This window comes from Streptomyces sp. FXJ1.172 (genome assembly GCF_001636945.3).
Lineage (GTDB): Bacteria > Actinomycetota > Actinomycetes > Streptomycetales > Streptomycetaceae > Streptomyces.
Genome location: NZ_CP119134.1, coordinates 172,318 through 287,660, shown reverse-complemented (window position 1 = coordinate 287,660; position 115,343 = coordinate 172,318). Strand labels below are relative to the sequence as shown.

69 protein-coding genes and 4 pseudogenes (2 of these 73 only partly in view) are annotated in these 115,343 nt (G+C 69.0%); 33 read left to right on the top strand and 40 right to left on the bottom strand.

Annotated elements, in window-relative coordinates; translation table 11 throughout:
• A protein-coding gene (locus A6P39_RS43090) for an isochorismatase family cysteine hydrolase (RefSeq protein WP_275884002.1) crosses the window boundary here: on the top strand, window positions 1-258 show its final stretch. It extends 303 nt beyond the left edge of the window; only the last 258 of its 561 coding nucleotides appear in the window; the start codon falls outside the window, past its left edge; its stop codon occupies window positions 256-258.
• 166 nt (window positions 259-424) lie between these two features.
• Here A6P39_RS43090 and A6P39_RS43085 read toward each other — a convergent pair whose 3' ends face one another.
• A complete protein-coding gene (locus A6P39_RS43085; protein ID WP_331454215.1) occupies window positions 425-979 on the bottom strand; it encodes an Lrp/AsnC family transcriptional regulator in 555 nt (184 codons plus the stop codon).
• 100 nt (window positions 980-1,079) lie between these two features.
• Here A6P39_RS43085 and A6P39_RS43080 point away from each other — a divergent pair, with 100 nt between their 5' ends.
• Window positions 1,080-2,525: a pyridoxal phosphate-dependent decarboxylase family protein gene (locus A6P39_RS43080; RefSeq protein ID WP_275884001.1), complete on the top strand. Its 1,446-nt coding sequence runs from the start codon at window positions 1,080-1,082 to the stop codon at window positions 2,523-2,525.
• Window positions 2,526-2,636: 111 nt separating this feature from the next.
• Complete coding sequence (locus A6P39_RS43075; protein ID WP_375991225.1) at window positions 2,637-4,361, top strand: dolichyl-phosphate-mannose--protein mannosyltransferase; 1,725 nt, start codon at window positions 2,637-2,639, stop codon at window positions 4,359-4,361.
• 74 nt (window positions 4,362-4,435) lie between these two features.
• Here A6P39_RS43075 and A6P39_RS43070 read toward each other — a convergent pair whose 3' ends face one another.
• The 3 genes from A6P39_RS43070 to A6P39_RS43060 form a co-directional block, all read right to left on the bottom strand.
• Window positions 4,436-7,510 carry a hypothetical protein gene (locus tag A6P39_RS43070; protein WP_275884394.1) on the bottom strand — a complete coding sequence of 1,025 codons (3,075 nt, stop codon included), beginning with the start codon at window positions 7,508-7,510 and terminating at the stop codon, window positions 4,436-4,438.
• Window positions 7,511-7,517: 7 nt separating this feature from the next.
• Entirely contained in the window at window positions 7,518-7,832 is a 315-nt protein-coding gene (locus A6P39_RS43065; protein WP_275884393.1) for a hypothetical protein, read from the bottom strand.
• Between the two features lie 282 nt (window positions 7,833-8,114).
• Window positions 8,115-9,536, bottom strand: coding sequence for an amino acid permease (locus A6P39_RS43060; RefSeq protein WP_275884392.1), 1,422 nt, complete (start codon window positions 9,534-9,536; stop codon window positions 8,115-8,117).
• Window positions 9,537-10,179: 643 nt separating this feature from the next.
• On the opposite strand from A6P39_RS43060, the gene A6P39_RS43055 reads away from it, so the two are divergent.
• From A6P39_RS43055 to A6P39_RS43045, 3 genes are all read left to right on the top strand, one after another.
• Entirely contained in the window at window positions 10,180-11,712 is a 1,533-nt protein-coding gene (locus A6P39_RS43055; protein ID WP_331454233.1) for a cytochrome P450, read from the top strand.
• Window positions 11,713-11,820: 108 nt separating this feature from the next.
• Entirely contained in the window at window positions 11,821-12,795 is a 975-nt protein-coding gene (locus tag A6P39_RS43050; RefSeq protein WP_275884390.1) for a terpene synthase family protein, read from the top strand.
• A 169-nt stretch (window positions 12,796-12,964) separates the two neighbouring features.
• On the top strand, window positions 12,965-14,080 hold the full coding sequence (locus tag A6P39_RS43045; protein ID WP_275884389.1) for a cytochrome P450: 1,116 nt from the start codon (window positions 12,965-12,967) through the stop codon (window positions 14,078-14,080).
• A 94-nt stretch (window positions 14,081-14,174) separates the two neighbouring features.
• On the opposite strand, the gene A6P39_RS43040 is transcribed toward A6P39_RS43045, so the two are convergent.
• The 3 genes and pseudogenes from A6P39_RS43040 to A6P39_RS43030 form a co-directional block, all read right to left on the bottom strand.
• Window positions 14,175-16,166 (bottom strand): FHA domain-containing protein, encoded by a 1,992-nt coding sequence (locus tag A6P39_RS43040; protein WP_275884388.1) that lies wholly within the window; start codon window positions 16,164-16,166, stop codon window positions 14,175-14,177.
• A 139-nt stretch (window positions 16,167-16,305) separates the two neighbouring features.
• Entirely contained in the window at window positions 16,306-17,937 is a 1,632-nt protein-coding gene (locus A6P39_RS43035) for a serine/threonine-protein kinase (protein ID WP_275884387.1), read from the bottom strand.
• A 174-nt stretch (window positions 17,938-18,111) separates the two neighbouring features.
• A pseudogene (locus A6P39_RS43030) lies at window positions 18,112-18,623 on the bottom strand (dienelactone hydrolase family protein); the annotation flags it as partial.
• Between the two features lie 2 nt (window positions 18,624-18,625).
• On the opposite strand from A6P39_RS43030, the pseudogene A6P39_RS43025 reads away from it, so the two are divergent.
• A pseudogene (locus tag A6P39_RS43025) lies at window positions 18,626-18,724 on the top strand (IS5/IS1182 family transposase); the annotation flags it as partial.
• Between the two features lie 59 nt (window positions 18,725-18,783).
• On the opposite strand, the gene A6P39_RS43020 reads toward A6P39_RS43025, so the two are convergent.
• From A6P39_RS43020 to A6P39_RS43010, 3 genes are all read right to left on the bottom strand, one after another.
• A complete protein-coding gene (locus A6P39_RS43020) occupies window positions 18,784-19,206 on the bottom strand; it encodes a peptidase inhibitor family I36 protein (RefSeq protein WP_275884386.1) in 423 nt (140 codons plus the stop codon).
• 146 nt (window positions 19,207-19,352) lie between these two features.
• The gene (locus A6P39_RS43015) at window positions 19,353-20,081 is read right to left on the bottom strand and encodes a response regulator (RefSeq protein WP_275884385.1); all 729 of its coding nucleotides are present in this window, start codon (window positions 20,079-20,081) and stop codon (window positions 19,353-19,355) included.
• Entirely contained in the window at window positions 20,078-21,352 is a 1,275-nt protein-coding gene (locus A6P39_RS43010) for a sensor histidine kinase (protein WP_275884384.1), read from the bottom strand. The genes A6P39_RS43015 and A6P39_RS43010 overlap by 4 nt, the downstream gene beginning before the upstream one ends.
• A 185-nt stretch (window positions 21,353-21,537) precedes the next feature.
• Between A6P39_RS43010 and A6P39_RS43005 the strand changes: the two genes are divergently transcribed.
• The 5 genes from A6P39_RS43005 to A6P39_RS42985 all read left to right on the top strand — a co-directional run bounded on the left by A6P39_RS43005 (window position 21,538) and on the right by A6P39_RS42985 (window position 27,911).
• Window positions 21,538-24,066: an FtsX-like permease family protein gene (locus A6P39_RS43005; RefSeq protein WP_275884383.1), complete on the top strand. Its 2,529-nt coding sequence runs from the start codon at window positions 21,538-21,540 to the stop codon at window positions 24,064-24,066.
• Window positions 24,067-24,807: 741 nt separating this feature from the next.
• Window positions 24,808-25,053, top strand: a complete 246-nt coding sequence (locus tag A6P39_RS43000; RefSeq protein WP_275884382.1) for a hypothetical protein — start codon at window positions 24,808-24,810, stop codon at window positions 25,051-25,053.
• Window positions 25,054-25,263: 210 nt separating this feature from the next.
• Window positions 25,264-26,169 (top strand): LysR family transcriptional regulator, encoded by a 906-nt coding sequence (locus tag A6P39_RS42995; RefSeq protein WP_275884381.1) that lies wholly within the window; start codon window positions 25,264-25,266, stop codon window positions 26,167-26,169.
• Between the two features lie 106 nt (window positions 26,170-26,275).
• Window positions 26,276-26,848 (top strand): cysteine dioxygenase family protein, encoded by a 573-nt coding sequence (locus A6P39_RS42990; protein ID WP_275884380.1) that lies wholly within the window; start codon window positions 26,276-26,278, stop codon window positions 26,846-26,848.
• A 49-nt stretch (window positions 26,849-26,897) separates the two neighbouring features.
• The gene (locus tag A6P39_RS42985; protein ID WP_275884403.1) at window positions 26,898-27,911 is read left to right on the top strand and encodes a YeiH family protein; all 1,014 of its coding nucleotides are present in this window, start codon (window positions 26,898-26,900) and stop codon (window positions 27,909-27,911) included.
• A gap of 45 nt (window positions 27,912-27,956) precedes the next feature.
• Here the strand turns inward: A6P39_RS42985 and A6P39_RS42980 are convergent, their stop codons facing one another.
• The 3 genes from A6P39_RS42980 to A6P39_RS42970 are packed head-to-tail and all read right to left on the bottom strand — an operon-like array spanning window position 27,957 to window position 30,587.
• Window positions 27,957-29,384 carry a TfuA-like protein gene (locus A6P39_RS42980; protein ID WP_275884379.1) on the bottom strand — a complete coding sequence of 476 codons (1,428 nt, stop codon included), beginning with the start codon at window positions 29,382-29,384 and terminating at the stop codon, window positions 27,957-27,959.
• Window positions 29,385-29,407: 23 nt separating this feature from the next.
• Window positions 29,408-29,746: a YcaO-like family protein gene (locus A6P39_RS42975; RefSeq protein ID WP_275884378.1), complete on the bottom strand. Its 339-nt coding sequence runs from the start codon at window positions 29,744-29,746 to the stop codon at window positions 29,408-29,410.
• Window positions 29,679-30,587 carry a YcaO-like family protein gene (locus A6P39_RS42970; protein WP_275884377.1) on the bottom strand — a complete coding sequence of 303 codons (909 nt, stop codon included), beginning with the start codon at window positions 30,585-30,587 and terminating at the stop codon, window positions 29,679-29,681. Before A6P39_RS42970 ends, A6P39_RS42975 begins: the two co-directional genes overlap by 68 nt.
• 154 nt (window positions 30,588-30,741) lie before the next feature.
• Here A6P39_RS42970 and A6P39_RS42965 point away from each other — a divergent pair, with 154 nt between their 5' ends.
• Both A6P39_RS42965 and A6P39_RS42960 read left to right on the top strand, forming a co-directional pair.
• Window positions 30,742-31,191, top strand: a complete 450-nt coding sequence (locus A6P39_RS42965) for a class I SAM-dependent methyltransferase (RefSeq protein ID WP_275884376.1) — start codon at window positions 30,742-30,744, stop codon at window positions 31,189-31,191.
• Window positions 31,192-31,427: 236 nt separating this feature from the next.
• A complete protein-coding gene (locus tag A6P39_RS42960; RefSeq protein WP_275884375.1) occupies window positions 31,428-31,862 on the top strand; it encodes a hypothetical protein in 435 nt (144 codons plus the stop codon).
• Between the two features lie 35 nt (window positions 31,863-31,897).
• Here A6P39_RS42960 and A6P39_RS42955 read toward each other — a convergent pair whose 3' ends face one another.
• From A6P39_RS42955 to A6P39_RS42930, 6 genes are all read right to left on the bottom strand, one after another.
• Window positions 31,898-33,088, bottom strand: coding sequence for a ThuA domain-containing protein (locus tag A6P39_RS42955; RefSeq protein ID WP_375991266.1), 1,191 nt, complete (start codon window positions 33,086-33,088; stop codon window positions 31,898-31,900).
• Between the two features lie 342 nt (window positions 33,089-33,430).
• Window positions 33,431-33,625, bottom strand: a complete 195-nt coding sequence (locus A6P39_RS42950) for a hypothetical protein (protein ID WP_275884373.1) — start codon at window positions 33,623-33,625, stop codon at window positions 33,431-33,433.
• Window positions 33,626-33,799: 174 nt separating this feature from the next.
• Window positions 33,800-35,521 (bottom strand): MDR family MFS transporter, encoded by a 1,722-nt coding sequence (locus tag A6P39_RS42945; protein ID WP_331454232.1) that lies wholly within the window; start codon window positions 35,519-35,521, stop codon window positions 33,800-33,802.
• A 13-nt stretch (window positions 35,522-35,534) separates the two neighbouring features.
• Window positions 35,535-36,065 carry a MarR family winged helix-turn-helix transcriptional regulator gene (locus tag A6P39_RS42940; RefSeq protein WP_275884402.1) on the bottom strand — a complete coding sequence of 177 codons (531 nt, stop codon included), beginning with the start codon at window positions 36,063-36,065 and terminating at the stop codon, window positions 35,535-35,537.
• Window positions 36,066-36,182: 117 nt separating this feature from the next.
• On the bottom strand, window positions 36,183-37,916 hold the full coding sequence (gene poxB, locus A6P39_RS42935) for a ubiquinone-dependent pyruvate dehydrogenase (RefSeq protein ID WP_275884372.1): 1,734 nt from the start codon (window positions 37,914-37,916) through the stop codon (window positions 36,183-36,185).
• Window positions 37,917-38,213: 297 nt separating this feature from the next.
• Window positions 38,214-38,639: a peptidase inhibitor family I36 protein gene (locus tag A6P39_RS42930; RefSeq protein WP_275884371.1), complete on the bottom strand. Its 426-nt coding sequence runs from the start codon at window positions 38,637-38,639 to the stop codon at window positions 38,214-38,216.
• Window positions 38,640-38,908: 269 nt separating this feature from the next.
• Here A6P39_RS42930 and A6P39_RS42925 point away from each other — a divergent pair, with 269 nt between their 5' ends.
• Entirely contained in the window at window positions 38,909-39,334 is a 426-nt protein-coding gene (locus A6P39_RS42925) for a DUF6924 domain-containing protein (protein WP_275884370.1), read from the top strand.
• A 35-nt stretch (window positions 39,335-39,369) separates the two neighbouring features.
• Here the strand turns inward: A6P39_RS42925 and A6P39_RS42920 are convergent, their stop codons facing one another.
• The 3 genes from A6P39_RS42920 to A6P39_RS42910 all read right to left on the bottom strand — a co-directional run bounded on the left by A6P39_RS42920 (window position 39,370) and on the right by A6P39_RS42910 (window position 41,535).
• Complete coding sequence (locus tag A6P39_RS42920) at window positions 39,370-39,882, bottom strand: hypothetical protein (RefSeq protein WP_275884369.1); 513 nt, start codon at window positions 39,880-39,882, stop codon at window positions 39,370-39,372.
• 212 nt (window positions 39,883-40,094) lie between these two features.
• Window positions 40,095-41,135 (bottom strand): type VII secretion system-associated protein, encoded by a 1,041-nt coding sequence (locus tag A6P39_RS42915; protein ID WP_275884368.1) that lies wholly within the window; start codon window positions 41,133-41,135, stop codon window positions 40,095-40,097.
• A 7-nt stretch (window positions 41,136-41,142) separates the two neighbouring features.
• Complete coding sequence (locus A6P39_RS42910) at window positions 41,143-41,535, bottom strand: hypothetical protein (RefSeq protein ID WP_275884367.1); 393 nt, start codon at window positions 41,533-41,535, stop codon at window positions 41,143-41,145.
• Window positions 41,536-41,716: 181 nt separating this feature from the next.
• Here A6P39_RS42910 and A6P39_RS42905 point away from each other — a divergent pair, with 181 nt between their 5' ends.
• The 3 genes and pseudogenes from A6P39_RS42905 to A6P39_RS42895 form a co-directional block, all read left to right on the top strand.
• The gene (locus A6P39_RS42905) at window positions 41,717-42,037 is read left to right on the top strand and encodes a hypothetical protein (protein ID WP_275884366.1); all 321 of its coding nucleotides are present in this window, start codon (window positions 41,717-41,719) and stop codon (window positions 42,035-42,037) included.
• A gap of 467 nt (window positions 42,038-42,504) precedes the next feature.
• On the top strand, window positions 42,505-44,106 hold the full coding sequence (locus A6P39_RS42900) for an ISL3 family transposase (RefSeq protein ID WP_331454231.1): 1,602 nt from the start codon (window positions 42,505-42,507) through the stop codon (window positions 44,104-44,106).
• A gap of 147 nt (window positions 44,107-44,253) precedes the next feature.
• Window positions 44,254-44,574 (top strand): annotated as a pseudogene (locus A6P39_RS42895) (helix-turn-helix domain-containing protein); the annotation flags it as partial.
• A 34-nt stretch (window positions 44,575-44,608) separates the two neighbouring features.
• Here the strand turns inward: A6P39_RS42895 and A6P39_RS42890 are convergent.
• From A6P39_RS42890 to eccD, 9 genes are all read right to left on the bottom strand, one after another.
• Window positions 44,609-71,008: a toxin glutamine deamidase domain-containing protein gene (locus A6P39_RS42890; protein ID WP_275884364.1), complete on the bottom strand. Its 26,400-nt coding sequence runs from the start codon at window positions 71,006-71,008 to the stop codon at window positions 44,609-44,611.
• Between the two features lie 3 nt (window positions 71,009-71,011).
• Entirely contained in the window at window positions 71,012-71,356 is a 345-nt protein-coding gene (locus tag A6P39_RS42885; RefSeq protein WP_275884363.1) for a hypothetical protein, read from the bottom strand.
• On the bottom strand, window positions 71,349-71,786 hold the full coding sequence (locus A6P39_RS42880; RefSeq protein ID WP_275884362.1) for a YbaB/EbfC family nucleoid-associated protein: 438 nt from the start codon (window positions 71,784-71,786) through the stop codon (window positions 71,349-71,351). The genes A6P39_RS42885 and A6P39_RS42880 overlap by 8 nt, the downstream gene beginning before the upstream one ends.
• 18 nt (window positions 71,787-71,804) lie before the next feature.
• Window positions 71,805-74,732 carry an AAWKG family protein gene (locus A6P39_RS42875; protein WP_275884361.1) on the bottom strand — a complete coding sequence of 976 codons (2,928 nt, stop codon included), beginning with the start codon at window positions 74,730-74,732 and terminating at the stop codon, window positions 71,805-71,807.
• A 71-nt stretch (window positions 74,733-74,803) separates the two neighbouring features.
• Entirely contained in the window at window positions 74,804-75,256 is a 453-nt protein-coding gene (locus tag A6P39_RS42870) for a type VII secretion system-associated protein (protein WP_275884360.1), read from the bottom strand.
• A 38-nt stretch (window positions 75,257-75,294) separates the two neighbouring features.
• Window positions 75,295-75,600, bottom strand: a complete 306-nt coding sequence (locus tag A6P39_RS42865; protein WP_275884359.1) for a WXG100 family type VII secretion target — start codon at window positions 75,598-75,600, stop codon at window positions 75,295-75,297.
• A gap of 67 nt (window positions 75,601-75,667) precedes the next feature.
• Window positions 75,668-76,018, bottom strand: a complete 351-nt coding sequence (locus A6P39_RS42860) for a hypothetical protein (RefSeq protein ID WP_275884358.1) — start codon at window positions 76,016-76,018, stop codon at window positions 75,668-75,670.
• 186 nt (window positions 76,019-76,204) lie between these two features.
• The gene (gene eccB / locus A6P39_RS42855) at window positions 76,205-77,704 is read right to left on the bottom strand and encodes a type VII secretion protein EccB (protein ID WP_275884357.1); all 1,500 of its coding nucleotides are present in this window, start codon (window positions 77,702-77,704) and stop codon (window positions 76,205-76,207) included.
• A gap of 19 nt (window positions 77,705-77,723) precedes the next feature.
• Window positions 77,724-79,112, bottom strand: coding sequence for a type VII secretion integral membrane protein EccD (gene eccD, locus A6P39_RS42850; protein ID WP_275884356.1), 1,389 nt, complete (start codon window positions 79,110-79,112; stop codon window positions 77,724-77,726).
• Between the two features lie 397 nt (window positions 79,113-79,509).
• Here eccD and eccCa point away from each other — a divergent pair, with 397 nt between their 5' ends.
• Entirely contained in the window at window positions 79,510-83,556 is a 4,047-nt protein-coding gene (gene eccCa, locus A6P39_RS42845; protein WP_275884401.1) for a type VII secretion protein EccCa, read from the top strand.
• 58 nt (window positions 83,557-83,614) lie between these two features.
• Here the strand turns inward: eccCa and A6P39_RS42840 are convergent, their stop codons facing one another.
• The gene (locus tag A6P39_RS42840) at window positions 83,615-84,913 is read right to left on the bottom strand and encodes a S8 family serine peptidase (RefSeq protein WP_275884355.1); all 1,299 of its coding nucleotides are present in this window, start codon (window positions 84,911-84,913) and stop codon (window positions 83,615-83,617) included.
• Window positions 84,914-85,384: 471 nt separating this feature from the next.
• On the opposite strand from A6P39_RS42840, the gene A6P39_RS42835 reads away from it, so the two are divergent.
• The 4 genes from A6P39_RS42835 to A6P39_RS42820 all read left to right on the top strand — a co-directional run bounded on the left by A6P39_RS42835 (window position 85,385) and on the right by A6P39_RS42820 (window position 94,831).
• Entirely contained in the window at window positions 85,385-88,204 is a 2,820-nt protein-coding gene (locus tag A6P39_RS42835) for a hypothetical protein (RefSeq protein WP_275884354.1), read from the top strand.
• Between the two features lie 198 nt (window positions 88,205-88,402).
• Window positions 88,403-89,929 carry a hypothetical protein gene (locus tag A6P39_RS42830; protein WP_275884353.1) on the top strand — a complete coding sequence of 509 codons (1,527 nt, stop codon included), beginning with the start codon at window positions 88,403-88,405 and terminating at the stop codon, window positions 89,927-89,929.
• A gap of 109 nt (window positions 89,930-90,038) precedes the next feature.
• Window positions 90,039-93,374 carry a right-handed parallel beta-helix repeat-containing protein gene (locus tag A6P39_RS42825; protein WP_275884352.1) on the top strand — a complete coding sequence of 1,112 codons (3,336 nt, stop codon included), beginning with the start codon at window positions 90,039-90,041 and terminating at the stop codon, window positions 93,372-93,374.
• Window positions 93,375-93,862: 488 nt separating this feature from the next.
• On the top strand, window positions 93,863-94,831 hold the full coding sequence (locus tag A6P39_RS42820) for a ricin-type beta-trefoil lectin domain protein (RefSeq protein ID WP_275884351.1): 969 nt from the start codon (window positions 93,863-93,865) through the stop codon (window positions 94,829-94,831).
• A gap of 77 nt (window positions 94,832-94,908) precedes the next feature.
• Here the strand turns inward: A6P39_RS42820 and A6P39_RS42815 are convergent, their stop codons facing one another.
• Entirely contained in the window at window positions 94,909-96,150 is a 1,242-nt protein-coding gene (locus tag A6P39_RS42815) for a cytochrome P450 family protein (protein WP_275884350.1), read from the bottom strand.
• Window positions 96,151-96,336: 186 nt separating this feature from the next.
• On the bottom strand, window positions 96,337-96,900 hold the full coding sequence (locus tag A6P39_RS42810) for a hypothetical protein (protein ID WP_275884349.1): 564 nt from the start codon (window positions 96,898-96,900) through the stop codon (window positions 96,337-96,339).
• A 185-nt stretch (window positions 96,901-97,085) separates the two neighbouring features.
• On the opposite strand from A6P39_RS42810, the gene dacB reads away from it, so the two are divergent.
• A complete protein-coding gene (gene dacB / locus A6P39_RS42805; protein ID WP_443053117.1) occupies window positions 97,086-98,465 on the top strand; it encodes a D-alanyl-D-alanine carboxypeptidase/D-alanyl-D-alanine endopeptidase in 1,380 nt (459 codons plus the stop codon).
• A gap of 283 nt (window positions 98,466-98,748) precedes the next feature.
• A complete protein-coding gene (locus A6P39_RS42800) occupies window positions 98,749-99,894 on the top strand; it encodes a ricin-type beta-trefoil lectin domain protein (RefSeq protein WP_275884347.1) in 1,146 nt (381 codons plus the stop codon).
• 278 nt (window positions 99,895-100,172) lie between these two features.
• On the opposite strand, the gene A6P39_RS42795 is transcribed toward A6P39_RS42800, so the two are convergent.
• Entirely contained in the window at window positions 100,173-100,919 is a 747-nt protein-coding gene (locus A6P39_RS42795) for a TetR/AcrR family transcriptional regulator (RefSeq protein WP_275884346.1), read from the bottom strand.
• A 269-nt stretch (window positions 100,920-101,188) separates the two neighbouring features.
• Here A6P39_RS42795 and A6P39_RS42790 point away from each other — a divergent pair.
• The 3 genes and pseudogenes from A6P39_RS42790 to A6P39_RS42780 all read left to right on the top strand — a co-directional run.
• Window positions 101,189-102,073, top strand: a pseudogene (locus A6P39_RS42790) (class I SAM-dependent methyltransferase); the annotation flags it as partial.
• A 751-nt stretch (window positions 102,074-102,824) separates the two neighbouring features.
• Window positions 102,825-105,113: an ATP-binding protein gene (locus A6P39_RS42785; protein WP_275884345.1), complete on the top strand. Its 2,289-nt coding sequence runs from the start codon at window positions 102,825-102,827 to the stop codon at window positions 105,111-105,113.
• A 141-nt stretch (window positions 105,114-105,254) separates the two neighbouring features.
• Window positions 105,255-105,509 carry a helix-turn-helix domain-containing protein gene (locus tag A6P39_RS42780; protein WP_331454230.1) on the top strand — a complete coding sequence of 85 codons (255 nt, stop codon included), beginning with the start codon at window positions 105,255-105,257 and terminating at the stop codon, window positions 105,507-105,509.
• 85 nt (window positions 105,510-105,594) lie between these two features.
• Here A6P39_RS42780 and A6P39_RS42775 read toward each other — a convergent pair whose 3' ends face one another.
• Window positions 105,595-106,026 carry a hypothetical protein gene (locus A6P39_RS42775; RefSeq protein WP_275884344.1) on the bottom strand — a complete coding sequence of 144 codons (432 nt, stop codon included), beginning with the start codon at window positions 106,024-106,026 and terminating at the stop codon, window positions 105,595-105,597.
• 216 nt (window positions 106,027-106,242) lie between these two features.
• Between A6P39_RS42775 and A6P39_RS42770 the strand changes: the two genes are divergently transcribed.
• The 3 genes from A6P39_RS42770 to A6P39_RS42760 all read left to right on the top strand — a co-directional run bounded on the left by A6P39_RS42770 (window position 106,243) and on the right by A6P39_RS42760 (window position 107,854).
• Window positions 106,243-106,791 carry a TetR/AcrR family transcriptional regulator gene (locus tag A6P39_RS42770; RefSeq protein WP_331454229.1) on the top strand — a complete coding sequence of 183 codons (549 nt, stop codon included), beginning with the start codon at window positions 106,243-106,245 and terminating at the stop codon, window positions 106,789-106,791.
• 67 nt (window positions 106,792-106,858) lie between these two features.
• Window positions 106,859-107,332 (top strand): Dps family protein, encoded by a 474-nt coding sequence (locus A6P39_RS42765; RefSeq protein WP_275884342.1) that lies wholly within the window; start codon window positions 106,859-106,861, stop codon window positions 107,330-107,332.
• A 93-nt stretch (window positions 107,333-107,425) separates the two neighbouring features.
• Window positions 107,426-107,854 carry a hypothetical protein gene (locus A6P39_RS42760; protein ID WP_275884341.1) on the top strand — a complete coding sequence of 143 codons (429 nt, stop codon included), beginning with the start codon at window positions 107,426-107,428 and terminating at the stop codon, window positions 107,852-107,854.
• Window positions 107,855-108,018: 164 nt separating this feature from the next.
• Here A6P39_RS42760 and A6P39_RS42755 read toward each other — a convergent pair whose 3' ends face one another.
• The 3 genes from A6P39_RS42755 to A6P39_RS42745 all read right to left on the bottom strand — a co-directional run bounded on the left by A6P39_RS42755 (window position 108,019) and on the right by A6P39_RS42745 (window position 111,363).
• Window positions 108,019-109,023, bottom strand: coding sequence for an NADP-dependent oxidoreductase (locus A6P39_RS42755; protein ID WP_275884340.1), 1,005 nt, complete (start codon window positions 109,021-109,023; stop codon window positions 108,019-108,021).
• Between the two features lie 49 nt (window positions 109,024-109,072).
• A complete protein-coding gene (locus A6P39_RS42750; protein ID WP_275884339.1) occupies window positions 109,073-110,257 on the bottom strand; it encodes an acyl-CoA dehydrogenase family protein in 1,185 nt (394 codons plus the stop codon).
• 146 nt (window positions 110,258-110,403) lie between these two features.
• Window positions 110,404-111,363, bottom strand: coding sequence for a zinc-binding dehydrogenase (locus A6P39_RS42745; RefSeq protein WP_275884338.1), 960 nt, complete (start codon window positions 111,361-111,363; stop codon window positions 110,404-110,406).
• A gap of 335 nt (window positions 111,364-111,698) precedes the next feature.
• Between A6P39_RS42745 and A6P39_RS42740 the strand changes: the two genes are divergently transcribed.
• Both A6P39_RS42740 and A6P39_RS42735 read left to right on the top strand, forming a co-directional pair.
• On the top strand, window positions 111,699-113,396 hold the full coding sequence (locus A6P39_RS42740) for an amidohydrolase (RefSeq protein WP_275884337.1): 1,698 nt from the start codon (window positions 111,699-111,701) through the stop codon (window positions 113,394-113,396).
• Between the two features lie 738 nt (window positions 113,397-114,134).
• The gene (locus A6P39_RS42735; protein ID WP_275884335.1) at window positions 114,135-114,602 is read left to right on the top strand and encodes an SsgA family sporulation/cell division regulator; all 468 of its coding nucleotides are present in this window, start codon (window positions 114,135-114,137) and stop codon (window positions 114,600-114,602) included.
• 486 nt (window positions 114,603-115,088) lie between these two features.
• Here the strand turns inward: A6P39_RS42735 and A6P39_RS42730 are convergent, their stop codons facing one another.
• Window positions 115,089-115,343: the 3' end of a DUF308 domain-containing protein gene (locus A6P39_RS42730; protein WP_275884334.1), read on the bottom strand. It continues 330 nt past the right edge of the window; only the last 255 of its 585 coding nucleotides appear in the window; the start codon falls outside the window, past its right edge; it ends in the stop codon at window positions 115,089-115,091.

Below are 115,343 nucleotides of genomic sequence, written 5' to 3'. Positions count from 1 at the left end.
ACCCGGACCGGCCTGGACGAGTGGCTGCGCGAGCGGGGCGTGACCCAGGTCGTCGTCACTGGCATTGCCACCAGCAGCGGCGTGGAGTCCACCGCCCGTGACGCGCACGAGCAGGGCTACCACGTCACGGTCGCGGTCGACGCCGTGACCGACACCGACGGCGCCGCCCACGACCACACCATCGCCAGGATCTATCCGCGCATCGCCGAGACGGGCACCACCAGGGAGGTCCTGTCCGCTCTCGCCGTCGCGAGCTGAGGCCCGCGACCGCTTGCGGACGTATCAGGAGTGAGGGGCACGCCGGCACACGTATGGAGACGTGGTATGCCCGCACATTGTCGACAACGCGGTCGGGGACGATCCGGGCGGGGTGGGCCACCTGTCGAAGGACCACAACGATGTGTCGGTGGAGTTCGTGTACCACTCACGCAGGGGTTTCCGCGCACACGGCCGCAGGCGACCCCGTCGAGCGTGCGGCCCCAGAACCGTTCCGCCTCGGCCGAACGGTCTGCGGGGGCCGCTGCGCGGCGGCTTGCTCGAGCAGCGCGCGGGTGCGCGGCGGCAGTTCCTCGCGCAGTGAGATCACCGTACTGGTGCGTACGACACCGGGTACGGCGATGAACTCTCCGGAGATGCGGTGCAGGTCCGCGCTGTCCTTGGCGACGACCTTCAGCAGCAGGTCGGCCTCACCCGTCGTGGAGTGCATCTCGACGACCTCGGGGCACTGCGCGAGCGCGGCGGTGGTCAGGCGTCCGGAGGTCTGGCTCAGGGTGACGGAGACGAAGGCGACGAGGCCGTGCCCGAGAGCGGCGGGGTCCACGCGGCGCGAGAACTCGCGCACGACGCCGTCCGCCCGCAGCCGCTGGAGCCGCGCGTGGAGTGTGTTGCGGGCGATCCCCAGACGCTTGGCCAGGGCGAGGCTGGTGGCCTCGGGATCGTCGTCGATCGCGAGCAGGATCCGGGCGTCGAGAACATCCATACTTACCATTCTGCTCCTCCGTGCCACGTACACATATCATTCTGCTCTGCGGTCAGGTGTTCTGTTGCTTTGACACACGTGTGCTTCGCAGGCTGTCGACATGGCTGACGCACCAGAACTCCTGCTTTCCACGCCGCTCGGCGGCTCGCCGTCGGCGCTGGCCGAACGGGTGGACGTCCTCGATGACCTCCGCCGCTACCTGGCGGCGGCGTGGGAGTCGTTCGACCGGCCCCGGCCGAGTGAGCCGAGGGCCGACGCTGACCTGGTGGCCAGGCTCCGCGGCGCGCTGCCGGAGTCGCCGGGCGCCACCCGCGCCGCGCTCGACGACGCGGTGAACATCCTGGAGGCCAGCGTGTCGCCGTCGCGACCGCTGTTCCTCGCCTACGTCGGTTCCACCGGTCTGGAAACGGGCGTGCTGGCCTCGGCACTGTCCGCCGCCTACGACGCGAACCTGGCGACCGCCGCCGGGGCCGCCGATCTGCTCGACGAGCAGGCCGTGCGCTGGGTGGCCGAGTTCGTCGGCTATCCGGTGGCGGAGGGACACTTCACCAGCGGCGGCCAGACCTCCAACTTCACCGCCCTGCTCGCGGCGCGGGAGCAGGCGCTGCCGGGCGCCCGGGAGGAGGGGATGGCCGGTCGGCGGGGCACCGTCTACTGCTCGGACGAGGCGCACCACTCCGTCGTACGGGCCGTGGAGGCGGCGGGGCTGGGGCGTCGGTCGCTGCGCCGGATCCCGACCGACGCGCGGCGCCGGATGCGGGCGGACGCGCTGCGGGAGGCCCTGGTGCGCGACCGGGCGCAGGGCTTCACGCCGGTGGCCGTCGTCGCCACCGCCGGTACCACGCTGACCGGTGCGGTCGACCCGATCGCCGCGATCGCCGACGTGTGCGAGCGCGAGGGGGTGTGGCTGCACGTCGACGGCGCGTACGGAGTGCCCGCCGCCGCCACCCGGACGGCCGCGCACCTGTTCACCGGGCTCGAGCGGGCCGACTCCGTCACCGTCGACGCGCACAAGTGGCTCGGCGTGCAGAAGAGCTGCAGCGTGGTCCTGTTGCGGCGGCGCGGTCCGCTGCGGGCGGCGTTCGGCCACGAGGAGCACTACATGCTCCACGAGGAGGACACCGGCAACCCGGTGGACCACACCTTCGAGTACTCGCGGCCGTTCCGGTCCCTGCGTCTGTGGCTGCCCCTGCGGGTGCACGGCGCCGGCCAGTTCCGCTCCTGGATCGAGTCGACGCTCGCCAACGCGGCGCTGCTCGCCGACGAGGTCCGCGCCCACGCCTCCTTCGAGCTGCTGCACGAGCCGATGCTCTCGACCGTCTGCTTCCGGCACGTCGTGCCCTCGATGACCGACGCCGAACTCGACTCCCACAACGAACGCCTGGCCCGCGCCATGCAGGCCGACGGCCGTGTCTTCCTCGCGCCGGCCGTCGTCGACGGCCGCACCTGCCTGCGCACGTGCTTCGTGAATTTCCGCACCACCCCGGACGTCGTGAAGACGGTCCTGGAGGTCGCCGACGAGCTGGGCCTGGCCCTGGCACGCTGACGCGGGGAGGATCACGTCCATGTCCTGGCATCTCACGGCCTGGCCGTCTCGCTGTGCTGCCACAAATGACGCGTCCGCCTGACCCTTTGGGATCCGGTCTAAGGTTGTCCGGTGGCGAGTAGCAACGTGTTTCGTTCCCCCGTCCTCGACGGCACCCGTGTGGCAACCGCACCCGACGCATGGCAGGAACGACTTCGCCGGTTCGGATACGTGGCACGCCCGGGAACCGATGTCCGTGAGCGTCTTGTTCTGCCCTTTCCGAAGCCGTCGGCCCGTCTGCGGGAACTCACACGTGTCGATCCGGCACGGGCGTACCGCGTCGCGGGGGCGGTGGCCTGGCTGGGGCCGATGCTCGTAGCCGTCCTGGCCGGAACGATCCGCTTCCGGCACCTCGGCCGGCCACGGGACGTCGTCTTCGACGAGACCTACTACGCCAAGGACGCCTGGTCGATGCTGCACCTCGGCTACGAGGGCACCTGGCCGGACCGCAAGATCTCCGACCCGCGGATCCTCGCCCACCCCCAGGTGATCCCGCTGTCCGACACCGGGGCCTTCGTCGCGCATCCGCCGACCGGCAAGTGGGTGATCGCCCTCGGCGAGCAGGTGTTCGGCCTCACCCCGTTCGGCTGGCGCTTCATGACGGCGCTCCTGGGCACCCTGTCGGTGCTCATGCTGTGCCGAATAGGACGCCGCCTGTTCCGTTCGACACTGCTGGGCTGCCTGGCCGGCGCGCTGCTGGCGGTGGACGGTCTGCACGTGGTGATGAGCCGTACCGCGCTGCTGGACCTCGTCGTGATGTTCTTGGTCCTGGCCGCGTTCGGATGTCTGCTGCTCGACCGGGACCACGCACGAGCCCGGCTCGCTTCGGCCCTGCCGGTCGCGCCGGACGGCCGTGTGCGCCCGGATGCCGGCACCGGCGACCATGCAGGGACCGGGTTGCGTCCCTGGCGGCTCGCGGCCGGCCTTTTCCTGGGACTGGCGGCCTCCACCAAGTGGAGCGGCCTGTACGTCCTTGCCTTCTTCGTGATGATGACCCTGCTGTGGGACGTCGGTGCCCGCCGCGTCACCGGGGCTCGCCGCCCGTACCGGGCGGTGCTGCGCAAGGACCTGGGCTGGTCGGTCCTCTCCCTGGTTCCGGTCGCCGCGGTGACCTATCTGACGACATGGACCGGCTGGTTCCTGTCCGAGAACGGCTACGGGCGCCACTGGGCCGACGGCCGCGGCGGCACCTGGTCCTGGGTTCCCGCTCCGCTGCGCAGCCTGTGGCACTACGAGTACGGGGTCTACCAGTTCAACGTCGGCCTGCACACTCCCCACCCGTACGAGTCCAACCCCTGGAGCTGGCTCGTCCTGGGTCGCCCCGTGCTGTTCCAGTACCAGTCGCCGAAGCCGGGAGAGGACGGCTGCCACACCGCGGCCGGCTGCTCGCAGACGGTTCTCGCCCTCGGTACACCGCTTCTGTGGTGGTCGGCGTGCTGCGCCCTCGTGTACCTGCTCTACCGATGGGCGCTGCGCCGCGACTGGCGCGCCGGCGCCATCCTGTGTGCGGTGGGTGCCGGTTATCTGCCCTGGTTCCTGTACCAGGACCGCACGATCTTCTCCTTCTACGCGGTCGTCTTCGTACCGTACCTGTGCCTGGCAGTGACGATGCTGCTGGGCGCCCTGGTGGGTCGGCCGGGCGCGGCCCGCACACGCCGCACGGTGGGTGCGGTGGCCGCGGGCCTGCTCGTTGTGCTCATCACCTGGAACTTCATCTACTTCTTCCCGCTCTACACCGCACAGACGATCCCGTACGCCGACTGGCACGCCAGAATGTGGCTCGACACCTGGATCTGAGCCCAACGACTTGGATTCCCCTCCTGGTTCACCACTCGCCGGACCTGGAAGGGCTTGGTGACGCACGCAATGGCCTACGGGGTGTCAGGGGCGGGATACAGCTCCGTGTAGGCAGAGTTGTCGAATATCCCGTTCTTCACTGCGTCCTTCGCCGTCAGGTACATGGCGTAGTAGGACCACGAAATCGGTATCTCGGCCAGCCACCGGTTGATGACCAGACCGCCTTCCGGCTGGTTGCGGTAGGCCCATTTCTCCCCCACCGAACTCCATTTGTAGATGCCGTGTCGCGTGATGGCGAGTGCCCCTCCGAGGAGTTCGAAGGCCCACTCTCCTGCGGTGAGGCGTACCCCAGTGACTTTTTGGACCACGCCGTTGGTCATGAAGTTGCCAAAGGTGGTCTTGAGTCCTTCATCGAATCCGGAAACCATGGCCTCACCGAACTTCTGGCCTTTGTAAGTGCTCCAGGTGACCGTGGATCCCGACCCGGTGGAAGCCGGAGTCGAGGGCCGCGTTTCCGGCCCGCCCTCAGGCCCCAGGGGCTCTGTCTGTCCGGGCAGGGCATCGTTCGGCTTCGGTGATGTCGCAGCGAGGCTCTCCGTGTCGACAGGGTCGACTGGCCGCGGGGTGCTGGGCCGTGGGGCAGCTGCGCCGCCCTGGGGTTCAACGGGCGGGTGTGGCGCGGCGGACGGCAGGGGAGGCTCGTAAGGACTGCCCGTCCTCGGAATGCCGGCTGCCTGCCCCGGATTGAGAATCGCCTCGACCTCCTGCGCCGTGCTGGTCACGCGGCCACCCGTACTGTCCGCCGGAGTTTCAGTTTCAACAGGGCGGGGCTCGGTCTCGGGCCGGGAGCTGGTCTCCGTGGGGTGTTCGACGGCCGACCGGCCACCCGGAGGCACCGGCTCGCTTTCCGGGGTTACCGGGGCATCACCGGCGGACGCCCGCGACTCCTCAGGAGCAGCACTCTCCGCAACGGGCCGACCCTCAAACCGACCGTCATCGCCACGCTCAAGTCTCGCCTCGTTCACGGCCCTGACCGCACCGCCACCCTCCGCCGACGTGCCTGCCGCACCACGTTCAACGCCCACCGAAGACGGAACCTCCCTCTCGGGCCGGGGGCCGGTCTCCGTGGGACGTTCAACGGCTGACCGGCCCCCCGGAGGCACCGACTTGCCTTCCGGGGATACCGGGGCATCACCGGCAGACGCCCGCGACTCCTCGGGAGCAGCACTCTCCGCAACGGGCCGACCCTCAAACCGACCGTCATCGCCACGCTCAAGTCTCGCCTCGTTCACGGCCCTGACCGCACCGCCACCCTCCGCCGACGTGCCTGCCGCACCACGTTCCACGCCCACGGTGGACGGAGCCTCCAGGTCCCGCCCAGTGCCTGCACCGGTTTCGGCCGTTCTTCCGGACGGAGGCCTCATTGCTGCAGAGGTGTCGGAGACAGTCGATATGTTCATCCGGCCGGGCCTGATGTCGGCTGTGTCCGCGTCGCCGCCGTGCGAAACCCCGTGCTGTTCAGTGGGACGTGGTGCCGACTCGGCCCGGACGGCCTCCGGTTGAGCGCGAGAAGCACCTGGCGGCTCGGTCCGGGACTCGGTCGTGAGACGGGCGCCATTCTGTGTCCCCGGCCCGCTCTCCGAAATCCGCGACCGTGACATGCCCTCGGGAGGGGGCGAGTCTGCCCTGGTCGCGCCGGTTGGGGACCTGACGTCGGTGGTGCCGCGTTCCGCGGCGGACGGAGACGTCGTACTCGTTGCGGAGCCCTCACTCTCAGAGGGCATCCGCCCCTCGGTCCCGCGGGGTGCGACGGAATCCTGCACACGGGCAGGCATCACGGCTCCGGCGTCCTGCGCATCGGGCACGGTTGGCGTCCTGGTCTCGCGAGCTGACCCGGCCGGCGGCGGCGCCACGTCCACTGCCGTCTGTTCCTGCTCGGGTCGCGGCGTCGTGCTCCGGCTCCCGGGCGGCGTGCCGGACGGGGCTTCGAGCCGCTGTACGTTCTCCTTCGGCGCACTGGCGTCGACGGACCGAGTGATCGACGGCGCGGGAGAGCTGACGGCCGTCACTTCGGGCGCAGGCGTCGGCATGACGGTTTCGGGCGTCTGCGCCGGCGAAGTCGGCACATGGACCGCGTCGATGACCTGTGATGTCGACGGCTGCGGCTCGGGCAAGTCGTACAGGTGCGGTTGTGCGTCGACGGCGCTCTCTTCATGGAGAGCGGTCCCGGTCACTGGACTGCCGCCGCCGTCCGAAGCCGCCGCTGGAGTCTCGGCAAGCCCCGACGACTGTGCCGGACCGGCGGTCGGGATGGGTTCCTCCAGCGCATCCTTCGCTGCGCTCACGGTCTCCCGCTCGGCCACCGCGGCGTCGTCGAGGGGCCTACTCCCTTTGATGAGGTGTTTCATGCCGGCGCCGAGTGCCGAATCTTTCAGTGCGCCTTCGGCCAGCCCGAGGGCCGTGTCAAAGCCGAAGAACAGGCCGAGCTGCCAGGCGTTTCCCTTCCAGTCCACCGGCCTGCCGCTCAAGAGTTTGGGCACGGCCACCGCCACGTAGAAGCCCGGGTAGGCGCGTGCCTGGCCCGGCAGGGTGTCGATGACGAGACTTTCGGTGAGTTTGCCCAAGCCTTCGCCGATGCGTGCGCCCGTCGGGCCGAAAGAACTTCCCACAGAACGCAGGAACTTAGTGAAATCGGCGAGATACGTACGGAACTTTGCCAGGGCTTCCAGTATGCGCTCCATGAGGGGCAGGACCCGTGCCAGCACCCAGTCCAGCGCCAGGCCTCCCAGCCAGCTCAGCAGCATGCCGACAGCCAGTATCTCCAGGATCTCGAGGATGACCCCCATAACCTCTTTGACAATGATCCAGGCCTTCTGCGAATGTTCCTGAGCCTGCTGTCCTGTCGCCTCCAGCGCATTGGCGGTATGTGTCAGGAGATGCAATTGGTCGTTGAGTGCCTGTCGGTACGCGTCTGCGTCGGGACCCTGCCAGACCACGTTCCCGGCCGTCTCCTCCACCGTCGACCGAAGAGCACGCAACTGGCCCGCGTGGGCGGAAAGCTCGCGTCCGTGATCGTGCAGCGACGAAGGGTCACCCATCTCCTGCATGACTCTGACCAGCCAGTCCACGATGGCCCCGTTGATGTCCACGGACGCCTCAGCTCAGCTGACGGTAGGATTTCAACGCGCTTGCCTGCGCCGCGTCGAAGAACTCCGCAGCATGCCGCACCGCCGTACCGATGAATTGCAGGCGATCGCTGATGTCGGACGCCTGAGCGATCAGATTCTGGTGGATTTTCTGGTAGTCGTTGTGCGCATCCTGGCCGGCTGAGCTGTTGCCGAAGGCATGACTGTCCGGAGCCGGGAGATTCCTCAACGCCTCCGCCACCTGGAAGGCGGAACCGGCGCCGATGGTGATGTCGTGCGCTACACCCCGGAGAGTCTCAGTCGCAACTTCGGTGTGATCCGACATGCTCTACAACCTACCGTTTCAGCCGCTACCGCTATCGGGCCCGCGGCAAAGGAACTCCGCGTCCGGAGGAGAAATAGTGCGTCGCCCGCCAAGGAGCTATCAAATCCTGGAAAGGATAACGTCCTTGTATAGCATTCATGTTTCTTTGGCATGTCGCCAGAGGTCTCATAGGCGACTCTGACCAGAAGCGCGACATGCGTGGACCGAAAGGTGAGCCGGACGGCTATGAGCACACGGGCTGTTCCATGACGAAGGTGCGGAACAGCCCGCTGCTCCCGCCTGTCACGGCTCGCTGCGCTCGGCGATCTCCGGGTTGCCGGATTTCAGAGCCGCCCAGCCGATGCCGAGCACGACGGCCCAGCCGGCCATCACGTACAGGCAGATCCGGGAGTCGGCGTCGTAGGCGATCAGGCACGTGACGAAGAGCAGGAACACGATGGCGATCCAGCTGCACACCGCGCCGCCCGGCGCCGGGAAGGAGGAGGCGGGCAGGCGGCCCGAGTCGACCGCGCGGCGGTAGAGGACGTGGCTGATCAGGATCATCAGCCACGTCCAGATGCCGGCCGCGGTGGCGACGGAGGTGACGTAGCCGAAGGCCTTCTCCGGAACGATGTAGTTGAGCACCACGCCGATACCCATGAAGAGGACCGAGACGGTGATGCCAAGTGCCGGGGTCTTCGACGCGGACAGCTTCTGGAAGGCGGCCGGCGCCTCACCGCTGTCAGCGAGGGTGCGCAGCATGCGGCCCGTGGAGTACATGCCGGAGTTGCACGAGGACAGGGCGGCGGTGAGGACGACGAAGTTGACGATCCCGGCGGCCGCCGGGATGCCGATCTTCGCGAAGGCGGCGACGAACGGCGAGACGCCCGGCGCGAACTCGGTCCACTTCACCACACACAGGATCACCGTGAGCGCACCGACGTAGAACAGCGCGATGCGCCACGGGAGCGTGTTGATCGCCTTGGGGAGGGTCTTCTCCGGGTTCTCCGACTCGCCGGCCGTGACGCCGACCAACTCGACCGCGAGGTAGGCGAACATGACACCCTGCAAGGTCATCAGGGAGGAGCCGATACCCTTGGGGAAGAAGCCGTCGAACTGGTAGAGGTTCGCGACCGACGCCGTGTCACCGGCGCTGCTGAACCCGAAGGTGAGGACGCCGAGACCGATCAGGATCATGCCGATCAGGGCGGTGACCTTGACCATCGAGAACCAGAACTCCAGCTCTCCGAAGACCTTCACGGAGATCAGGTTGACGCCGAAGAGGACCACCAGGAAGACCAGGGCTGTCACCCATCGCGGGATCGACGGGAACCAGTAGTCGACATAGATCGCGGCGGCTGTCAGCTCGGCCATACCCGTGACGACCCACATCAGCCAGTACGTCCAGGCGGTGAAGTAGCCGAAGAAGGGGCCGAGAAACTCCCGGGCGTACTCCGCGAAGGAGCCCGAGACAGGGCGGTACAGGAGCAGCTCGCCGAGCGCCCGCATGATGAAGAAGATGATGACGCCGGCGATGGCATACATGAGGATCAGGCTGGGCCCGGCCTTGGCAATGTTCGCCCCGGCCCCCAGGAAGAGGCCGACGCCGATGGCGCCGCCGACCGCGATCATCTGAACCTGACGGCTGCCGAGCCCGCGCTCGTACCCCTCCCCTGGGGCGTCAGTGCCCCGCGAAGCAGCTTCGGTGACCTTTGAAGAGGCCATGCCATGCGCCTTCCGCTATGCCGATCCGAGCTGTCATTCGGCCTCGAATCGGGTATCGACCTGCTGGAACTGCAGTGGAGCTGTGGCCGGCCCGAAGTGGCCGACCCGGCGGCACGCTTCGACACGAAGTACGTGGGATGTATTCCAGGTGTCGTGAACATGTATCACGCGCACCTCCCTGGCGGGCAATGGTGCGTGTGACGAGTGTCCTGAAGTCGATCACGCCAAAGCACAAAAAGGTAGCGAAACACCCGAAACACATCAGCCCAGCGGCCTGATTGTTGTGCCCTCTGACACTTCGACAGCTAAGAAAGCTTGCAGATTTGACTAATGAGCCTGACTTTCCAAGATTTTCAGGTCTCGGTACCTTGACATGGGTCAGATGCTCACACCCGGCACACTTGCGAAGAGAAGACGACACCGCCGCACGTCCGCCGCACGATGCACCTCCCTGGCGAACCGGGACGTTTCGGTTCGCCAGGGAGGTGGGCTTTGGTACGGCGCCGTGCCGTGACGTCCAGCGGCAGCCAGCACGCGGCGAGCGGCTCTGATCAACCATCGCAACGAGTGCGGCCGCGGCGGACGGGGCCGGTGGATGTGTGTGACCTAACTGTACAAATGTGTCTGACAGGCGTACACATGTGTGCCGCAACACACCAGCAAGGCGTTTCGTCGATACCGCTCGGTGCAAAGCTTCCGGGCAGCAGGCACGCGTGCGATCAGGAGCGGCACTTCGCTCACACCCAGGGGCACTGCCCGTTCCCCCGTTCCCCTGGCAAGCGAATATTTCAGCACTTGGCACAGGAGGTGCAGAGCTGTGTGTTTGATCACCACTCCAGTGGCGGCGCCTGTCGCGCCGGGCCGCCTTCCCTTACTCGGGCACCTACCTCAGCTCGCCATCAAACGAGTGAGCTTCCTGCAGTCCATCAGGGATCGAGGCGAGATCGTCAAGATATTTCTCGGAACTCGTCCGGTGTTGGTCCTGAACTCGCCGGAAGCAGTCCATGACGTTCTCGTGACGCAGAGCAGAAAATTTAGCAAAGGATTGTTGTTCGACGTCGCGAGGCCTTTTATTGGAAATGGCATAATCACGTCCGAGCGAGAGGTCCACAGGCGCCAGCGGCGTGCACTCCAGCCCGCTTTCCATCGTGACAGCATTACCACATATGTCGGCACGATGACTGATATCGCTGAGCAGCAGGTGTCTGCGTGGCGCCCGGGCGAAGTGATCGCGATGGATCGGGCGATGCGTAAGACGATGACCGTCATGCTCGTCGCGGCCTTGTTCAGCACCGAACGCCCGGATGGCGCCGAGGCCATGGCACAGCTGGGTGAACGGGTCGCCGAGCACCTGACCACGCTGATGCGCGGGGTTTTCATGGGTACCGTGCTGCCCGCGCCGATCGCCTCCTCGTCCGTGCTGGGTCACCGCCGGTATCTGTCAGCGGCCGCGGCTCTGCGCGAACTCGCGGACACGGCTGTCCGACAGGCTCGGCAAGATCCCACCGACCGTGGCGATCTGCTGTCGATCATGTTCGCCGGCACACCCGCGAACCCCCAGGGAATGAGCGACGTGGAGGCCCGCGATGAGCTGTTGTCCTTGCTCATGGCCGGTGCTGAAACCACGTCGACGACCTTGTCCTGGGCTCTTCATGAACTCGGTCGGCGCCCGGAGATCGCCGAGCGCATCAGGGACGAGTGCCATGCGCGGCCTGCCGACGTCCTTCCTGACGCATCGTCGCTTCCCTTCACCGACCGGTTCCTGCGGGAGGTGCTTCGGTTGCATCAGCCCAACTGGCTTCTCATGCGACGGGCCCTGGAGCCTGTGCGTGTCCGCGGTATCGAGATCCCGTCGGAGGCCGAGATGATCTACAGTGCCGCGACGATGCATCGGGACCCGGCGTACTTCCCGGATCCCCTGCGATTCGACCCGGACCGATGGCTCGAACGTTCCCAACAGGAGCTTCCGCAGGGCGCCTACATACCGTTCGCCATGGGCAACAGGAAGTGTATCGGGGACTTCTTCGCCATGACCGAGATGCTGGTCGTCATCACCTCGATCGTCTCCCGGTGGCAGCTGCGTCCGATCGAGGGTCATCGGGTCCGGCCACTGGTCCAGGCGCAGATCCGGCCCAGTTCGCTGCCCATGCTCGTCTCACGCCGGCAATCCCGGTGATCCAGCCTCCCGTCCCGCGCCGAGCGTAGATACTCACCGTCACCATCGCTACCGATCACGACGAACCGATCAATTCCGATCAACGTCTTTGGAGGTGACCCTCCTATCATGACCCAAACGGTAGATGCCCTGCCTGACGACCGTCGCGAGGGCCCGGTCTCCATCCCGTTTCCCAGCCGCATCAGTTCAGATTTCCAGGCCGCTCAAGACCGTCACCTCGCCTGGCCGAAATCTTTCGGCTTCCTGTCCTCGGAAGCTGAGGAATCCCATCATCTCAAGGGCCAGTTCCCGTTGATAGCGGCCATGTTCTATCCGAACGCGACGGGAAGCGAACTGGACATCGGAATCGACCAGCAAAGCTGGTACTTCCTGTTCGACGACGCACTTGACGATCAGTGGGGCCAGTCACCTGAACGCGTCCGCCACCTGGTCGAACTCGTCAAGGAGGGCACCACCGGCGCCGGATGCCCGCTGCCACTGGCCAGTTCCTTCGCCGACATGCGGCGGCGCAGCAGCCAGGACATGCCTCAGCACTGGATAGAGCGATCCAGCGCTCACTGGTCCTCCTACCTGGACCACCATGTCCACGAGGCACGCAGCCGGCAGACCGGCAGCCCCATGTCCTTGAGTGCGTACCTACGCGTGAGGCGCCACACCATTGGCGTGGCACCGGTCATGGATCTCGCCGAGCGCCTGTCCTCATGTGTTCTCCCGGATCACCTGTACGAACTCCCGCACCTGTCGACCATGCGCGAGATGACGAAAATGTTCATCATCTGTGACAACGATGTCATCTCCCTGGACAAAGACGCCGCGCTGGGTGAGAACAACAATCTCGTGCTGTCCTTGGAACGTGAACACGGGCTCTCCCGTCCGGAAGCGATCGAAAAGGTCCTTCGCCGCCAGGAAGAAGTCCTGCAGATATTCACCGCCACCCACCACGCCCTCCTCCGAGCGACAGAGGAAAGTCAGCTCGATCCGACCGCCCGTGATCTGTTGAAGCGTTACTGCACAGAGGCACTACAGACGACCATTCGCGGTGCCTACGACTGGCATCACACCTCCACCCGATACCGGATGTGAACCGGCACCAATCGATCCGCCGGCCGTGACCCGTGACTGTCCCAGCCGGAGAAACCCACCTCGGCGACAAGAGGATAACTGCGTAATGCCTCATCACCGCTCGGCATCCTTCGTAGCCTCCGAACGGGATCAGAACTGCCCGTTCGACCCATCGCGCGCTCTTGTTCGCATGCGTGAGAAGGATGGCCTGATCCGTCTGCGCGTATTTCACCCGGTGCGTGGCGAAATAGAGGCCGCCGTCATCACCAGATACGGTGATGTTCGGGCTGCTTTCGCGGAGGAGCGCCTGGTGACAGGAAACGGCATCGACCCCATGCTGCCGCGCACCCTGTTCAACCACCCGGGTTTCTTGCCCGCCTACAGTGGTCCAGAACATGCACGCCTGCGCCGCATGCTCACCGGAAGCTTCACCGTTCGTCAGGTCGAGCAGCTGCGGCCCGCGATCGAGAGAATGGTCTCCGAGCACCTCGACGTCATGGCGGAGCATGGGCCCGTGGTCGACCTGATCGAGGCGTTCGCCCTGCCCATCCCCTCGCTGGCGATCTGCGAACTGCTCCAAGTACCGTATGAGACACGGTCCATGTTCCAGGTCTGCTCTCAGGTGATCATGGACGGGACGGCCGACGCCGGGCAGTTGGTGGCCGCATCGGCTGAGTTGAACGCGGCCATGGCGGACATCGTCACCCAAAATCGAGCCTCCCCGGGTGACGGAGTCTTGGGAGAACTGGTACGGCGTCACGGTGCGGACCTCACCGATGACGAACTCATCGGACTCGGAACCACCCTCCTCGTCGGAGGACACGAGACCACAGCGGCCATGCTCGCCCTGAGCGTCTTGACGCTGCTGTGCAATCCGGACCAACTGGCGGCTCTCCGGGACGACACGTCGATCACCAAAAAAGCGGTTGAGGAACTTCTGCGGTATCTCGCCATCCCCGCACCGCTCCTGAGGACGGCCGTGGAAGATGTCGAGATCTGCGGCAGCAAGATCGCCGCAGGTGAGTACGTCCTGCTCTCGCCGCTGACAGCGAATCGTGATCCCGACCTCGTGCCCGAGCGGCCTGACGCACTGGACGTCCATCGCCGTCCGGTCGCTCAGTTGTCGTTCGGCTTCGGCGTCCACCAGTGCCTCGGACAGCAGTTGGCACGGCTGGAGTTGAGGGTCGCTCTGCCCGAACTGCTCCGGCGTTTTCCCACACTGGAACTCGCCGTCCCGGAAGCGGACATCCGGTTCAGGCGGGGCTCGACGGTATACGGTGCCGAGGCGCTTCCGGTGACCTGGTGACCTGACAGGAAACCACTTGCGCCGAGGTGCTCGGGAGCATGCCCTTGGGCCGTCCCGGCGTCAGGAACGGACTGACCCGGTTGCGGGCAGGCGGTCACCCGAGGGGCACGGCCTCCTGGGCGCCGGGCTCGTGACCGGCGACGCGCGGGTCCCTCGGAGAGCCGCCCCGGCGTTCCTCGGCGGCGGCCTTTGGCTCCTGCGGACGAGCGACGTAGACGGGCGCGTCCGACTGGTAGAAGAGGTCGATGTCCGCCTCCTCGCCACCGACGATCAGCGTGTCCCAGGCGCCGCTGTCACACAGAGTGCGCAGGGTCGTCGGCCGGAGCGTGCCGAGGTGGCCGCGGAGTTCCTCGTCGGTGGGCATGCCGGGAAGGCGGGGCGCGAGGCGTTCACGGATCTCGCGCATCCGCTCCAGCAGCGTCTCCAGGTCGGACTGCCCGTCCCCGGGGCCGGCCGGACCCGAGGACGGGGGCTGTTCCGTGCTGCGGGCTATGACGTCCTTGACGGCTCGGGTGACACCATGCTCGTCGGTGGTGACCATGGCGTTCCACGCGCGGCTCTTGTGCCGGTACTGAAGCATGGACATCGCGGCCTCGTGCCGGATGAAGTCGGCGTCGCGCAGCGGTCTGCCCCGCCACGCCCGGCTGAGTGAGCGGGCGAGGGACACGGCCGAGGCGAGGCCGCTGTTGAGACCGCGTCCGGGCCAGAAGTGGATGGCGTTGGCCGCGTCGCCGAGCAGGAACCCGTAGGTTCCCGGAGTCGTCGGGGTGGCGCGGCTGAGCTGGGCCGTGAAGCGGGGGCGCTGGACCATGTCCAGGCGGAAGGACGTCACGGCGCTCAGGTCGTCCTCCGCCACCCCGAACAGGCGCAGCCCTTCCTGGATCCGCTTCCACAGCGGCGAGCCGCGCAGCAGGGCGGGCAGGAAGAGCGTGCCGTGGGTGGGGCAGACGAACTCGTTGTCCTCGTGCCGGCTCATCACGCAGGGGCGTGCGGCGATGCACTCCTCGAAGACCTGGCGCACGGGGTCGATGCCGACGACGTTTCTGGCCTCCTCGCGGGTGAGCCTCATGTTCAGGAAGCCCTCGCCGCGCAGCGAGTTGAGCAGGAACCGGTTCTGCGCCACGGTGAGCAGCACGCTCATCGGGTCCCTGAGCGAGGATTTGACGCGCAGTCCGAGCACCACGTCCTGGAGGTGTTCACCGTCGAGGGAGTAGACGGTGGCGTCGGCCGCGCCGAAGCGGTCGCCGAAGTGCTCGCGGGTACGGGAGCGCCCGCCCTCGCAGATCGCCAGGACGTGCTCGCCGGTCAGGCGTTCCTCCTGCTCCACCGGGTCGAACCGGCTGGGGACCAGACGGATCGCCGGCTTGCTGCGGGCCAGTTCCAGCAATCGGTCCTCGACATAGGCGATGCGGATGTTGCGGGGCGGTCTGCCGTCGACGGAGTCCGGTCCGACGGGCCACATCTCGGAGAAGCGGTCCTCGTCCCGGAACAGCGCGTGGCGCATCTCCTCGGTGAGGGCGAGGTACTGCCTGCTCTGGATGGTCACGACCTGCTGGCGGCGGACGTTGCCCTGGGTCTCGTCCTTCCAGACCACCGAGGGACCTGCCGCGATCCACCGCCCGTCGTACACGGTGATGGCCACCCGTCCCGCCAGCGCCTCCTCGAGCAGCAGGGCGAAGGCGAGACCGACGGGGCCGCCGCCGGCGACCGTGACGCGCAGCAGCCCGGGGTCGGCCACCGGAGAGGCGGCGGAGAGCGGATCGAGCCGGGAGAGGTCCATGACCGTCTCCAGCGCTTCCTGCGTCTCGAACAGGAAGGTTTCGTCACCGATCCGGACGACGTCCCCGGCACTCAGCACATACCGGCTGACGGGGCGGTCGTTGACGTAGGTCCCGTTTCTGCTGCCCCGGTCGTGCAGGACGTACGCGCCGTTCTCCGCGACGATCTCGGCGTGTAGACGGGACGCGCTCGCGCTGACGATGACCACGTCGTTGTCGTTCTTGCGCCCGAACCTCAGCGGCGCGGTGCCCAGCACCACGGTCTGCCCCATGAAGGGACCCGTGCGTCCCACGATCACCGATGACACTCGTACTCCTCGCAGACATGTCCCGTCGCCGGAGTGGAACCGCCACCGCGCGGTCCGGTCCGGCAGGGGGACGAACCCGCCCTTCTCCTACACGGAGCACCGGGTTCACGCGGTTCACGACTCCCTGAACGCCATACGGCTACGGCGTGCACGTCAACGAGAAGGGCACGGCCGTCGACACCTGCTGGAAGGGCGACCGGATCTCCACGGCCATCGCGCTCGTCAGCGTGCCGGTCTGGGCGTACGTCGTCAGTCGCACCGACTCCCGGTCCGTACGGGGCCCGCCCTTCGGGAACGACAGCGTCCGCCAGGCGGGGTCGACCACCGCACCGTGCGCCGACACCCAACGGTAGGAGAACTGCACAGGCAGCCCTGTCACCTGGAAGGTGGCTGTGAAAGCGGGCGCCCGAACCTGCGGCGGCGGACAGGCTCCCGCGTACGCCGTTCCCGCGCCGGTGACCGACACCGTCACGGACGGTCCGGCGGAGGCCGCGGTGTTCTCGCGCGTCAGGGCGTACCCCAGCCCGCCCAGCAGCAGGACGAACACGACTCCCATCGCCGTCAGCACGTATGCCGTACGGCGACTGCGCCGGGGCGAGGGGACCGGTACGGGGGCGGGTTGCGGCGCCGGGGGTTCCGCGGGCTCAACGAGGCCGGTGGTCAGGGCGTCCGCAAACGTGATCACGTCATCGGGTGACGGCCGCGACGGGACGGCGGGTGCCCCGACGGTCCTGCCGGTCTCTGCGGTGACGGCCGCGGGGCTGTCGCCCGGCGCCGTCCGTGAGGCGGCGGCGGTGGCCGGCGGCGCCGGTACCGGGGCCACCGTCCCGGCCGTGGCCGTCACCTCCCCGTCCGGCGAAGCCCCGGCGCGCACGACCGCTGTTCCGGACGTTGCCGTCGCTTCGGTGTCCGCCCCCGGATCCCCGTCGTGCGCGGCTACGCGCCGCAGTGCCTCCTCGGTCCGCTCCGCGGAGATCCGTTCGGCGGGGTCCTTGCGCAGCAGCCCCGCGATCAGCGGGGTGAGCGGGCCGGCCCGGTGCGGGTGGGGCGGGTCGGTGTCGACGACGGCACGCAGGGTGTTCAGTGCGGTGTCCTGCCGGAAGGGCGAACGCCCCTGGACGACGGTGTAGAGCAGCACACCGAGGGACCAGAGGTCCGCCGCGCTGTCCGGCGTACGGCCCAACGCCTGTTCCGGCGCGATGTATTCGGGCGAGCCGACCACCTCGCCGGTCAGCGTGAGCGCGGTGTCGCCCTGGACGAGGGCGATGCCGAAGTCGCTGAGCACCACTCTGCCGTCGTCGGCGAGCAGGACGTTGGCCGGTTTCACGTCCCGGTGCAGCACCCCGGCGTCGTGCGCGGCCCGCAGCGCGGCCAGGACCTCGGCGCCGATCCGCGCGGCCTCCCGCGGCGGCAGCGCTCCCCCGGCCGCCAGGAGGTCGGACAGTGATCTGCCGCGGACCAGTTCCATCACGATCCAGGGGCGGCCCTCGTCGGTGACCACGTCGTGGACGGTGATCACACCGCGGGCCGTGATCCGCGCCGCGGCCCACGCCTCCCGCTCCAGCCGGGCGTACATCCGCTCGGCCTTCGCGGCGGGCAGCCCGGCCGGCGCGCGCACCTCCTTGACAGCGACCTCACGGCGCAGCGCTTCGTCGCGGGCGCGCCAGACGGTTCCCATGCCGCCCTCGCCGAGCGGGGACAGCAGACGGTAGCGACCGGCCACCAGCCGTCCGGGGTTCGCGTCCGGGGAGTGTGCGTCGGGTGGCTGCATAGGGGTGGATCTCCCTCGTTTCCTGTACCTGGGCGTCGCGGCCCGCTGAGCCGGAACCGGCCGACGCGACGAAGCGCTGCCGGGCCGGTGCCCGGCCCGGCGTTCGCGCGGGGTCCGAAGGGGCCGCGACCCGGCGTCCCGCGTTCACAGAGCGCGGGCGAGGAGGGCGAGGAGTTACGTCCAGTGCCGCTCGGCCGCGTCGGGGTTGTCTACGGCGGTGTCGCTCTGGGGGTAACCGTGGGGTGCGCCCTCGTACACCTCGCACCGGTGCGTGACGCCCGCCTCGGTGAGCGCCTGTTCCAGGCGGCGGATCTGTTCCTCGGGCGTCGAAGGGTCCTCGTCGGCATGCGCGAAGTACTACTCGGCGGTGACCCGGTCGGCGATCAGGTGCGGGCTGTCGGGCGCCTCGCTCGCCGGCCCGGCCGCCGTGGAAACCGGCCGCCGCGGCCACCCGGTCGGGGTGGGTGCCGGCCGTGTACGGCGCGAGCCGGGCGCCCATGCGGTAACCGGTGGTGCCTACCGGCCCGTCCACCACCACGGGAGAGGCACGATGTCCGGGCTGGCGGCCAGGACGATGAACTCGGGCACATCCACGACCGGAGTGGGCCCGTGCCGGTGGAGGACGTCGGGAACGAGCACCGCGTACCGGACGCCGCCGGCCGGTCGGCCATCGCCTTCAGACGCGGGGAACTACAAGATCCTCCGTGTCTGCCGGCAGCGCGGCGACGGCCTCCCTCACGCGGTCCGGGCCGTCGCCCACATGCATGACCCCGCCCCGGCGTCATGAGCGGACGACCTTGCTCACGGGCTCCGGCCTGCTCAGCTCACGGCATTTCGCGACACGTTTCAGCAGCCACCGTTGTTGGTGGCCGCTCTGATGAACGAGGACACCTTGTTGTCCGCACCGTAGTCCGAGAGCCTCGACAGCTGATGGAAGGGTGACACTGTGAGCACCAGGTCCTGGTAGTTCTCGTACCGGTACAGACACAGGGGATAGCCCATGTTGTTCTTCACGGAAGAGATCTTGTCGTCGAGGTAGGGCCACGCGTGGAAGTTGGGGGATCCGTCTATGTCGTTCCAGGGCACTCCTATCGCGGCGCCCGAGTAGTCCGGGTTCTCGTAGAAGCAGAACTTGTAGACGGCTGCGTCACAATTCGCCCCGGGGTTCCACTGCACGGCGGCGGCAGGACCTGCCGTACCGAGTCCGATCGCCACGGCCGATGCCCCGGCCGCTGCCAGTGCCGCCAGACGCTTCCAACTGATGCCCACTTACATTCCTTCCGTCGTGCACGGGTGCGGACTGCCCCTGAGGAACACGGTGTGGAGGCGTCTGAAGGTTCACTCGGCCTGTGCGGCCGCACCGTTCCTCAGCCGCACCGAGGGTGCCGGGCGGGTTCCCCGGCGGCCGCGCCGCGTCAGTCCGCGGGCCCCCGCGGCTCCTGCCGGGCTGCGCACACGCCGTTCTCCCAGGCCCAGGCGGCGATCTCCACCCGGTTACGGGCGGCGAGCTTGCGCTGGACGCTGCCGAGGTGTGTCTTGACGGTGGAGAGGGAGATGTGGAGTTCGGCCGCCAGTTCCTCGTTGGTGCGGCCGCGCGCGAGGAGTCGTACGACGTCCATCTCACGGGAGGTGAGCGGGAGTTCGAGTCCCGTCGCGCGGGTGCCGGGCGCGCCGTGCCGCCGGTCCGGTGTCTTCCCGGAGGCGGCCTCGGACGCGGCGATGGTCATGTGTCTGAGCAGGCGGACCGTGACCGCCGGGGAGATCAGGGCGTTGTCGGCGGCCACCGCCCGCACGGCCTCGACCAGCAGTGCGGGAGAGCCGTCCTTGAGGAGGAAGCCGCAGGCGCCGTTGCGCAGGGCCTGGTAGACGTACTCGTCCAGGTCGAAGGTGGTGGCGATGAGCACTCTCAGCGGGTCGGCCGCCTCCGGGCCCGCGAGCAGCCGCGTCGCCTCCAGGCCGTCGAGGCCCGGCATCCTGATGTCGAGCAGGCACACGTCGGGGCGCAGCCGCCGGGCCTCCCGTACGGCGGTGGTGCCGTCGGCCACCTGGGCGACGATCTCCATGTCGGGCTGCGAGCCGAGGATCATGCCGTAGGCCGAGCGGATCATCGGCTGGTCGTCGGCGATGAGGATGCTGATCGTCATGCGTCCAGGGTGGCAGTCCTCCGGTCGTCCCCGGGCAGCGGGAGCGGCCCGGGAAGCGGGACACGTGCCTCGACGACCCAGCCCACATCCGCGCGCGCCCCGGCGGTGACGGTGCCGCCGACCATCGCGGCGCGTTCCGACAGCCCGGCCAGGCCGTAGCCGCTGCGCGGTTCGCGCGGGGCCGCGGCCGGGCCGTCGGTCGGGTGCGGAGGAGCGTCGCCGTGCGCGGCGGCGTCCGGGCCGTCGTCGGTCACCGCCACGAGGACGGCCGGGCGGGCGGTGTCGCCGTCCAGCCGTACGTCGACCGTGACCGTCCTGGCCCGGCGGGCGTGCTTGCGCACGTTGGTCAGGGCCTCGCGGACGACATGGTGCACGGTGGTGGCGATGCCGGGCGGCAGACCGCCGGCGGCGAGGCGGGGGTCGAGGGTGAGGGTGGTGGCCGGACCGGTCGCCGAGATCCGTTCCGTCAGGGTGCGCAGGTCGGCGAGTTGGCCGCCCGGCCCCGCGGGGGCCGCCGGGCCGCCGGGGCTGCGCAGGACCGCCACCATGCCGTGCATCGACCGCATGGCCTGCGATCCGGCCTCCTCGACGGCCGCCAGCATGCCGTCCAGTTCCTGCGGCGACGGGGGACGCCCGGCCGCCGTCACGTACCGCACGGCCTTGATCTGGGCGACGATCGCGGTCACGTGGTGGCCGACGAAGTCGTGCAGTTCCCGCGCGTAGTCGAGGCGTTGCGCCTGGAGCCCGGCCTCGTGGTCCTGCGCGCGGTAGCGGTCGAGCAGCCGGAGGTACAGGCCCAGCACCGTCGCCAGGGCGGCGGCGAACCAGAAGGCGGGTGCCACGAACGGCACCAGTCGCTTGTACTCGGCGGGCGGGAGCCGCAGGACGATCACGGTGAGCGCGACCAGCGCTCCCCCGGCCAGGGCGGTGGCTCGCAGCGGCGGACGCAGGCGCGTCGATCGGACGACGACCAGCAGCAGGGCACAGGTCTCGACGAGCCCGAACGTCGCCTCCGGCCGGGCGGCCAGCTGGGTGTTCACCAGGGTCACCAGGCAGGACGCGACAACGCCCGCGGCGGCCACCGCGTCGAAGCGGCCACGGCGCACGGCGACGGCGGCCGACAGCAGAGCGCCGGACACCGTCCAGGCCGCGGCCATGGGCACGGAGCCGGTGTCCGCGCCCTCGGTCGCCACCGCGGCGAGGAGCAGCGCCGCCGCGCAGAGCGCCGCGACGCGCCTGCCTCCGGCCGGGACGTCGAAGAACTGGTTCATGACCGCCGAGGTTACGGCGCTGCCGGGCGCCTCCGCCTCGACCGTTCGGCCGAGGCACGCACGGCCCGCGGGCCGGACATTCGGTCCTCCGGTCGATCCGCGCGTTCCCGGCCCCGGCGAGGATCGGACCGTCCGCCGGCTCCCACGGCGTCGTACTCCCTTCGCCCGCACCACCGGAAGGCCCCATGCTCCGTACCGTCGTGCGCTCCGTGCTCCGCGACCGGCACCGCTTCGTACTGCCCGCCCTGGCGGTGCTGATCGGGGTCGCCTGTGTCAGCGGCTCCCTGCTCTACACCCAGTCCCTGGCGCGGGGTGCCGAGCGGCTCCAGCGGGCCTCGCGCCCCGACGTGTCCGTGGAGGTGCGTCCCACCGGTGACGGCGTGACGCCCGGCGAGGGCCTGCGGCGGCGGCTCACCGCGCTGCCCGGGGTCGCGGCGGCCCGGGGCACCCTGCGCGGCCCGGCCTTCCTCGTGGCGCGCGGCGGCAGCCTGGTGGGGCCGCCCTCCGACGACGTGGGCGTGGACTTCGTACCGGACGCGCGCGGTGCCGATCCCCGCTGTGCGATGGCCGAGGGGCGCGGCCCGCGGCGCCCCGGCGAGATTGCCGTGGACCGGTGGTCGGCCGGGCGCGCCGGATACCGGGTCGGTGACCGGGTGCGGGTCGTCGTCGCGGGCGAGGTCCGCTCCGCCCGGCTCACGGGTGTCTTCACCGTGGACGACCCCGCCACCGCCGCCGGCGGCACGGTCACCGCGTTCGACGGCGCCACCGCACGCGCGCTGCTCGCCCCGGCGCCCGGCCGGTACGAGTCGGTGACCCTGACGGCCGCGCCCGGCACCTCCCCCGCTGCCCTCGCTCGGCAGGTGTCGCGGCTCCTGCCGCCGGGCCTGTCGGCGGTGACCCGCGCGCGGCTGGACGCGGAGGCCGCCGCGGCGCCCGACCGCGAGAAGCTCGGCACGCTGCTGCTGCTCTTCGCCGGCATCGCCCTGTTCGTCTCCGCCTTCCTGGTCAGCAACACTTTCACCATGCTCAGCGCCGTGCGGGCCCGTGAGCACGCCCTGCTGCGCGCCGTGGGCGCGAGCCGCCGCCGGGTGCTGGGCATGGTGCTCGCCGAGGCGGCCGTCGTCGGCGGCGCGGCGGCCGTGGCCGGATACGCGCTCGGCGTCGGCGTGGCCGCTTCGCTCGCCACGCTGTTCGGACCGGCCGCCGGCCCGGCGAGCTCGGCTCCACTCGACGTTGTTTCCCCTCTGGCACTGCTGACGGCCCTCGGCGTCGGCGTGGGATGCACGGCGGCCGCCGCGTACGTCCCGGCGTTGCGGGCCGCAGCCGTCGCCCCGGTGGCGGCGCTGCGCACCGACCTGCCGGCTCCGGCGGTCGCGCTGCGGCGCCGGAACCGGATCGGGCTGGTCGTCACGGCGGCCGGCGCGCTGCTGATGGCGGCGGGCACGGGGGACCTCGGGGTCCTGTGCCTCGCTACCGCGGTGCTGCTGGCCGGGCTGATCCTGCTCACCCCGCAGCTCGCACGGGCCGTCACCCACGTGCTGCGGGCGCCGCTGCGGGGGCTGACGGGAGTGCGCGGCACCCTGGCGCTGGGCAACGCGCGCCGCAATCCCCGGCGTACGGCCGCGACCGCCGGGGCGCTGACCGTGTGCGTGGCGCTCGTCAGCGCGGTCACCGTGGCGCTGTCCTCGCTGAGCGCCACGGCGGGGCGGGAGGCGGAGGCCACCATGCCGACGGACCTCAGGATCACCGCGGTCGACTTCGCCGAGATCGGCGCGCACACGGCCGCTCAGGTCGCGCGGCTGCCCCGGGTGGCGGCGGTCAGCTCGGTGCGCGCGGCCGACTTCCGCCTGCGCGACGGGTCCGATCTGCAGACGGTGGTCGTGGATCCGCACGCCGTGGTCGAGGGCCGCCTCGGCGATCTCAGGGTGCGCTCCGGCGACCTCGCCGGGCTGGCCGGCGGCATCGCGGTCACGCGGGACCTCGCCCAGGAGCACGGGTGGCGGGTGGGCGACCGCGTCACCGGCACGGAGCTGTCGGACGAGAACGCGCCGGCCGAGGGCGCGTCGGACGGCGCGGCGCTGGACCGCAGGATCGTCGCGGTCTACGACGGTCCTGACGCCCTCGGCCCCGCCCTGCTGCCCGAGAGCGCGGTGGCCCAGGGCGGTGTGCCCGCCGGTGAGGTGACCTCGGTGCTGGTGCGTGCCGAGCCGGGCCGGACGGCTGCCGTGAAGGAGGAGATCCGCCGGGCTCTGCACAATCCGGTGCTGCTCGTCGAGGACCGGGCGGACGCGGGACGGGACGCCGAGCGAGGGTTCGGGCCGCTGTTGTCGGTCCTGTACGCGATGCTCAGCGTCACGCTCGCCGTCGCGGCCCTGGGTGTGGCCAACACGATGGGCATGGCGGTCTTCGAGCGGGCGCGGGAGATCGGGCTGCTGCGCGCGGTGGGCCTGGACCGGGCCGGGGTGCGGTCGATGCTGCGGGTGGAGTCGGTGGTGGTGTCGGCGCTGGGCGCCGGGCTGGGCATCCTTGCGGGCGGTGCGGCGGGGGTGGCGGCGGTGGCCGGGCAGCACGGGGCGGTGATCTCGGTGCCCTGGGCCGCCCTGTCGGCGCTGCTCTTCGGCGCGGGCCTCGTCGGTGTGCTCGCTTCGCTCGGGCCCGGGGTGCGGGCGGCGAGGGTGCCCGTGACGCGGGCGGTGGGCGGCGAGGTGGGGTGAGAGGGGGGCCTGGACAGCCGGGTGAAACCGGAGGAAAGGCACATAGACGAGACACACGCATACGTGTGCCGGAGACCGGTTATGACGGGCACGGCCGTAATTTCCCGTGAATTGCGTGAACCCCGGCCCCGTCCACCGTCGTTGAACCCATGGAAAGGCTCTCCACGACCAGGGTGACGATCAGGGCGCCGTGGGTCGTGGAGAAAGGGACGGTTGCCCTCGGCCCAATCCCCCGTAAGGCCGGGGGCGGCCGTCCCACAGGACTCTGCCCCGCATCGCGACGCTACGTGTGCCGCGAAGCGGGGCAGGCAAGGCTCGGCTCGTCCGCCGGAGCCAGCCGGACGACGCATCTGAGGAAGAGCCATGCAGCCGGATCACCGCCCGCTCGAGCAAGCACATGTCTCGTACCAGGAGCACGTACGCACCTGCCGGCAGTGCGGGCATGCAGGCGGCCTGTGCCAGGCGGCGAAACTCCTGAGGCGGACGTACAACAACTTGCTGAGAGCGGCCGGCACCCGCACCGACGGCTCAGGTGACGCTGCGGACTCCCGCGCCTGAGCGACCGCGGGGGTCGCGCGCGTCAAGAGTGAGTCGGCGGTCGTATCAGCCGGCGCAGACCGTCGCATCATGGTGCGGCGTTCGTCGGCGCGGCCCTGCTCGCGGTCCTCGGTCCCGCCCCGGTCCCGCCCCTCTGGCGGCCGGGGCCCCCGTCGTCACAAACAGGGCCGCTTCGCGCACCCGGTGGCCACCGCGCGGCAGTTGCCGGGCTGGGACCAGACGGAGGGCGATGCGGCCTGGCTGTCGGAGCGCCCCGGCCGGCTGGTCCTGCGGCCGGGCGCGAGCGCGTCGTTCACCATACGCCTCGACGCGCGGGCCGTCACCCGGCCGGGACTGTTCACGGGGTCGGTGCTCCCGCGCACGGACACAGCCTACTGGACGGCGCCGGTCGCGGTCTCGTTCCGTGTGGCGGGCCGCGTGGGCGGTTGACGGACGGGGCGGGGCTTCGGGCCCGTTACAGCGACAGATCCGTGACGGGCCCGCAGGAGCCCCGTCACGGACCCGGGACAAGGCACATGCGCTGTGACACATCAGCTCCTGGAGACGGTGAACGCGTCACCGGGACGAACGGAGGGTGTGAGGACTCCGCCGGAACACACCTTCGGCCACCGCCGCATAACCTGCGCTTATGATCGGCACATGTTGGACTCCCGACGCCTTCGTACCTTCCACGAGGTGGTCACCACCGGTTCGTTCACCGCCGCCGCACGTTCCCTGGGCTACACCCAGCCCGCTGTCACGCAGCAGATCCGGGCGCTGGAGCGGGAGGCGGGCATGCCCCTGTTCACCCGCAAGGGCCGGCGGATGTGCGTCACCCAGGCCGGGCAGGCGCTGGCCCGGCACGCGGAGGACATCCTGGGCAGACTGCGTGACGCCCAGCAGCAGCTCCAGGCGCTGGCGCGGCTGCGCGCGGGCCGGGTCCGTGTCTGCGCCTTCCCCAGCGCCAACGCCACGCTGATCCCGGACGCGGTGGCCACACTGCTGGCGGACCACCCCGCCGTACGGGTGGAACTGCAGGAGGCGGAGCCACCCGAGTCCCTGCACAGGGTGCTGACCGGCGCATGCGACCTCGCGCTGTCCTTCGGCTATCCGGGTCTGCGCGCCGAAGTCCCGCCCCAGCTGGCGGAGATCGACCTCCTGGAGGACCGGCTGGTGGTCCTGCTGCCGGCCGGCCATCCGCTGGTCCGCCGTCGTGCCGTGCGCCTCGCCGAGCTGGCCCGGGAACGCTGGGTCGCGGGCTGCTCGCGGTGCCGGGTGAACCTGCTGCGGATCTGCGCCGAGGAAGGATTCGAACCGGACGTCGTCTTCTCCACCGACGACAATCTCGCACTGCAGAGCCTGGTGGCGGCCGGTGTGGGCGTAGCGGTGGCCCCCTCACTGGTGCTCTCCCACCTCAACCAGCGTCAGGTGACCGGCCGGCTGATCGAGCCGAACGTCGTCCGCCGGGTCGGTGCGTACGCGTTGCGCGACCATGTGCACCTGCCGGCCACCCAGTTGGTGCTGGAGCACATACGTTCGGCGGCCGCCGCCCGGAACGGCTGCTGACCCGCCGCGACACCCGCCCCCATTCCGGCTCGCATAAGCGGCGGTAGGGACGAGCGAAGAAACGCTGCTTGGACGCCGGCGTACGGCGGCCCGGAAGCTGCTGCGCATGAGAACAACCACCGCGACCGCGCCCGACCGTGCGCGCGTCACCGAGACGGCGGCAGCCCTGACAGCGGACGTCCGGGCCGTGGTGGCGCGTGGGCTGAGCCCCGCGCGCTCCGCCGGCCTGGCCGCGACGGCGCTGCGCGGCTACCTCGCGGATCCCGGGCTGCTCACCGCCGAACAGCGCGTCGGCTCACCCGAGCGCTACACGCAGCATGTGCTGCACGCCGAACCGGACGGCAGCTTCTCAGTGGTGGCGCTCGTCTGGCTGCCCGGTCAGCGCACCCCGGTCCACGACCACGTCTCCTGGTGCGTGACGGGTGTCCACCAGGGGACGGAGAGCGAGCACCGCTACCGCCTCGTGCCCGAGGGGGCCGCCGCCCGTCTGGTCGCCACGGAGGTGGTGACCAACCCGGTGGGCTCCGTCTGCGGCTTCGCCCCGCCCGGTGACATTCACGAGGTGCGCAACTCCGGGGCCGGCACGGCGATCTCGATCCATGTCTACGGCGCCGACGTGGTCCGTCTGGGAACCAGTGTGCGACGCGTGTACGAGCGCCCTGACGGCGAGCGCGACTGACGCCGTGAACGAAGTCCACGACGTCCACGACAGATCGCTCCCTCCCCTCCTGCTCAGGGCGTGGTCCCGGCATCGCGCCGTACCCGGTCTGGCACTGGCGGCGGCCGGTGTGCTGATGGCGACGGCGCTGCACGAGGCGCTGCCCGCCGTGCCGACGCTCACCCTCGCGGTCGTACTCGGGGTCGCGGCCGCCCATCTGCCCAAAGTCCGGGTGTTCGTGCGTACGTCGGCCAGGGCCGGGCTGGCCGTGGCGGCGAAGCGGCTGATGCGGGCCGGCGTGGTCCTGCTCGGACTCCAGCTCAGTGTGACCGACGTGGCGGGGCTCGGCCTGCCCACGGCCGGGATGGTGGTGTGCGTCGTCCTCGCCACCCTCGTCGGCACCTATTGGCTGGGCCGGCGGTTGGGTCTGCCCGGCGACGTCCCGGTGCTGGTGGCCGCCGGCTATGCGATCTGCGGCGCCTCGGCCATCGGCGCGGTGGGCCAGGTGACCAGGAGCGAGGAGGACGACGTGGCGGGCGCGGTCGCGCTGGTCACGTTGTGCGGGACGCTCGCGATCGCGGTACTGCCCGTGCTGCACACCGCCCTGGGCATGACCGCCACGCAGTTCGGCCGGTGGGCGGGGGCCAGCGTCCACGACGTCGGCCAGGTGGTCGCCACCGCACAGACCGCCGGTCCGCTCGCCCTGCGCGAGGCCGTGCTGGTCAAGCTGATGAGGGTGGTCCTGCTCGCCCCGCTGACCGCGGGGACAGCCCTCGCCCTGCGCCGGTCCGGGCGAGCGTGGGCGATCGCGGGCGAGAAACGGCCTCCGGCACTCCCCCTCTTCGTAGCCGGATTCCTGGCGATGATGGTGCTGCGCAGTACCCAACTGCTCGGCACCGAGGTGCTCGACTGCGCCGCCGCGGTGCAGCACTTCGTGTTGGCGTCGGCTCTCTTCGGCCTCGGTGCGGCGGTGAACCTGAGCACACTGGGGGGCGCGTCCGGCCGGCGCATGCTGCTGCTCGGGGCGGCGTCCTGGGTGGTGGTGGCCGGGCTGTCGTACGCCGGCGTCCTGCTGACCACATGAGTCCGGTGGTCCGGCTCGCTGTGGCCGCGCGGTCGCCGGGGTCCTTCAGCCGGCGTCCTCCGGGTGGCGGCGGAACTGGCGTGCTGTCAGGGACGTTGCCAGCGATCGGGCGGCTGCCTCGTTGTACCGGGCGGAGAGGTAGAAGGGCCGCGCGGCGGCGACCGCGTTGTCCGTCGAGGCGAAACCGCGGTCCAGGGCCGCCAGTTCGAGCTCGCCCATCGGTGCGCCCCAGTAGGAGGCGAGAAGCTCCGTCACCTTGGTGCGGGGAACCGCGTCGAGGCGAAGGCCGGGACGATTCTCCCGGACCCGGTCGTTGACCTCCCAGGCGTGCTGGACGAACTGCAGGGCTACGTCTCCGACGGGCTCGTTCTCCATGAGCGACATGGCGATTTCGTCCCAGGGAAGTCTCAGGATCGTGCGGCAGGACCTGACGAGAGCGATGGTCAGCTGTTCGGCCGGCGGCAGACCAGTCTCGGCGGGAGTCAGCCACGGGTTCAGGAATCCCAGTCGCTCGCGGTCCGCGGGCAGGCGGTAGAGACCGCCGTGCTCCCCGTGCCGCAGGGCCCGTTCCGCCTCCGTGTCGCCGCCCGCCCGTTCCCCACACTCCTCGGCGCACCGGGACGCCAGGGTGCGCAGTGTCATGTTCCGATGATGGAGCGGGTAGTCGTACGCGAACAGTTGGCGGGCGCGCAGCAGGCTGAGGGCGCTGGTCCGGGGCGAGTTTCGCGCCCCGCAGGCGGCGCGGGCGGCGAGTTGCCAGGCGTAGAGAAAGACCGTCCGGTGCACCCGCAAAGGCGGCGGCTGTACGTCCGGCTCACCGGGGTCGTCGGCTCGCAGGTGGTCCAGCAGGGCCAGCGCGTCCTCGCGTTTGGGGTCCTGGCGGTAGGTGACGCAGTACCGCTGGAGTGCCCGGACCGTCGTCGCCTCGAGTCCGGCTTCCGCGCCGGCCTCCTCGAGCGCGCTGTAGGAGCGCCATCCGAAAGGACGCTGGGAGAACACGCTGATCAGTCGGTCGGCGGTCAGGGCATCGCACACGCCGGACCGGACGGCTGCCGCGAAGGTGGCCCTCATGCACACGAGCGGCTCCGAGTGCGGCCGGTAGCCCTCGTCCTCGGGGCTGTGCAGGAGCGTCACCTCGTCATCGGCTTCCAGGCGGCCGTCGCGGAAGTCGGCGTAGATCCGGCCGATGCCCTGCATGCCGAAACGGTCCAGCTCGCCGGCTCTGAGTGCCCCCATGCCCGACGCGCCCAGAACGCGCACCTCGCGGCCGAGGAGATCAAGGATCTCCTTGTGCCGCACGGATCTCCGCTGGTGGGAATAGCCGTCGATGATGGCGACCACGTCCCCTGCTCCCACCTCGAGACGCCCCAAATCGCCCGCGGCAACCGGTGGCAGCAGCTCGACGCGGGTGCCGGCGGTCAGCTCCGCGGCATCCGGCAGACTCGGGCCCACGAAGCAGTACTTCTTCGTCATGTACGACTACCCCTTTCCTCGGCTCAGTGGGCGGTGTCGCTGAGCGCTCCCGGACAGACCACGTGAACGACCGGGATGCAAATGTCCGGTCGCGTGAGATCGACATAGAGCGGCGGACTCCCTGTCACCGACTCGATCCGGCGCGCCAGGTGCACCGTCTCATCGCGCAGGTCGCGCAGCGGGGTCGAAATGATGGGGGTGAAGTCCATCGCGTCGCGGGCCTCGAGTGGTGCGGCCGGGGAGCGGTTCACCGAGAAGAAGTGGGCTTCTCGGTACGGGGCCTGCCCGATGTCGTCACGTGCTCCCGCGATCGCCGTCGCGCGTGACTGTGCCGCCTCGGTGAGCGCCCGGCTCAGGGTCACGCCCGCGTCCAGATGGGTTCCGGTGCCTCCGAAAAGTACCGGGAAGAGGGGGGCTCGTGATCGTGGCGTCGAAGGAGGGGACACCGATGGGACTGGCCAGAGCACGCACGGTGACCTGCACCCCTGCTGACTCGAAACGTTCCAGGAGACGGAGGCACGAGGCGTCGTCCACGGAGGAGAGGTCGACCGGCCGTGCCGTACCGTTCCGTCTGGCACGCGCGGACGCATCACGTTCCATCACCTCGTACATGCCGTGGAGCAAGGCTTCGTCCGGTACGTTTCCGCTGGCCAAGCCATTGCTGGTGGCCCGGAAGGCGGCCGGCGTCCACCCACCCGTGACGCAGGAGTCCAGACGCAGCAAAGAGGCGGGTACGTACGACTCGCCCTGCCCATCGATCCGGGTGGCCGGATACCAGTCGAGCCGGCAGTCCGGGCCGATGAAGTGGCGGGGAGCGAGGGGCAGTGTGTCGAGACGGTATCCCAGCGCCTGTTCCATGTGCTCGACGGTGGCGGTCGTCACCGGCACTCGGGGATGCTCCGCATGCCATACCTCAATGGCTTCCATGGCAGCGGAAACCCGGGCCAATGTGGCGGTGATGCCCTTGCCCTGGGAGACCGACAGGGTGTGGGCGTTGGGACGTATCGCCTGGAAGACCGGAATGCCGATCTCGTCGAGCCAGGTGACGTCCGCGACCCGGGTGATGCCGCATTCCGGCAGGACCGGCTGGATCCACTCCCAGGTGTCTTCCGCGGGACGCACCCGGTGGGTACCGGAGAAAATGATCTTTTCGCAGGCAGGCGGAGCAGGAGAGCCCGCCTGGGGCAGGGGTTGTCCCCGCATCTCAGCACCTCCTCTTCTCACGGAGCCGGACGAGCCGCAGAGGCAGGAGCCGTCCCTGCCCGGGCGGGCGCACAGGCCCGGACAGGGACGGGGGAGGAAGCGTCAGAACCCGCCGACGGCCTCTACGACCGGTTCGCGGTCATCGTCGGTCACGGTGGTAGCGAGGCTGTGGCTGGCCCGCGCCCTCGCCGCGGACCTGGTCGGCGTCGACCTCTCCAGCACCGCCGTCGAACTCGCCGAAGCCCGGCGATCTCGATTCGTACCGCCCCGTCGGGCCCGATTCCAGGTGGGCACGATACAGGCGACCGGTCTGCCCGACCGGTGCGCGCACGGCCTCGTCTGCGTGGACGTGGTGACCGGCACGGCCGACTGGACGTCCGTGCTGGCGGAGATGCGCCGGGTTCTCGCGCCCGGTGCCCGCGCGGTCCTCACCCGCACCGTACGCCGGGACTCGGGGGAGGCGTGGAGAGCGCAGGTCGAACGCGCCGGTCTCGAGATCGAACACGTGGACGAGCGGCCAGAGGAACCCCAGGTGTGGCGCAATCTGTACCGGCTGTGGATCACTCACGAAGCAGACCTGCGCCGTGAACTCGGAGGCGCTTAGGCGGACAACATGCTGCGCGCGGCGGAGCAGGTGCTGCCCCGCCTCGACGGACACCGCGCCTTCCTGGCGACCCTGCGCCACGCCTCCCGAGGATCTGTCTGACAGTCGGAAGGGCTGGATCCAGCCGCCTGCCCGCCTCGGCACGCGGTAAGCCAGGTGAACCTTCCTCGTCCTCAACGCCGTTTGTACTGTGCGACGTTGATCCGCCGCAGAAACCGGGAAGGAAGTCGGAGAAAATGGGAAACCTCAAGAGGCGCCTTGTAACCTTGGCACTGGCCGGGGCGTCGGCCGCCACCATCACCCTCAGCGCCTCGGGCTCGGCGTCCGCGGACAACTGGTTCCCGGCGAACTCCGGATCGGGTGCATGCACCAGTCAGTACGCTCTGTGCATCTGGGACCAGGGAAACTTCCAGGGCAGCGGAATCGGTGTCACCTGGAATGACATAAACAACGGAAAGCTCAACAACATCAGCCAAAGCTACGGTTTCCTCGGCACCAATATCTCCTCCATCATCAACAAGACCGGTACCACGTTCTGCGGGGCCGAGTACGCCTGGGGCGCTGGGAATACCTTCAAGATCCAGGCCTACGGCTGGTACTACGGCCTCGGCTCGTCGTGGGACAACCGGATCGCATCCATCCAGAAATGGCCGTGCGACTCCGGCGTCTAGGAACTGGGCCGTGGCCCCTCCCGGGGCCACGGGCTTCAGGAAGGCAGTGTCCAGCTCTGGTTGGCGGCTCCGGTGCACGACCAGATCTGCAGGCGCGTGCCGTTGGCCGAACTGGGTCCGGTCGCATCGAGGCACTTGCCCGACTGCGGGTTGAGCAGGGAGCCGTTCGCGCCGGGCTGCCACACCTGTGATTCGGTGCCGTTGCAGTCGTAGAGCTGCACCTTCGTGCCGTCGGCGGTGCCGGCCGACGTCACGTCCATGCACTTCCCCAGCGCGCTGAGCGTACCGGTGCCGCCCACCGACCAGTTCTGTGCATCGGTGCCGTTGCAGTCGTAGAGCTGTACGGCGGTGCCGTTGGCGGTGCTGGCGCCCGCCACGTCCGCGCACTTGCCCCCGTACCCGTGGATGGGTCCGGTGGCACGTGCGGGCGGAGGGGTGACCGGGCCGGAATGCCCTGCCGCCCACTTGATCTCCTGGAGGAGCAGCTGGTTCTGCTGGGCGCTCGCGAAGGTGGAGGACAGCGTGGTGTTGGTCGAGTAGTCCATCGCGTTGTGGCCGAAGTTGTTGTAGACCATCTTGTAGTGGCGGTTGGACCACACGATCGGGTAGTAGCCGCTGTACCAGGTCTGGTTGGGATCGGTGCCCACCGGGAAGGTGGACGGTGCCAGCGAGGCCAGGATGTCGATGTCCGGGTTCTGCCGCAGGTCGTTCTGCCAGCTGTACCACTCGCTGACCGAGGACGTGATGGTGGCGGGCAGGCCGGCAGTCGCCGCGTGGGTGGGATCGTCGATGCCCAGCGTCTCCGAGGTGGGTCCCCAGGAGTTGCTCCGGAACGTGCCGGTACCGAGAAATGTGTTGTGGTACCAGGGCCAGTCGCTGGTGTCGTCGTTGTACGCCGAGACGTGGAAGCCGATGAAGCCGCCCCCGTTGGTGACATACGTCTGGAAGGCGGACTGCTGCGCGGCTGTGTGGGGGTAGTCGTCGAGGAACATGACGACCTGGTAGTCGGCCAGGTTCGCGGTGTTGAGCCGGCTCCAGTCCGTGGTCGCCGTGTAGGTGAACCCGTTCTGTGCGCCTGCTTGCGGGAACCAGGCGTTGGCTTCGTGGTCGAAGCTGATGTGCGCCGCGTCGTAGGTGCCGTCGTAGAAGGCGATCATCCTGAAAGGGGTGGCGGCATGGGCCGGGGACGCGGGTCCCGCCTGGACAGCGAACAGCACGGCGAACATGGCGAACACGGCGAGCAGTCTTGGCAGTGGGCGGCCAAGGGGTAGTCGTGCGCGGGAGGTGATCATGGGGGAACCTTCCTCGTGCGCTTCTGCGGGCACCACGGGTGGGTGCCTCGCATTGAACTCCCAGCGCATGAGCATGTCAATTGGTTCAGACCATCGCATCACTCTCGGTTCCTTGAAGAACGCGAAGCGGGGCAGTGTGTGACACATGCGCCGAGAAGCCGACAGGGAGGTTTCCCACACGTGTCCGCTGTCCGCGCCGGCGATGAGCCGGCGCGGACAGCGGACACGCCGACGCGGGCAGCGTGCGCCGCGACCCGCGGCCGGTATTCCGCGTGGCTACAGTCCGAGGTCGAGCGCCAGGCACGAGTAGTACTTCCACGAGCCCTCAGGGTCGTACGCGGCCTTCCCTCCGCCACCCGGGGCGGCCTCCACCTCTTCAGTCATGTCCTCGAAGCGGATGCGCTCGGGAAGCCGGCCGAAGCGGGCGTGCCGTGCTGCCGCGTCGGAGTCCGTCGTGACGTCCTTGTTCATGTCGCTTCTCCACCTCGTCGCCGTGGACGGCGTCCTGCCTCAACGGCCGGACCGGATACCATCGTGCGCCTCCATTCGTCACCTGTCAAGATGGTGACGAAGTCGGATGGTGGTGCACGGGTGGGGCACATGTGCACGGCCGGGAAAGCGGCGGTCGCCTCAGGGCGGAGGGGATCAGGACGTCGTCCCGTCCGGTGCCGGGGGCGTCACCCGTGCGGGAGTCTGCGAGTCCGGGGCGACGGCCTCCGCCGGCGCAGGCGTCCCGGCGACGGCCTCGGCGCTCCGTGCCGCCCGCGCCGCCTGAGCCAGGCCGCTGGAGGCGCGCAGCGGGACCTCCTTGATGAACAGGGTCACCAGGAAGGCGATCAGGGCGATGGGTGCGACATACATGAAGATGTCGCCGATGGCGTGGCCGTAGGCTCCCTCCAGCCAGGTGCGGACCGGGGCGGGCAGCAGGGCGAGGTCCGGCAGTTCGCCGCTGCCGGAGACCTTGGCCGCCGTCGCCCGGTCCTGCGGGCCGAGCTGGGTGATGGTCTCGCTCGCGTAGTGGCCGATCCGGGTGGTGAGGATCGAGCCGAGTACCGAGACGCCCACCGCGCCGCCGAGGGAGCGGAAGAAGGTCACCGTGGAGGAGGCGGCGCCCAGGTCGGCCGGGTCCACCTGGTTCTGGGTGCACAGCACGAGGTTCTGCAGCGTCATGCCGACGCCGAGGCCGATCAGCACCATGCACAGCGCGATGAACACGTACGCGGTGTCGTAGCGGAGCATGCCGAGTAGGGCCAGGCCCGCCGTCAGCAGGACGCCGCCGGACAGCAGCCAGCCCTTCCACCTGCCGGTGCGGGTGATGATCCGGCCGGAGACCATGGAGGCGAGGAACAGGCCGGCGATGAACGGGATCGTCATGACGCCGGACCTGGTCGGGGAGTCACCGCGCGCCAGCTGGAAGTACTGGCTGAAGAACACGGTGCCCGCGAACAGCGCGATGCCGACGAACAGCGAGGCGATGCAGGCGAGGGTGATGGTGGGGTTGCGGAACAGCCGCAGCGGGATGATCGGCTCGCCGGCCTTCGTCTCGACGAACAGAAAGACGGCCGTGAGCACGATCGACGTGCCGACCAGCGTGTACGTCTGCCAGGACAGCCATTCGTACTTGTCGTCGGCGAAGGTGACCCAGATCAGCAGGACGCAGACTGCCGCGGTGACGAAGAAGGCGCCGGCCCAGTCGACCTTGACCTTGCGTCTGGCCACCGGCAGGTTCAGCGTCTTCTGGAGGACGACCAGCGCGATCAGCGCGAACGGGATGCCGACGAAGAGGCAGTAGCGCCAGCCGAGCCAGCTGGTGTCGGTGATGACACCGCCGAGCAGCGGGCCGCCCACGGTGGCGACGGCGAAGGTGGCGCCCAGGTAGCCCGAGTAACGCCCGCGCTCGCGCGGGGAGATCATCGCGGCCAGCACGACCTGTGCCAGCGCGGACAGACCGCCACCGCCCAGGCCTTGGATCACACGGGCGCTGATCAGCGTGGCAGGGTTCTGCGCGAAACCGGCCACCAGGGAGCCGATGACGTAGATCACCAGTGCCGACTGGACCAGAATCTTCTTGCTGAACTGGTCCGCGAGTTTGCCCCACAGGGGGGTCGACGCGGTCACGGCGAGCAGAGAGGCGGTGACGACCCAGGTGTAGGCGCTCTGGCCGCCGCCGAGGTCGTTGATGATCCTCGGCAGGGCGTTGGTGACGACGGTCGAGGACAGGATCGCGGCGAACAGGCCCAGCAGGAGTCCCGACAGCGCGCGCATGATCTGCGGGTGTGTCATCGGCGCGTCCGTCGTCGGCGCGGGTGCGGAACCTCCTTCGCGACGGGTGTGAGCCCGCACACCGGCGCCTGGTGTGGTTGTCATGGGTTTCGTTTCCTTATCTGGTGACAGCGGGTGTACGGGGGGACGGGATGTCCTCGGGCGGCTGGGCGGCCGGAGTCCGTCGGGCCAGCGGGTCGTCGCCCGGGGCCCGTCCGGCCCCCGGGTCGTCGAAGCTCGCCCGGAGCCTGGCCATGAGCCACGTCAGCCGGCGGACGTCCTCGTCGCTCCAGTCGTTCAGCCTCTCGGCTAGCAACCGGGCGCCGCAGTCCGACAGTTCGGCGAGCCGGGCCCGGCCCGCGGGGGTCAGGCGCAGGATGCGCGAGCGCCGGTCGGCGGGGTCGGGGCTGCGGTCGATCCAGCCTCGTGCGGCCAGGTGCGTGACGTGGCGGCTGGCGACCGACATGTCGACGGCGAGCAGCTCCGTGAGCCTGCCGATGCGTATGTCGCCGTGGCGGCGAAGCAGCGTCAGCACCATGACGACCCCGCTGGAGCAGCCGTCCGGGAGGATCCGGTCCAGCTCCCGCCGCACGGACCCGACGGCGCCCAGCTGACGCACCAGCTCCTCATACTGGGTCTTCTCGGCCACATGCGCCTCCAATGTCATTGCTTTAAGGCAACCATGGAGTTGCCCGATCACGGCGGGCGAGCAATCCAGGTGTGCCGTAAAGCACCCGCAAGAGATACGTATTCGGGACGCCCCGGGTCAGTGCAGGATCCGACGGGCGACATTGGTGTTGACCAGGTCGAGCAGTTCCTCCCCCCGGCCGGACAGGACGGTCCGGATGGCGTAGAGGGTGAAGCCCTTGGCCTGCTCCAGCGAGACCGCGGGCGGCACCGACAGCTCCTGGCGGGCCGTCATGACCTCGACCAGCGCCGGTCCCTCGTGGGCGAAGGCGCCCTTGAGGGCGTCCTCCAGGTCGCCGGGCCGCTCCACCCTGCGGGCCCACAGCCCGATCGCGGCGGCGACCTCGGCGAGCTGCGGGTTGTCCAGCTCGGTCGCGTAGTTGACGATGCCGGCCGCCTTCATCTCCAGCTCGACGAAGTTCAGGGAGCCGTTGTTGAAGACCACGATCTTGGCGGGCAGCCGGTTCTGCCGCAGCGTGAACAGCTCGCCGAGCAGCATGGTGAGCCCGCCGTCGCCCGACAGCGAGACCACCTGCCTGCCCGGATACGCCGCCTGCGCCCCCACGGCGTGCGGCAGTGCGTTGGCCATCGTGCCGTGGTTGAACGACCCGATGAGCCGCCGCCGCCCGTTGAACGTCAGATAGCGGGCCGCCCACACCACCGGGGAACCGACGTCCACGGTGAAGACCGCGTCCTCGTCCGCGAGCCGATCTAGGGTGCTCGCCACGAACTGCGGGTGGATCGGGGTGCGTTCACGGTCGTTGACGGCGAGCGCGTCCAGCGACCTGCGGGTACGGGCATAGTGGGCGAGGGCGCCGTCGAGGTGCCCCCGCCCGCTCTTGACGGTCAGCAGCGGCAGCAGCGCGGGCAGGGTGTCGCGGACGCTGCCGACCAGCGGCAGGTCGACACGGGTGCGGCGGCCTATCTGCTCGCCGCGGATGTCGAGCTGGATGACCTTCGCGGCCTGCGGATAGAACTGCCGGTAGGGGAAGTCGGTGCCCAGCATCAGCAGGGTGTCGGCCTCCTCGATCGCCTTGTAGCCGGAGGCGAAGCCGAGCAGCCCGGTCATCCCGACGTCGTACGGGTTGTCGTACTCGACGTACTCCTTGCCGCGCAGGGCGTGCACGACGGGCGCCTTGAGGGTCTCGGCGAGCCGGACCAGGTCGTCGTGGGCACCGGCCGCGCCGGCACCCGCCAGGATCGTCACCCGCTTCCCGTCGTTCAGCAGCGCGGCGGCCTCGCGCAGGGCCTCGTCGTCCGGGCGGACGACGCTACGGGCCGGGCGCACCACCGTGGGGGCCAGGTCGCGGGGGGTCTTGCCGAGGAAGATCTCGCCGGGTACGACGACGACCGCCACTCCCCTGCGCTCGACAGCCGCCCGCATCGCCATCTCCAGGATGCGGGGCCCGTGCTCGGGGCTGGTGACGACCTCCGCGTAGACGCTGCAGTCGGCGAACAGCTCCTGCGGGCGGGTCTCCTGGAAGTAGCCGGACCCGATCTCGCCGCCCGGGATCTGGGCGGCGATGGCGAGGACCGGCACGCGGCTGCGCTGGGCGTCGAAGAGCCCGTTGATCAGGTGCAGGTTGCCCGGACCACAGCTGCCGACGCAGACGTTCAGCTCCCCCGTCAGCCCGGCCTCGGCCGCCGCCGCGAGGGCAGCGCTCTCCTCGTGCCGCACATGGACCCAGTCGACGTCGTCCTCCCGGCGTATGGCGTCCGTCAGACCGTTGAGCGAATCACCGGGCAGGCCGTACAGACGGCGCACCCCGGAGGCCTTGAGCGAGGCGATGACGTGGTCGGCGAAGGTACGCATATGGTTGCCTTTCGACGGTCGTGAGCGCGACCGGTGCGGAAGGACAACCGCACGGGCGCAGGCCGCCCGCACCGGGGCTCGCCACGGGCGACGAGCACCTGATCAGTCTGGTCGGGCGACTTTAGGCAAACATCCGTCGAATGACTGCCTCGCCGGTGCCGGGATGCCTTCAGCTACTCGGTCGGACGACTGTCGGCTGCGCACCGGAGTGCGGACCCAACACATCCCGCCTGGACCGGCCACTCCGCCGCCACAGGCCGCATGCGAGGCGTGGCGCGCCCAACAGTGCGACACGTATCAGCAGGACTGGCCGGCGGGGACCGTCCGGGCGGATGACATGACGTCATTGGTGATCTGGGGCGCGGAGAAGTGCTTGGTGACGACCCAGGTGTACTGACCCTGGAAGTTCCTGTTGGACCACATGCACAGGGTCCGGTCGCTGTTGTTGATGACGGAGGACACCTGGTTCTCTATCGTCGACCCGTCCTGGAAGTGACTGTTGACGAAGTTCGCGATCTGGTAAGGCGACTCGACGAGAATTCTCTGGATGGAGACGCTGCCCTGGTAGGTCGCGTCCTTGTAGAGGCAGACGCTGCCCGCCGGGCAGGCCGTCGCCGCCGACGCACTGCCCGCCGTCACACCGATACCTGCTCCCGCGAGAGCCAGCGCGATCAAGGGGGTGCCGAGGCCTCGCCACCTGCCGGTCCTGCTGCCGTGCTTCATGAAGACATCCCCTGTGTGTGAGATCCAGGCGGGATTCACCCGCGCTAGCTGTTCATACATATTAAACGTGACATAGCCACCTACCCCATGGGTGACATACCCGCCCACCCCAAGACCAGTGCCCGGCCTCCACCCGTGCGCGGCTCCTCATCACTTGCCAAGACGGTGACGCTTTGATACGTATGAAGGTTCAAATTCACTAACATGTTCGTCACGTGTGCCGGTCGTCAATGGTCCGGCCCTGTCCACCCCTTCCAGGAGACCTGACCGTGAAGAGCCTGCCGCAGACCGAAGAGACCCTTCTGATCCGTACGGACTTCTCCGACGAGGCGGCCTGGCAGGCCGTCCGCACGGTGGTCACTACCCCGGACGAGGACGACTTCGTCGCCGAACTGCATATCGTGGACGACCTTGCTTACCGCGACCTGACCACCCAGCAGGTCGTCGCGCTCGTCCCCGACGAGGACGGCCTGCTGATCGTGGCGGACAAGAAGGCACTGACGGAGGCGGAGATGCCACTGCTGGCCGTCCTGAAAACGGATGAGGACGAGGACGGTTCGGAGCAGGGCTTCGACGAACTTCGGGTCTTCGCAGCTAAGTTGTGGGAGATCGAGAACAACATCGCCACGGCCAACATGGACTGGGAGGAGTTCGTGGACGCGGCCGAGGAGGACGGCGTCTTCCGCGGATTCTGACCCGCCCGGGCAACCCACCGGCCCCGCCGCCCGGTTCACTGTCGAGACGCACCGTCCCTTGACGGCGACTCCGAGCCGACCACGCCGGGGATCGCCCCCGCGAGACCGCCCAGGACGGTGCCCGGGGAGGCGCCCGCCTTCACGGACGACCGCCCGTTGTCGCCGTTGCCACCACTGATCAGGAACGGCACGGAGACCAGGAGCGCGCCGACGATGGCGGCCCCGGCCAGCAGACTCTTGTGCGGCCTGCCCGGGGCGGCCTTGGTTGCCGTCTTGGCCGAGTTGTTCGTGGAATCGTCGGATGCGCCGGCCGCGTCCGCGGTCGCGGCGGACGTGTCCGACGACTCGGCCGTCTTGGTGGCCGCCGCGGCCTGTGCGGCCGGCTCAGCGGCGTTGGCCGACTGCCCGGAAGTACCGCTGGTGGTCGCGGACCCGGTCACGCCCGGAACGGCGGGACTCGCTTCCGCCTCCTCGGATTCCTCGCTCTCCTCCCATCGTTGTTCGGGCTTCTCCGGCTCGGCTTCCGGCTCGGCTTCCGGCTCGGACATGGCCGGAAGGGGACGGCTGATCCCCCGCGGGACACCAGCGAGGTCAGGACGACACGCAGGTGTGAACCTGTGAACCGACGAGCAGGCCGACCCAGTGTGCCGATCGCCTTGGCACGCCGACCGCCTTGACACAGGACGACGTGACGCTCAGGACCGGTTCAAGACCGGGTGACTCGACCGGTGTTCAGTCGCCGATTGTGTGTCCGGGGAGGTCAATGTGTTCGCTTGTCGACGCCACCGCTCAGGATGCTGACGAGATAGTCCTCGGTGGTGAGCACGGGCGTGGGCCTGGCCTCGCTCTCCTCGGGTCCGGCATCGGAGTCGAACTCGTCGTCGGCCTCGGTCTCCTCCGAGGCAGGAGGTTCCGGCTCCCACTCGGAGTCCGCTTCAGGCTCCGCAGGGGCCACGGGCTCAGGCACCGGCACGTACTCGGACACGGTGACGGGCTTCCGCGCGGAGTCGACGACAGGCGAGGATTCGTGCTCAGGCCTCGGACCGGGTGTGGAATCACTCTCGGATTCCGGCTCGGGCAACTCAAGGGTCTCCACCTGCCGCACACGGTCACGGCCATCACTCAATAGCGGCACCGCCGGCACACTCAGGCGAAGAGCGTCCTCGTCCGCTTGCATGTCCTCCTCGGCTCGGGGAGCGGCCGCAGGTTGCTCCCCAGCTTCCTCCGTCGCCGAGGCCAACCGCTCGGGAGCGACGATCATGCTTACAGCGCCAGTGGGGTTCACATAGAGCTGTGTCTCTTCGGCAAGGTCTCGGATGAGGTCTCGAACCAGAACATTGCGCGAGGCGTAACGCCCGCCCGACCGAAGCTGCGGGATGGAGGTGAAGACCGGAACTACTGGGGCACCGTCCGGACTGCACGCCTCGACGGGGCGCCCGTCGGGCGCGAGCAGCACGCTGACCTCGGCATCGACGATCAGGAGGAAGACATCTTCCTCCGGGCCGTATCCGGTGGCCGCGAGCTGTATCGCCTCATCGATCGAATCGGTGGGGGCCGACCAGCCATTCGCGCTGGGGGAAGGGCGGTAGTCGTCGTTGTACTGCCATTCCACCACCTCGCCGTCGGCGTCTGACCGGTACTGCCCGACCACCGCCCAGGTCGGCGGATTGTCCTCCCCATGCCAAGCCGGATCAACGATGCCGAACCAGTGGTCGGGGGCCACCCGAGCGGCCTCCCGGATCGAGTCCGGCACATCGGCCAACGGTTCGTCGTGCTGTGGTGTCCGGGCTACGTCGGTCATCCGGTCATCAGTCCTTCGGGAAGAAATGGTTCGCGCCTGCCTGATCGTCCGCAGTCGCGAGGTGCATGCACATGTGTCGGCCATGTTCACACATCGATTCGTCCTCACGATGCGGTGCCGGCACGACTTGGATCGCTGAAGTCAGCCCTTCGGTCACACGCGCAGCGAACCATCGTTTCTGAAGGAACGGGGATCCGTTCGGCCCGGTGTCACATCCAGTGACGGCGCTCAGCGACGTTTCGGAAGCGGGATGCCCGGTCCGGTCGACGATCAGGTGGTGCTCGCTGCCCGACCGTGCGCGGGCGACCGGGCTTGGCCTGCTTTCGGGTCGGCCTGGTTCCAGGTGGTCGATCGTCGTGAACTCGGCTGCAAGCTGGCTGCGTTCCTCAGGTGAGAGCACTCCGTACCGTCTACGAACACGGCGGCATGGGCACTACGACATTCACAGCGAGGTCACTCGGTCTGATCCGCCGGTTCCTTGCTTTCCGGAAGAGGGAAAGATGATGCGTACCAGACAGAGACCGTTCCGGCGATCCGTGGTTTCGGTAGGCGCCATCGCACTGGCTGCGGCTGGAGCTGTCGTGGTTGCTGGGACGCCCGCATCCGCGGCCATCAGCAATCACCGTGTCCAGCTGTGCGCCCAGGGCAATTACGACGCCCGTATCCACTGGTCCACGGGCTACTACAGCACGCTGGTGCACCCCGGCGAGTGCCAGACGTTCGACATCGACGGTACTGGTGGGTTTGTCATCGGAGGCGTGTACAACGTCAGCCGTCAGAACTTCGACATCCAGGGCGTGGCCTCTCCTCGCGGTGGCTGGACTGCCGACTCGCCTGGCATGAAGTTCGGCGCCGAAGGCACAAGCACGGCCCCCTATGTCGTCCAGTGGGCCAACAACTGATCGTGGCATCCGTCAGGTGACGAGGGGACGCAGCTCCCTCTGTGCCGGAGGGGCCGTCTGCATCGCAGGCGGCCCCTCCGGCACCTGCGCTTCCGTTTTGTGCAACTCGAACGGCACAAGGCGCCGGATCCTTTCCCAGCGCGCCAGGTTTCAGTCCGGTAGTGCAGCGAGTCGTCCGCCTCCTCCGACCCCAGCTGTGTATACGTGTGAGCTTGCACCGCTTTGACGGGCACCCTCGGTGTGTTGCTCAGGCAGCAAGGACAGTCTCGTAGTCGGCGGAACTGCGGTAGCCGGAGCGGCCTTGCTCGCCCTCTGGCCGTAGACGGCGCCAGGACGACTGTATTCGAGTAGGTGCCTGACCGAACCGCCTCTCGACGACGCCGAAATCTGGTTCTGGATCACTTTCCGGGCTCTGTCGCTGATTTGGGGGTGGGTGACGATCAGGAGCAGGCGGGCATCAGCTGTGCGTGGGGGATGTGGTTCGCCTCGCTGACCTCCTTCTTCAGGGGGCCGGAGTCGAGGTAGAAGAGGTTGTTCTTGGGGACGCTGAGGTCCGTCTTGCCGTGCGGTCCACGGTGGGGTCGGCCGCCTGTCCGGGATGTGGATGGAGATCCTCGCGAGTGCACTGCTACTACCAGCGGTGTCTGGCGGACCGTCCCGTTGCTGGTCGGCAGGTGCGACTGGACCTGCGAGCACGTCGTCTCGTGTGCGGCAACAACAGTTGCGGACGTCGAACCTTCGCCGAGCAGATCCCGGACCTGACGCGTCGACACGCACGCCGCACGAATGCCCTCACCGCCCAGCTCACCGACATCGCCCTGTTCCTGGGCGGACGTGCTGGCGCCAGTCTGTGCGGACGCCTGGCCATCACCACCGGCAAGGACACCCTGCTCCGCCTCCTTCGCGCACTGCCCCTCCCGCAGCCGGAGTCTGTCCCATGCCTGGGTGTCGACGAGTTCGCCGTGCGCCGCGGCCGTACTTACGCAACGCTCCTCGTCGACATGGACACCCACCGCCCCGTCGACGTCCTAACGGACCGAACCGCGCACACCTTCGCCGCCTGGCTGCGCGAACACCCCGAGGTGAGGGTCGTCTGCCGCGACCGCGCCGGCTCCTTCCGCGACGGCGCCCACGCCGGTGCACCGCAGGCCCGGCAAGTTGCTGATGCTTGGCACCTGCTGCACAACCTCGCCGAGGCCGTCGAGCGCATAGTCGGACGACACCGCGCCGACCTGCGAGAACCCCTCACCGTCCAGGCCGGCCGGGACGACGTCCGTCCCACCACCCTGGGCGAACTCGACGTGCACGGACGGCAGCGGCCGCTGGCCGCCGGCACTCGCGAACGCCACCAGCAGATCCACGAACGCATCGAACGCGGCGACAGCCTGCGCGCCATCGCCCGTGAACTACGCCTCAGCCGCGGCACCGTCCTGCGCTTCGCACGGGCCGCCGATGTCGAGCAGCTCCTCGTCGCGGCAACCCACCGGCCAAGCATGATCGACGACTACCGGCTCTATCTGCATCACCGCTGGATGGAGGGCTGCACCAACGCCGCGGCACTCACCCGGGAGATCCAGCAGCTGGGTTACCGCGGAGACATCAACACCGTCCGCCGCCACCTGCGGCCCTACCGCACCGGGGCCATCCCGCCGGATGCTCCGCTGCCCCATCTGACCGTCCGCCGGGTCACCAACTGGATCATGCGCCGGCCCGAACACCTCACCGACACCGAGCGCAAGTGCCTCGGCGAACTGTGCGAACGCAGCCTCGCACTGGCCACAACCACCGAATACGCCCGGCGACTGGCCTCGATGGTGCGCGAACGCCGCAGCGAGCACCTGGCCCTCGACGTCTGGCTCGCCGACGTCCGCCTCGACGGACAACGAGAACTCCGCACTCTGGCCGCCGGCATACGCCGCGACCGCGCAGCAGTACTCGCTGCCCTGACCACCACCTTCACCTCAGGAGCAGTCGAGGGCAACGTCACCAGAATCAAGCTCCTGAAGAGACAGATGTACGGCCGGGCCAACTTCGACCTCCTGCGACGCCACATCCTCCTGTCACCTTGATCAACCGACTGACACCCCCAAATCAGCGACAGAGCCCAGAAGTGATCCAGAACCCGAACCCTGACTCTCTGACGGCGTATCAAATCTGACCCACTTGGCGATCTTCATCTGGCCCTGGCCTTGGTGATCAAGGTCAGGAGGGAAGAGATGATCCACGTGGAGGACTGGGCAGAGATCCGCCGGCTGCACCGGGCCGAGCAGACGCCGATCCGGGCGATCGCCCGGCACCTGGGCATCTCGAAGAACACGGTGAAACGCGCGCTGGCGCATGACCGGCCCCCGAAGTACGAGCGTCCGGCGACGGGCTCGGCCGTGGACACGGTCGAGGTGCAGATCCGCGAGCTGCTGCGGGAGACGCCGACGATGCCGGCGACGGTGATCGCGGAGCGGATCGGCTGGCAGCGCGGGATGACCATCCTCAAGGAACGGGTGCGCGAGCTGCGGCCGGCGTACTTGCCGAGGACACCTCACCGAGAGAAGCCGCCAGCAGCACAACGCGACCCTACTCGGCGAGCCCCGGTGTCGCCTGTGGATCCTCGCTGCTGTGGGGCTGCGGAGTGAAAGTCAGCCATTCAGCCTCCTTGCCATCCGCTCTCGGGGCGAGACCCAACTGCACGTTGACACTCGAATTGGCTGCGAACACCTTATTTCCGATGGTGTTTGCGACGACTTGAGCCGGTGCTGGTCCGCTGCCGCTTTTGGAACCGGCATCGCAGGCCACCAGCATAATCCGCAACGAACCCAGACTACGCCGACGACGGAGATACCCCCCAAACTCATCGGGACTGATACCTGTCTCCTCATTGCCCGGTGTCCGGACATCGAAACCGACTGAGTCTTCGTGGTGGGCATCCACGGGATAAAGTTGACGGTTCACCGGCGTAGGCGCCGGCGATTCCTTGCCGGTGGTATTGCCGGACGACACCACGACGTGTTCGGCGAGCCTCGGGATATCTTGCTGTAGCTGCTCATACCTGTGATGGAACTCTCGTGTATGCGCCGATCGGCCGATCGGCCGATACGTATTGGCGTCCGGGATCGTAGTAGTCAGAATGAAGGAATCAGGAAGGATCTGCCCATCACCCGTGAAGACAGCATCCGCTACGGGTTCCTGGAGTGCGGCACTGCGGAGGTCGCCCGGGTGGCTGAGAGTCCACAAGCCGTCCTGTCGCCCCGTGTGGCCCGTGAAGACCGTCACCCTCGCCTGCCCATCGGATGCCATCACTTCAAGGTTTCTGGTGAACGCCCAGACCTGGCGTCCGGTGCGTGCCGCCAGCAGCCTCGCCAGTTCCAGATGACCTGCACCGCCATAGGCAATGAGCAGCACGATGGGGCCGTCGACGGTGTCGGGCGGAAAATCATCGGCGACTCGGGCGGCGAACTCGCGGGCCGACAAGCTGCGTATAACTCCGTTGTTGAACTGCAGCAGGGTGTGCTCCGGGGCAAGGGCCATCGCTGCCCTCACGAAGAAGGGCCGCTCCTCGGGCGGAGAGATCTGCGTCCACGGGGCCTGGCTGCTGGTGCTGTTGGGTAGCCGGTCATCTGCCTGGGGATCAGCGATGAAGATTTTGTCGGTCACCAGTTGCGGCAGTGCGGTCGCGGAGCGCGTCGTCAGCGGGACGTAGTCGAGGCCAATGGTGGCGGTGTCGTCCGTCTCGATGAGCGTGTGCACCGGCATGGGAGGATCTGACGGGATGAGAGGCGGCGGGACCTCGGTGTAGTCGACGGAAAAGTCAAGGCCTGCCTGTTCGGCGAAGTTCCGCAGTTCTGCCGCCAGTCCGCTGGCTTCGTGTCGCGTCGAACGGTCCCAGAAGGGGAGGACCACGCGCTCCACGTCCTGCCAGCCGAGTCCGCCTGGAAGGTCTGCGCCGAAGTGGACGGCGTGGAACCGGCCGCTGTCCCGTTCCCGCAGCAGCTCCTGGTCGTGGGCGTAGTCGGTCGCCTCGGCCAGCGCCAGCCGTACGGCGGCCTCGTCACCGCGGACGACGAGCGCATGCAGCGACGACAGAGTGAAACCGGAGTAGAAGTCCGATGGCACCGGTGCTCCGTCGTCGGGAACCGCAGTTCGCGTCGGTACCGGGGTGTGCAGGGCACGCCTTCTGAGCCCGTGCTTCCAGTGGATCGCTATTCCGGTGTGCGGCGCTGCTCCAGCATTCTGCCGTTGTTTGGACGCGAGCGCGGCTGGTACCAGATTGAGGGGCGCCTCACCTGTGGTGTCCGAATTCACCGTCACACCGAGAAGGTCGTCGAGTCGTGTGTCCGGAGCCTCCATGAACGTCCGGAAACGACCTATGTCGACATTCGTCACGGCTGTCATCGCAGGCGAGGTGAGGTGGCGGTGCAGCGACTGCAGCAGCACCAGCGCCTTCTCGGGGTCGGCGAAGCCGTAGCCAGTCCTCCATTCCAGGTTCAAATGGGCAAGCCGGTGCAGTGCGGCCTTCGTCAGATGCCGCCGCAGTTCCTGGGTTCGCAACTCCGCCGCGAACAGCTCCAGCCGACCGCGCCGGTCGATCTGGTTCCACGGGATCTCCTGGCTGTCCAGCCCTGAGTAGACGTGAAGGGCGGTCAGCACCTCATCGCGACGGCGCCTCAGGTCCTCGGCGTCTGTGAGCGGTCCGGTGGTGTCGCCGAGCTGCACCTGGCGGAGGTCTTCGCCCAACACCTTGGCCGTTACGAACATTTGCTCCGCGGAGGCATCAAGTTCCTCGAGATCGGCCTGGCTCAGGAGCCACTGCACGCGTGGATCCAGCTCCCGGGTCCCGGCCGCGTCCCGGGTTTCCAACTCGGTACGGATCGTGGCCATCTGCTCATCGAGGAATGCTCCGAACTGGCGCAGGACAGTCCTGTCGTAACCACTTTGGTCATCAGCGAGTTGCGCTATGGAGAGTTCCACTTCCGCACGCCACTCCTGACGTTCCTTCCAGGCCTTCAGAAGGTGCGCGGACGGACTCTCCAAGAAAGAGTCCATGACTGGGCTCATGGATTCGGCCTGAGCTTCTTTCCAGGCGTCCTCAATGCGTCGCGTCCTGGCGCGGAATCCCTCCGCAGCTGCATTACTGACCGCAGCAGCCGCATCACTGTCCCTGGCTCGTCCGATCGAACCAAGAATGCGCCACTTGTCAAGGTTGATCCTGCGGTACGCAAGCACGTCGCCGATGTGCGGGGCATACTCCCGGTGCTGCTGATGGGTAGTGGAATTCTGGCCTTGGGGAATCGACTGAGTGGTCGACTGCACGAGTTCGGCGAGACTGGCCGCGGTTCTCTCACCGACGGAGAGAGGAGCCGGCCTGTCGGTGATCGGATGGGGACCCCCGGCCACCACGGCAGTGAACGCGTTCGCCATCCACGTTTTCCGAACCATGAGATCGTGAAACGTCTCGCCTGCGGACGGACGGATGAGACGCAAGCTCCAGCACTGACCCTCGTCCGGAAGCCCCATGCGTTCGCTAAGAGCCTGGAAGGCGGCCATTGCTTTCGTCTCTTCGGCTTGCAGGGCGCTCGGGGCCGATCTTCGCTGATTTTCGTCGACCGCCGACCGCAGCGCGATCAAACGCGTGACAAATTCGAGCGACGCCTCGGCGATCTCTTTCTGTTCGGCTGAGTCGGCCGCATGCACCCGTGCTTGCGTAGACGCATGCAATGCGGTCAAGCGGTCACCAGGGAATCGATCAAGATTTTTATAGACTGCGTGAAAGAGGAGTGCTGTCCGATTCCCAGAATGAGTGACGTTCTCCAACGTAACGTGAGAGTCCCCGTCTTCGCTGGCCAAGACGACAGCGGCGTAATGACGGCCGTACGGAGTGCGCGCCTCGTCGAAGTCCTGGTCGTGTTGTGCGAGTTCCTCAGAGTTCGCACCGGATCCGGCGATGGACTGAGTCACGTAGCCCTCACCGACCTTGGCCAGAGCGCTGGCGTTTCCACCTGTACGTTCTGTCAGCCCACGGAGAGCGGTGTCCTCCTTCACATGGGCGGCGTAGCCTCGTCCGGCCACGTGAGGGCCCTCCAGCTCCGAGACATCCGGCCCACCCCGTGACCGGATGACCTCAGCCGCCCACTCGGCGTCGGAAAAGGAGCGCACGGGATGTCCGAACTCGATGGAGTCGATCAGCGCCGACACAAGTCGGTGAACCTCGTCCAGTCGGCCAGTGGAATCGATACCGACCGTGGCGGTGCCGCCCAGCGGATCACGGAAGACGAGGCGATTCGGCGAGCCGCCCATCGCCAAAGCGGTCAGGTTCCGCGAGTCGACGTCAGGCCGTCCGGACAGCTGCGGTGTGACGCGGTACAGCCGCCTCGCGCCGCCGCCCCGAGGTACCGGAACATCAACGTGGTGTTCCTCCTCAAGCCGAAGCCGAACGGCACTGCCCGCCGAAGTCAATGCCGCATTGGCACGCTCAACTGCTTCCATGGTTGCGAAGGCGGACTGAAACGGACCGTCCGAGCTGACGGCGAGAGTGCGGTCGGCGGAAAAACTCAACATGGCACTCTGATCCCGCTGCCGATGCAACAGAGCGAGGCCGTCGCCCTCCGGCTCAGCGATCTCCAGACGAGATGATCCGGTGAACACGGCTTCGATCTGCTCTGGCTCATCCTCCGACTCATACGCGTAGCCGAAGTCGGAATCGAAGTCCGAGTCGGGAGAAGCCGATCGGCTTGAGTCCTCGGACGGGTCAGAGGCCGGCACTCTTGTCGACTGGTCTGACGCGGCCAGGGGTCGAGACACGTTGATCAGGCTGACACCGTCCTCGGAACGCGATGCCCGAGTGGACTGCGGGCGCGCGGATCGCCAGGAGTCATCGTTACCGGAAAGCGTCGTAGCACCCTCGACAGGCACGCTCACAGAACGGTCACCGGACTCGGCGTCCGTGGCAGCCGTGGCGTGGCCCCTGGCAGGGAGTTCGCCCATCAGCTGCGCGAAGACCGACAGGCCGACCGACGCTTCGGACTCCGATGCAGTCGTCTGCTCTTCAATCGCCTGCTGAGACGGCGCTATCGACTGCTGTTCGGTGCTTCCTTCGCCCTTTCGTGCGGTGGCGGCCAAATCCTCAGCGTTGGCACTGGTCCGAGAAGTTGCCGGGCCAGCCTCCACGGAGTCGAGCCCCGCCGTCTCGTCATCGGTCCACCCAGTCCGAGCACCGGCGTCGAGCAGCCCGGTACGGGGCTGGCGTGCCACAAACAGATGGACGAGGCGTGTGGCTTGCGTGGCAAGGGGTTCGGACCGGTGATCAGCCGACAGCTGCTGATAAACACGCTGAATATCATCGGCCGTGGTGCCCAGTGCCGCAGTGCGACTTCTCACGTGGGCCAGAATGAATGCGGCATCTTCCGGACGCTCAGCAGCGAAGGCGTTCCACGCGTCATAAGGAGTGCTGACTTCACCGACCACAATGCCAGCCGAGGCGTGACCGCCAGAGTTTTCTACCGGTCCAGAAAGAGCCGACGTGACGGCCTCGGGGAGCTGGGCATCGAGACCGCGGACCCAAAGGATTCGGCGAATCGCACCAGACTCAACAGGGCGCGCCGGGGTGTCCGGCGGCATGCGGTACATCGTCTCGTCCGGGACGCTTCGCATGCCTCCGTCCTCTATGGATTGGCGCAACAGTTTTGCAAACCCACGGCGCGGCCGGCCTGCTCCCTGCAGGTCGCGCCAGAGGTCCAGGAAGTGAACCAACTCACCAAAAATGATATTCGAGGCAAAATAGGGGACGTGCCCCCGATTCTCACTGTCAGCGAACCAGGCCCTGTTCTCTCTGATTCGTTGCGCGACATTTTTGTTTCTGATGAGATTCGGCAGATTTATCCAGGACATGTCCTTTTCTCGATCAAGCAGCACCAGGTCCGCGACCGTCTCGGCGTCGTGGGAGGTCACCCCTCCGCGGACAAGCAGGTAATGAGCCTGCCTCGTCTCCCCCTCCGTCAACGGGCCTTCCAACCGTTGATGCAGAACCTGGTTCACCTGACGCAACAAGAAGACCGCCCCGATCGTCGAGTACTGCGCAGCGGCAGGAGGCTCCTGCGCGGTCGGTGTTGCAGACACCGGCCTGTGCGGCACAGCCTCGGCGGATCGAGCGGAGCCGCCCTGAAGCTGAGCCTCCGGATTGTCGAAGCGCTCGGCCATGATGACGTCACCTTGCCCGTCGAGACCGCCCCCGTAGGACGACCCCGGCAATGCGGACTCGGCCACATACCGCAGCCGCTGCTCCCCGTGACCGTCAGAGTTTTCTACCAGTTCGGGAAAAGCCGATGTGACTGCCTCTGGGAGCTGGGCATCGAGACCGCGGACCCACAGGATTCGGCGAATCGCACCAGAATCAACAGGGCGCGCCGAGAACGTGTCCGGCAGTATGCGGTACATCCCCCCCTCCGTGACGCCTCGCACGCCTCCGTCCTCTATGGATTGGCGCAACTTGAGCACCAACCGAGAACCTGCTGCCTGGAGATCGCTCCACAGATCCCGGAATAGGGCCAACTCGCCAAAATTCTTGACGACATCCGGAGGAAAATAGGGGACGTGTCTCCGATTCTCACTGTCAGCGAACCAGGCCCTGTTCTCTCTGATTCGTTGCGTGGCCCTGCCGTTGTCAGTAAGAGTCGCATCCGCCCAAGTCATTTTTAGTCGTCGATCAAGCAGCGCCAGGTCCGCAACCGTCTCGGCGTCTTGAGGGGTCACCGCTCCGCGGACAAGCAGGTGATGCGTTTGCCTCATCTCCCTCTCCGTCAACGGGCCTTGCGACCGTTGATGCAGAACCTGGTTCACCTGACGCAACAAGACGACCGAATGCGCAGAGGCAGGAGGTTCCTGAGCAGTCGGCGGTGCAGACACCGGCCCTTGCGGCACAGCCTCGGCGGATTGAGCGGAGCTGCCCTGACGCCGAGCCTCCGGATTGTCGAAGCGCTCGGCCATGATGACGTCACCTTGCCCGTCGAGACCGCCCCCGTAGGACGACCCCGGCAAAGCAGACTCGGCATCGCCGCCCCTGGCCTCGGTCCCCTCTGCGTCCCGAGCCGCCTGGCCGCGCGCGGCGATGACCTCGACCGCGGCGATGTCCGACGACATCACCTGGCCCGCCCCCACCGCATCCCGCACCTGCTGCTCCTCCTCAGCAGACAGGACACGCAGTTCCACACTCTGCAGATGCTCGTTCACCTGATCAACCAGAGAAGCAGCAGCCCCGGAACGATCCCACCCGGCGCGGTCTCCAAGAAATGCTTCGGCCCGAACGGCATCGTCGCCGGCCAGGGAGTCAGACCCGAATGGCATCGCGGCTTCACGAGCCGCCTGGCCGCGCGCGAAGATGACCTCGACCGCGGCGATGTCCGAAGACATCACCTGGCCCGCCCCCACCGCATCCCGCACCTGCTGCTCCTCCTCAACGGACAGAACAGGCTCACCGATGCCCTGCAGATACGCGTTCACCTGACGAGTCAACGAATCCGCCACCAGATCAGCATCCGTGTCCGACTCCAGGCCACCTCCCTCGGAGTGCACACGCACATTCTTGTAATTCGGGCCGAGCACTTCGAAGATCTCGAGGATCTCTTTCGTCACCGCATGGATCAGTCGATACCCCATGCGTACGTTGTTGATCCATGTGCCGAGTTGACAGGAAAGCGACGTGAAGTCCTTGAGGCTATTCCTATGGTCACCAGTTATGCCTTCGAAGGACCCGCGTTCAGTCACGAACTCCAACAAAGCCCGCAGCATCAACACGTCTTCTTCGGTCTTCGTCCCGACGGTCACTCCGCCGTCAGCCCGCAAGTCACCCGTGAGCAGTCTAAGTATCCGCTCGACCTCTCCATCGACGACCGAGGCGGCTTCCCCAACGGCCGGGCCGTCGACCCTCCATCCATCAGGGTATGACACCGACACTTCATGTTTCGGCTTGATTATTTGGAGAGACAGAAGGATTGCTTTCGTCGGCGCGTAGATTTCCCTGCGCCCCTTGCGTACTTCTCTGACCCAATTGTTAAGCGCGCTGGGGACCAGCCTTGTCTCGTCCTTCAGCCGTTTTCTATTATCGGCGAGCACACCGCTTGCGGACCCATGCTCGCAGATGTGCTCCAGCGCGACCTCAAGCATCACCGAATCACGCGCCATCTCCTCAGGAATCACCGTCACGTGACTGACGTCCTGCCCCATGGCCAGCATGACGAGCTTGTACGCCGACTTCACCGCCTCGCTAGTCGACATACGCCCGGAACGCACATCCTCGACCAACGTAGCAATGCCATCCTCGAATTCTGCCCCGCCGTTCAGCCTCCCTCTGGCGGAGCGTGCCAGAACCTCACCCGATATGCCGTTGCTGCGCGCATAATCCCGTACAGCCCGCAATTTCCGAACCGCCGGGACGACGAGGCCCTGAAGGCCGACATGACGGGAAGGGCCGGCGCCCAGCCCCTGAGTCGGTGGTACGACGGTCTCGTCCATGTGCGTCCCCGACACCTGAGCCGGGGCACGTGCCGGCTCTTCGCCGCTCCAGCTGCTTCGGACCGCAGCGACACGGTGGGCGATCTCAGCGACCTCCAACCGCGACCACTGCTCCAGCGAACGCATGACCTCCACCAGGTCACTGTCGTGTGCCAAGGAGAGCTGCAGCCGGTCCAGCGCGTCCTGCTGGGCAGCGGGGTCGTCCGCGTCCTCCGCCGCCGCACGTCGGACGGCATCCAGCCGGGCTTCCTGAACCCGGCGCGCCCGGACATCGCTCTCGAACGTGCCACCGTGCAGCTGCCGGGCAACGAACAAGTCCCGGACGCTGTACCCCGTATCAGGGGAGAAGGTCTCTGTGGCGAGCGCCGCGCCGTACTCAGCGGCGAGCGCGTCACCGTCCTCGACGAGAAGGTGCATCCAGCGCGGCACCTGTCCGGGAGCAGCACCCGGTTGTCCCTCGCCGGGCTCGTCGGTGTCCTCGACCCAGGGCAGGGGTGTGTCCGGCAGCAGCGTCCGCCACGCGTCCTCGGCAGCGGCAAGACGCCGGGAAGCACGTTCGAGACGGCCGCGTACCGAAGCCATCGCCGACTCGGCAGAGCTGCTCGGCATACCCTGCGCCGTTGCCCGTCGCGGCTCCTGTGCGGCGCGGGCCGCGATGGCTTCGTCGAGTTCCAGACGGGCGGCGACCAGCTCGTCACGAGCGCTTTGGACCTCGGCTTCATCGACTTCCGGTGCCGCGATGTCGGGCTCCGGAGTGGCCCTGCCCTTGCCCTTGTCCCGCGGTCCGGCGGGATCCCCGTCCAGGGCTTCCTGAGCGGTTGCGTCGTCCAGCCTGGTCCGGTCCACCGCGCCGGTACCCGCCTTCGGCTGTCGGTCGCCAGGGGCCGCGGCGACGCGAGACGGTTCGGCGATCTCACCTGCGGAGTCGCCACTGTGCCCATGGCGATCCGGGACGGAACGCCGGGATGCCTCGGGCGCGAAATGGAGAGTCTCCGATTCGTCATCGGTGTCCGACGAGTCGCTCTCGGACTCCGACGGCGCCGACTCGCGGTGAAGATCCTCGCGGAAGCCATCGAATGACGCGGCAGGAAGCTGCTTGCTCAGCTCGGTGAGGAAGACGTCGTCGCCCGTCAGTTGGCGACGCTCCAACGGGCTCAGCCTGGCAGCAAAGAGCCTCCTCTCACTCTCCGGCTTCGACGCCAGGTTGTCCGCGGTGAGCAGGGCGCGCAGCACTGTGTAGCCGTCTGCGTCGAGGCCCTCCTCCAGGCGGAACAAATGATGGGGAGCTTCCCGTATCAGGCCGCGTTGTTCAACGGTCAGCGTCTCGGGACCGAGGACACCTGCCAGCAGTTGATCCGCGAGAACCGCACCACCAAGATAACGGGCAAATGATTCAAATTGGGCCGGGGTCAGCGAGGAGGCGAGGCGTTCCTCGATTTCCGGGCTGTCGAAAATCGCGCGACGCCCCTCCGGGTCCGTCAAGTCCACCTCGACGGTGCGCTCGTCGTCGCTCATGGCACCAAGCGACTCGGCCCACGACGCCGCGGCATCGGCGATCGGGCCGTGGTCTCCGGCCGTCTGCGGCTCGCCGCCGCCGTTGTTCTGCGCGCCGCCTCCCATCACGGAGTCGTCGGACGGACGTATCGGCGTGCCGTGCCGGAGGGCCGGCACGGCCACCGGGTCCGTGTGGGCCACATCGTCGCGTGCGGCGGCCGGCGTCGCAGCCGGCTCGCCGCCCGCCGCGACCAGGGCGGCCAACGCCTCGTCAATCGTTGGCCGCGTCGGGTCCGCCCCGGTAGCCTCGTGGACAGCACGGACGTCGACCGTGTCGATCTCCGGCTCCGGCGCGTCCGCGGAGCGTGACGGCGGCTCCTGACGGAAGTGGGCCGGATCCTGCCGGGTGATGTGCGTCCCGTGCGGCGCCTGTTCCGGCATGGAGGAGGCGCCGGATCCGGACGTGGCTGCGGAAGCGGGCTGCTGAGGCCGGGCCAGGAGGAACTCGGAGCCACGCCGGAACAGCGTGACCCGCCTGTCCCGACCCGGCTCCGCCGCCCGGTAGGTCTCGTGCGTCCCGTCCTCACGGACCACGACGACCTCGGTCCCGTAACTTTTGGCGGCGACCTGGGCGGCAGTCGCCACGGTGGCCTCGTTCCACTCGTTCCCCAGGAACAACTGGGCCTTGATCAGATCGCGCCGCTGGCGCGCGCTGAGTACGACGTCGTGGGGCAGTCGTCCGCCGCTGGTGCGGAATTCCTCCCGCTGCGCGCCGGTCAGACGTCCGGCCCTGATTCCTTCGGTCGGCTGCCGGTTCGTCGAGTCGACCCTGGCCCACAGCAGGATCTCGTGGGTGAACGGTGTCTCCGGATCGAGCACGGCGTCGTCGGGCAACCGCTGCCCGACGACCCGGTTGACCAGGTCGCCGTCGCGGTCGTCCCGGCCGAAGGCCTTCTCGAAAGCATGCCAGAAGCCGTTGCTGTCGTCGCGTGGTTCCTCCAGCCGGTACTCGGCGCCGTCGGGACCGACCAGGAGCGTGGTGTCGCGCCGTGTGAAACCTGCCCCGCCGAGCGGATGGGTGTTCCAGGGGGCTGCGTCGTGAAGCGCCCCCAGCGCCGGTCCGCGCGAGCCCGGCGGCAGGTCCTCGGGGGGTGGGGCAACGACCTGCTCGGGATCGGGTTCCGTGGGCGCGAGCGCGTCCGGTCGCGCCGCGGACGCGACATCGGCGGACGGCTGGACGCCGACGGGCAGCGCGACGCGGAAGTGATGGGCCGTCTTCCACAGGACGACATGGGGCTTGTCCGTCTGCGTGTCGTCCGCGCCGAACTCCTTGACGAGTCCGTCACGACCCACGACGGTCACCCTCGCGCCGAGCGCTCTCGCTGCGAGGGAGGGCAGCAGTTCGGCCGCGCTCGCCTGCCAGGCGGTGTCGTTGCGCCGGCTACCGGTCCGGTGAAGCAGTACTGCGGCCAGGCTCGCTCGCTGCTCGAGGGAAAGCCGGTGGTAGAGGGGGATACGGCGGGTCTCGGTGAACTCCCTGTGCTCGGGGCTCCCTTCCTGGAAACGGATGCCGGCCTGTGCGATCTCCTCAGGGGTGACGACGCCGAAGGACTCGGAGTCGAGGTGCTCCACCAGGGCCGAGCTGTCCCGTGTGGTCAGCGCGTGCGCGAACAGCGACCGGAGTGTCTCGACCGTCGCGTCCCGGTCGCCGGCCAGGTCACCGCCGGACAGCTCCGAGGGGGCGGCGTGATGGAGCGTTTCGGCGATGGCGTGGAAGAAGCTGCTGTCGTCGTAAGGGGTGTCGTGGACGGTGTACTGCCCGGCACCGGACCATGGCCTGCCGCCGACGGTCGGCGGAGGCGTCAGCGTCTGGACGCCGTCGTCCGTCGTGACGTCGCCGAAGCGGTCCGGGGCGGGCGGGGTTCGGGGCGGCTCGACGGGGTCGGGCTGGCGGAAGGTGACAGCGGGCGGCATGTGCACGCCCTGCCTGGGTGCTTGCGGATCCTGCGCGGAGTCCGCGCGAGGCAGGCGGTACCAGCGTGTGAGCGCGTCCGCGGCGGCCCGCACCCGGTGGTACTCGGCCGCCAGGTCCACCGCGGCCACGTGCCACCGCCGAAGCAGTGCCGGGGCCTCGTTCAACGCTGCCCGCGCGGCATGGTGGGACTCGGTCGCGCGCTTGATCGCGTCACGGGCGTTGAGGGCCTGCCTCGAAGTAGGACCGTAACGGTCGACGGCCGTCTCCATCGCGCGCTTGGCGTCGGTGAGCGCGTGATGGCTCGTGCTGTATGCGGCGACCAGTCTCTCCTGACGCGGCTGCCACACGCGCCGCTGGTCCCAGTAGGCCTTGTCCGCCGCCTGCCACGCCTTGCCCGCCTGATGGACCTGGGCCCAGGCCTCGGCGACCTGGGGAGGGAAGTTCTCGTCGGTGATCAACCCGTGCCGGCGCGCGATGTCCTCGCTCAGCCAGGCGACGACGTGGCTCTCGGTCTCGACCGCCTGCGGGCCGGGATTGACGTGGCCGAAGGACCCCAGTTGCCTGGAGAACCACTGCCCGAGCTTGCTGTCCTTGATCTGATGGTGCACCTCGGCCACAGCGAGCCAAGCCGTCGGCACGGCGAACAGGAATCCTCGTCCGACCGTGGGCTTGATGGTGATCTGCGTCGCGTTGGCGTCGACCTGCCTGCTGCCTTCGCCTTCGGTGCCCGACCCGTCCGCGGGGGAGAAGACGGGCTGTTCCCGCGGTACGTCGGCCGAGCTGATGCGCGTACCGCCGGAAAGGATGACTTGCAGGATCTGACTGATGCTGAGTGAGCTGTCACCGCCCCTGCTGTCCCTGAACCCGTTCTCCATGCTGATCACGGGAGCCACCGACAGCAGCTCGGCACCGGTGAAGTCGGGCCGGGAGTACAGGTGGAACGCGCCGCTGGTGCTGCCGGCCATCGCGTCGTCCGTCAGACCGGGCACCTGGTAGCCGAGGCGCCCGGCGGTGTCCGCGTAGAACGCTGTGAGGCTCGTGTTGCTCAGGCCCTCGGACAGGGCGAACGAGGACGCGGTACCCGTACGGGTCAAGCCCTCTTCACGTGCGTTGGCGAGCAGCTGGTTCAGGTCGTCATCGGCCATGATCTGCCCGGCGTGGAGGCCGAGGTTCGTGCCGTAGGCGCGGGAGATCGCCAGTTCCGCCGCCTCTTTGATGGTCTCCAGACCTGTGACTCGCCGGGGGGTGTACCCGACCTCGGGATGGGCGAACGGCCGGCCATCGGGCAGGCCGCGTCCACGCCACTGATCGATCTTCTCCCGCGTGATCTCGTGCGTCGGCCAGAAGGTGACGGCTCGCTCCGAAGCGGGCAACCGCGGGATCCCGAGCGGGTGGTCGGGACCGACGGGGTGTTCCATGGCCGGAACACTCAAGCTCACCGGCACAAGGCTACGCAGGGAACCGACCTCGTCGGAAAGCCGGATCTGCTCCTTGCCGCCACCGGGGTGATAAGTGATCTCGAGCCTGTAGGACGTCAGTTGATCCGTGTGTGGCTCGTCCAGGATGACGATGTTGTTCGCGAACGTCGCGGCCGTGCTGCTGTTCGTACTCTGATGGACGCTGGTCCCCTGCTCGATCACGCTGGGGCCGGAGGTTTTGAACAGATCGTTCCCGGTACGCGCGTATTCCGACGCCAGCCCGGCAACAAGCCAGGACTTGATCTTTCCGGAAGCCTTCTCCACGGTCCGGGTCGAGTGCCGCCCGTCCTTGACCACCGTGCCGTGCCCGAGTCCGTCGAACCGTGTTTCGCCGGGAATCAGCCGGATGGTGACCGTCTCGGTACGGCTCAAACGCATCTTGGACATACCTGTGCGTACCCGAGTCGGTTTTCCGGTCAAGGACATCTGATCGAGCAGCGCCCGGATCGCACGGGGGCTGAGCAACGAGCGGACGCGGTCTCTGCTGGTCGTGCCTACGCCGGCGGCTCGCAGTTTGCGCTCGAATTCGCTCAGGATCTTTGCGGTGTCGAGGCTGTTGACCGCATAGGTCCCGAGCGGGTCGCCCGCCAGCAGCGGCTTCCAGGGCAGTTCGTCGTATTTCGGCACTCGGCCCAGGTTGTCGGCCATGAGGTGCAGCAGGTGCGCCGTTTTTTCGGAAACATGGCCGTACCAGCTGTCTGGCATGTAGACCCGCCGTCCGGCCCAGTGGGCTCGGTGCGCGGTCGCGAGAGTGTGTACGGGCTTGAGCAGGCCGTCCGCGTTCACATGGGCGGCGATCTCGTGGTGCATGTTCGCGGCGAGCAGGACGTGAGGACCGCTCATGACCGCGTTGACATCTGCCAGGGCTGTTTGGGTGGTGGTGACGGAATTCAGCGACGAGGTGGCCTGGCTGATGAGCCCACCGTACGTTCCGTAGATGCCGGGGCCCACGTTGTGGGTCTGTCCGTACGAGACCGCACCGCCCCAAGTGAAGCTGTGTATGTCCGTGACGGCACCGGACGTCTGGGTGTCGGCACCGAGAGTCTGCTCGATCTGGACCTCGACCGGAGCCGATATCACAAGCGGCTTGCGCAAATGGGAGCGGTGCACCACGAAGCCACGTCTGTTGAAATAGGGCCCCTGGCCGAAGAGCCCGTTGACGGAAAGGCCTTGCGTGCTCGTGAACTGGTCGAAGTTCGCCGTCAGATACTGGGGCTGCAGTGGTCGGAGCGCGCTCTCGTAAGCCGGTGCGCCGGGCTCGCTCACATGCCAGGAACCATGCGAGGCGTCCCGCAGGGCGGCTGCGGCGGCCTCGATGAGTTCAGCATGCGCGCCCACGCCGAGCACGTGGTACGGGTAATTTCCGAAGGTGTTCGCCGGGTAGTTGAATTCGGTCCCGGTGGTCAGGGCCTTGGCTCGGTCTCGCGTCAGCGGACTGGTGACGACCTCTTCCCGTACCCCCAGTCGGCTCTTGGGGTCGTACGAGTTGGTGTGCTCGTCAGCGACGGACAGGGTCACCCGTCCTGTCACCGCACCGCCCGCCGTGCCGCCGACCAGATCCGTCAGCGGCTCGTGGAAGACGAAGTGATGAGTGCCGAGCAGACCGAGTGTAAGGGTCCCGCGCAACAGGCTGCGGAAGCGCCAGTACCCGCCGATCTGAGCCCGCAAGGAAATTCGGTAGGAATAGAGCTGCGAGGTTGAGGTGCCGATGTGCTGCGTTTCGTATGAGGCCGTGGAGCCGTATCCGGAGCGCTTACCTTGACTGACCCCCTTACGAGGACCCCCGCCGAGGTAAAGGATGTGCTGCGGAATCTTCAGTTGGTCTCGGTGGACGTCTCGTCCCCCGGCCGATACGTCGAATCCGACCTCCCCGCTGCGGACCACGTTCTGTGAGCCGTCCAGTCGCTCGGTGGCAGTGGTGCCGGACCGCACTATGAGGTCGTCCTGGACGCCTTCATAACGGAGATCGGTCAATTCGGCGCTGACCAGAAGGTATCGGTGAGCCCGGCTGATGCTGCCTGCCGGCCCCGGGCCGGGAGCGACGAGCGGGATACGCAGCCCTGTGGTGCTCAACGTTTCCAGGTTTCCGGCCATGGCATAGAAAGACAGCGCCTTGATGACCGTGAGCGTGTTCTGCAGTCTCAGGTCGTAACTCTCAGCCTGCCGCAATGCCTTCTGCCACCAATGGGGTTCAGCGGGAACACCCAGCTCCCTGAACGGGGCGATCATGTCGGGATATCTGGCGTGGGCCGCCTCGATGACATGCTGGGCGAAATCTTGGAGCAGGTCCGGCTGCGGAACCCCGGCCTCGGTTTCCCGAGCAGTCGGCGGGCCGCTGACGTCCCTCGTCGCGTCCGTGTGAGTGGAGTCGGCCGCGAAGGCTTCGGTCCGGCTCATGCCCAGCACGATCGGGTGGTCACGCTTTAGGTACACAGGGGGTGCCGGGGCCTTCCCCTCTCCCAGCGTCCGGGTCCTGCCGTCATCCCAGCCCGCGAGACGGCGCGCCTCACTGCGTGGAATTCGGTCAAGACTCCATACCCGGAACCTCTGCGGTACCGCATCTCCTGTATAGCGGACATAGACGTCCTTGAGGACGAGGTACAGATCCGTGGGGACTTTCTTCAGCTGCCCCACGATCTTGCGGTTTGCAGTGCCTCCGAACGCGTCCGCATATGAGTTGGAGCGACCGTACTTGACATACAGCGCGGCCAGGACACGCACTCCGTACGGAGACCCGAAGAAGGGCACGAAGTCGGAACTGGGGCCGACGCTGCCGTAGAGCATCTGACTGTACGCCCTTGCCAACACCTGTTCGTTCCGGATGCCTTGTTGCGTCGAATGACGCATTTCGACGTCCAGCGTCTCATTGAGCAGAAGGCCCTCGACCGGCACGATCCGATCGACGAGAAACGCGCCGAGCGGTCTTCCCCCTCTCTCGCCTCGCAACAGGTTCGTGGGCACGGGCCCCATAGCGGCTCGCTGGGCGATAAGGCGAAAGTTCTCCCTCCTGAAGAACTGGGCGACCTCCTCGTAGGCGGGATCACCGGCGGCAGCGTCGATCTTGCTCAGAGCCCAGTCGCGAATGGGACCGACGGCACCGAAGTCCTCGGAGCGCACGAGCCTCATGTCGGCTTTCGTATCGAAGCGCAGGTGGTGCGGTGCCCTGGTGCCGAGCACGGGCGAGGTCACGTTTTCGGGGAGTCGCACCGTCAGGCCGGAAAGCATGGTGAAGGAGAAGTGACTCTCCCCCGGAAAGAGCTCGCCCGTTGACCGGTGCTCCGGGCTGACGACATGAACGTCGTAGTGAACGTCGGCCAGGTGCACATGCGAGCGATCTAGCGACCTCGTCTCGCTCTGCTGGAGCGTCTGGTCGTGCATGGCGTAGTCGAAGGACTTCATGAGACCAAGGCCCGCGCCGATTCGCCCCAAGGCAGTCAGGTCGCCGGCCACCGGACCGATCGCGACAGAGGGAAACGCGCGCAGCGTGGAACTCTGCATCGCGCTGGTTCCCACGGAGAATTGACTCCGCTGCACCGAGTCGAACTTCAACGGCGAACCGAAATCGTCCTTGAATTTGTCCCATTTGTCATGCGGGCGCGTAGTGATGTGCAGAGCACGAGGGCGACCGTGCCTGTCCAGGAAGGTAGGTGTTCGGTACCCCTCCCCATGAAATACCCAGGGAGTGCTCTGCAGGACGTTCAGGAGAGCATCCAGCATGCCGGCTTGGCTGGGCTCGCCGTCCGTACGGGACAGGCCGGCCCTGGAAGCGATCTCCTCGACGACGTCATCCGGGTTTCGCAGCGTGACACGGGCATGCCCGTAAGCACCGCTCTGGGTGTCGGGGTTGCCATCACCCGTCAGATAGGTCGGCAACTCGCTGCCGTCGCTGAAGGTGACGCGGCGGCCGTTCCTCGGCGGTGCCGGCCTCGAGCGGACTATTCGAGCCGGACGATGCCTGTCGAGCTGGGTTTCGATGGTGAGGGCCGGCCGCTCCGTCGCCATCCCCGGCTTGCTGCCGTCGGCGAAGTGCACCCGCCGCGGAACGTCGGTGGTCTGGCTGAGGGCGGTGTGGTCGGCCAGTGCCGTCCACAGTGCGTCGTCGTGATCGGTGACGGAGAGCGCGTTGGCGTCGAGGGACTCGGCGGGCGGCGCTCCGAGCACATCTCGCAGGATGCCGTGCATGCCCGGATCGTGGGCTTCGATCCAGGCGGCCCCGTTGTTGCGGGTCTGGCCGGTGTGGTGGTCCCTGCCGTGGTTGGCACCGACGTAGGCGACGACGCTCTGCGCGAAGTACTCCTCAACACTCGAGGAAGCATGGTTGCCGGTAAAACGCCCGTCGCTGGTGGTCAGGGGCCCGTCCACCCACCGCGCGGCTGGACCTTCAGCCCGGTGAACCCGGTAGAGGGCGGAGACAGCAGCGCGGTGGGACTCGGCCAGGGCGAAAAGATAGAAGAGATGGGCGTACTCGTGCAGGGCCGAGGAATACCCCTCGGGGTGCGCGTGACCGTGAGGACCGGTGCCCTGGCCGAGGAGGTTCTCCTCACTGACGGCCGCGAGGCGCAGGCCGGGGAACGTCCACCCACGCGCGTCTTCCCGGAGTGACGTCTCTTCACCGGCCCGGGGGTAACCGGAGGACCGCATGAGATCGCCAAGGCTTTGGTTGCGGGGGATGACAACGACTCTCGCACCGCTGTCCTCGAACCGCCGGGCCAGTGCGGGATCGTGCAGGAGCAGCGAGAGGAGCCGTGCAGCTTCGGCACGGACGGCAACGGGACGTTCCACACCATCGGGGACATCGATCAGCCCCCTTGCCGTCCGCACAGCACGGGACACCTCACCCGCGTGAGTGAGATCGACCGAGGCGCCGAAACCCCGGCCGTCGCCCGTGCGCACCGCGGCGTCCACACCCGGCACCGGCTCACCCCAACGACCGGCACCATACGACCCGCCAGCAGGCCCGGATCCGGCCTGTCCCCACTGCCCGCTTCCGTAGTACTGGGAGCCGCTCGCCCCGTACCCCTGTCGATAGACCTGCCCCGGATTGTGTGTCCGGACATGGACCGGGCCCTGTGTATAGGCCTGGGCCTGGGCCTGGTCGCGCTGCTGCGTCGACTCGAGGTGCTGGCGCATCTGCCGAACGGCTTCGCGCGCCTGGTTCAGGCTGGCGGTGTCCTGCGGAGAAAGCCGTATTCCTGAGGTCAACGTGGAGTGGAGCCTGTGCTCGGCGTCGCGCAGATCCAAGAAAAGAGCGGGCGGCAACGGGGTGCCTGTGACATGCCGGGCTACCGCTGCCCCCAGAGCCGCACGGTCGACAGGTGCGAGTGCGGGAACAAGCAGTCGTCCTGAGGAGTCGGATGTTCTCACATCACCGATCATGGTGAACGCATCTGCTGTCGCCTGAACAGCCGGGTCGTCGAGTACGGACCGTGCGGCCCGGGCGTCGATGCCGCGGCGCCCCACGAATCGCGCGGCCTGCCGGTATGCGTGTTGGGCGGCCTTGGTCATCTGCTGGGCGGCGGACTCAACCACCTCGTCTCTCATGCGATTGGCCCGCCGCTGAGGAACGCGTGTTGTGAGGTCGCTGGAGACGTCCCGGAGCTCAAGTAGGGCTAGTGGCAGGGTGTTCCGATCCGGTCGGGTGTCCAAATGCGGGTAGTCGACGATGCCGAAGAGCTGTTCCTGGGAAAGTGATCTCCCGTCCCCCGTTTGACCGAGCATGGCATAATCCAAAAAGTCACCAACGGTGCCATATATGCCGACCTCATTCATTGCCCGGTGCGCAGTAAGATTCATTGCGGGATGCGTAGTAATTCCCGGTTCTCCCTGACGCTCGCCCCACCACATCCTCTGATGCTCGACAATGAGCGATTGGAGTTCATCTCTAAAAATGTGATCAACTTGTTGGATATGGGCATCCAGATGATTGCGCGTACTCGCCGTCAAGCCCTGATGCAGGACATGGAACGGGTGACGTGATGCCGCCACCAGAATGTTCTTGGTGAGCGTTCTTTCAGTTTCAGTGAAGAAGTTCCATATAACCCTTCCGGCCACATGCTGAAACACAAGCCAGGAATACCCGTAGATCTCGTCCACTCCTGCGAGTTCGGTGAGGAACGAGACCTGCTGTGGCAATACGTCACGGCCGATCAGGACACTGGCATAGTGCGCCGCGACGCGCTCACCGAACTGGCGTCCGGCCGCCATCAGCGGCGCCAAGAAGGGATAATCCATTCGTTCTTCCGCGACGTGCAGGATGGATTTGAGGCCACCGACAGGGACACCCACCGTGAACTGCGTGTACGCGGCATGGTCAGGCCCGGACGACGACGGAAGAACGAAAACCTCCCTACCGGTATCCGTGAGCGTCCAACCAGGGTCCCGAGCAAGAATCTGCTCGAGGGAGACCGACCTTTGAGTAGAGTCCGTCACACGCAGCAGATCTCTGAATGCCCGGAATCTTCGCAGTCCCTCGGCAACGGAAGTCGAATGAGCTTCCCCGGGAATAACAGCCATAGGGGGTGAGACGAATTCGATAATGGGGACGTTCACCAGCGTCCCCGGGTCCCCCGTGACTGCGGCAGCCTGCTCTGCCGTGTCGTAGAGACGGCCGTCACGACCACGTTGGAACATTTCCCGGTCGATCTCGAGCCGGCCTCCCGAGCGATGCTCCGCCAGTACCATCTTGACCGCAAGCACGACCCCCTCCCGCGCCCACAGGGGATGCCCGTCCTCGACCTCGAAGCCGATCGCGCCGATGAGTTCGGGGTCGGCGGGCGGATGCGTGAGCGCGTCCACAGATCTCGACGGGTTCTGCCGTTGGCTGTCCATCGCGTGTTCAAGGACACGCCCCCCACCGTCGATGACCACGGCACGGGTGTGGAGAGGCTGTCCCATACGCGGTTCCAGGGTGACGCGCTCAGACTGCGGCGCCTGGAGATCGACCCAGCGGATCCCGTCGGTGGTGTGGTGGAGGGCGAAGGCGTGTCCCGGCCCTCGGCTACGGCGTACGACCACCAGGCCAGTGGCGCCGGGGCCGGCGTCCGTGACGGCGTTGGCGAGCGCCTCCCAGGAGGTGACCGGGCCCCAACCGGGTCCTTGGACGAGACGTCGCTCGGTACCGGTGTCGCCCGTGGAAAGGTCATCGAGGGTCGTGGCGGCGCGGACAGCAGAAGACGGGAACGTTCGGCCGGCAGTACCGGCAGAGAGGTCATGCGCGGGATAGAGCTGACGCTTCAGTCCTTCGAGAAGCGTGACGCAGTTGAGCAGCCTGGGTTGCGCGAGTGCGGCCTCCTTCATGCCTGTCTCCGCCGCTACAGCGGCCACGGTCGCGTCGGCCAGAGCCTTCAGGGCGGCCTCGCTTCGCAGTTCGCCCCGCGGCGCGGCGGCGCCCGGATTCCGGTGGTCGTACGGTTTGCCGGTCTCCGTGCGGATCAGCCCGTCGGCAGCGGGTGCGGGGCTCGCTTCCCGCTGCCGTGGCCCGTCCTGCCGCGTGTCCGCCCGGCCCTTACCCTTGCCGGAATCGGAGATCTGCCTCGGCGGCACGCGTACCGGACCGGCGTAGGGATCAACGAGAGGATGGATGATCCGCTGCTCGCCGTCGGCCGGAGCGGAAACAGCGGTGATGTTCCGGGAGTCCGGCGACTCGGCCCAAGGCCTGAAAAGGTCCTCGCCCGGGATGGGCGCAATCGATTTCTTGCGCGAGTACTGCCCCTCGAAAGTGGGGCGTCGGCCAGGACCGTACGTCACGACCGGCTCGTGGCCACTTTCGATGTGCCTCGTGATCCCGTTGAAGATCACATCGTCCGCGGGTGTCCTGTCTTTCCAGTACATGGCAGGATCGTGCTGGACATCCGTCACCTCACGCCTGATCTCTTTCATGGCAAAGTTGAGTGACTGCGGTGAGAGCTGTGTACCCCGGGTCGGTGTATAAAGATCGTACAGATCGATATCGCTGGTAATTTTCTCTTCGCCAAGATGGACGATACCGTCAACGATGCTGAACGGATCTTTGTTCATCTCGGCCGAGTACTTGATGAACTCCGCTTGGCGCATCGTGTACCGCGCCCTGATCTTCTCCTGATCTTCCTTGCTGTACGCAGAGAGGTCATCGGGGAGCTTCGTCGGCGAGTAGAGCACGACCAGGCCCAGGTCTTCCTCCGAAAAGAGGCCGTCCGCGAGGATCAGGTCGTACTTGTTGAGGGTTTTCGCCTTGACCTCGAGCGGCTTGGGCAGTGCTCCCTCTGCGCGACGTTGTGTGGCGTACTCGTTTACTTCCCGCGCCACAATGAACACGTTCAGGTCACGGCTGAGCTTCCGGAAACTATCGGAGTTCTTCGCGGAGATGCCGCCGATTTTCTTGGGCTCATCGAGATCGGGATTCCACCCGTTGTAGGAGCCGCCGAAACCGGAGGCGGTCTCCACAGGCGCACCACTGTCGTCCGCCCGTCGAAGACCGGACGGTCCGGCGTTCCCGAGAGCGGAGAACGGGCCCGGACCGGACACCGGTGACACGGACTCATGAGGCCCGACCGTCTGACCCCAGTCGTAAGGTCGCGGCATTGGTGACACGGACTCGTGAGGCCCGACCGTCTGCCCCCATGCGAAAGAGCCGAACGGCGAACGCACCGACCCCGCGGAAGCCTCCGCCGGCCCGTCCGGCTCCTGGGCGGGCTGCGGCAGCGGCGTGTCCGTCGAGACGACGTCCGGTGTGTCGTCCTTCGGCCGCTGGTGCTCATCCGCCCCGGTGAACATGGCGACCGTGACGTCCTCGGCCGGGCGGAGGGCAGGCAGCTTCGCGTGGGGCGGGGCGGGGTCGTTCGCACCCCGGCCTGCGGCGGGAAGGCTGTCGATCCAGCGAGCGATCTCCTCCCGCGACTGTGGCAGTCGCCCGGCACGGGCGACCTTTGCCGCCCCGTCGCTCACGCCCTTGTCGTCCTTGAGATCGACGAGGGTGTCACCGGAGATCGACTCGTCCGCGCCGAACGTGTCAGAGTCGTTCACGACGGGCTGCCGCGAATCATCCTCGGTGATGACGTCCGGATGTTCGGCCCGCGCCACCGCGAACAGATCACCGCCGAATACATCTACCCGCATGGGCTGCATACGCGGCTGCAGTTCCCGTGCCATATCGGGACCGGCTTGGTTCTGACTGATGGTCGGGCCGAGTTCGGTCTGCTGGTGCACCCGCGCCCTGAGTACTGACTCCAGGTTCTCGGCGAGGAGCTTATTGTTAAGAGCATCCGTGGTTTCGCTCTGGGTGAGCGCCATACCGACAACCGGATACCGCGTTGCGGAGGAACTGGCTTTACTGCGGGCGCCTGTTCGCTCAGTCGAAATTTCTGCTGATTTAGCTCCGGGCCCCTCGGTCCGTATACGCTGAAAGAATCGCAGGATGTCTTTGGCGTACCGGCCGGCATCGGCGATGGGGAGACTTTCTCCAGGGCCTTCGGGCGCGACCATACGGATCTCGAAGACGAAGAGCAGCTCCCCTTCCTCACGCATGTCGGGACTTGGCATCTCACCGATGGACCGCATGAGGAACGCAACTTCGTCCTTTACTTGCGGAGAAAGTCCAGCACCGCCAAGGAAGTGTTGCATATTCGCAGCATTGAGGTAGTCACGACCTTGCGTGATGCCTCTCATCCAGTCACCGATGGTCAATTTCGCCAAGGCGGTGTCGACAGCGGAGCCTGGCCCGCGCTCGAGGCCGCCGGTGCGGCCCTGACGCAATGGCCCGGGGTTCGGACGGATCAGTGAGCTGTCTACGGAAAGCTGTCCGTCCCATCCTCCTTTGCCGAAGAGTGGGTTCGCGTTCGAAATGTGAAGCAGGTGGCGAATCACGATATCGGGGGCCGCACGCATCGCGTTCTGCTGGATAGTCGGAAGAGACGCGAACATCTGCGCGAAGTCATTGCGCGGCATCAATGACAGTCGCGATTTGACCGTGACTCCGGTTCCCGCAGGACGCTGCAACTGCTTCATGGTCAACAACACAGCCGACAGAAATCCCGCCAACTGCCCCGTGTTCCCACGCAGGGCCTTAGCATACGCAGTCTCCGTCCGCAGGGAAGAGACCAGGTTTCTGGCCAGCGTCGGCACCCGACCCTGCATGGAGAGCGCTTCATTCGGCAGGCCCTCGGGATAGAAAATCCGGCGCACCTGCTGCCGCTCCCTAGACTGTTGCGGCGTCTCGCCCGGAACGTCACGCCCCATGCGCTCCATCACCTTGGGCAGGGTTTCCAAGGAGATTCCAAATGTCGCCTGCATCTTGACTCGTATGCCGTCCGCCAACCCGCCGGACAGCAGCACATCCTTGGCATCCCAGCCCGGAGACCCCTCAAATCCATGGTCCATGTGGCGAACATAGTTATTTTTATAGTCGCGTACCGAGAGTGGGTGGCGGTCCTTTACACCGAGTTCCGCAGGACCCGGCATCCCGGCCAGAGCACTGAGTCTTCTGTCAATATCCTTGAGTTCGTTGACGGCGACATCCAGACGCTGGGCACCCGAATCCGTCTCATCGAACGGGTCGGTCACAAATTCGAGTTCAGCGTACTTCTTGGCGGTATTAGTGTCCGCTTCTAATTTAAAATAACTGCCGGAATGCAAAACACTCTTGCGCGCGGCCGGCACCACCTCGTCCTTGTCCAGCACATTGAGCACACCGCGCAGTGACCGCAAAGACGACATCTTGTCAGACTTCACTCGCTGCCAGACTCGCCAGTCCCCTTCCTCGAACTCGAATCCCACTCCGCCCCCGACGATCCGGGGACGTGTGAGCAGATCGGTCCTGCTGATCTCCAAAGTCCCCCGAAGGGATTCCCAGGCGTCCGTCAAGGCCGTACGGGCCCTTTGGAATCCATCGTCGGCAACTTCCAGCGCAGCCTTCGTCGCGTGCAGCTCCGAGGGACCTTGGGAAGTTCCCTCTCCCTGCCTTTCCCATCGCGCCTCAGCGTCGCGGTGGGCAGCCTCGGCAGCGTGCAAGGCCTTCTTGGACTCGATGTACGCAGCCAGGTCGGAAGCGATCTCGTCCTCGGACCGCCCGGTGGAACTCTCTGAAACATCGTCGGACACCGTCAAAGGACGTTTACCCGCGGCAACTTCACTCAGTGAGTATCCGACGCTCTGTGTGCCGCCGTCTGACAGCACGGCTGCCGCGCCCACCGGTTCTGTTTCCTGTGCGTCGGATCGCGACGGGACAGAGGTCGTGGTGAGGGAACGATCAGCTGCGCGTTGCGGGACAGCGACAGACGCGTCGGCCAGGTCCTTCAGATCCCCCTGACCCGGTCGAGGACCGGCCGCGCTTCGCAGACGCATGAGTTCGCTGTCGTGTGCGGTTTCGGGCGACTCGTGCTCCTGCGCCGCGCCGACAGTGACGTGCACACCGGTCTCGGCGATCTGTCCGCCGCTCACCAGCGCGTCGACGCTCAGATGGAACTGCTGGATGTTCTCGGCGGCCTGTGCCCAGTTCCCTGTTTCGGCGGCCTCCTGGACGGCCCGCACGTACGCATCCCGTCGTGCCGGCGGCATCCCGGCGTCTCGTGCCAGCTCATCGAGACCGCGCATGGCCGTGCGGATCTGCCCGGCCGTCTCCGGCAACACGGTCCGTGTGCCGTCCGGGCCCACCAACTCCCGTGGGACATCGGGCAGATGAAGGTCCCGCAGAGCGGTTGCGATGCCGTCCCAGCGCGGCACCGGACCAGCGCCTGCGACAGCCGGCGGCCGCCCGGCGGAACCGCCCGAGGGCACCTGCGGCGAACCGTCGGCAACCGTCCGCACCGGCCCGGCACCTCCGGCCGCGCCTTGTGTGCGCCCGGGGTAGGGGCCGGCGGCCACCGTGGGAACGTCCGTTTCCGCCCCGTCCGGCCCGTGGCCGGTGGTCGCCACACGCGGCGGAGGAGCGGGCGCCTGCCACTGCCCGTCCAGGTCGTAGTCGTTGACCAGTGTCCCGGTCGACTCTCCCCAGTCGTGGGCGTCGGGCGGCAGCGACGGGTACGGACCGGCATTCCCGCCCTCGCCGGGCTCCTTCGACGGCCGGTCCCCGCCCGGAGACCCGCCGCTGTCCGGCTTGCCCGTGAGCGCACCGCCGCCCGGAACACCGCCGTTCACATCCGCCGGGTTCAGATCAAGCTGCGGCGGCTTTGCGAACAGGGACGCCTTGATCTGGTTGCCCAGATGCACCGCGTTCATGTGCAGCACGCCGCTGACGATGCCGCCGCCCGCACCCGAGATCCCTGTCGCAAACGACGTGGTGAACCTGCCCGTGGTCAGCGTGTTGAAGAAACCCTCGGAGACGTTCTGGTGCGCGGCGTTGACCGGCGACTCCGCCAGCAGGCGTGCGAACTTGCCCACCGTGGCGAAGTCCAGCCCCCGCACCACCCCCCGCGACAGCGCCAGGCGCAGCTGCTCCCGTCCCATGCGGTCCGGCAGCCCGTCCAGCGCGTTGTACAGCTCCCGCTGCAGGCCCGGCTTGCCGACGTACTTCGTATACGCCAGCGCCCACTGCTGCCCCGCCGCCCGCGCCGAGTCACCGAAGGCCTGCTCGAACAGGTTCCCGATGCGGGCGATGAAACCCTCGCGCATGTTCAGATCGACGCCGACGTTCATCGACGACGTGAAGCCGGCCACCTCGTCGGCCAGGTCCCGGCCGAACACGCTCAGCGGCGGTGGCACCACCTCGCCGTCCGCCCCGCGCACCACACCCCGGACGGCATCCGCGGTCACGTCCTTGCCCGCACCCGACACCGCGTCCCCGGCGAGGTTCCGCATCGCACCGGTCGGACCGTGCAACGCCCTCTCGATCGACTCGCGGATCGAATCCGCGATCAGCGGGTTGAAGGCCTTGTTCACCAGCTTCGCGATCGGCTCCGTCGCGAACGGCACGAACGCGCCTATCGCACCCTGGATGGCACCGAACACAAGCGACTGGTGCTGGTAGGTCGACCCCTGTGTCGTGTGCTTGCCCTGCAGCCCGAGCGCGAACCGCACCAGCCCGTCCAGCGCCGCCGCCAGACCCACCGACACACTCATGATGATGCCGGCCTGCAACAGGAACCTCGTCAGCGCCAGCTTGAAGAACTCGCCGAAGATCCTCTGCAGCGCGGCCTGCTCCGCCAGCGCTCCCACCGGATCGAAGATCGCCATCACCAGTGTCAACGCCCACTCGAACAGGAACACCACGACCTGTCCGACGATCATCGCATTGGTGTAGTCGATCTGATAGGCGAACTCCATCGCCGCATCGGCCAGGTTCGAGGCACCGTCCTGCAGCGCCTGAATGTAGTCCGCGCCACCCCCGGACACGAAATCCGCAGCGAGTTTCACATACGCCGCGGGCCACTGACCGTTCGCGCCGGTGAGCGTGCCGTTCGCGACACCGACGACATTGCTCTTGACCTCACCCAGGTCCCGCACCTTCTGACGGTGCGGGAGAACGAACTCCTGGTAAATCCGCTCCGAGGAACCCAGCGGGACGTTCATCCCCGAGAGAAAAACGACGAACTGGTTGTACCACGGCTCTTCCTGCACCGGTTACCGCCGACCGCCCGTACCGTGCAGGTCCGAAATGCTCTTCTTGGCGTCGTCCTGCGCGGTGCCGAAACTCTTGCCCGCATCCACCGTCACATCAGCAAAACCGCTCAACGCATAGTGCAGAGCCCTTATCCCCTCCGCTATACGCTCGTGCTCAGCACCGATCGAGGCCGCGAACTCACGCCCGCCGGCATCAGCACCGAACGGCGAATCCTGCGGATCCCAGCGCGTCTCGGTGACGTAATTCTCAGCCAGCAGGCGCACACGCTCGCCCACATCGCCGGTGGCTCCGCCACCAGCCCTGATCTGATCCGGATCCGCGACGAACGTGCTGTCGTCAGACACGACCCCCGCCTCCCTTCCGGCGCGGTGCCAACACCTCGTCCACACCGGCAGGATCAAGCAACCGGTCGAGGTCGACACGGTCGAGAACAGACGAACCCGCACCGGCCGGAGGCCCACCCGCCACCGACTCGAAGATCGCTGTGGCTCGTGTGGCCGCCTCTGTCCTCGCCACGCTCAGGGCCTCCAGCACGCTGGCGGCCAGCGCCTGCCCAGACATGCTCTGGAACTTGTTGTTGGGAAAACGCATACCGGACGCCTCCCCCTTGGCGCCGACCGTGACCTCCACGGAGCCGTCCTTGGACCTCGCCGTGACCGAGATGGCCGACACCTGTTCCTTCGCCTCGATCAAGGCCTTGTGTTTTGCGGCGAACTCGGCCATGGCCTGCTGTAGCTGCTGCTGGGGTGAGTTATCCATCACAAAGTGCTCCACATAGCTGAAAGTCGTGCGTCAGTGGCCGATCGAGGCCGGCAGACCGCCGTCCTTCGTACCCCAGACATCCTCGTCGTCCGCATTCCACGACGAGGATGTCTGCGTACTCGCCCGAGACGCACCACCCTGGCCGAAAGGCGATTCGGTGACGTGCCGACGGGGAGCGAGCAGCTCTTCGGAGTCGGACTCCTCCTCCTCGTACTCCTCCGGGTCCGGCGTGGGTGCCGTGCGCGCGGCCGTCATCCCGCTGTGCATGAACGCACCGTCGGATTCCCGGTCTTCATAGGTGTCACGGTTGCGCTCTCCGCTGCCGCCTCCCTGCTGACCACCCATGCGGTTCATTCCCATCATCATCATCGGCGACAGCAGCCCCATCGCGTTCTGGCTGTCGGAGAGAGCACCGACATTGGCCGCAGCACCCGCCGAGGCACCATTGGCCGCCGCCGCATTGACCGCCGCTGCTCCGGCCGCGGCGGCCTGGGCCGCCGTCGCAGGGCTCGGCAACGTCTGGTAGTTGCCGTCCGAACTCGTGATCAGGCTGCTGCCGTCGGAGAAGACGGTTTGCTTCGTGCCGTCGGGATGGGTGGTCACCGAGCCTCCCCCCGGCAGATGGGTGATGGTCCTGCCGAAGTTGGGGGCGGAGGTGTCGACGCTCGGATAGTGCGGGATATTGGAATTCCCGTTGAGGTTCGGTCCGGAGCCGTGGTCCGCCGGGGCCTGGGTCATGGTCAGCTTTCCATCCGGATGCAGCGTCGAAGTGCTGCCGTCCCGGTAGTGGGTGATGATGTCACCCTTGCTGTCCACACTAACGGTGGTGCCGTCGGGGTTGGTGATGCTGTGGCCCGCGCTGAGGTGGCTGGTGGTGCGGTGTCCGCCGGCGTCCGTGGTGGTGACGTCACCGTTGGGGTGCACCGTCGTGCTTCCATGACCGGGGAAGTCGGTGGTGAGGCTTCCGTCCCTGTTGAGGTGGGAAACGATGCCGTCCGGCGAAGTGATCTGCTTGTGCCCGTCGGCGCCGACGATCTCCGAGGTGCCGTTCGCGAAGGTCGTGGTCTTCGACCCGTCGGTGCCTGTCTGTGTCAGGCTGCCGTCCACGTTCCGGGTGATTTTGGTGCCGTCCGGGTTTGTCAACGAATGGCCCGCCGCCAGATGACTGGTGGTGGAGTGCCCCCGCGCATCGACGGTGGTGACGTCACCGTTCGGGCTGACCGTGCGGGAGGTGCCGTCGGGGTACCTGGTTGTCAGGCTCCCGTCCGCGTTGCGTGTGGTGGTGTGCCCGTTCGGAAACGTCGTCGTGCTGATGCCACTGGGTCTGAAGGTCGTGCTGCTGCCGTTGATGTTGCTGATCGGGAAGCCGGTCGCGACAGGCGAGAAATCGGGCGCGGTGAGGGAAGTTCCGTTCGGACCCGTGAATGACGTCCCCTTCGGACCGGTCACTGACGTTCCGTTGGGACCCGTGAGTGACATTCCGTCCGGACCGGTCAGCGACGTTCCGTTCGGACCCGTGAGTGACATTCCGCCCGGACCGGTCAGCGAGGCTCCGCCCCCGTCCAGCAGCGACTTGCCGTCCGGACCGGCGAGACCGTGGTTCAGGCCGTCGGACAGGTCCTTCAACCCGTTGTTGAGGCCGCCGCCCAGGCCGTCCGAGAGGTTCTTCAATCCGTTGTTGAGGCCGTCGCCCAGGTTGTTGATTCCGTTGCTCATGCCCGAAAGGCTGTTGTTGAGCCCGTCGTTGATCTTGCTGAACGCGTTGTTGAGGTCATTGCCGTTCTTGTCTGCGGCCTCGTCCGAAACCTCTTTGGACAAGGACGAGTTCGACGTGTCGGAGAACGAGAAGGCGCTGTTCCATTTGGGGTCGAGTACCCGGCTCCAGCCCTGCTGGAGTGCGTCCACCGCTGTGCGTGCCGGTGCGTCGAGATTGGTCTCGATATTGGTGGTCCACCGCTTCACGGCCTCCTGGGCGGCGGCGGCCCAGTGGCTCGTGTCCACGAGATGTCCGTAAGACGTCTCGTCAGTGTAGCTGTCGTCCGTGGTTGCCCCGTCGATCTGGCCAAACCGGTTCCGATGCGAGTGGACGTGCGGGGCGTTGTGGATTCCGATCCAGTCGGCGAGCTCGGCGTAGACCTGGTTAAGGATGTCACGCGGGTCGGCGGGTATCTGGGCCGAGGGGGTGCTGCCGTCCGGCCTGCGCACCGTGATGGAACTACCGCGCTGCCAGAAGAAGTTGTAGTAGGCGTTGTAGAGATCCTGGTAGGCCTTGTGCAACGCCGCCTCGGCACCGATCAGGTCGTCGCCGTGCAGGGTTGTGCTCGTCTTTCCCGTGGAGGGCGACGTGTACTTCGGCGAGAAACCCGGAGGCTGCAACTGCGCGGTGTAGCCTTCGTATTTGCGCTGGAGGTCATCAAGCAGATGCCAGAAAACCCCCGCCGCATTCCCCTTCCAGGCCGCCTGCTCACTGCCGAGGTGGTCGGTCCACTCTTTGAGGATCTGAGTGTGCTTCTTGAAGAAGTCCCCGGCCAGGTCGAAAGACGCCGCAGCGGCGGGGAAGGTACGGAGATCGACTCCTTCGCTCGCGCTGGGCGCTCCGGGCACCGAACTGCCCGTGACGATAGAGGTGAAAGGTTCCTGCAGCAGGCTCGACAACGCCGTTTCCGACTGAACCCAGTACTCGGACCCGGGAGTGAGGTCGGCATAGGTGATGGTCACCTGATATTTGTGGACGCTGCCGCCCCTGCCCGCGAAGAACTCCATGTGCCAGCCGTTGGGAAGCATCTCCTGGTGGAGCAGGAAGTCGTCCGTGCTGTCGAGCTTACCCCGTGCCTTGACCGCGATCTCGACCCAGGGAGCGGAGCCACTGCCACCGTGGATGCCCGTGATGGTGTCTCGCTTGTTCATGTGCCAACCGGTCACCTGGTTGATGGTGTTTTCCCAGTTGTCTACTGCCATGACGCTCGCACTCCGCAGGGAACGTTACTCGGATGATTCGGCCGGCCTACTGAGTCAGGAGACCCCGGTGCTCACTTGCTGCTGTTCGTGGTCGGAGGATTCAGGCCACCGGTGTCACCGATGCCGGCCTCATAGCCGTCGATCGCCGTCAGGAACTTCTGGGCCTGGATACTGGTGAGATTCTCGCCGTGTGCCTTGAGCAAGTCCTTGACGACATCCTGCAGTTCACCCCTGAGCGCCGTGAACGCCGTTACGTGCTTGTTGAACACGTTGTCGATGGCGGTGGCGGCTGTCTTCATATTCGTGACGACGCTCTTGCCCCCCGTGTTGTCGTCGCCCTCGAGGTTCCCGAGATGCAGAGGGTGCGACGAGGAGGAACCGACGTCGTACAACGACAGTGGGGTCTGCCCCGGGGCCCGCACATGTGTGATGTCATCGATGAAGTGCGAGACATCCGTGTCGATGAACGTCTGCAGCGCGGGGGCGTCGAGCCGGGTCAGGTCTGTGCTGTGAACGTCGGCCACGGGGTGTCTCCTTCGTCGTGCGGCTCGGCCGGCCGAGGTCAGAACCTGGTGTTTTCCATGTTGTGGATGCTCATGTTGACCGCGGTCTTGTAGGTGTTCGAAGCCTCCGAGAGCACGCGACCGTAGGCGGTGAGGTGGTCACCGAGGTTCGTGACCTCCTCGTTCCACTGCCTCTGGATGCCCGAGTAGAACACCTGGTCCGGTCCCTCCCAGTATGCGACCAATTTGGCAAGCGAGGCTTCGAGGTTGGTGATGATGGTAGTTACTTGGTTGTTGAAGGGCGTCATGTCGTCGGCGAACGACTCCGCGTGCCCATGGTTGATGAAGATCTGTCCGTCGGACATGTCTGCTCCTCCTGAGGAAAACGTGCCGGTAGGTCGGGCATGGATCGGTCGGGATGCCGCGCAGGTGTCAGTGCTGCAGACTCCGGAACGTGGCCTCGGCCGTAGCGGTCAGCTGCTTCTGGTTGTTCACCAGACGCACGTTGTGCTCGTTCGCCTGAGCGGCGAGGTTCCGGCCCTCGCTCAGGTGGGTCATCAACTGCGTGCAGGTCCCCTTGATGCGTTCGACCCGCTGCATCCACTCCTCGATGACGCCCTGGAAGGCGAGACCGTCCTCGCCCTGGTAGTGGGGCTGAAGGTCGACTGCCCGCTGGTGCACTCGGTTCTGTACATCCCTCAGGTCGGACAGAGCGCCCTCCAGCAGGTCAATGCCCTGCTGGTAGACCTTGTTGGATGATGCTTGCTGCGAAGAAGTCGTCATGTCTTCTCTCCGGGTACGGGTCGACGGCACAGGCTTCAGGGCCGTTTCCTCGGCATGTCAACCGGCCCTGGAAGCAAGGACGTTCATCATCGGGGGTGGCCCCGCCGTGGCGCCGGGGGGACCGCCCTCAACCTTACGAACGAGAAGAAACGTGTCATGGGTTCACGGTTTTTCTTGGGAATGCCTTTAGAAGGGCCTGCGACTCCGCTCGCCCTCGCACGGGGGCACACCTGTGACCGCCGCCCGGCCTGCGACGGCAGCCTCCGGGGACAGGTCGACGCCGGTCGGGACCATGGCCAGCAGCGAGGCGGGCAGACCCTGGGCTTCGGTGAGATCGTATCCGAGGTCCTTCGCCGCTTCCGCACTGGTCACACGGTATTTCACACCGGTGTCGGTGACCAGGTAGACGGCGGTTCCGGCTCCGGCACCAGCGCTGCTCAGCGCGCGGACGAGGCTGCCGCCGCTCGGCGGCACAGCGATCGCGTCAACCGCCAGGCAGGCGGGGGCCGCCGCCCGCCCGGGAGGCTCCGCGTGTGTTTCGAACGCCGCCACCGGTACCAGCGCGAGGGTCAGCCGCAGGCTCGATGATCCCCGTGCCGTCAGCCTGATGCACGCGCCGTCCGTGTCGCCGACCGTCACCAGCTTCGGCGGGGCGGAGGGCAGTCGGGCGCCCTCCTGCCGCACCGCCGTGCCCGCCCCGGAATCCTGTGGGGAGAGGGCACCGCTGAGCGCCTGTGCGGACAGGGGCAACTGCGTCGGTGTGTGGCCGCCGTACGCCTTGACACGTGTGTCAGAACTCACCAGCGTGAGCGCCGCCTGGGTCGTGGTGATCCGGATGAGACCGTCGCTGCCGAGCAGGTAGTACTGCTGCGCGGCTCCGGGTGTCTGCACGACGAACACCTGGCCGACCCGGGTCTGCCGGCCGTCCAGCTGCGGTCCCGCGGATCCTGCGCCGGAGACGCTGGGCGCGACGAGGTCGGGGCCGGCCGGAACCGAATCGAGGAACGCGGCGGAGACCGGGAGGGCGTTCGTGCCGCCGTAACCGAGCGCCGCCGCGGCGGTCCGGCCGCCGGTGAGCCGGAACCTGTTGTCCTGCCAGAGCAGATAGGTACCGCCGTCGGGCCCGCTCACCAGGATGCCCTGGTCCCCTTGTACGCCCGTGCCCTGCTCGCCGACGTCCACGCCGAGCACCGTGACCGGTTCGCGGGCACCCTTGTCATCGGTACGGGCGGCGGCGCACACCTGCCAGGCTCCCGCATTCAGCCGGTCGGCGGCGGGCAGCGCGTCGGGCGCGCCCGGTATGCCGACGGGACTGCCGTGCGGGGTACCGGCCAGGGAACCGGCCGACACGGATTCGGTCGCCATGTCGGCACCCAACAGGAGCCGGGCGGACGGGTAGTTACGAATCGGGCGCAGATTCCCGTCGTACACGTAGCGCGTACCGGTTCCCTTCTCGATGATCAGCGAACGACCGCTCTTCCATGAGGTGTTGCCACCCGGCGAGAGCAGGCCGAACAGCAGGAAACCGGCCGAGACCACGGCGCCGATCACCAGGCCGTAGGCCATACCGCGGTTGGTTCGCCGCGTGGGTGGCTCAGCGATGTCCGGGTCGGCGCGCAGGAGGCCGGAGGTCAGCCGGGACACCAGGAACTGGTGCGCCTGGACCTGATCGCGTCGGGACTGCATGAGGACGGCTCCTTCCGGTTCAGCCGTTCACGGCGCGCAGGCGGTGGTAGATGTCGAGAACCCACAACGCGGAGGGAAGCAGCGCCAGGGCGGCGGCCGACTGGAGAAGGTCGCCGGCGCGTCCCCAGTGCGGCAGCACACGACGTCCGGGAACCGTCCAGGACACGACCGCGGTCACCGCGGCGAGCGCCAGCAGTACCGCGGCGCCGAGCAGCGCACTACCGCCGCCGTGCCGGCGAGCCGCCTCCACCACGAGCAGCACGGTACCCAGACCCGCGGGCAGGGCCAGCGAGATCCGCTGCCAGGAGGTGCCCAGGCCGCGTCCGTGCAGAGCGAGCAACACGGCCAGCAACAGCGCGGTGACCAGCTCGGGCAGGTGTGGGCGCCGCGCCATGGCCGCCAGGCAGGCCATGCAGACGACTCCCACGGCCGCGTACAGCGCGGTCATCCACTGGTCGACAGCCGCTCCACCGGCCGAGATGTCGGCCTCCGAGCGCGGCTCTATACCCTCCTGCAGCTGCTGAGGGTTGGTGGGCAGGAGCGGCAGCCGCAGGCCGGAGAGCGAGAAGGACATCATCGGGATGAACGCGCCCAGCACCACGGCGCCCAGCACCACAGCGGCCGCCGCCTGTGGGAGGGACACGTCCAGCGCCAGCATGAGCGCTCCGCCGAGCACCGCGGCCAGGCCGAGCACCGCGCTCGCGGCGAACACCGCCGGGTACACGGCCACCGCGGTGGAGGCCAGCACGAGCCCGACGGTGCCGGCCGCGCCCGCGGCGAGCAGCCGGGCGCCCTCGCCGCGCGCGGAGTGGTCGCCGCCGACCAGGAGCACACCGCACAGCGCCAGATAGGCCGCGCCCAGCAGAGCGAGCAGCACGGCACCGGGTGCGTCGTCCAGGATGCGCGCGGCCGCACCTGCCCCGGACAGAGTCAGCAGAGCGGCGCCCACGGACAGCGCGACCCGGTCGCTCGCGGCACCGCCGGAGGCGGTGAGCAACACGAGGCAGCCGATCAGCGCGGAAGCGGTCAGCAGCCTCAGCAACCACCGGCTGGTCTTGGGTGTCCACGCGTGTGGCAGGTCGCGGACGGTCGCGGACACGGCCTCCACCAGGCTGTCGTATCGCACCGGTGGCAATGCGGCGACCTGAGGGCGCAGGAGCAGAGTCTCACCGTCGCGCAGGTCCAGGGAGGCAGCGGTTCCTTCGATGTCGAGCGGTTCACCGCCGATACGTTGCAGGGCCCAGCCGCCGTGTTCCAAACCTTCCTCGGCCAGGTTGTCACCCACGTGGTTGGCGATGACCGGAAGCAGGTCGGCGATCGGGATGTTGGAGGGGACGGCCAGATCCAGGGTCTTTTCAGGGGCGCGCACCGTGAGCCGGCACAGGCCGTTCACCGGGCTTTCGCTCATAGGACCAGCAGCCTTCCTGAGACGTGAGCGACCGCGGCGGGCGACGAGGTGTGAGCGGGTCGCGGCCGGGCGAGGTGATTGGGGAAACCGCTCCATTCGGACGCAGACACCAGCGGGCCGGTCGGAGCACGCGGCGGCCGGCAACCGCCGAGGGCCGTCGGCACAACCGCCTAGGGCCAGATACTCTCACGACTGACTATCGTGTTGCGCCGGAGCCCGTGCCCTCGGCGGTAGTCCATAAGTTCCGTCGCCACCCGCGGTTCCGGCCACGGGCCGGTCCACGCGGCACAGGACAGTGCGTGCCCCGTCGTCCCACGGCAACAGCCGCCGAGACCGCCCATTTCCGCTGTGGTCCCGGTGCTTCTCGTGCACAGCTGAAGGAGAGCTCCCGTTGAGCGTGGTTTTCTTCCGCAGGCCCGCCCGTCGCCGCGGTCCCGACCTACCCGACGGGGAACTGGCGCTCCAGGAGCCGCCGACACTCTCGGAGATACCTGCCTCCTCGGGCGCCAACATGCTGAACTACCTGCCGATGGCGGGCATGTCCGTCGGCATGATGCTGCTGTACACGCGGCTGGGCAAGAACTCGGGGCCCGTCATCTATCTGGTGGTCGGCCTCATGCTGTTGTCGATGATGACGATGCTCATCGCCCAGTTGGTCAAGGCCGGCTCCGAGCGCAAGCAGAAGCTTCAGGGTGTGCGCCGGGACTACCTGCGTTACCTGGGCGGAACACGGCGCAGGGTGCGGGCGGCCGTCGTCGACCAGCAGCGCTCCCTGGCGTGGAAGCACCCGGGCCCGGAATCGCTGTGGTCGTTCGCGCTCACCACCCGGCTGTGGGAACGGCGGGCCACCGACGAGGACTTCGCGGAGGTCAGGCTCGCGGTAGGCGAGCAACGGCTCGCGCTGCAACTGGTCAACAAGGCGACCAAGCCGGTGGAGGACCTCGACCCGCTGACCGCACACGCGCTGCGCGCTTTCATCAACGCCTACTCGACGGTGCCCGAGCAGCCCATCGCGATCTTCCTGCGGGCCTGGGCGCGAGTGCTGTTGCGCGGTGACCGAGAGAAGGTGCTGGCCACGGCCCGCGCCCTGCTCGGGCAACTGGCCGTGCTGCACGCCCCGCAGGATCTGCTGATCGCGTTCTGCCTTGCGCCGGACAACCGCGCGGAGTGGGAGTGGAGCAAGTGGCTGCCGCACACCCTGCACCCGCACGAGACGGACGGCGCCGGACCGGTCCGGCTGGTCACCTCCAGCCTCAGCGAACTCGACGACCTCCTCGGCGAGGAGTTCACCGAGCGGAGCGCCTTCGAGCCGGGTGCCTCGCCGACACATGACGAGCCCTACGTCGTGGTCGTCCTGGACGGCGGCCAGGTCCCTTCGGGCCACCGCTTCGACCGGGCGGGCGTACGCAATTCAGTGGTCCTGGACCTGTCCGACGGCCTGTCCTGGCGGCCCGGTCGCACGGTGCTGCGTCTCAGGGTGGAAGCCGCGGACGGCACGGCGGCGCGGACCGGCGAGAACGGGGCCGACGACACCGTGGCGGCAGGCGCCCATGACGAGGTCAAGATCGTCCGCACCGACCGCAGCCGGAAGGAGTCCCTCGTCCCGCTGGGCCGTGCGGACCGGCTGGGTCCGGCCGGTGCCCGCGCGCTGGCCAAGGTGCTGGCACCCATGCGTACGGGGACCACGAGCGAGTCGGCGCAGCCGCTGTCGACCGACATCGAACTCACCAGTCTCCTGGGCATCACTGATCTGCACCGGTACTCCCCGGAAGCGTACTGGAAGAACCGCACGTCGCAGCAGCAGCGCCTGCGGGTGCCGATCGCGGTGGGTGCCGACGGCCGTCCGGTCGAACTCGACCTGAAGGAGTCGGCACAGGACGGCATGGGCCCGCACGGCATGCTCATCGGCGCCACCGGCTCCGGCAAGAGCGAACTGCTGCGCACCCTGGTGCTGGGGCTGGCCCTGAGCCACTCCTCCGAGACACTCAACTTCGTGCTCGTCGACTTCAAGGGGGGCGCGACCTTCCTGGGATTCGACGAACTCCCGCACACCTCCGCGGTCATCACCAACCTGGCCGACGAGGCCGCGCTGGTCTCCCGTATGCAGGACGCCCTGCGCGGCGAGATGATGCGCCGCCAGGAGCTGCTGCGCAGCGCGGGCAACTACACCTCCGCGCTGGACTACGAGAAGGCACGTGCCTCGGGTGCGCCGCTCAGCCCGCTCCCGAGCTTGCTGGTGGTCGTCGACGAGTTCAGCGAACTGCTGGCCGCCCACCGTGAGTTCATGGACCTGTTTGTGATGATCGGCCGGCTCGGCCGCTCGCTCGGCGTCCATCTGCTGCTCGCCTCGCAGCGGCTCGACGAAGGCCGCATGCACCAGTTGGAGAGCCACCTGTCGTACCGGATCGGCCTGCGGACGTTCTCGGCGATGGAGAGCCGTGGTGTGCTGGGTGTTCCGGACGCCTACGAACTGCCCTCCCAGCCCGGCAACGGATACCTCAAGAGCGGCATCGAACCGCTCACGAGGTTCCGGGCCGCATACGTGTCGGGCGCGTACCGGCAGCGAGTGGGTGTGCTGGCTCAGGAGCAGGTCGCCGGGCAGGTCATGCCCTGGACCAGCGAGTGGGTCAACGCGCGCCAGGTCCCGGTGACGCCTGCCGTCGAACAGAACGACGACGCGGACGAGGACGGCACCAGCCTGATGTCGGTGGCTCTCGGCAAACTGCGTGCCTCGGGCCCGCCCGCCTACCAGGTGTGGCTGCCCCCGCTCAGCGCCCCGCCCACCCTGGACGCTCTGTTGCCGCCGCTCGTCCCGGACCCGCGGTTCGGGCTCTCGGCGGACGGAGACAGCCGCGGCACCCTGCGCGTGCCGGTCGGCATCGTGGACCGGCCCTTCGAGCAGGTACGCGAACTGCTCACCGTGGAACTCGACGGAGCGGGCGGCCACATCGCCATCGCCGGCGGTCCGCAGAGCGGGAAGTCGACGCTCGTACGCACTGTGATCACCGCACTGGCCCTCACTCACACCCCGCGTGAAGTGCAGTTCTACTGCCTGGACTTCGGCGGTGGCACACTGGCCGGGCTGGCTGGGCTGCCGCACGTCGGCGGGGTGGCCGGACGCCTGGAGACGGAGCGGGTCAACCGGACGCTGGCCGAGATGACCACGCTGCTCGCCCACCGGGAGCGGCTGTTCCTGGAGCACGGCATCGACTCGATGGCCACACTGCGCCGCCGCCGCGCCGCCGGGGAGTTCCCCGAGGAACAGCACGGCGACGTCTTCCTCGTCATCGACGGCTGGCAGACGGTACGGCAGGACCTCCAGGACAGTGTGGCCACGATCAGCCAGATCGCCACGCAGGGACTGAACTACGGCATCCACCTGGTGACCTCCACCACCCGGTGGATGGAGCTGACCGCCTCGATCCGCGACCAGTCGGCCACCAAGCTGGAGCTGCGGATGGGCGATCCCATCGACTCCGCGGTCGACATCCGCCTGGCGGGGACCGTCCCGCGCATCCCGGGGCGGGGCATGACCACCGAGAAGCTGCACTACCTCACCGCGCTCCCCCGCATCGACGGCAAGGAGAGCACCGGCGATCTCAGCGACGGCATCGCCGACCTGGTGGCGGCAGTCTCCGAGAACTGGACCGGTCCCCAGGCTCCCCCCGTCCGTATGCTCCCCTCGGTGCTCGGCGCCGCGGATCTGCCCGCACCCGAGGAGGGCAACCGGTTCCGCGTCGCGCTCGGTGTGGAGGAGAACGAACTCGCCCCGGCCTGGCACAACTTCGTGGACACCCCGCACCTGGTGGCCTTCGGCGACAGCGAGTCGGGCAAGACGAACCTGCTGCGGCTGGTCGCCCAGGCGATCACCGAGCGGTTCTCCCCCGCCGAGGCGCGGATCCTGGTGGTCGATTTCCGCCGTGAGCTGGTCGAGGCGGTGCCGAAGGAGTACCAGCTCGGCCACGCGGTCTCGACGGACCAGTTGGAGGAACTGGTCGCCGGCGTGGCCCGGGCCATGAAGGCCCGCACACCGGGGCCGGAGATCGAGCCGGCCCGGATGCGGCTGGCCGACTGGTGGTCGGGACCCCGGCTGTTCGTCCTGGTCGACGACTACGATCTGCTCGCGAATCCGGTGCGCCCCGTGTTCGAACCCCTGCTGGAACACCTGCCCCTGGGCTACGAGGTGGGCCTGCACATGGTGGTCACCCGCTCGGCGGCGAGCGCCATGCGCGGTCTCAGCGACCCGCTGGTCCGCCGCATGCTGGAGGTGAACTCCCCGGGACTGCTGCTGTCCTGCCCGCCCAGCGAGGGATACGTGTTCGGCAACGTCAAGCCACGTCTGCTCCCGCCCGGCCGCGGCCACTACGTCACCCGCCGCAGCGCCGTGCAGATCCAGACGGCCCTGCTGGGGGACACCTCGCCCGACACGCCTTCCAAGGTGTGAGCACCGGGGGCCGGGATCCCACCCGGCCCCCCTGGGAAGCGTCAGCCTCGGTCCGCCGTCACGTCGTACGCCGCCGGAGCCCCTCGCCGACTGCTCGGCGCGACCTGTGCACCCGGGCCAGCGCCGCCCCGGCCCCCACCAGGAGAGCCAGCAGGGCGCAGCCCGCGCCCAGCAGAACGGCCCGGCGGGCGCTCCCGCTCTCCTCGGCCGGTGCGGCCAGGTGAACGGCCGTGCTGCTGCCACCGGGTGCGGGCCTGGTGGTGGGCAGGACCGCGCTCAGCGCGTTGTACGGGTCGAGCAGCGGGACGGCCGCCGGGGCGGCGGTGCCCTTGAGCCGCGCGGCCACCTGGGGTGCCGTCAGCTCCGGCAGGTGCGCGCGCACCAGGGCGGCGGCCCCTGCCACGAACGCGGCCGCGAGCGACGGCCCGTTGCCCACGTAGAGGCCCGATCCCGCGGGCCCGATGCCCGTGATCCCGCTGCCCGGCGCGGCCAGGTCGGCGTGGAGCGGCACGTAGGCGTCCTGGGCACGGGCACCGTTGATGTCCACGTCGAGCACGGAGAGCACCCCGTCGGCGGCGGCCGGCCAGTAGTCCGCGGCCGCGGCGCTGCCGCCCGCGCCGTTGCCCTGGACCGTGCCGTCGGGTACCGCGGGCGCCACCACCAGGGCGTCGTGGTCGGCCGCGAACGCCAGCGCCGCGGTCAGCTCCTGCGTCCGGGCGGGCAGGGCGGCCGAGACGTCGACCACTGTCGCACCGTCCTGCACGGCGGCCCTGATGCCCTGGGCGACCGCCGCGGCGCCCGCGGTGCCGACCTGGCCGGTGCCGCGTTCGGCGACGATCCGCGCCCCGGGAGCCACCCCGGACAGTCCGCCACCCGGGCTGGGCGAGGCGGCGATCAGACCCGCCACGAACGTCCCGTGTCCCACGCAGTCCTCAGCCGCGCCGCCGGTGGCCTCGACCCGTCCGGCAAGCCGTTCGGCGCCGGGTGCGACGCCGGTGTCCACCACGCCCACCGTGATCCCGGAGCCGGTGGTGTAGCGGCCGACCCGTCCCAGCCCGAGGCTCTGCTGCGCCCAGGGCTCCGCGTCCACATGGACCTTGGACGGCTTGGTGCACGCGGTGGAGGCAGAGGTGAGGGACGACGGCATCAACGGCAGCCGGATCTGGTTCGACGACGCGGCCGGCGCGGTCCCCACCGGAGCGGAGTCGGCCACCGCGACCGTGGGCGGCACCAGCACGAGCGCCGCCCCGAGCACCGGTGCCACGGCGGTGAGCCGTGACGCGCAGGTGTGCGGACGGCGCTGACGCGGTGTACCCGTGCTCTGGCTCCCGCGCGGGACAAGGATGTTGCGCTTCATGTCGTCGGATCCCTGGGGGACGGCGACCGGTTCGGCGCCCGTCGCGGAAGCGCGTGAGAAACGCGCTTCCGGAGTGCGGGGCGCAACGGCCGCTGATCGGTGAAAGTCGTCGGCTGACCGCCGGATGTCGCGTCATGCTACTCGGCCGCCGCCGGACGCCAGGCTCCGGCGGCCCGTTGACTCCGGGACGGCACGTGCCGATCGTTCCCGAAGGATGAAGGGGTTTCCTCGCGCTGCGCTCGCGGCGGCGGGTAAACTCAAGTCAAAAGGGCGCGTGCGGCGGCCGGTCGGCACGGACCGCGCACGAAGTCCTCCGGTGCGGGCGGGTGTCCGTCTGCTTCCTCCGGCCTGGCGCGGTCGGCGATCACCGGAACCCCTCCTGACGGGACGGGGTCCGCTGTCATGCCATCGACCCGACGCGACCACAGGCTGTGAGGACCGTATGACCGTCACCCCTGCGCGGAGCGCGCGATGATCAGGCGCGGTGGCAGGCGACGGGCCGCGCGCGCCGCCCGGAGCGGCTCCACGGACCTCGTGGTCTCGAGCGGTGGTCCCCGCATCCACCTGGTGCACCGGGGATGGCGCCCGCCCGCGCGACTCGCCGAACTCGCCGGGTGGCTGGCACCGGCTCCGCCGGAGCAGACCACCGTGCTCGTGGGAACCCCCCTGGGTGACGGAGGAGTCGACACCCTGTGCGAGCGGCTGGCACCCGTGCTGGACGAGAGCCGTGCAGCAGGCGTCCGTGTGCTGCGGCTCGTGATGTCCGCCGGGGCCGACGAGGGGGGCGGACAGCACTCGGTGGCCCGGCGCGTCTGCGAACGATGGGGCTTCGACGTCTTCGCCACGGCCGGCATCGCGGTCGTGGTGCCGGACGGCACGCTGTTCTCGCCCGAACTCCCGGACGCCCCGGGCGGCTGGTGGCACTTCTCCGACGGGGTCGTCCCGCAGCGCGTCGGCACCCGGCTCCCGGTCCCCGCCTGGGAGTCCGCCCTGGAGCGGGTCGACCGTGACGTCGCTCCCGGGTACGTGGTCGAGCCGGTGCCGGCGGGGCTGGTGGTCCGGTCCGCCGAGGCCCGCGCGAGCGGCGTGGACGCGCTCCGCTACGCCGTGCCACCCGACCCGCGTCGGCCACTGCTCCTGGTGGGAGCGCCCGGCACACCGCCCGTGTCGCCCGACGCGCTGGCTGGCGTGATCGTCGCACTGCCGGGCTCGGTGCGCAGATCCCTGCGACTGCTGTCCCCCGACGGGCACGACATGCTGACGGCCGGCCAGGCCGTGGCGGACCTGCTGGGCACCGAGATCCACGTGGCCAACGGCGTGCCGATGCTCGTCGACGGGGCGGCGCCGGACGACGTCACGGTGTCGTCCTGGCTGCTCGGCGGCGACGGCGAACCGTCCTGGCGCCCGTACGTGGCGGCCGCCAGGTGTCTGCCGGCCACGAACGGCCGCCCGTCCGCACCGCTCGCGGTGGAGTACCGCGCGCCGGCGGCCGGGCTGCGCGACGGCGACGAACCGGGCGTCTGGCTGCTCGACCGGCGCTGGCAGGTCACGGCGACCCCGGCCGGCCTCTGGGTCGGCCAGCGCGGCTACCAGCCGCCACCCGCGGCATCCGCCCGGCCGGTCGACCCGGAAGTCACCACCGTGGACCTCGGGTTGCCCAGCCGTGCGCTGGACGACTCCTTCTGGCCCGCTCTGGACCGCCTCTTCGGCGCCCTCGACTCCGAAGTGCGGGTCCGGGCCATGGTCCATGTGCACGGCGTCCTGGGCAGCAGGGGCGGCGACTCGCTGCGCCGGCTGGCCGTGCGGCACGAGTTCTGCGTCATGCCGCAGCGGCCGCGGTCCGACGCCGACTCCGCCGCCCCCCAAGCTCCGCTGCCGTCACCCCTGTTCGCCGGGCAGGACGACGACGAGCCGGACGAGGGGGTGCCCGGCGCCGGTGCTGTCACCCGGCCTACGGCACCGGTCGCGGCCGCCAAAGAGCCCTTCGGCACCGTCACGTCCTGCGCGGGCGACGTACCGGCCCCGGGCCCGCCTGCGGCCGGGAAGCAAACTGCCACGGAAACGGCACCGGTGACCGAGTCGGTCCTCGGCAGCGTCCCCGCACCGCGCCCGACGGCCACGGTGTCGGCTCCTTCCGTCCCGGCGGCGTACGACCCGCAGCGCGTCGCAGCCGGGACGACCAACACCACTGCCGACGGCGGCAGCGCCGGCCCGCGCGAGGCGGAGCCCGCGCGGGCGGAAGACTCCGCGCGGACGGCATCCGCCGGTGCGGCCGGCTCGCTCGCGGGCCGTCTTTCGACACCCCTCGGACCGACGGCGCCGGACAGGGCCGCCGAGCGCCCGATGGCGGCCGGGGCGAGCCGAGCCCCGAAGTCCGCAGGACCAGCCCGCGTCCAAGAACGCACCGCACACGCCACCGAGACTCCCCCGTCGGGCACCGCCGCCTCACCCGGCCCCGGCGCACGGCCCGGAACCGAGCCGACCGCCGGGACGACGACGCCGTCCACCGGCAGCGCCGTGTCCTTCTCCGGCGACCTGCTCGTACGGCCCTCGCACCGCAGCACGCCCGCGGACCGCGAAGCGCTCCGGGAGTTCCTCGGTGCCCGCTGGGACCGGCACACCAGCGCGGTGTCCCGCGCTCTGACCCGCACTCCCGGCCTGCGCGGCGAGGAGGTTTCCGCCTCGTCCGCCGATCTGGCCGCCGTCCACGCCTACCTGACGGACGCCGACAGCGAACAGCTCCGCGCGTCGCTGGCAGCGGGCGACGCCCAGGTCCTGACCTTCCTGCGCTGCCTCGCGTCGGGACTGCGCCGCCTTCCTTCCTACCGGGGGGTGGCACTCCGTACGGGCACGTGGCCCGGCACGCACATGACGACCGGGACCGCCGGCACCGACCTGGGCGAGGCCGTGCCGGTGCGCGCCCTCGCGGTGGACCGGGCTCATCCGCTGCCCACGGCCGACCACTGCCTCATCTGGTCGGCGACCGGCCGGCGCACCAAGGCGCTGACGGACTCCGACACCTCTCCGGGTTGCGACGACCTCCTGTTCGCCCCAGGTGCGCGGTTCCGGCTCCTGGAGGTCGGCCGACAGGGCACGGCGACCGTCGCCCTGCTGCGCGAACTGCCCGAGCACGCGTCTACCGATCCCGCCGAGGGGCTGATCGAGGCAGATCTGGCGGTCCTCGACCGGCTGCACGCCTTACAGGCCGCCTCCACGGTCACGCCCGGCCGCCCGGACAGCGCGGCCTCCCGCACCGCGGGCGGCGGACCGTTCCCCGCGAGCGGCACGTAAGCCGCCCTCTGACGACGTGTCCGACAGCCCTCTCGTGACCCCCGTGAAGTCCGCTTTCGCCCCACCGTCAGCATGATGAGCAACAGGAGCGCCATGTCCCCCCGATCCTCATCTTCCGCCGGTCAGCCGGCAGCGGCCCACGGTGCCGCCCGCCCCGCCGGAGCAGCACCCCGGATACGCCGTTCCACGGCACTGCCAATGCCCGACGGAGAGGCCGTGGGCACGTTCGCCCCCGCGGATCCCCTGGCGGCGGCCACCGACCAGGAGACAGTACGCGCGCTGGCCGCCGCCCCGGCTGTGCCCGAACCCGAACCTGCCGGCGACCGGACCGACTGGCGTCCGCGGGGTGCGGCACACGACGACGCGGAGTCCGCGACGTCCGCCGCGTCCGCGGTCCCCGCAAGCGACCGGCCGGGCCCGCAGCGCACGGGAACACGTGCGGGTCGCATCCCGCACCGACCGTTCCTGGTGGCGGCGGCGGTCGCGGGCGCGGTGATCACCGCAACGCCCTTCCTGTCCTCGAACGCCAAGAACCACTCGACGAACCTCGAGGGCCAGGACAGGCCGGACCCGGTCGCCGCACAGCCGGGAACCGGCAACGACCGGCACCCGGACGGGTTCCCGCGCCAGATGCCGATCCAGAACCCGGTCTCCGGAAGCAGCGACGGCTCCTCATCGGGTGACGGCTTCCCCTTCGGCGATGCGGCGGACCCCGGGGACGGCCCGGCCGCACCCTCCTCCGTGCCCGGAGTGCTGCCCGAGACCCACCCGGCTGCGGACCGTTCCGCGGCGGACGGCCCCGCCCATCAGACGCAGGCCCACGCGGACACGGCGGCGCCGTCGGACAGCACCCCGTCCACGCGCGCCGGACAGTCCGACCAAGCACCGGTTCGTCCCACCCCGGCGAGCGCGGTCGAGACCGCCGGGAGCCCGGCCGGCACCCACACGACACCGGCGAGCGGCCCGGCCAAGGCACCCGTCCGGGCCGCGGCCGCTACGGCCAGGACGGCCACCTCGAGCACCGCCCGTACCACGGCGCGTACCACAGCGGCATCCGTCAAGGCCGCCGCCGCAACGGCCCCGGTCACGGCCAGGACCACCACTCTCGCCCACGCCACCACGTCGGCCAGGGCCTCCGCCGAGCCGCTCAAGCCGGTCGACCCATCCTCCCCGGCGCACCCCTCGACCGGCACCGCGCAGGCCACCTCGTCCGAACCGGTGCATGACCGGGCGGCAGCGACGCCCTCCGAACCGGCCGAGGACCGGGCCGTAGCCACCTCCACCGCACCCACCGAGAACCGGGCCGCGGCCACGGCGCCGTCGACCCCGCCCCGGAACCGGGCCGCAGCCACCCCCTCCCGACCCGCCGCCCAGACGCCCGATCCCAAGTGGAGCACCAAGGTCGTCACCGGCCCCTACGTGCTGCACACCGGTGATTCGGTGGCCTCCAACCGGATGCGTGTCACCATGCGCGCCGGCGGCGATCTCGTCATCTCGGACGAGAACGGCGTGGTCCGCTGGTCCTCCCCCACCACGGGCGAGGGCAACTCGGCCGTCTTCGGGGCGGACGGTGACCTCGTGGTCCGCTCCGCGTCGCAGCGGCCGCTGTGGAGTTCCGGCACCGGCGGACACGACGGAGCGAAACTCGTCATCCAGAACGACGGCAACGTGACGGTCCTGACCGCCGACGACCGCCTTCTCTGGGCGGCCGGAACCCAGCACTGAGTACGCCGGGACACATCGACATGCACAGCGCGCAGTTCGTCCGAGGCGGCGAAGTGCCGAGGCGGCCGGCCCGCGGCCGGCCGCAGCAGATTCTGGGGAAGGAGCCTTCGTGGCACGCCAGTTGATCACAGTCGGTCGGGAGGGCGGGAGCGACTACCCGACGATCGGCGCCGCACTGGGCGATGCCCGCCCCGGCACCATCGTGAGTGTCCGCCCGGGCCGGTACCAGGAGACGCTGGTCGTGCAGAACCGCGTCACCATCGTCGCCGACGGTCCGCGCGGCAGCGTCGAGATCGCCCCGCTCACCGGCGCGGCCGTCACGCTGGCCGCGGACGCGGTGATGCTCACCGACCTGCTGCTGCGCGGCGGCGAGGGCGAACTCCCGGTGATCGACGCGGTGCGCGGCCAGGTCGCCCTGGACGGATGCGAGGTCCTCGGCACGGGATGGACCGCGCTGCTCAGCCGCGGCAGCGGCTCCCTGGCCATGCGTTCGTGCCGGATCAGCAATCCGGTGGGGGCCGGCGTGGTGGAGGCGGGCACGACCGGGAGCGTCATCGAGGACTGCGTGATCGAGAACCTCGGCACCTCCGCGGTCGTCATCAGCGAGGACGGCCGGGCGACCCTGCGCAACTGCCGTATGCGCGACGCGCGCGGCAACGGCGTGCTGGCCAACGGTCAGTCCCGCGGTGTGCTGGAGGACTGCGAGATCTCCGCCACGGACAAGCCGGGCATCGCCCTGGAAGGCGGTACTGCGCTGAAAGTGGTGCGCACCACCGTCCGCGACTGCGCGGTGGGCGTGTACCTGGCGAGTTCCTCCCGCACCGAGCTGACCCATGTCCAGGTGCACGGCTCCGGCGGACACGGCTTCGTGGTCGCGGACCGCTCCGACCCGCAGCTGTCGTACTGCGAGACCTCCGGTACCCGGGGCAGCGGCTTGTACGTCACCGGCCGTTCCCGCGGCCACTACACCAACTGCGTCTTCCACGAGGCCGAGCAGCCCGCCGTCCACATCGCGAAGTCCAGCACCCCGTCGCTCACCGGGGCACGGATCACCGACAGCACGGACATCGGTGTCCTGCTGACCGAGGAGTGCGCCGCCGAGTTCGACCACCTCGACGTGCTGAGGGCGGGCGGCGTCGGAGTGTCGGTCCTCTCGGGTGCCGATCCGCTGGTGCGCCGAGCGCGGATCACCGAAGCCCGCGGGAACGGAATCCAGGTCGCCGACCGCGGACGCGGGCGTTTCGAGGACTGTGAGATCGGCGACTGCACCGGCCACGCGCTGCGCATCGAGCGGGAGGGCGATCCACACGTCGGGAACTCCGCGCTGCGCGGTTCGGGGCAGTCCGGTGTCTCCGTGGGCGCCGAAGGACTCGGCACACTGCGCGACTGCGAGATCTCCGGCTCATCGGCGTCCGGAGCGTCGGTGGAGCAGAAGGGCTTCCTGACGCTGGTGCGCTCCCGCGTCCTGGGGTCCGGCGGCCACGGCGCGCTGATCGGCGCGGGCGGGCGAGCGAGCCTCAAGTCCTGCGAATTCAGCGGAAACGTCGGTGACGGCATACGTATCGAAACCGAGGAACCGACGGAGGTGACCGACTGCACGGTGCGCTCCAACCGCGGAGCGGGCATCAAGAACTCCCGACCCGGCCATTGGCTCACCCTCTCGGGACTGACCAGTTCGGGCAACAAGGCACCCGACTCCGGTACCGAGCCGCCCGCGGCGGGCGAGGCCCCGGCCGACGGCGCCGCGGCGGGCGCCGCCGACGAGGGCCGGGCGCAAGAGGGCGGACTGATCGGCGAGCTGAACGCGCTGGTCGGCCTGGCGAACGTCAAGGAGCAGGTCAGCATGCTCGTCAGCCTGGGCAAGCTCGCCCAGCGACGGGCCCGGCTCGGCATTCCCGCACCGCCGATGAGCCGTCACCTCGTCTTCGCCGGGCCGCCCGGCACCGGCAAGACCACCGTGGCACGGCTCTACGGCGGCATCCTCGCCTCGCTCGGGATGCTGTCCTCCGGCCACATCGTCGAGGTGTCGCGTGCCGACCTGGTGGCGCAGGTGATCGGCGGCACCGCGATCAAGACCGCCGAGGTGTTCGAACGGGCCCTGGGCGGCGTGCTGTTCATCGACGAGGCCTACACGCTGCTCTCGGACAGCAAGGGCTCCGGCGCGGACTTCGGACAGGAGGCCATCGACACCCTGGTCAAACTCGTCGAGGACCACCGTGACGACACCGTGGTGATCGTCGCCGGGTATGCCAAGGAGATGGAGGACTTCCTGGCGGCCAACCCCGGCATGGCCTCCCGCTTCACCCGCACCATCCAGTTCGAGAACTATTCGGTGGACGAACTGGTCACGATCACCGAGAACATGTGCTCCGCCCACCGCTACGTCCTCGACCCCCTGACCCGCAAGGCACTGGAACTGCGTTTCTCACGGATGCGACGCGACGCCACCTTCGGCAACGGACGCGCCGCACGGCAGGTCTTCGAGGAGATGATCGACCGCCAGTCGCTGCGCCTCGCCACCCAGTTGGAGGCCAGCGAGGCGGATCTGATGCTCATGGTCCCGGAGGACGTCGGGGCCGACGAGGCGGAGGAGGTGCGCGGCGACGAGGTGAGGACCCCCGGCGACTCGGGCGCGCTCGCCCAGCTCAGGGCCATGACCGGGCTCGCGGCGGTCAAGCGCGAGGTCGGCGGCATCGTGGACCTGCTCAGCGCGTACCGGCAGCGGGCCGCGATGGGGCTGCCGACCCCGTCGATCAGCCACCACCTGGTGTTCTCCGGACCGCCCGGCACCGGCAAGACCACCGTGGCACGGCTCTACGCCGACCTGCTGCGCTCGTTCGGGGTGCTGCCCCGCGGTCAGCTCGTCGAGGTCGCGCGGGCGGACCTGGTGGGCCGGTACATCGGGCACACCGCACAGCTCACCACCGAGAAGTTCGAACAGGCCCTGGGCGGCGTGCTGTTCATCGACGAGGCCTACACCCTCACGCCGGAGAACTCGCCGCAGGACTTCGGCCGCGAGGCGGTGGACACCCTGCTGAAACTCATGGAGGACCACCGCGACGAGGTGGTGGTGATCGTCGCGGGATACCCGGCCGAGATGGAACGGTTCCTGGAGTCCAATCCCGGTCTCGCGTCCCGGTTCTCACGCCGGGTGGCCTTCGAGGACTACTCGACCGACGAACTGCTGGCGATCATCGAAGAGCAGACCAGGACGGCCGGCTACGTGTGCCTGCCGCAGACGGTCGACACCCTCCGGGCCCACCTGGACGGCCTCCCGCGCAACCGCTCCTTCGGCAACGCCCGGCTGGCCAGGCAACTGGTCGAGGGAATGATGACCCGGCACGCCGGGCGGCTCGGCACCATCGCGGCCCCCGACCTCGAGGCCCTCACCACCCTCCTCCCCGAGGACCTGCCCGCGACCGCGGCCGGCAAGGCCCCGGTGTGACACCTTGTCACCTGCGCCGCGCGGCTCAGCAGGTGAGGCACCGGCCACATCCAGACCCCTCCGAACCTGACACGCCGCGATCTCGTGTATCCAGGGGGCGTCCACGCACATGTGGCCGTGACCGGGCACGTACGGCGCCTCACACACGACGTCTGAGCGTCCTGGAAAGGAAGCCTGTGAACTCACCCGAACCACGCAAACCCGCCCGGGCCGCGCCCGCGAACGTCCCCGTGGGAAAACCCATCACGCAAAGCGCGCCCGAGACGGCTTCGGCCAAGGGCGCCACTCCAACGCGGCCCACACGTAAGACGGCCACGTCCGAGGGTGCGAAGCCGACATCGCCCGGCAGTCCTACGACAGTCTCGGCCGGGACCACGAAGACGGAAGCCGACAGGGCCGCCGTCACCTCGTGGCTGACCCGTCTGTCCCGCGCCGCGCCGCAGCCGGCGCCGCGGAAACCGGACACGTCCCGCGCGGACACGGAGCCGGTGCGGGCAGGCGTCCGTTCCGACACGGGGCTCGGCACCGCGACCGGAACAGACCATGACACCGCCGTGGACACGGTCGCCGCGACGTCGGCCGCGGGTGCGATGAAGAGCAGGGCGTCCCGCAGGGCGGCTCCCCGGACTCTTCTGACGTTGGCGGCCGTCACCGGGGTCGTCCTCGTGACCGGCGTGGTGGTGGCTCTGGGAACCCGAGGAGGAGGCGCCGCCCACGCGGCGCGGGAACCCGGGCCCGCGGCGTCGCTGCTCGGCCAGGACCTGCGCGACGGTTCCCGCGCGGGCGTCCCTGGCGCACTGCCGCTGCCCTCGGGCAGTCACGCCGCCCCTGGCACGCCCGGCCACACCCCGGCACCCGCGACGGCGGGAGGCGGCGACTCTCCCGCTCATACGGCGCAGCAGGCCGCCGCCGCCACCAAACCGCACACGGCGGCGGGCTCCGGCACGCATACGACGGGCTCGGCGTCCCCCCAGACCGCCCCTGCCCCGGGGACGAGCGGGCACACCGGCTCCGCAAGCACGGGAACCTCGGGCGGTGGCGGAAGCGCGGGCGGCACACAGACGACCGCGGTTTCCGGCGTGGCCCTGTTCAGCCACGCCTCGCACCGCTGCATCACGGTCCCCGGCGGCCAGGGCACGGACGGCACACCACTGGAGATCTACGACTGTGACGGTTCGGCCGCGCAGACGTGGACCTTCGCTTCCGACGGTACGGTGCGTGCCTTCGGCCTGTGCATGGATGTGGCGGGCGCGTCGACCGACAACGGGACGACGATCCAGCTCGCGAACTGCAACGGGGGCCAGGCCCAGCAGTTCCGCCTCAACTCGCACCAGGACTTGACCAGTTCGCTGGACTACAAGTGCGTGGACGTGCGGGACCAGAACACCGCCAACGGCACCGGCCTGCAGCTGTGGTCGTGCGCCGGCACCGACAACCAGAAGTGGTCGAAGGAGTAGAGCCCACGGCCCTGCCCCTGTGGTTCACCAAAGGCTCCCGTGTCCGACAGGACGCGGGAGCCTTTCTTCACGCCCGGTCACCGCGTGCGGTACCGCACCGGCAGGGACAGCACGCCGCGCACCATCCCCGCCGGGAACCAATCGAGGGTCTCGGCGGGGACCGCCAGTTCCAGGTGCGGGACGCGGGTGAGCAGGGTGTGCAGGGCGACGCGGGCCTCCAGGCGGGCCAGCGGGGCACCCAGGCAGTGGTGGATGCCGTGGCCGAAGGAGAGGTGCCGGGCGGCGGGCCGGGTGATGTCGAGGGTGTCCGGGTCGCCGCCGTCGGGCAGGGGCGCGTCGCGGCTCGCGGAGGCGAGGGCCACGGCGACGATGCCGCCGCGCGGGATCCGCACCCCGCCCAGCTCCAGATCCTCGGCGGCGTAGCGGTTCGTGGTGCGCTCGACGGACGTGTCGTAGCGCAGGAACTCCTCGATCGCGTCGGGCAGGAGCCCGGGGTTCTCCCGCAGCAGCCGCAGCTGGTCGGGGTGCCGGAGCAGGGCCAGTACGGCGTTGCCGAGGAGGTTGACGGTGGTCTCGTGGCCGGCGATGACGAGCAGGGCCGCGGTGCCCGCCAGTTCGTCCCGGGAGAGGCGGCCGTCGTCCTCGTCCCGGGCGGCGACGAGGGCGGACAGCAGGTCGTCGCCGGGAGCGCGGCGCTTGTCGTCGGCCTGCTGGCGCAGGAACCCGTGCAGGCTCGCCACGGCCGTGGCGTACTCGGGGTGGCCCACCTGGAAGGCGAGTGCCGTCCAGCGGCGGAAGTCGTGGCGGTCGGCCTCCGGGATGCCGAGCAGTTCGGCGATCACCGTGACCGGCAGCGGCGCGGTGAAGGCTTCCACGAGGTCCAGTTCACCGGAGGGCGGCATGGCGTCGATGAGCCGGTGGGCGATCTGGCTGATGCGCGGTTCCATCCCGGCGGTGCGTTTCGGGGAGAAGACGCCCGACACCAGACGGCGCAGCCGGGTGTGCTCGGGCGGGTCCGCCTCCAGCATCTGGCCGCCGAACCCGGTGCCGCGCTTGTGGCCCAGGAAGCCCGCCGCCTCCAGCATCTCGGTGGCCGGCTCGGGGTCCTTGAGCAGCGCCGGATGGGTCAGCGCCTCGCGGGCGAGGTCGTAGTCGACGACCACCCAGCCCGTGATGCCGGGGAAGAACTGCGCCCGGTGGACAGGTCCTTTCGCACGCAGCCGCGCGTACTGCCGGTGGGCGTCCGCCTTGAACTCGGGGCCCATGATCACCAGTTCGTCCGGTTCACCGTCCGGCCGGGCCTGCTGGTACGTGTCCATCGTGTGTCCTCGCCCTGTACGCGGAGATCTCTCCGGAGCCGCCCGTGCCGACGGCGAACCGCGCGCTCCACGGCGGCCGTCCTCAGAAACACGCGGGCCGCCCCCGCGAAGGTTCACGTGTGCGACGTTCGCACCGGTCCCCGCCCTTCTACGAAGCCGCCGTGTCGCAGCCGGCCCCGGGGGGCGTCACCGGACCCGGACCACCTCCAGGCTGCTCGGTCCGTTCGCCGCGCCGCGCAGCGTGATGTCGAACAACAGCCGTCCCCCGCCGGGCCGGAGAGTTGCCGCGCGGCCCGGTCCGAGCGTCCGGCGCGGACCCTCGTCGAGCACCCCCGGCCGGGGGCCCGCTATGTACGTCACGTACACGCGGGAACGGCCGGAGTTGCGCACCGTCACCTGCGACGTCCGCACGCATCGCACGCCGTCGTGGGTCTTGGCGGGGCAGGCATAGCGCAGGTCGCCGAAGCCGTACGTGCCGCAGGACAACTCCATGCCCCGCGGCAGCTCGGAGCGGCACACGCGGCCCGCGGCCACGTGGTCGGTGGCCATCCGGCCCGCGGCCACGTGGTCGGTGGCCATCCGGCCCGCGGCCACGTGGTCGGTGGCCATCCGGCCCGCGGCCACGCGGCCGGCGCCGCTCGCCGACCCGCTGCCCCGGCCGTGGAGCCAGCAGGCCACGACGGCCAGCACCAGCACGGCCCAAGTGCATGCCGCGGGCCACAGTGCCGGCTCCCGGCGTGCGGATCTCATCGGCGGTACCCTTCTTCCCGTTCACACCTGCGAGACACCTTATGGGGTCCGGACACACCCGGAACACCGCGTCGGGTGTGAAGAACTCATGTACAGAGACGACAGAGGCCCGGGGTGGGAGGGACGACTCGGTAGGGTGCGCGCCGTCCCCATTCACACGTATTCGCACTCGGACTTTGGATCCCATGAGTCACATCCAAGAGGAAGACCAGATGAGCAGCTTCACGCCGGGTGGCCGACGCCGGCATCGCAGGACGAAAGAGAGCGGCGGGGGTGTCCGGCGCGGCGTCGTGCTCGCGATGGCGGTTCCCGTCGTCTCCGCCACGCTGGCCGGAACCTCGGCCTTCGCCGCCGACAACGGCACCACGGCGACGGCCCGCGACGGCGCGTCCAGCCGCCTGGACCTGACCGACCCCGGCGACCGGCACATGGCCGCGAACCTGGACGCCCGCGTGCTCGACCAGCGGCTGGGCTCCGACGTGAGCGGCGTGGTCCTCGACGCAAACTCCGACGCCACCGTGTGGAGCCACGACGGCTCCACCGCGCTCATGCCGGCTTCCAACGCCAAGCTCGCCACGTCGACCGCCGCCCTGACCGTGCTGGGCCCCCAGCACCGGTTCACCACCAAGGTGGTCTACGGCAACGGCACCCTGACCCTCGTCGGCGGCGGCGACCGCACCCTCAGCAGCGCGGATCTCACCGAGATGGCGCAGAGCGCGGTCGCCGGGCTGAGGAAGGCGGGTCTGAGCACGGTGAAGGTCGCCGTGGACGACAGCCTCTTCCCCGAACCGACCCTGGCCGACGGCTGGAACGCGGGCTACTACCCGGACACCGTCGCTCCCGTCCGCGCGCTCGTCGTCGACGGACACGGTGTCCAGGACACCTCCATCGACGCCGGGCAGGTCTTCGCCAAGCTGCTCGCCAAGGACGGCATCACCGTCGACGGCGACGTCACGCACGGCACGGCGAGCCGCACGGACGTGCCGGTCGCCCGTCACCGGTCGGCGCCGCTGGCGGACATCGTCAAGCAGATGCTCAAGCACAGCGACAACAACATCGCCGAGACCCTGCTGCGGATGACCGCCCTGCACGCGGGACGCCCCGCCACCTTCGAGGGCGGCACCGACGTCGTACGCCACGTGCTCAGCCACCGCTACGGCATCTCCCTCGACAACTTCGTGCTCCACGACGGCAGCGGTCTGTCCATGACCGACCGCATCCCGGCGGCCACCCTCGCGCAGATCCTCGAACTGCTCACGGAGCCCCGGCACGCGCACACCCTGGGCGCCATCCTGGACGGCCTGCCCGTGGCCGGCGAAGCGGGCAGCACCCTCGGTCCGGCGTACGGCCGCTTCGACGACCCCAACTCCCGGTGCGCCGTCGGCAAGGTGCAGGCGAAGACCGGCACCCTCACCGGAGCCGCCGCCCTGAGCGGCCTGACCCGGACGGACGACGGCGAGTGGCGGGTCTTCTCCTTCGTCGAGAACGGCTCGACGGCCGCCCCGAACGACGTCAAGGACGCGATGGACGGCCTGGCAGCCACAGTGAACGGCTGCTGGGCCTAGCCAGGTAACGAGCAACGGGCACCGAGGCGCCGTCCGACCACGAGGTGGGACGGCGCACGTGTTCGCGGCGCCGTCCGCCCGCGGCCGTCGGCGGCGTCGTCCGATGAGCCGGTTTGAGTCCTTGCGCGCGGGCCGGTATGAGTCATGTGTCACACGCCGTAGAAGTGAGCCGAAACAACGGCGAATCCGCTACATGTGTGGCAGGGCCGGACCGTTCAGGAGACCGGCCGCAGACCCCCGCAACGCAGCCGTCCGTGCCCCGCGCTCCGCTCGAAAGGAACACATGAAGCCTCCACACACTCCCCGTTCGGCGGGAGATCTCCCCAAAAGGGTCCCGGGCAGCGCCAAACGTGTCGGTTCCGGTTCTCCGCCCGCACGCAACGGCGAGGCGGCCGACGACGCCGAGCCGACCGCGCCGAAGAGCGACGAACGGGCGCCCGACAAGGCCGAAAGCGGGGCCTCCCCGCCCCGGTTCACCCGGTTCTCCTCGCTCGGGTCGCGAGCGAACACCGGACGCGGCCCCGCCGCACCCTCCTCCACGGCCGACACCCCGGTGGACGGCTCGGTCGGAGACCGGTTCGACGAGAGCTTCGCACGTCACGGTGAAGCCCGCACAACCCCGGCCGCGGACATCGTCGTACCGCTCGACCCAGCCGGCCCGCCTCCCAAGGGCAAGGTCGGGCGCGCGGGATCCCGCGGCGCCCTGGGTGTCGTGGGCGTCGTGGGGCTGCTGGCGGTGGTCGGGGTCCTGCTGGCCCTCGGCCTGACCGGTGGTCATGAGGGCGGCAGGCGCGACGCGTCGTCGGTGGCCGTCGGCTCCGACGGCCACGGCAGCGATGTCGTCGACGGGCTCGGCGGGCCGGCGGCGCCTTCGGCGAGCGCGGGCGGCACCGCGCCCGGCAAGAAGCCCGCCGGGTCGGGCAAGTTCCCGTCCGGCTCGGCCACGACCGGTGCGCCGGGCAAGGCCTCCGCGTCCGCCGGCGGGCACGCGGCCCCCTCGGCAAAGGCGGCGGCCAAGGACGGCACAAACGCTCCGGCGGTGGCGGCGCCGGGTGTGAACGTGTCCAGCCACGCGTCGCAGCGTTGCATCGACATCGTGGGCGGAAAGGCCGTACCGGGCGCGGGGCTGATGATCTGGGACTGCTCGCAATCCGCCTCGCAGCACTGGACGTTCTCCGACGGAACCATGCGCGCGCTCGGTATGTGTGTACAGCTCGCGGGTGGCTCGACCGACGACGGCACGGACCTCGAAATGGCGTCCTGCGACGGGAGCCCGGCGCAGCGGTTCGACCTGAACTACCGTCATGACCTGGTCAGCGGTCCCGCCAACAAGTGCGCGGACGTACGGGACGACCAGACGGCGAACGGCACCAGGATCCAGCTGTGGTCCTGCTCCGGTAACGACAACCAGAAGTGGTCCGAGGACTGAGATCGCCCGGGACGCAGGGCTCCGGCGGGCCGTCGAGCGGCCCGCCGGAGCCGCGGTTCAGTCGGGGTGCCCGCACCAAAGGTCGGACTGCAGGGTGAATATCGTGGACGACGTCCCCGCGCGGTAGTCGAAGGCGATTTACTTGCCCGGGGGCAGGTCCGCCACGCTGACGCTTCCCTCGGGAATCCGGTGACGGGGGTGCCGGAGGTCGCGCTGATGCGGGTCAGCCTGGGAGGGGCGCACGGCCGGCGTCGGGCGGGACTTCGACCGCGCGGTCGTCAGTCGCCCCCGCCCGGCGCGTCGGCCAGCCGGTTGAGCCACTCGAGGAGCAGGGTCCGCTCGCCGACGCTGAGGGCCGCGGTGCCGTCCTGGCCGAGGGCGGCCAGCAGGGCCATGGCGCTGCCGGCGACGCCGGAGGCGGGGGCGGGGGCCCCGTCGTCGCCCCCGGGCGGCAGCGCGAGGGTGTTGATCACCATCTCGCGGACGGCGTCGGCGGTCCGCAGGTCGCGCACGTCCTCCGGAAGACCGATCAGGGTGAGGATCGTGCCCACCCCGGCGGAGTGCATGACCTCGGTGGCGCGTTCGACGCTCATCCGCAGCCGTCCGGCGGCGGCGACCCGGGTGATCATGTCCCGCAGGCCCGCGGCGGCCCGCAGGCCGGCATGCGGCACGCGGCCGGGGCGCACCTGGCCGTAGACGAGCGCGTAGTACGCGGGGTGTTCGAGGCCGAAGCGGATGTGCAGGTCCCAGGCGTCCCGCAGCACCTGGACCGGGTCGTCGCCGGTGAGCAGTCCGGCCTTCGCCTCAAGGTAGCGCCTGAAGCCGTGCTCTGCGACCTCTTCGAGCAGTCCGTCCTTGTCTCCGAAGATCCGGAAGATCGACGGCGTCGGCACGCCGGCGCGGGCGGCGACAGCGCGGGTCGACACGGCTTCCAGGCCCGCCTCCTCCAGTAGGTCCGCGGCGGCCAGGACGATCTTCTGCCGCAGGGCGGGACCAGTCTGTTTCGATGCCGTCTCCGTAATCACGAATCGACGATATCAGTCTTACGAATCATTGATTTAACCATCGACATCTCCCATTCCGAATCAGCGATTCACCCTTGGATCCTTGGGTCATGGACCTTCGGCACACAGTGAGTTCAACGCCTGGGGGAGGGCGCACGGACACCTGCCGGGTGAACTCCCCGCACACCCACGACGTGTTACGGACAGGCGGTGCGGCGGCCCGGCCCACCACGTCCACCGCGCCCGACGCACAGCCCTGCACTCAGGGCGTTCGCCACGCAAGGAGAGACATGGCCGACACCGCCCCCACAAGCAGCGCCCGTGTCGCGGGTGTGGGACGTACCGCCTTACTGGTCGCCGCAGCACGGGCGATCGAGACGTCGCGGCCGGACGCACAGGCCAGGGACGTGTACGCGCAGCACTTCGTCCGGGCGGCACCCGACTGCGCCGGGTGGCCGCGTCACTTCGACGAGGTGTCCGGCGGTGACACCGATCCGCTCTGGGGCCGGCTGGCCCGCTTCTTCGGCCTGCGCACCCGCGTCTTCGACGACTTCCTGCTCAGCGCCGCGGCCGGCGGCTGCCGTCAGGTGGTCGTGCTGGGCGCCGGTCTGGACACCCGCGCCTACCGGTTGCCGTGGCCGGACGGCAGCACCGTCTTCGAGATCGACCAGGAGGAGGTGCTCGCCTTCAAGCAGTCCGTCCTGGACACGCTGGATGCCGTGCCGCGTGCCGGACGCGTCGCCGTCGCCGCCGACCTGCGCCGGGACTGGACGGCCACGCTGACGGCGGCCGGCTTCGATCCGACGTACCCGACGGCGTGGCTCGCCGAGGGGCTGCTGCCGTATCTGTCGCCGGCCGCGGAGCAGGAACTGCTCGCGACCATCAACGCGCACAGCGGTCACGGCAGCGCGCTCGGCTGCGAGGTCAAGCACGGGGTGAACCCGGCCGAGCAGCGCGACTACCCCGTCTACGCGGCGGTGCGGGAGCGGCTCGGGATCGACCTGCTCGCCCTGTTCAGCACGGCGCCCCGCCCGGACCCGGTCGCCGACCTGGCCGCCCGGGGCTGGAGCACGGCCGTGCACACCCCGTTCGACGTCCCGGGGCGCCACGGCGACACTCTGCGAGCCGTGCCGGACGACGCGCTGGCCGCCAACCGGTGGATCCTCGCCGTGCGCTCCTCGGCCCGAACCCCGCAGCGATCGGAGCTTGCGGAGACCCACCCGGACGTCCGCGTGCAAGCGGCTCCACCACGGGCCGAGGGGACGGGGCGAAACGGCCGGGGGAACACGCCGGCGGCCCGGCCTCGGATGGCCGGGCCGCCGATCGGGGCGGAACCGGCCTCACGACCACAGTTGGACGCCGGTCTTCCCACATCCGACGCCGGCGTGCGTACGGCGGCGAATGCTTCCCCATCTGCGGAACGGTCCGGCACCGCATCCGGGTTCACCCGTACCGCCGCGGGTTTCCCGGCCGGGGCCGGGCGCGGGTGACCCGCGCGCGGGCATGTGTGCGCGTGGAGGGCTTCAGGGCTGCTGTCTGGTTCACCCCCCACCTCACCCCCAGCGGCTGAGCCCGTTCGCGGACGGCTCCCCGGAAGAGGTGCCCGCCTCGGCGATACTCCGGATACCCATGTGGTCGCAGAGCGCCGCGAACGGTATCCGAAACGTACGCCAGAGACCTCTGGTAACCACGGTCACACCTCTCCATGGAGACACGGGACGACGACGGCCAGACCCGTCTCGGCCAGGATCGGCTCGGCCCACCCGTGCCGGTATCAGTCACACGACTGGGATGGCGACGGAGCGTGCTCCGGACAGGTGTGAGACCCCTTGCTTTAATGGCCATTCCAGAACTGGTACGTTCGCTGCGTCCTGCGGCAGCGGGCCCGCCTGCAGGGGCAATCGGAACATGGCCCGGGGGGTGGGGATGGACAGGACGGCGTTCGGCCGGCTGTTGCGTGAGGCGCGGCGGCGTTCACTGCTGACGCTGGAGGGTCTCGCCGAGGCGTCCGGGGTCAGCGTCCGGGCCATCAGCGACATGGAGCGTGGGCAGAGCCTGCCGCGCCAGGCGACGCTCACCGAGTTGATGAACGCCCTGGAGCTGGGCGAGGACGAGCGGCGCCGGTTCGTGGAGGCGACGATGCGTCGCACGGGCCGGGCACCGCGGCAGGCACCCGGGCAGGTGCCGAGGCAGCTGCCGCCCGCACTCGCGGCGTTCCGCGGCCGAGCGGAGGCGCTGGCGTCCGCCCACCGCCTCACCTCCCAGGTCGCCGGCCGGGGCGGGCCGGTCGTCGTCTCCGCGATCGGGGGCATGGCGGGGGTGGGCAAGACGACGCTCGCGGTGCACTGGGCGCACCAGGTGGCGGGCCGTTTCCCGGACGGCCAGCTCTATGTCAACCTGCGCGGCTTCGAGGACACCGGCCGGCCCCTCGACCCCGGCGAGGCCCTCGGCGGGTTCCTCCGCGCGCTCGGGGTGCCCAGCGGCGACGTGCCGCGCGACACCGCTGAGCGCAGCGCTCTGTTCCGCACGCACACAGCCTCCCGCCGGCTGATCGTCGTCCTCGACAACGCGCGGAGCGAGGAACAGGTCAGGCCGCTGCTGCCGGCTTCGGCCGAGTGCCTGGCCATCATCACCTCCCGCAGCCGGCTGTCGGGCCTGGCCGTGGCCGAGGGCGCCAGTCTGGTGACCCTGGACGTGTGGACCCGGCAGGAGGCTCTGGCGGGCTTGGCCGCACGGATCGGCGAGGAACGGTGCCGGGCGGAGCCCGAGGCCGCCGCCGAGCTGGTGGAGCTGTGCGGGTTTCTGCCGCTGGCGGTCGCGATCGTCGGTGCGCAGCTGAGCGCGTCCCCGGACGTCCCGCTCGGGCTGGGGGTACGCGAACTGCGCGAGGCCCGGCCACGGCTGGACGCCCTGTCCGCCGATGACCGGCACGTCGATGTCCGTGCCGTGTTCTCGTGGTCGTACCGGGCCCTGACGCCCGCGACAGCACGGTTCTTCCGGCATCTTGCCCTCAGCCCGGGGCCGTCGGTGTCGGCGGAGGCCGCCGCCTCGCTCGCCGGAGCCGAGCTGGCCGCGGCCCGGCGGGAGCTGCGGGCGCTGACCTCGGCGAACCTGCTGTCGCGGGACGCCGACGGCCGGTACGTGCTGCACGACCTGGTACGGGCCTACGGCACCGAACTCGTGGAGCAGGAGGGGGACGACCGGTTCGGCGCCGAGAGACGCCTGATGGACTACCTGCGCCACAACGCGTCCGCCGCCGGTCGCGTCCTCGACTCACACCCCGGGCCGGAGGCACCCGGCTCCCTGACCGCCGGCGTGATACGCGTCGCGGTCGACAGCCGCGAGGAAGCGCTGGAGTGGTTCCGTCGCGAGGAGGCGACCGTCACGGCCGCCCTGCACGCACTGGACGATCCGCGGCTGCTGCGCTACCGCATGAACCTCACCGCGGACTGGGTGAGTTACTACTCGGTGATGGGCCGCTGGGCCGACGAGATCGCGGCCAAGCAGATCGGTCTGGAGGCGGCCCTCGTGCTGGACGATCCGACCGCCATCGCGAGCAACTGCGCGGCCTTGGCCCGCGCGCTGGCGGAGTCGGGCCAGATCGACGAGGCGGAGGCGCAGGTCGGGCTGATGCTCGCGCAGTTGCCCCGGCTGGACCCGGCGCAACAGGCCGCCACCGAACGCAGCATCGGCTGGGTGCGTGGTCGTCAGGGGCGCCACACCGAAGCCCTGCACCACGCCAGACGCGCCCTGACGCTCTACCGGAGGCTCGGGAACCGCGGGGCCGCCGCACGCGAACTCAACGCCGTCGGCTGGTACCTGACCCTGCTCGGCGATCACCGGCAGGCGATCGCCATGTGCGAGGAGGCGATCCCCATACTGCGGGAGACCGGCAACCGCCGCAGTGAAGCCGCGACCTGGGACAGCATCGGCCACGCCCGGCAACGCCTGGGCGAGCTGGACGCGGCCATCGCGGACTACCAGCGGTCGCTGCGGCTGTACGAGGAGGTACTCGACGCCTACAACCAGGCCGAGGTGCTGGACCACATGGCGTCGGCTCATCTGGAACACGGGGACGGCGCGCAGGCGCGGGCGAGCTGGGCGCGAGCGGCCGAACTGCTGACCACGATCGGCGATCCGCGCGCCGAGCAGATGCGAGCCAGGGCGGCAGAGACGGAGGGGGCGAAGGCGCTGGGCGAGACCGGCAAGCGGTGACGTACCCGCTCGCCCGGCCCGCCAGGGGCAAACTGCATGCGAACTGCCTGGATCCGCGGGCGCCGCCGCGGTGGGATGGGAGCAGGCGGCAGAGCGCTCCCTGGGACCGGGGAACCGTTCGCCGCAGAACAGGGGGCATCGATGAACGCACAAGCCACACTCTCCCGCACCGCACCGGGCGCGCTCGGGCCGGCAGCGGCCAGGGGCCCGCTCACCGCCCGGGAACTGCGGATCGCCGAACTGGCCGGCCGCGGACTGTCCAACCGCGAGATCGGCGAACTGCTCGATCTCTCGCCGCGGACCGTCGTGGTGTGCCTCTACCGCGTCTTTCCCCGGCTCGGTGTGACGTCACGGGCGCAGCTCACCGAGGTGCTGAGGGACCATCAGGCGGCCTGAGGACGGACCGCCACCTCCGGGGCGGCCTTCCGCGTGCGGGTGCGCACCCGTGCCAGGCATACGTTTTCGCCATGCATGTGCGTTTTCACCCGGACATGTGCCCGTCCGCGGACTCGTCTCCCGCACCGACCGCTGCGCAGAGGTCACGGATGCTGATGTCGGCCCCGAATCTGAGGCGGCAGAAGACCCAGTCGATCGGGTCGCACTCGCGTGCGCCGGGCAGCTCCACGACCAAGGGCACGGTCGTCGGGTGATCGGCCGAAGCGCGCCGCCAGGCTCCACCGGCATGGCGGGTGAGGACCTCGCCGACGTAACAGCCGAACCCGATCAGGGAGTCGGCCATGTCGTCGTCCGAGACGCCCTCGGCCCGGAAACCGTCGACGATGTCCTCCACCACAACGATGCTCTCGGGGCTGTAATCCAGGTCGGCATCGCTGATATCGGCTGCGGTCGCGACGATGGCAGCGGCGTGCCGCGGCGCGTGGGCGGGCTCCAGTGGGAGGTTCAGATGCTGCATGTTTGTCCTCGGGCCGTTGCCGTCAATGTGGTTGAGGCTAACCGCATGGCACCGGGCCGAACACGCCCCCGGGCCATATCGAACCGGAACCACCTGCTCATGGTCCACCTCACAGGAAAGGATCTCGGTGTGGCGCGCCCTCGCGCATTCGACACGGACGTGGCGGTGGAGCGGGCCATCGGCCTGTTCCGAAGGCGGGGCTACCATGCCACGCCGATGCCACGACTGACGACACTTCTGGGAATCGGCAGCGGCAGCCTGTACGCGGCCTTCGGTTCGAAGGACGGACTGTACGCCCAGGCTTTGAAACGCTACTGCGACGATCTGCTCGCGGATCTCGACCGAGACCTCCGGGCCGGCTCCGACATCCGCACGGTCCTTCGGCAGTTACTGCTCACGATGGTCACGGCCGATGTGGCGGACCCCGAGCGGGGCTGCCTCCTGGTCGGCGCGGCCACCGAACGCGCGGCTCACGACAGCACGGTGGAGCAGGTACGTGTGACCATGACCGCCATGGAGTCCGTGCTGACCGAGGCACTGCGCCGCGCCCGGACCCGGGGAGAGCTGGAGGACGAGTTCAGCCCGGTGGAGGCGGCCCGTTTCCTCACCACGTTCATCCAGGGCATACATGTCATGGGCCAGGCACACACCGACCGGGCGTTCCTGGAATCCGCCGTCGCCGGGGCGCTGCGGGTTCTGGACCGAGGCCTCACGCCTTTCGGTCATCCACTTCCAGACCTCTGCGAGCGACAGTCAAACGACTGATCCGAAACGCTCCGACGGCTCCGACAATGAGGGCACTGGCGACGATCCGGAAAGGAACCGCATACCCATGACGGTCATCAACAGCCCGCTGCCGGACAAGGAGCGCGTGATCGCGGGGAGCGCCCTGCAGGGGACGCTGGTCGACCTGCTCGACCTGTCCCTGGTGGCCAAGCAGGCCCATTGGACCCTGTACGGGCCACGCTTCCGCTCCATCCACCTCCAGCTCGACGAGGTGGTCACCACCGCGCGCGAGTACGCCGACACGGTGGCGGAACGCGCCGCGGCGCTGGGAGTCAGCCCGGACGGGCGGGCCGCCACCGTCGCCGCGACCAGCGGTGTCCCCGACTTCCCCGCGGGCTGGACGAAGGACGTCGATGCCGTCGAGGCGCTGGTACAGACGTTCTCCGCCGTCATCGAACGGGTGCGGGAACGCATCGAGAGCACCGGCCCGGCCGACGCGGTGACGCAGGACCTGCTGATCGGCCTGGCCGCCGACCTGGAGAAGCAGAGCTGGATGTTCCAGGCCGAGAACCGGGGTTGACACCCTCGAAGTAACCGGCTTGACGGGTTACGACCGTTCATGGAACCCTCTCGTCACCGGTCAAGACAGTTACTCTTTGGTGAGGAAGCCCCCATGGCAGTCGTACGGTTCCATCTCGTCTCCACGCTCGGCCCGAAGGACGTGCTGGGGGTGCTGACCGACTTCGGCCCCTCGCGCGCCGATGCCTGGCCCACCATCGACGCCGAACACTTCCAGGTCCACGAACTCGGCGACACCTGGGCCGAGGTCACCGAGGGCACCGCCGCCGCCTGGGAGCGCGCGCGCTACGAGTGGGAGCCGGACGGTGACACGGTCACCATCACCACGCTCGACTCCAAGCTCTTCGGGGCGGGCGGCGGTTGGGTCTTCCGGATGACTCCCGAGGGCGACGGCACCCGGGTCGACGTGGAGCTGACGCGGCAGCCGAGCACGCTCAAGGGCAAGATGCTCGCCGCACTGCTGCCGGTCGCCGCTCCCCCGTCCCTGCGCAAGTCCTTCGCGGTGCCCCTGCAGGCCGCATGACCTGCCCCCGGCCCCCGGCCCGCCGGGACCACCGGTGCACGACGCTCACACCCTGAGGGGCCGGCAGCGCGAACTGCCGTCCCCCGTACGTCCACTGCGTGGGGAGAGGCGCGGGCCGCGCCGGGAGCAGCTCGCCGGGCTCGCCGCCGTCGGCGCCGGCCGCCTCACAGTGCCAGCACCGCTTTGCCCGTGTTCTCGCCCGCGAAGAGCCCGAGCAGCGCCTGCGGGAACCGCTCGACGCCGCCGGAGATCACATGGGTGCGCTCCTTCAGCTGCCCGGAGCGCAGCCAGTCGGCCAGCTCGGCCCGTGCCTCGGCATAGCGCGCCGCGTGGTCGAAGATGACGAAGCCGGTCATGGAGGCCCGCTTGACCAGCAGTTGCATGTAGTTCGACGGGCCCCGCACGCCCTGGGCGGAGTTGTACTGCGACACGGCTCCGCTGATCACGACCCGGGCCCCGTGGGCGAGCGTGGTGAGCACGTCGTCGAGGATCTCGCCGCCGACGTTGTCGAAGAAGACGTCCACGCCGTCCGGCGCGAGGTCCCTCACCTGTGCCCGCACGTTCCCGGCCTTGTAGTCGACGGCGCCGTCGAAGCCGAGTTCCTCCACCAGGAAGCGGCACTTGTCGGGACCTCCGGCGATGCCGATCGCGCGGCACCCCTTGATCCTGGCGATCTGCCCGGCCAGCGCCCCGACGGAGCCGGCCGCCGCGGAGACGACCACCGTTCGGCCGGGCGCGGGACGGCCGATGTCGAGCAGGCCGACGTAGGCCGTGAGTCCGCTGTAGCCGAGCGCGCCGAGGTGGACCGGTGCCTGGCCCAGCGAGAGGTCGACCGGGGCGACGTCCGCGCCGTCGCTGACCGCGTAGCGCTGGACTCCGAAGAGGCCGCTCACCACCTCGCCCACGGGGTGTGCCGGGTGCCGGGACTCGACGACGTGCCCGATGCCGGCGGCGCGCATCACCTCACCCAGGCCGACCGGGGGCACGTAGCTGCGGCCCTCGTTCATCCACGAACGCATCGCCGGGTCGAGGGAGAGGTAGTCGACCCGGACGAGGAACTCGCCCTCGCCCGGCTGCGGGGCGGACTCCTCGACGTACTCGAAGTCGGAGGCCGCGGGCAGGCCGACGGGGCGGGCCGCGAGGCGGTACTGGGCATTGGTCCGGGTCACGTTCGTCTCCATCTCGAGAGTGGTGCTGCGGTCGGGGCGGGCCCGGCCCTCACAGCCGGTCGGTGCTGATGGGCAGGCCCAGCAGGTGGCGGCCCGTCACTTCGTAGGTCGCGGCGTTCACCTGGAGGTGGGCGGTCACCGTGTGCGCGTCACGGAATCTGCGCTGCAGGGGCGAGTCCTCGTAGATCGCCGCTCCGCCGCCCAGGTCGTACATCGCGGCAGCCACCTCGGCCGCGGTCCGGGCCGCGTGCGTGGCCGCGAGGCGCAGCCCGACGCGCAACTCCGTGGAGACGGGCTCCGGTTGCCGTGCCGCCTCCCAGGCCTCGGCCACCGAGTGGAAGTACAGCAGGCGCGCGGCGCGCAGCGACGCCTCGGCCCGTGCCACTGCGGCCTGTGCCGAACTCCGTTCGGCGAGTGTCCTGTTGGAGCCGGACGGGCGGCGGACCGAGGCCAGTGCCACGAGATCGTCGAGGGCGCCCCGGGCGTTGCCGAGGGCGGCCGCGGCGACGGACAGGGCGAAGAACCCGAAGAGCGGGAAGCGGTGCAGCGCGGCGGCGTCGGAGGGCAGCCCGTCGACCAGCGAGGCGACCCGGTGGGCGGGCACGAACACGTCGTCGGCCACGACGTCGTGGCTGCCGGTGCCGCGCAGGCCGCTGGTGCGCCAGGTGTCCAGGACCTCCAGATCGGACGTGGGCATGGCCGCGATCCGCAGCACGGGAGCGGCGCCCCGCACCGCGTCCGGGTCGGCGAGGACGCAGCCGGCGATCAGCCAGTCCGCGTGGCCCACCCCGCTGCAGAAGGCCCAGCGGCCGGTGACGCGCACCCCGCCCGCCACCGGCTTCGCCTCGGCGGTGGGCGCCCACACTCCCGAGGCGACCGAGCGCGCGTCCCCGAAGACCTCGGCGGCACCCTGGGCGGGCAGGTAGGCGCTCAGCAGGCTGGTGGTGGCCGAGATGGCCGTGCACCACCCGGCCGAGGCGTCCCCGCGTGCCACCGCCTCGGCGGCCTGCAGCACCTTGACGGGCGGCATCTCGGGTCCGCCGAGGGACGCCGGCACCCCGGCCCGCAGCAGCCCGCTGTCGATCAGCGCGTCGACGAGTTCCCTCGGCAGCGACCGCTGTTCCTCCGTGGCGGGGGCCAGGGCGCGGGCGAGGTCGGCGCTGCACCGTACGGCTTCGTGCAGTGGCGCTGAGCCCGCCCGGTCCTGGTCAATGGCGGCTGGGTTGTGAGGCATCGTCAGAAAGCTTTCCGCGCAGGTGTGTTGCGGTACCGGATCAAGGGACCCAACCATCTGCCGCGGACAGCGTCAACACACCTTCCCCGGCACGTAGGACGTGTGAGGTGTTTTCCGCCACGAGGCGGAAGGCGGGCGGACCGGTGTCAGTTACCCGGGCGGGTGACCAGGCGTCCCCGGACCGCGCCACGGCGGATCCGGTCCAGGCCCTCGTTGAGACCGGCGAACGGGATCTCCTCCACGACCGGTTCGATCCGCCCCCGGGCGATGAAGTCGAGCACCTGCCGCAGTTCGTCCTTACTGGCGCCGTAGGAGCCGCGCAGCTCGACGCTCTTACGGACCAGGCTGCCGGTGGAGAAGCCGGTGGTGTTCGTGCCCAGGCCCACGAGGACCACCCGGCCCCGACGGCGTACGGCATCGACCGCGCCGGACGTCGTGGACCCCACGCCCGCGAAGTCGACGACGGCGTCGGGCCGCAGGTCGGCGACCGCGGCAAGGTCGGTGAAACAGTCACTCGCCCCCGCCGCGCGGGCCGCCTCGAAGGTGTCCGGGTTGATGTCCACGCCGTACACCGTGGCGCCCGCGAGCACCGCGGTGCGGACTCCGTTGAGTCCGAGACCGCCGAGGCCGACGACGGCTATGACATCGCCCGGCCTGGCCCCGGCCTCGGTGCGGACGGCGTGGTAGGCGGTGACGACCGAGTCCGTGGCGACGGCCGCGTGGACCGTGGAGACGCCGTCGGGCACGGGTACGAGAGTGGAGGCGTGGGCCACCAGCCGCTCGGCGTAGCCGCCGTCGACACCGATGCCCGGCGCGTAGTGCGCCTGGACCTGCGGGTGCGCGACGATCGCGACGGCGACGCGGTCGCCCACCGCGTACTCCTCGACCCCCGCGCCGAGGGTCAGGACGGTCCCCGCGACCTCGTGACCGAGTGTGAAGGGCGGCCGCCGGGTCGGCTCGATCGTGCCGTCGAGCACATGGACGTCCGAGTGGCACAATCCGGCGGCCTCGACGTGCACGACGACCCAGCCCGGGTCCGGCACGGGGTCCGGCACGTCCGTCAGCCGCAGGGGTTCGCCCTTGGCCACGTATCGGAAAGCCTGCACAGATCACTCCCAGCTGGGCCTGTGAACGGGGAAGCGGCCGTCCCGACGGGGGGCGCAGGACGGCCGCTGCGTCCCGCCGCCGCTGGAGCGGCTGCGGGCTCATACAGGAAACGGAGCCGGCGCCGCGAAAGGTTCACACCCGATCCGGAGACGAACGACCCGGTCCCGTAGGCCCGTTGCGCACCACGAGGCCGAAACTGATCGATTTCCGTGCCGCCGTGTAGTGCAAGATGTGCCTGCACGCAAGAAACACGTGTCTATGGCGGCACAGCGCACTCACATGTTGCAGAGCCGGTCGTCCGGCCCTTTCCACACACTGCGAGGACGAGACTGACGTGAACGACTTCCACCCTGGCCGCAGACGCCTGCTGAAGATGTTCGGACTGGGCGCCACCGCGACCACCGCGGCCGTCCTCAAGGCCGACCCGGTGCTCGCCGCGACCCTCGGGTACGACGAGAAGACCGGTGTCTCCCCCACCACGTACCGGGCCCCCAAGGGGCTGGCGAAGAACACCGCCGCCAAGCAGGCCGCGCTGGACTGGATCTCGGCCAACGAGAGCGCGATCACCAAGCTGAGCGACGACGTCTGGACGAACGCGGAGCTGTCGCTGCGTGAGTGGAAGTCCTCCCTCGCGCACGCCAAGCTGCTGGAGGACAACGGCTTCACCGTCGAGTGGGGCTCGGCGGGCTTCCCGACCGCCTTCGTCGCCACCTACGGCACGGACGGCCCGGTCCTCGGCTTCAACGCCGAGTACGACGCCCTGCCGGGGCTGTCGCAGAAGAGCGGCGTGGGCGCGCACGACCCGCTGGTCTACAACTACGACGCCTACGGCCCCACTTACGGCGCCGGCCACGGAGACGCCCACAACTGCCTCGGCGCGGGCGGCACCGCCGCCGCCATCGCCGTCGCGCAGGCGATCCGCGCGGGCGGGCTGAAGGCCAGGGTCAAGCTGTTCGGCAGCGCGGGCGAGGAACAGCTCGTCGGCAAGGCGTACGCGGTCAAGGAGGGTGTCTACGACGGCCTCGACGCCTTCCTCGACTGGCATCCCTTCAACATCACGGTGCCCTTCTGGAACACCACCAGCGCGCTGGTATCGGCCACCTTCACCTTCCTCGGCGCCTCCGGCCACGGCGGCACCCCGCTCGGCAACAAGAGCGGCCTGGACGGCGCCCTGCTGATGGCGACGATGTCGGAGTACCTGCGGGAGAAGAACGTCGCCCCGTCCGGACGGTTCCACTACGCGATCATCAACGGCGGTGGCGCGCCGAACGTGACCCCGGACATGTGCTCCATCTGGTTCTTCGTCCGCGAGGGCAGCCCGGCGCGCGCCCAGGTGCTGTACGACAAGATCGTGGAGTGCGGGAAGGCTGCGGCGCAGGCCAGCCAGACCCGCCTGGTGCACAAGTTCCACTCGGCGACGTGGAACCTGCTGGCCAACAAGGCCGGCGCGGAGCTGCTCAACGACAACATGCAGCAGATCGGCGCCCCCAAGTTCACCGACGCCGACCACGCGCTGGCGAAGGCCGTCCAGAAGTCGCTGGGCAAGCCCGAGGCGGGCATGCCGACCGGCCTGACCCCGCTCGCTCCCCCGGCGGCCGCCTACACCGGCGGACTGGCCACCGACACCGCCGACATCAGCTGGCAGGCACCCACCGCCGTGCTGCTGTCCGCGGCCTACCCGCCGGGCATCCCGAACCACAACTGGGGCGTCACCGCGACGGCGGCCACCAACATCGGCCACCAGGCCCTGCTGTCCGCCGCCCGCTACCTGGCGGCCGGCGCCGTCGACCTGATCGAGCAGCCGGACCAACTTGACGCGATGAAGCAGGAGTTCAAGAACCGTACCGAGGGCGTCGCGTGGGCCTCGATGATCCCCGACGGCAACCAGCCGCCGCTGTACGAGCCGCCGGCCGGTTTCCTGAAGAAGACCGGGCAGAGCTGGCCGCCGAAGGGTGTGACCTGGCCGGTGCCGCCGGTGGTGTCCACCGAGCAGCTGGGCACCACCGGACCCAACCTGCCGCCCGTGACGTGACACGCACGCGCACCGCGCACTCCCCGCTCGTGGACATCCTCCCCTTGAGGCCACGAGCGGGGCCTCGTCCGCCGGCCTCGGGCACTGTGCCGCTGGGCCGCGGCGAGCACAGGGCCGGCCTGGAGGACCGCCGCGTCACCGAGCACATGATGTCCGTCGCCGAGCGGAACCTGGTCGGCAGGAAGCAGCCGAAGCGCGTCATCAGGAACGACCTGTGCCGCACGTTCGGCGGTCCGGGAGGACGCCATCGTCGCGGAACGTCCCCGGTTGCCGCGGCACGGAGCCACTGGTCGGCCGACGGCTTCGAAGCGCTGCCGCCGATACCCCGGCACCAGCCGCGCTCCCTTGCTGGAGAAGGACCGTGACAGCTCTCGGCAACGCCCTCTGGGCAGCGCCGGTGACGCGTCGGGGGTTCTGCGCCGCACGAAGCGCGCCCTCAAGGGACCGGGCTGCCTCCGCACGCCGCCAGAACGGCGCCCGACCGCGGCATCAGACGCTCTCCTCCCTCGGCGCCCCGAGCCGGCATCCCGCGACGGTGGTGCCGTGTTCGCGCGTCCGCGTCCTGACTTACGTCACGTCCTCGGCGGGTCGCAGGAACTCCTCCCGGCGCGGGCGTCGGTCCCTGCGTCACGCGCAGCCCCGTGTTCTGCTTCGACCGTCAAGTGACCGATGTGCGGCTTCCGGCTCCGGCGAAGAGTAGAAGGTGAAATCTCTTCCCACAGAGGGGGAACCCCCGTCATGCATCCTGATCCGTCGCAGCTGCGGGCGCGACCGACGCCCGAACAGGTGCCCTCGTTGTTCCTGGAACTCGACCAGATGCTCGATGAATTCACCCGGATGCCGATACGGGCGGAGTTCCGTTTCGACCCGGACATGCCCGCGGTGATCCGGGTGGAGTTCCTCGCGGAACGAGGACCCGGTCTCATCTGGTACATCGGCCGTGAACTCCTGCACCGCGGCCTGACCGCGATGAGCGGCTCCGGCGACGTACGGATGTGGCCGACGTTGCCCGGGCAGCAGCCCTCGTCATGGCTGCTTCTGGAATCGCAGGAGGTGGAAGCCCTGTTCGAGCTGCCCACCGCACAGTTGGGCGAGTGGCTCGACGCCACCTATCGGATCGCCTCCGCCGAGACGGAGCTGGACGGTCTGAACTGGGACGGCTTTCTCATAGAACTTCTCGGCGGCCCGGGAACGCCGTCCGCGTGACCGTCTGCCGCCCCCGGCAGACGCGACTCACCTCCCACTGCGTCACCCATCAGAGTAGTGACGAATTGGTTGCCGTCGTCGGCCGCGTGCTGACGATCCTCAACAACGACATACTCGGTTCTCCGGCACCACAGGGGCATGAGCGATGCGCATGCCCCTGTGGCGTGTCCACCTCCCGTAGCGGCGCGCTTGAACCCCGCGCCGAACCGGGCTCGTTCCCATGACGACGGCCGGAGGGCACCGCCGGGCACCCCAGGTCCCCACAAGACCGCCAGAACCGGAGTAGAGCGCTGTGAGCCCCCTCGAGCAGTGTCCGTATCAGGGCGGCAGGGTGGACCTGGGTCGGGCCTTCAAGGCGGACGCCCCCGCCCGGTACGCCCGGCTGCGGGAGTACCGCGTCGCCTGACGGCAGCCGCGGCACGAAAAACGTCCCGGTCCGCGCCATGGAGGGCGCGGACCGGGACGGAACCGGAAGGGGTACGGCGGTCAGGCGGTCCGGGTGCGCAGCTGGCGGGACTTCCAGCCCAGCAGCAGGGCCTGGAGGATGAACCACACCCCGCCGCCGGTGGCGTACACGGACAGTACGTCGAGCGAGGGATTGTCGCCCGCGGCCTGGATGTTGTAGGTGATGCCGACCAGGAAGGACAGGCCGCCCGAGATCAGCGTCGGCCACTGCTTGCCCAGCTCGGGACCGCGCCGCCGCAGTCCGACGATCACCTGGGCGGCACCGGAGACGATGGC

Excerpts from the sequence above, each read along its gene's own strand:
- eccB (WP_275884357.1), bottom strand. The coding sequence starts at position 77,704 with ATGCAGTCCCGACGCGATCAGGTCCAGGCGCACCAGTTCCTGGTGTCC.
- A6P39_RS43005 (WP_275884383.1), top strand. The coding sequence starts at position 21,538 with ATGCTCCGTACCGTCGTGCGCTCCGTGCTCCGCGACCGGCACCGCTTC.
- A6P39_RS42915 (WP_275884368.1), bottom strand. The coding sequence starts at position 41,135 with ATGACCGACGTAGCCCGGACACCACAGCACGACGAACCGTTGGCCGAT.
- A6P39_RS42930 (WP_275884371.1), bottom strand. The coding sequence starts at position 38,639 with ATGAAGCACGGCAGCAGGACCGGCAGGTGGCGAGGCCTCGGCACCCCC.
- A6P39_RS42995 (WP_275884381.1), top strand. The coding sequence starts at position 25,264 with ATGTTGGACTCCCGACGCCTTCGTACCTTCCACGAGGTGGTCACCACC.
- A6P39_RS42735 (WP_275884335.1), top strand. The coding sequence starts at position 114,135 with ATGCATCCTGATCCGTCGCAGCTGCGGGCGCGACCGACGCCCGAACAG.
- A6P39_RS42780 (WP_331454230.1), top strand. The coding sequence starts at position 105,255 with ATGAACGCACAAGCCACACTCTCCCGCACCGCACCGGGCGCGCTCGGG.
- A6P39_RS42950 (WP_275884373.1), bottom strand. The coding sequence starts at position 33,625 with ATGAACAAGGACGTCACGACGGACTCCGACGCGGCAGCACGGCACGCC.
- A6P39_RS42860 (WP_275884358.1), bottom strand. The coding sequence starts at position 76,018 with ATGACGACTTCTTCGCAGCAAGCATCATCCAACAAGGTCTACCAGCAG.
- A6P39_RS42920 (WP_275884369.1), bottom strand. The coding sequence starts at position 39,882 with ATGTCCGAGCCGGAAGCCGAGCCGGAAGCCGAGCCGGAGAAGCCCGAA.
- A6P39_RS42980 (WP_275884379.1), bottom strand. The coding sequence starts at position 29,384 with ATGACGAAGAAGTACTGCTTCGTGGGCCCGAGTCTGCCGGATGCCGCG.
- eccD (WP_275884356.1), bottom strand. The coding sequence starts at position 79,112 with ATGAGCGAAAGCCCGGTGAACGGCCTGTGCCGGCTCACGGTGCGCGCC.
- A6P39_RS43010 (WP_275884384.1), bottom strand. The coding sequence starts at position 21,352 with ATGAACCAGTTCTTCGACGTCCCGGCCGGAGGCAGGCGCGTCGCGGCG.
- A6P39_RS43065 (WP_275884393.1), bottom strand. The coding sequence starts at position 7,832 with ATGTCGGATCACACCGAAGTTGCGACTGAGACTCTCCGGGGTGTAGCG.
- A6P39_RS42765 (WP_275884342.1), top strand. The coding sequence starts at position 106,859 with ATGACGGTCATCAACAGCCCGCTGCCGGACAAGGAGCGCGTGATCGCG.
- A6P39_RS43060 (WP_275884392.1), bottom strand. The coding sequence starts at position 9,536 with ATGGCCTCTTCAAAGGTCACCGAAGCTGCTTCGCGGGGCACTGACGCC.
- A6P39_RS42970 (WP_275884377.1), bottom strand. The coding sequence starts at position 30,587 with ATGCGGGGACAACCCCTGCCCCAGGCGGGCTCTCCTGCTCCGCCTGCC.
- A6P39_RS42750 (WP_275884339.1), bottom strand. The coding sequence starts at position 110,257 with ATGCCTCACAACCCAGCCGCCATTGACCAGGACCGGGCGGGCTCAGCG.
- A6P39_RS42875 (WP_275884361.1), bottom strand. The coding sequence starts at position 74,732 with ATGGCAGTAGACAACTGGGAAAACACCATCAACCAGGTGACCGGTTGG.
- A6P39_RS42830 (WP_275884353.1), top strand. The coding sequence starts at position 88,403 with ATGCCCGACGGAGAGGCCGTGGGCACGTTCGCCCCCGCGGATCCCCTG.
- A6P39_RS43085 (WP_331454215.1), bottom strand. The coding sequence starts at position 979 with ATGGATGTTCTCGACGCCCGGATCCTGCTCGCGATCGACGACGATCCC.
- A6P39_RS42945 (WP_331454232.1), bottom strand. The coding sequence starts at position 35,521 with ATGACAACCACACCAGGCGCCGGTGTGCGGGCTCACACCCGTCGCGAA.
- A6P39_RS42785 (WP_275884345.1), top strand. The coding sequence starts at position 102,825 with ATGGACAGGACGGCGTTCGGCCGGCTGTTGCGTGAGGCGCGGCGGCGT.
- A6P39_RS42810 (WP_275884349.1), bottom strand. The coding sequence starts at position 96,900 with ATGAGATCCGCACGCCGGGAGCCGGCACTGTGGCCCGCGGCATGCACT.
- A6P39_RS42770 (WP_331454229.1), top strand. The coding sequence starts at position 106,243 with ATGCCACGACTGACGACACTTCTGGGAATCGGCAGCGGCAGCCTGTAC.
- poxB (WP_275884372.1), bottom strand. The coding sequence starts at position 37,916 with ATGCGTACCTTCGCCGACCACGTCATCGCCTCGCTCAAGGCCTCCGGG.
- A6P39_RS42775 (WP_275884344.1), bottom strand. The coding sequence starts at position 106,026 with ATGCAGCATCTGAACCTCCCACTGGAGCCCGCCCACGCGCCGCGGCAC.
- A6P39_RS43035 (WP_275884387.1), bottom strand. The coding sequence starts at position 17,937 with ATGCAGCCACCCGACGCACACTCCCCGGACGCGAACCCCGGACGGCTG.
- A6P39_RS42990 (WP_275884380.1), top strand. The coding sequence starts at position 26,276 with ATGAGAACAACCACCGCGACCGCGCCCGACCGTGCGCGCGTCACCGAG.
- A6P39_RS42960 (WP_275884375.1), top strand. The coding sequence starts at position 31,428 with ATGGGAAACCTCAAGAGGCGCCTTGTAACCTTGGCACTGGCCGGGGCG.
- dacB (WP_443053117.1), top strand. The coding sequence starts at position 97,086 with ATGAGTCACATCCAAGAGGAAGACCAGATGAGCAGCTTCACGCCGGGT.
- A6P39_RS42815 (WP_275884350.1), bottom strand. The coding sequence starts at position 96,150 with ATGGACACGTACCAGCAGGCCCGGCCGGACGGTGAACCGGACGAACTG.
- A6P39_RS43050 (WP_275884390.1), top strand. The coding sequence starts at position 11,821 with ATGACCCAAACGGTAGATGCCCTGCCTGACGACCGTCGCGAGGGCCCG.
- A6P39_RS43045 (WP_275884389.1), top strand. The coding sequence starts at position 12,965 with ATGCGTGAGAAGGATGGCCTGATCCGTCTGCGCGTATTTCACCCGGTG.
- A6P39_RS42760 (WP_275884341.1), top strand. The coding sequence starts at position 107,426 with ATGGCAGTCGTACGGTTCCATCTCGTCTCCACGCTCGGCCCGAAGGAC.
- A6P39_RS42955 (WP_375991266.1), bottom strand. The coding sequence starts at position 33,088 with ATGTTCGCCGTGCTGTTCGCTGTCCAGGCGGGACCCGCGTCCCCGGCC.
- A6P39_RS43015 (WP_275884385.1), bottom strand. The coding sequence starts at position 20,081 with ATGACGATCAGCATCCTCATCGCCGACGACCAGCCGATGATCCGCTCG.
- A6P39_RS42835 (WP_275884354.1), top strand. The coding sequence starts at position 85,385 with ATGATCAGGCGCGGTGGCAGGCGACGGGCCGCGCGCGCCGCCCGGAGC.
- A6P39_RS42865 (WP_275884359.1), bottom strand. The coding sequence starts at position 75,600 with ATGTCCGACGGACAGATCTTCATCAACCATGGGCACGCGGAGTCGTTC.
- A6P39_RS43080 (WP_275884001.1), top strand. The coding sequence starts at position 1,080 with ATGGCTGACGCACCAGAACTCCTGCTTTCCACGCCGCTCGGCGGCTCG.
- A6P39_RS42800 (WP_275884347.1), top strand. The coding sequence starts at position 98,749 with ATGAAGCCTCCACACACTCCCCGTTCGGCGGGAGATCTCCCCAAAAGG.
- A6P39_RS42840 (WP_275884355.1), bottom strand. The coding sequence starts at position 84,913 with ATGAAGCGCAACATCCTTGTCCCGCGCGGGAGCCAGAGCACGGGTACA.